The organism is Rahnella variigena (assembly GCF_003610915.1).
Taxonomy (GTDB): Bacteria; Pseudomonadota; Gammaproteobacteria; order Enterobacterales; family Enterobacteriaceae; genus Rahnella; species Rahnella variigena.
In genome coordinates this window covers 1,613,081-1,728,423 of the sequence record NZ_NSDJ01000001.1, presented here as the reverse complement: position 1 = coordinate 1,728,423, position 115,343 = coordinate 1,613,081, and the positions used below count along the sequence as shown (strand labels likewise).

101 protein-coding genes and 1 tRNA gene (2 of these 102 running past the window's edge) are annotated in these 115,343 nt (G+C 50.2%); 53 read left to right on the top strand and 49 right to left on the bottom strand.

Annotated elements, in window-relative coordinates; all coding sequences use genetic code 11:
• The 5 genes in view from CKQ54_RS07900 to CKQ54_RS07880 are tightly spaced (at most 32 nt apart) and all read left to right on the top strand, a layout consistent with a single transcriptional unit that may run on beyond the window.
• Positions 1-865, top strand: the 3' portion of a protein-coding gene (locus tag CKQ54_RS07900) for an outer membrane usher protein (RefSeq protein WP_120160984.1). 1,754 nt of this gene lie to the left of the window's left edge; the window shows 865 of its 2,619 coding nt (coding positions 1,755-2,619); its start codon lies beyond the left edge, outside the window; its stop codon occupies positions 863-865.
• A 32-nt stretch (positions 866-897) separates the two neighbouring features.
• The gene (locus CKQ54_RS07895; protein ID WP_120160986.1) at positions 898-1,476 is read left to right on the top strand and encodes a fimbrial protein; all 579 of its coding nucleotides are present in this window, start codon (positions 898-900) and stop codon (positions 1,474-1,476) included.
• A 31-nt stretch (positions 1,477-1,507) separates the two neighbouring features.
• A complete protein-coding gene (locus tag CKQ54_RS07890) occupies positions 1,508-2,092 on the top strand; it encodes a fimbrial protein (protein ID WP_120160988.1) in 585 nt (194 codons plus the stop codon).
• A gap of 29 nt (positions 2,093-2,121) precedes the next feature.
• On the top strand, positions 2,122-2,724 hold the full coding sequence (locus CKQ54_RS07885; RefSeq protein WP_120160989.1) for a fimbrial-like protein: 603 nt from the start codon (positions 2,122-2,124) through the stop codon (positions 2,722-2,724).
• Complete coding sequence (locus CKQ54_RS07880) at positions 2,717-3,838, top strand: fimbrial protein (protein WP_120160991.1); 1,122 nt, start codon at positions 2,717-2,719, stop codon at positions 3,836-3,838. The genes CKQ54_RS07885 and CKQ54_RS07880 overlap by 8 nt, the downstream gene beginning before the upstream one ends.
• A 60-nt stretch (positions 3,839-3,898) precedes the next feature.
• Here the strand turns inward: CKQ54_RS07880 and CKQ54_RS07875 are convergent, their stop codons facing one another.
• Positions 3,899-5,359 carry an efflux transporter outer membrane subunit gene (locus CKQ54_RS07875; protein WP_425272807.1) on the bottom strand — a complete coding sequence of 487 codons (1,461 nt, stop codon included), beginning with the start codon at positions 5,357-5,359 and terminating at the stop codon, positions 3,899-3,901.
• A gap of 269 nt (positions 5,360-5,628) precedes the next feature.
• Positions 5,629-7,611: a biosynthetic arginine decarboxylase gene (gene speA, locus CKQ54_RS07870; protein ID WP_120160993.1), complete on the bottom strand. Its 1,983-nt coding sequence runs from the start codon at positions 7,609-7,611 to the stop codon at positions 5,629-5,631.
• Positions 7,612-8,491: 880 nt separating this feature from the next.
• On the opposite strand from speA, the gene metK reads away from it, so the two are divergent.
• From metK to ruvX, 14 genes are all read left to right on the top strand, one after another.
• On the top strand, positions 8,492-9,643 hold the full coding sequence (gene metK, locus CKQ54_RS07865) for a methionine adenosyltransferase (protein WP_112288996.1): 1,152 nt from the start codon (positions 8,492-8,494) through the stop codon (positions 9,641-9,643).
• Between the two features lie 515 nt (positions 9,644-10,158).
• Complete coding sequence (locus tag CKQ54_RS07860; RefSeq protein WP_120160995.1) at positions 10,159-10,902, top strand: fimbria/pilus periplasmic chaperone; 744 nt, start codon at positions 10,159-10,161, stop codon at positions 10,900-10,902.
• Positions 10,903-10,986: 84 nt separating this feature from the next.
• The gene (locus tag CKQ54_RS07855) at positions 10,987-11,490 is read left to right on the top strand and encodes a CS1 type fimbrial major subunit (protein ID WP_120160996.1); all 504 of its coding nucleotides are present in this window, start codon (positions 10,987-10,989) and stop codon (positions 11,488-11,490) included.
• 89 nt (positions 11,491-11,579) lie between these two features.
• Positions 11,580-14,273, top strand: a complete 2,694-nt coding sequence (locus CKQ54_RS07850) for a TcfC E-set like domain-containing protein (protein WP_120160998.1) — start codon at positions 11,580-11,582, stop codon at positions 14,271-14,273.
• Positions 14,270-15,394, top strand: coding sequence for a CfaE/CblD family pilus tip adhesin (locus CKQ54_RS07845; RefSeq protein WP_120160999.1), 1,125 nt, complete (start codon positions 14,270-14,272; stop codon positions 15,392-15,394). Before CKQ54_RS07850 ends, CKQ54_RS07845 begins: the two co-directional genes overlap by 4 nt.
• 12 nt (positions 15,395-15,406) lie before the next feature.
• A complete protein-coding gene (locus tag CKQ54_RS07840; RefSeq protein ID WP_120161001.1) occupies positions 15,407-16,504 on the top strand; it encodes a CfaE/CblD family pilus tip adhesin in 1,098 nt (365 codons plus the stop codon).
• Between the two features lie 56 nt (positions 16,505-16,560).
• Entirely contained in the window at positions 16,561-17,310 is a 750-nt protein-coding gene (locus tag CKQ54_RS07835) for a fimbria/pilus periplasmic chaperone (protein WP_120161003.1), read from the top strand.
• Between the two features lie 308 nt (positions 17,311-17,618).
• Positions 17,619-19,013: a sugar porter family MFS transporter gene (locus CKQ54_RS07830; protein ID WP_095924804.1), complete on the top strand. Its 1,395-nt coding sequence runs from the start codon at positions 17,619-17,621 to the stop codon at positions 19,011-19,013.
• 116 nt (positions 19,014-19,129) lie between these two features.
• Complete coding sequence (locus CKQ54_RS07825) at positions 19,130-19,651, top strand: SprT family zinc-dependent metalloprotease (RefSeq protein ID WP_113878352.1); 522 nt, start codon at positions 19,130-19,132, stop codon at positions 19,649-19,651.
• A 92-nt stretch (positions 19,652-19,743) separates the two neighbouring features.
• Complete coding sequence (gene endA, locus CKQ54_RS07820) at positions 19,744-20,457, top strand: deoxyribonuclease I (RefSeq protein WP_120161005.1); 714 nt, start codon at positions 19,744-19,746, stop codon at positions 20,455-20,457.
• Between the two features lie 101 nt (positions 20,458-20,558).
• The gene (gene rsmE, locus CKQ54_RS07815; RefSeq protein ID WP_120161007.1) at positions 20,559-21,290 is read left to right on the top strand and encodes a 16S rRNA (uracil(1498)-N(3))-methyltransferase; all 732 of its coding nucleotides are present in this window, start codon (positions 20,559-20,561) and stop codon (positions 21,288-21,290) included.
• An 11-nt stretch (positions 21,291-21,301) separates the two neighbouring features.
• Positions 21,302-22,252, top strand: a complete 951-nt coding sequence (gshB, locus tag CKQ54_RS07810) for a glutathione synthase (protein WP_112289007.1) — start codon at positions 21,302-21,304, stop codon at positions 22,250-22,252.
• A 130-nt stretch (positions 22,253-22,382) separates the two neighbouring features.
• The gene (locus CKQ54_RS07805; RefSeq protein ID WP_112289008.1) at positions 22,383-22,946 is read left to right on the top strand and encodes a YqgE/AlgH family protein; all 564 of its coding nucleotides are present in this window, start codon (positions 22,383-22,385) and stop codon (positions 22,944-22,946) included.
• Positions 22,946-23,374: a Holliday junction resolvase RuvX gene (gene ruvX / locus CKQ54_RS07800; protein ID WP_013576828.1), complete on the top strand. Its 429-nt coding sequence runs from the start codon at positions 22,946-22,948 to the stop codon at positions 23,372-23,374. The genes CKQ54_RS07805 and ruvX overlap by 1 nt, the downstream gene beginning before the upstream one ends.
• Here the strand turns inward: ruvX and CKQ54_RS07795 are convergent.
• Positions 23,365-24,402 (bottom strand): type IV pilus twitching motility protein PilT, encoded by a 1,038-nt coding sequence (locus CKQ54_RS07795; protein ID WP_120161009.1) that lies wholly within the window; start codon positions 24,400-24,402, stop codon positions 23,365-23,367. The genes ruvX and CKQ54_RS07795 overlap by 10 nt on opposite strands.
• A gap of 22 nt (positions 24,403-24,424) precedes the next feature.
• On the opposite strand from CKQ54_RS07795, the gene CKQ54_RS07790 reads away from it, so the two are divergent.
• The 6 genes from CKQ54_RS07790 to hemW all read left to right on the top strand — a co-directional run bounded on the left by CKQ54_RS07790 (position 24,425) and on the right by hemW (position 28,726).
• Positions 24,425-25,144, top strand: coding sequence for a YggS family pyridoxal phosphate-dependent enzyme (locus CKQ54_RS07790; RefSeq protein ID WP_120161011.1), 720 nt, complete (start codon positions 24,425-24,427; stop codon positions 25,142-25,144).
• A gap of 72 nt (positions 25,145-25,216) precedes the next feature.
• On the top strand, positions 25,217-26,038 hold the full coding sequence (gene proC / locus CKQ54_RS07785) for a pyrroline-5-carboxylate reductase (RefSeq protein ID WP_120161013.1): 822 nt from the start codon (positions 25,217-25,219) through the stop codon (positions 26,036-26,038).
• A gap of 85 nt (positions 26,039-26,123) precedes the next feature.
• On the top strand, positions 26,124-26,678 hold the full coding sequence (locus CKQ54_RS07780; RefSeq protein WP_013576832.1) for a YggT family protein: 555 nt from the start codon (positions 26,124-26,126) through the stop codon (positions 26,676-26,678).
• Complete coding sequence (gene yggU / locus CKQ54_RS07775; RefSeq protein WP_120161014.1) at positions 26,663-26,968, top strand: DUF167 family protein YggU; 306 nt, start codon at positions 26,663-26,665, stop codon at positions 26,966-26,968. The genes CKQ54_RS07780 and yggU overlap by 16 nt, the downstream gene beginning before the upstream one ends.
• A 20-nt stretch (positions 26,969-26,988) precedes the next feature.
• Positions 26,989-27,597 (top strand): XTP/dITP diphosphatase, encoded by a 609-nt coding sequence (locus CKQ54_RS07770; RefSeq protein WP_113878345.1) that lies wholly within the window; start codon positions 26,989-26,991, stop codon positions 27,595-27,597.
• A complete protein-coding gene (gene hemW / locus CKQ54_RS07765; RefSeq protein WP_120161016.1) occupies positions 27,590-28,726 on the top strand; it encodes a radical SAM family heme chaperone HemW in 1,137 nt (378 codons plus the stop codon). Before CKQ54_RS07770 ends, hemW begins: the two co-directional genes overlap by 8 nt.
• A 182-nt stretch (positions 28,727-28,908) precedes the next feature.
• Here hemW and CKQ54_RS07760 read toward each other — a convergent pair whose 3' ends face one another.
• The 4 genes from CKQ54_RS07760 to trmB form a co-directional block, all read right to left on the bottom strand.
• Positions 28,909-29,643: a YggN family protein gene (locus CKQ54_RS07760; RefSeq protein WP_120161018.1), complete on the bottom strand. Its 735-nt coding sequence runs from the start codon at positions 29,641-29,643 to the stop codon at positions 28,909-28,911.
• Between the two features lie 24 nt (positions 29,644-29,667).
• The gene (gene glsB / locus CKQ54_RS07755) at positions 29,668-30,594 is read right to left on the bottom strand and encodes a glutaminase B (RefSeq protein WP_120161020.1); all 927 of its coding nucleotides are present in this window, start codon (positions 30,592-30,594) and stop codon (positions 29,668-29,670) included.
• Between the two features lie 74 nt (positions 30,595-30,668).
• Complete coding sequence (locus CKQ54_RS07750; protein ID WP_095924788.1) at positions 30,669-30,995, bottom strand: YggL family protein; 327 nt, start codon at positions 30,993-30,995, stop codon at positions 30,669-30,671.
• Positions 30,995-31,714, bottom strand: a complete 720-nt coding sequence (trmB, locus tag CKQ54_RS07745; RefSeq protein WP_120161022.1) for a tRNA (guanosine(46)-N7)-methyltransferase TrmB — start codon at positions 31,712-31,714, stop codon at positions 30,995-30,997. The genes CKQ54_RS07750 and trmB overlap by 1 nt, the downstream gene beginning before the upstream one ends.
• Before the next feature lie 223 nt (positions 31,715-31,937).
• On the opposite strand from trmB, the gene mutY reads away from it, so the two are divergent.
• The 3 genes from mutY to mltC all read left to right on the top strand — a co-directional run bounded on the left by mutY (position 31,938) and on the right by mltC (position 34,443).
• A complete protein-coding gene (gene mutY / locus CKQ54_RS07740) occupies positions 31,938-33,005 on the top strand; it encodes an A/G-specific adenine glycosylase (RefSeq protein ID WP_120161024.1) in 1,068 nt (355 codons plus the stop codon).
• A 9-nt stretch (positions 33,006-33,014) separates the two neighbouring features.
• Positions 33,015-33,287, top strand: a complete 273-nt coding sequence (locus CKQ54_RS07735; RefSeq protein ID WP_104923222.1) for an oxidative damage protection protein — start codon at positions 33,015-33,017, stop codon at positions 33,285-33,287.
• A 76-nt stretch (positions 33,288-33,363) separates the two neighbouring features.
• Complete coding sequence (gene mltC, locus CKQ54_RS07730) at positions 33,364-34,443, top strand: membrane-bound lytic murein transglycosylase MltC (protein ID WP_112289020.1); 1,080 nt, start codon at positions 33,364-33,366, stop codon at positions 34,441-34,443.
• A gap of 47 nt (positions 34,444-34,490) precedes the next feature.
• On the opposite strand, the gene CKQ54_RS07725 is transcribed toward mltC, so the two are convergent.
• A complete protein-coding gene (locus CKQ54_RS07725; RefSeq protein ID WP_120161026.1) occupies positions 34,491-35,885 on the bottom strand; it encodes a glycoside-pentoside-hexuronide (GPH):cation symporter in 1,395 nt (464 codons plus the stop codon).
• A 244-nt stretch (positions 35,886-36,129) separates the two neighbouring features.
• On the bottom strand, positions 36,130-38,292 hold the full coding sequence (speF, locus tag CKQ54_RS07720; RefSeq protein ID WP_120161028.1) for an ornithine decarboxylase SpeF: 2,163 nt from the start codon (positions 38,290-38,292) through the stop codon (positions 36,130-36,132).
• 685 nt (positions 38,293-38,977) lie between these two features.
• Between speF and CKQ54_RS07715 the strand changes: the two genes are divergently transcribed.
• A tRNA-Phe gene (locus CKQ54_RS07715) sits at positions 38,978-39,053 on the top strand.
• A gap of 415 nt (positions 39,054-39,468) precedes the next feature.
• On the opposite strand, the gene CKQ54_RS07710 is transcribed toward CKQ54_RS07715, so the two are convergent.
• From CKQ54_RS07710 to CKQ54_RS07625, 17 genes are all read right to left on the bottom strand, one after another.
• Positions 39,469-40,623, bottom strand: a complete 1,155-nt coding sequence (locus tag CKQ54_RS07710; protein ID WP_120161030.1) for a glycosyltransferase family 4 protein — start codon at positions 40,621-40,623, stop codon at positions 39,469-39,471.
• A gap of 84 nt (positions 40,624-40,707) precedes the next feature.
• The gene (gene cpsG, locus CKQ54_RS07705; RefSeq protein WP_120161032.1) at positions 40,708-42,087 is read right to left on the bottom strand and encodes a phosphomannomutase CpsG; all 1,380 of its coding nucleotides are present in this window, start codon (positions 42,085-42,087) and stop codon (positions 40,708-40,710) included.
• Between the two features lie 14 nt (positions 42,088-42,101).
• Positions 42,102-43,523, bottom strand: a complete 1,422-nt coding sequence (locus CKQ54_RS07700) for a mannose-1-phosphate guanylyltransferase/mannose-6-phosphate isomerase (protein ID WP_120161034.1) — start codon at positions 43,521-43,523, stop codon at positions 42,102-42,104.
• 113 nt (positions 43,524-43,636) lie between these two features.
• Positions 43,637-44,626: a glycosyltransferase family 2 protein gene (locus tag CKQ54_RS07695; protein ID WP_120161036.1), complete on the bottom strand. Its 990-nt coding sequence runs from the start codon at positions 44,624-44,626 to the stop codon at positions 43,637-43,639.
• Between the two features lie 8 nt (positions 44,627-44,634).
• The gene (locus tag CKQ54_RS07690) at positions 44,635-46,098 is read right to left on the bottom strand and encodes a lipopolysaccharide biosynthesis protein (RefSeq protein WP_120161037.1); all 1,464 of its coding nucleotides are present in this window, start codon (positions 46,096-46,098) and stop codon (positions 44,635-44,637) included.
• Between the two features lie 18 nt (positions 46,099-46,116).
• On the bottom strand, positions 46,117-47,133 hold the full coding sequence (locus CKQ54_RS07685) for a polysaccharide pyruvyl transferase family protein (protein WP_120161039.1): 1,017 nt from the start codon (positions 47,131-47,133) through the stop codon (positions 46,117-46,119).
• 25 nt (positions 47,134-47,158) lie between these two features.
• Entirely contained in the window at positions 47,159-48,376 is a 1,218-nt protein-coding gene (locus CKQ54_RS07680) for a glycosyltransferase (protein ID WP_120161041.1), read from the bottom strand.
• 67 nt (positions 48,377-48,443) lie between these two features.
• On the bottom strand, positions 48,444-49,490 hold the full coding sequence (locus CKQ54_RS07675) for a cellulase family glycosylhydrolase (protein WP_120161042.1): 1,047 nt from the start codon (positions 49,488-49,490) through the stop codon (positions 48,444-48,446).
• A 35-nt stretch (positions 49,491-49,525) separates the two neighbouring features.
• Entirely contained in the window at positions 49,526-50,518 is a 993-nt protein-coding gene (locus tag CKQ54_RS07670) for a glycosyltransferase family 4 protein (protein ID WP_120349671.1), read from the bottom strand.
• 29 nt (positions 50,519-50,547) lie between these two features.
• Positions 50,548-51,756 (bottom strand): hypothetical protein, encoded by a 1,209-nt coding sequence (locus CKQ54_RS07665; RefSeq protein ID WP_120161046.1) that lies wholly within the window; start codon positions 51,754-51,756, stop codon positions 50,548-50,550.
• Position 51,757: 1 nt separating this feature from the next.
• Positions 51,758-52,906: a glycosyltransferase family 4 protein gene (locus CKQ54_RS07660; RefSeq protein WP_120161048.1), complete on the bottom strand. Its 1,149-nt coding sequence runs from the start codon at positions 52,904-52,906 to the stop codon at positions 51,758-51,760.
• A 107-nt stretch (positions 52,907-53,013) separates the two neighbouring features.
• Positions 53,014-55,191 carry a polysaccharide biosynthesis tyrosine autokinase gene (locus CKQ54_RS07655; protein WP_120161050.1) on the bottom strand — a complete coding sequence of 726 codons (2,178 nt, stop codon included), beginning with the start codon at positions 55,189-55,191 and terminating at the stop codon, positions 53,014-53,016.
• A 19-nt stretch (positions 55,192-55,210) separates the two neighbouring features.
• Positions 55,211-55,645, bottom strand: coding sequence for an arsenate reductase/protein-tyrosine-phosphatase family protein (locus CKQ54_RS07650; protein WP_120161052.1), 435 nt, complete (start codon positions 55,643-55,645; stop codon positions 55,211-55,213).
• A 2-nt stretch (positions 55,646-55,647) separates the two neighbouring features.
• Positions 55,648-56,784 (bottom strand): polysaccharide export protein, encoded by a 1,137-nt coding sequence (locus tag CKQ54_RS07645; RefSeq protein ID WP_120161053.1) that lies wholly within the window; start codon positions 56,782-56,784, stop codon positions 55,648-55,650.
• A gap of 289 nt (positions 56,785-57,073) precedes the next feature.
• Positions 57,074-58,504: an undecaprenyl-phosphate galactose phosphotransferase WbaP gene (wbaP, locus tag CKQ54_RS07640; RefSeq protein ID WP_120161055.1), complete on the bottom strand. Its 1,431-nt coding sequence runs from the start codon at positions 58,502-58,504 to the stop codon at positions 57,074-57,076.
• A 737-nt stretch (positions 58,505-59,241) separates the two neighbouring features.
• Positions 59,242-59,796, bottom strand: coding sequence for a helix-turn-helix transcriptional regulator (locus tag CKQ54_RS07630; RefSeq protein WP_244220186.1), 555 nt, complete (start codon positions 59,794-59,796; stop codon positions 59,242-59,244).
• Between the two features lie 960 nt (positions 59,797-60,756).
• Positions 60,757-63,471, bottom strand: coding sequence for a cation-transporting P-type ATPase (locus tag CKQ54_RS07625; protein ID WP_120161059.1), 2,715 nt, complete (start codon positions 63,469-63,471; stop codon positions 60,757-60,759).
• 293 nt (positions 63,472-63,764) lie between these two features.
• Here CKQ54_RS07625 and CKQ54_RS07620 point away from each other — a divergent pair, with 293 nt between their 5' ends.
• The 3 genes from CKQ54_RS07620 to CKQ54_RS07610 are packed head-to-tail and all read left to right on the top strand — an operon-like array spanning position 63,765 to position 68,880.
• Entirely contained in the window at positions 63,765-64,850 is a 1,086-nt protein-coding gene (locus CKQ54_RS07620) for an efflux RND transporter periplasmic adaptor subunit (RefSeq protein WP_120161061.1), read from the top strand.
• Entirely contained in the window at positions 64,850-67,918 is a 3,069-nt protein-coding gene (locus tag CKQ54_RS07615) for an efflux RND transporter permease subunit (RefSeq protein ID WP_120161062.1), read from the top strand. Before CKQ54_RS07620 ends, CKQ54_RS07615 begins: the two co-directional genes overlap by 1 nt.
• On the top strand, positions 67,915-68,880 hold the full coding sequence (locus CKQ54_RS07610) for an acyltransferase (RefSeq protein ID WP_113878144.1): 966 nt from the start codon (positions 67,915-67,917) through the stop codon (positions 68,878-68,880). The genes CKQ54_RS07615 and CKQ54_RS07610 overlap by 4 nt, the downstream gene beginning before the upstream one ends.
• Positions 68,881-69,188: 308 nt before the next feature.
• Here the strand turns inward: CKQ54_RS07610 and CKQ54_RS07600 are convergent, their stop codons facing one another.
• Complete coding sequence (locus CKQ54_RS07600; RefSeq protein WP_120161066.1) at positions 69,189-69,845, bottom strand: hypothetical protein; 657 nt, start codon at positions 69,843-69,845, stop codon at positions 69,189-69,191.
• Positions 69,846-69,975: 130 nt separating this feature from the next.
• Positions 69,976-70,524 carry a helix-turn-helix domain-containing protein gene (locus CKQ54_RS07595; protein ID WP_120161067.1) on the bottom strand — a complete coding sequence of 183 codons (549 nt, stop codon included), beginning with the start codon at positions 70,522-70,524 and terminating at the stop codon, positions 69,976-69,978.
• Between the two features lie 97 nt (positions 70,525-70,621).
• On the opposite strand from CKQ54_RS07595, the gene CKQ54_RS07590 reads away from it, so the two are divergent.
• A complete protein-coding gene (locus tag CKQ54_RS07590) occupies positions 70,622-71,290 on the top strand; it encodes an AzlC family ABC transporter permease (RefSeq protein ID WP_120161069.1) in 669 nt (222 codons plus the stop codon).
• Positions 71,287-71,610, top strand: coding sequence for an AzlD domain-containing protein (locus CKQ54_RS07585; protein WP_120161071.1), 324 nt, complete (start codon positions 71,287-71,289; stop codon positions 71,608-71,610). The genes CKQ54_RS07590 and CKQ54_RS07585 overlap by 4 nt, the downstream gene beginning before the upstream one ends.
• Before the next feature lie 68 nt (positions 71,611-71,678).
• Here the strand turns inward: CKQ54_RS07585 and CKQ54_RS07580 are convergent, their stop codons facing one another.
• Positions 71,679-73,040, bottom strand: coding sequence for an APC family permease (locus CKQ54_RS07580; RefSeq protein WP_120161156.1), 1,362 nt, complete (start codon positions 73,038-73,040; stop codon positions 71,679-71,681).
• Between the two features lie 702 nt (positions 73,041-73,742).
• Between CKQ54_RS07580 and CKQ54_RS07575 the strand changes: the two genes are divergently transcribed.
• The gene (locus CKQ54_RS07575; RefSeq protein ID WP_120161073.1) at positions 73,743-74,558 is read left to right on the top strand and encodes an AraC family transcriptional regulator; all 816 of its coding nucleotides are present in this window, start codon (positions 73,743-73,745) and stop codon (positions 74,556-74,558) included.
• On the opposite strand, the gene CKQ54_RS07570 is transcribed toward CKQ54_RS07575, so the two are convergent.
• The gene (locus CKQ54_RS07570; RefSeq protein WP_120161075.1) at positions 74,548-75,183 is read right to left on the bottom strand and encodes a LysE family transporter; all 636 of its coding nucleotides are present in this window, start codon (positions 75,181-75,183) and stop codon (positions 74,548-74,550) included. The two genes, CKQ54_RS07575 and CKQ54_RS07570, sit on opposite strands and share 11 nt — an antisense overlap.
• On the bottom strand, positions 75,180-76,472 hold the full coding sequence (locus CKQ54_RS07565; protein WP_120161077.1) for a hypothetical protein: 1,293 nt from the start codon (positions 76,470-76,472) through the stop codon (positions 75,180-75,182). Before CKQ54_RS07565 ends, CKQ54_RS07570 begins: the two co-directional genes overlap by 4 nt.
• Before the next feature lie 153 nt (positions 76,473-76,625).
• Here CKQ54_RS07565 and CKQ54_RS07560 point away from each other — a divergent pair, with 153 nt between their 5' ends.
• The 4 genes from CKQ54_RS07560 (at position 76,626) to CKQ54_RS07545 (ending at position 80,253) form a co-directional block, all read left to right on the top strand.
• Complete coding sequence (locus tag CKQ54_RS07560) at positions 76,626-77,285, top strand: DUF1345 domain-containing protein (protein WP_113878138.1); 660 nt, start codon at positions 76,626-76,628, stop codon at positions 77,283-77,285.
• Between the two features lie 159 nt (positions 77,286-77,444).
• Positions 77,445-78,263, top strand: a complete 819-nt coding sequence (locus CKQ54_RS07555; protein ID WP_113878137.1) for a transporter substrate-binding domain-containing protein — start codon at positions 77,445-77,447, stop codon at positions 78,261-78,263.
• Positions 78,263-79,087: an amino acid ABC transporter permease gene (locus CKQ54_RS07550; protein ID WP_113878136.1), complete on the top strand. Its 825-nt coding sequence runs from the start codon at positions 78,263-78,265 to the stop codon at positions 79,085-79,087. Before CKQ54_RS07555 ends, CKQ54_RS07550 begins: the two co-directional genes overlap by 1 nt.
• Before the next feature lie 29 nt (positions 79,088-79,116).
• Positions 79,117-80,253, top strand: coding sequence for an aminotransferase class I/II-fold pyridoxal phosphate-dependent enzyme (locus CKQ54_RS07545; RefSeq protein WP_120161079.1), 1,137 nt, complete (start codon positions 79,117-79,119; stop codon positions 80,251-80,253).
• A gap of 96 nt (positions 80,254-80,349) precedes the next feature.
• Here the strand turns inward: CKQ54_RS07545 and CKQ54_RS07540 are convergent, their stop codons facing one another.
• The 5 genes from CKQ54_RS07540 to CKQ54_RS07520 form a co-directional block, all read right to left on the bottom strand.
• Positions 80,350-82,140 (bottom strand): chitinase, encoded by a 1,791-nt coding sequence (locus CKQ54_RS07540; protein ID WP_120161081.1) that lies wholly within the window; start codon positions 82,138-82,140, stop codon positions 80,350-80,352.
• Between the two features lie 286 nt (positions 82,141-82,426).
• On the bottom strand, positions 82,427-82,759 hold the full coding sequence (locus CKQ54_RS07535) for a phage holin family protein (RefSeq protein ID WP_120161082.1): 333 nt from the start codon (positions 82,757-82,759) through the stop codon (positions 82,427-82,429).
• A 197-nt stretch (positions 82,760-82,956) separates the two neighbouring features.
• Positions 82,957-83,898 (bottom strand): LysR family transcriptional regulator, encoded by a 942-nt coding sequence (locus tag CKQ54_RS07530; protein WP_120161084.1) that lies wholly within the window; start codon positions 83,896-83,898, stop codon positions 82,957-82,959.
• A gap of 141 nt (positions 83,899-84,039) precedes the next feature.
• Entirely contained in the window at positions 84,040-84,582 is a 543-nt protein-coding gene (locus CKQ54_RS07525) for a glycoside hydrolase family 108 protein (RefSeq protein ID WP_113878132.1), read from the bottom strand.
• Between the two features lie 21 nt (positions 84,583-84,603).
• On the bottom strand, positions 84,604-85,050 hold the full coding sequence (locus CKQ54_RS07520; protein ID WP_113878131.1) for a winged helix-turn-helix domain-containing protein: 447 nt from the start codon (positions 85,048-85,050) through the stop codon (positions 84,604-84,606).
• 448 nt (positions 85,051-85,498) lie between these two features.
• Between CKQ54_RS07520 and CKQ54_RS07515 the strand changes: the two genes are divergently transcribed.
• Positions 85,499-87,604, top strand: coding sequence for a glycoside hydrolase family 18 protein (locus CKQ54_RS07515; protein ID WP_120161086.1), 2,106 nt, complete (start codon positions 85,499-85,501; stop codon positions 87,602-87,604).
• A gap of 136 nt (positions 87,605-87,740) precedes the next feature.
• Here CKQ54_RS07515 and CKQ54_RS07510 read toward each other — a convergent pair whose 3' ends face one another.
• On the bottom strand, positions 87,741-88,637 hold the full coding sequence (locus tag CKQ54_RS07510) for a LysR substrate-binding domain-containing protein (protein WP_120161088.1): 897 nt from the start codon (positions 88,635-88,637) through the stop codon (positions 87,741-87,743).
• A 115-nt stretch (positions 88,638-88,752) separates the two neighbouring features.
• On the opposite strand from CKQ54_RS07510, the gene CKQ54_RS07505 reads away from it, so the two are divergent.
• Positions 88,753-90,321 (top strand): MFS transporter, encoded by a 1,569-nt coding sequence (locus CKQ54_RS07505; protein WP_120161090.1) that lies wholly within the window; start codon positions 88,753-88,755, stop codon positions 90,319-90,321.
• On the opposite strand, the gene CKQ54_RS07500 is transcribed toward CKQ54_RS07505, so the two are convergent.
• A complete protein-coding gene (locus tag CKQ54_RS07500; protein WP_120161092.1) occupies positions 90,300-91,076 on the bottom strand; it encodes a YdcF family protein in 777 nt (258 codons plus the stop codon). The genes CKQ54_RS07505 and CKQ54_RS07500 overlap by 22 nt on opposite strands.
• Before the next feature lie 422 nt (positions 91,077-91,498).
• Between CKQ54_RS07500 and CKQ54_RS07495 the strand changes: the two genes are divergently transcribed.
• The 6 genes from CKQ54_RS07495 (at position 91,499) to CKQ54_RS07470 (ending at position 97,547) form a co-directional block, all read left to right on the top strand.
• Positions 91,499-92,044, top strand: coding sequence for a Csu type fimbrial protein (locus CKQ54_RS07495; protein WP_112287777.1), 546 nt, complete (start codon positions 91,499-91,501; stop codon positions 92,042-92,044).
• Positions 92,045-92,107: 63 nt separating this feature from the next.
• Complete coding sequence (locus tag CKQ54_RS07490; RefSeq protein WP_112287776.1) at positions 92,108-92,626, top strand: Csu type fimbrial protein; 519 nt, start codon at positions 92,108-92,110, stop codon at positions 92,624-92,626.
• 44 nt (positions 92,627-92,670) lie between these two features.
• The gene (locus CKQ54_RS07485) at positions 92,671-93,189 is read left to right on the top strand and encodes a Csu type fimbrial protein (protein ID WP_208644613.1); all 519 of its coding nucleotides are present in this window, start codon (positions 92,671-92,673) and stop codon (positions 93,187-93,189) included.
• Between the two features lie 18 nt (positions 93,190-93,207).
• Complete coding sequence (locus tag CKQ54_RS07480) at positions 93,208-94,005, top strand: fimbrial biogenesis chaperone (RefSeq protein WP_244220184.1); 798 nt, start codon at positions 93,208-93,210, stop codon at positions 94,003-94,005.
• A gap of 18 nt (positions 94,006-94,023) precedes the next feature.
• Positions 94,024-96,570 carry a fimbria/pilus outer membrane usher protein gene (locus CKQ54_RS07475; RefSeq protein ID WP_120161096.1) on the top strand — a complete coding sequence of 849 codons (2,547 nt, stop codon included), beginning with the start codon at positions 94,024-94,026 and terminating at the stop codon, positions 96,568-96,570.
• Positions 96,567-97,547 (top strand): Csu type fimbrial protein, encoded by a 981-nt coding sequence (locus CKQ54_RS07470; protein ID WP_120161098.1) that lies wholly within the window; start codon positions 96,567-96,569, stop codon positions 97,545-97,547. Before CKQ54_RS07475 ends, CKQ54_RS07470 begins: the two co-directional genes overlap by 4 nt.
• Positions 97,548-97,604: 57 nt before the next feature.
• On the opposite strand, the gene CKQ54_RS07465 is transcribed toward CKQ54_RS07470, so the two are convergent.
• The 3 genes from CKQ54_RS07465 to CKQ54_RS07455 form a co-directional block, all read right to left on the bottom strand.
• Positions 97,605-98,084: a cold shock domain-containing protein gene (locus tag CKQ54_RS07465; RefSeq protein ID WP_113878123.1), complete on the bottom strand. Its 480-nt coding sequence runs from the start codon at positions 98,082-98,084 to the stop codon at positions 97,605-97,607.
• Positions 98,085-98,192: 108 nt separating this feature from the next.
• Positions 98,193-98,846 (bottom strand): DNA oxidative demethylase AlkB, encoded by a 654-nt coding sequence (alkB, locus tag CKQ54_RS07460; protein ID WP_120161100.1) that lies wholly within the window; start codon positions 98,844-98,846, stop codon positions 98,193-98,195.
• Between the two features lie 52 nt (positions 98,847-98,898).
• Complete coding sequence (locus CKQ54_RS07455) at positions 98,899-99,819, bottom strand: LysR family transcriptional regulator (protein ID WP_120161102.1); 921 nt, start codon at positions 99,817-99,819, stop codon at positions 98,899-98,901.
• A gap of 92 nt (positions 99,820-99,911) precedes the next feature.
• Between CKQ54_RS07455 and CKQ54_RS07450 the strand changes: the two genes are divergently transcribed.
• The 3 genes from CKQ54_RS07450 to CKQ54_RS07440 all read left to right on the top strand — a co-directional run bounded on the left by CKQ54_RS07450 (position 99,912) and on the right by CKQ54_RS07440 (position 102,192).
• A complete protein-coding gene (locus CKQ54_RS07450) occupies positions 99,912-100,712 on the top strand; it encodes an isocitrate lyase/PEP mutase family protein (protein ID WP_120161104.1) in 801 nt (266 codons plus the stop codon).
• A 32-nt stretch (positions 100,713-100,744) separates the two neighbouring features.
• Positions 100,745-101,263, top strand: a complete 519-nt coding sequence (locus CKQ54_RS07445) for a P-loop nucleotide/nucleoside kinase family protein (RefSeq protein WP_120161106.1) — start codon at positions 100,745-100,747, stop codon at positions 101,261-101,263.
• A 110-nt stretch (positions 101,264-101,373) separates the two neighbouring features.
• Positions 101,374-102,192 carry a shikimate 5-dehydrogenase gene (locus CKQ54_RS07440; RefSeq protein WP_120161107.1) on the top strand — a complete coding sequence of 273 codons (819 nt, stop codon included), beginning with the start codon at positions 101,374-101,376 and terminating at the stop codon, positions 102,190-102,192.
• Positions 102,193-102,252: 60 nt separating this feature from the next.
• Here the strand turns inward: CKQ54_RS07440 and gudD are convergent, their stop codons facing one another.
• The 6 genes from gudD to dgt all read right to left on the bottom strand — a co-directional run bounded on the left by gudD (position 102,253) and on the right by dgt (position 111,101).
• On the bottom strand, positions 102,253-103,590 hold the full coding sequence (gene gudD / locus CKQ54_RS07435; RefSeq protein WP_112287826.1) for a glucarate dehydratase: 1,338 nt from the start codon (positions 103,588-103,590) through the stop codon (positions 102,253-102,255).
• Between the two features lie 30 nt (positions 103,591-103,620).
• On the bottom strand, positions 103,621-104,961 hold the full coding sequence (locus CKQ54_RS07430) for an enolase C-terminal domain-like protein (protein WP_208644584.1): 1,341 nt from the start codon (positions 104,959-104,961) through the stop codon (positions 103,621-103,623).
• Positions 104,962-104,974: 13 nt separating this feature from the next.
• A complete protein-coding gene (locus tag CKQ54_RS07425; RefSeq protein WP_120161111.1) occupies positions 104,975-106,318 on the bottom strand; it encodes an MFS transporter in 1,344 nt (447 codons plus the stop codon).
• A 226-nt stretch (positions 106,319-106,544) separates the two neighbouring features.
• Positions 106,545-107,705: a CdaR family transcriptional regulator gene (locus CKQ54_RS07420; protein WP_112287823.1), complete on the bottom strand. Its 1,161-nt coding sequence runs from the start codon at positions 107,703-107,705 to the stop codon at positions 106,545-106,547.
• A gap of 221 nt (positions 107,706-107,926) precedes the next feature.
• Positions 107,927-109,378 (bottom strand): serine endoprotease DegP, encoded by a 1,452-nt coding sequence (gene degP / locus CKQ54_RS07415; protein ID WP_120161113.1) that lies wholly within the window; start codon positions 109,376-109,378, stop codon positions 107,927-107,929.
• A gap of 208 nt (positions 109,379-109,586) precedes the next feature.
• Entirely contained in the window at positions 109,587-111,101 is a 1,515-nt protein-coding gene (gene dgt / locus CKQ54_RS07410) for a dGTPase (protein ID WP_120161115.1), read from the bottom strand.
• A 170-nt stretch (positions 111,102-111,271) separates the two neighbouring features.
• Between dgt and mtnN the strand changes: the two genes are divergently transcribed.
• The 3 genes from mtnN to CKQ54_RS07395 all read left to right on the top strand — a co-directional run bounded on the left by mtnN (position 111,272) and on the right by CKQ54_RS07395 (position 113,359).
• Positions 111,272-111,976 carry a 5'-methylthioadenosine/S-adenosylhomocysteine nucleosidase gene (gene mtnN / locus CKQ54_RS07405; protein WP_120161117.1) on the top strand — a complete coding sequence of 235 codons (705 nt, stop codon included), beginning with the start codon at positions 111,272-111,274 and terminating at the stop codon, positions 111,974-111,976.
• Complete coding sequence (gene btuF / locus CKQ54_RS07400) at positions 111,976-112,788, top strand: vitamin B12 ABC transporter substrate-binding protein BtuF (RefSeq protein ID WP_120161160.1); 813 nt, start codon at positions 111,976-111,978, stop codon at positions 112,786-112,788. The genes mtnN and btuF overlap by 1 nt, the downstream gene beginning before the upstream one ends.
• Before the next feature lie 325 nt (positions 112,789-113,113).
• Entirely contained in the window at positions 113,114-113,359 is a 246-nt protein-coding gene (locus CKQ54_RS07395) for a hypothetical protein (RefSeq protein WP_113876394.1), read from the top strand.
• 125 nt (positions 113,360-113,484) lie between these two features.
• Here the strand turns inward: CKQ54_RS07395 and erpA are convergent, their stop codons facing one another.
• Both erpA and clcA read right to left on the bottom strand, forming a co-directional pair.
• Entirely contained in the window at positions 113,485-113,829 is a 345-nt protein-coding gene (gene erpA / locus CKQ54_RS07390; RefSeq protein WP_147243261.1) for an iron-sulfur cluster insertion protein ErpA, read from the bottom strand.
• Between the two features lie 103 nt (positions 113,830-113,932).
• Positions 113,933-115,343 carry the 3' portion of a H(+)/Cl(-) exchange transporter ClcA gene (gene clcA / locus CKQ54_RS07385; RefSeq protein ID WP_120161119.1) on the bottom strand. It continues 53 nt past the right edge of the window, so 1,411 of the gene's 1,464 nt are visible here — the last part of the coding sequence; the start codon falls outside the window, past its right edge; its stop codon occupies positions 113,933-113,935.

Here is a 115,343-nt window from a genome sequence, read left to right as displayed (position 1 = left end):
CCTGAGCGTTCCTTTAGAAAACCTGTTTGCGCAGGGTAAACGTCCTGGTGGATTTACCAATCTGAATACCGGCTTAAGCACTGACTTTAAAGGTACATCGCAACTGGACATGAGCGCGGGCGGTTACAGCGAAGATAACCGTTATAACTACAGTGTTAACACGTCGTCTTCAATGGCTGATTCCCAAAATTTGAATCAGATTGGTGGATACGGAAGTTATAACAGCGCGTATGGTCCTGTGAGTCTTTCAGCCTCTTTAACCGATGACGGAGGACGGCAGGCTTCCTTTGGTTCCAGCGGAGGCATGGTGGTTCATGCTGGCGGTATTACTTTTGCACCCGGAAATATCAACGACACTGACACACTCGCGCTGGTTAAAGCCAAAGGGGCAAAAGGCACAAAAATGAGTGTGGGTGAAGGTCGTATTGACAGTAACGGGTATGCGGTCACCCCTTATCTTTCGCCTTATCAGGAAAACACGGTCGGTCTGGACATCAGCACACTGGAGACTGACGTTAATATTGTTAACACCAGCACTATTACCTATCCACGCAGTGGTTCAGTGGTATTAGTTAATTTCGAAACTGATGAAGGTCGCTCGGTTATTATGGAATTACAGCGTTCCGATAACGGTTTTATTCCTTTAGGCGCTGATGTCTTTAATGATAAAAACATCCTCGTCGGAAATATGGGGCAAGGAGGAAGGGCTTTCATTCGCGGTATCGACGATAAAGGAATACTGCATGTTGTTTGGGGAAGTGAGTCTGACCAATCCTGTCAGATTAATTACTCTATTTCAGAAAACCCGGAAAAAGTGAACCTGACGGTCATGTTAAAAAATATCGCGTGTAAAATGACACATTGATTTCTGGAAAAACAGAATAAACAGGAGGAAAAATGATAAAGGGATACAGAAAATTATTATCACCATGCGCTATTTTATTTATCGGCATGAATATGACACCGGTTCACGCACAAAATGTCAATGTGACTTTTAGCGCCAACATTCTTGAAACAACGTGTGAAATGAAGCTGGAAGGCGGCTCAGGCAATGGCATCAACAACACGATCCCTATTGGCTCCGGCGGAAAGGTAAGTTTAGATAAAATCATTGCCGGAGATAATGCCGCTACCGCGACCTTCAAGATAAAAATTGTGGAATGCCCGGCAGGGATAACCTCGATTAAAACGACGATCAGGGGTACGCCATCCAGTTATGCCAATACGTTACTCGTCAACGGGACTTCAGGTGAAGGTGCCTCTTCCTTTTTGGGTGTTTCAATTGCCCGCGTCTCAGCGTCAGAGCAGCCTTTTGTCATTAACTCCACAAATGACAGCCAGCGGCTCAGCTGGAGCAACGCAGAGATCAATGCAAAAGAGGTCGCCCTGATTTCAAGGCTGCAAGAAACACAAGCTAATAAAGGGACAACTGGTAATTTCAGTGCTGTTGCCACTTTTAACTTTAACTATGAATAACGTAGAAAAACACAGGTTATAGAAGACCTGCATGGAGAAAAGTAACGTGAAACCTAAAAATCTTTTACTGCTGCCGGCTGCATTCCTCATGACATTTTCAGCGCACGCGGTTGAGCTCACGCCGACAGAAAATTTAACCGCCACCTTTACTTCTACCATTGAAGCCGGGACTTGTGCTGCCCAGATTCAGAATTCATCAGGGACACCGACATCCGCCATTAACTTTAATGATGTCTATAAATCAGAACTGAAACAGAAAAGTAAAATTCAGCCTTTTAAACTGGTGTTCAGCGCGTGCTCCGGCGTGAAATCTGCTGAGATCACCGCCAACCCAACCGCAGGAACCTGTTCCGGTAGCGGAGCCAGCGGAAAATCATTTGCCAACAACGGCGGCACGGCGGCGGCCACGGCGGTAGAACTCTGGCGTAATGCCCCTGACAGCGGGACGCAGTTCAGTTGTGTCGACAGAGCCACACCGCAAACAGTCGCGCTTACCACGGCAGGCACAACACTGAATATGAATGCCCGGATGGTGATTGCAGATGGCAGTACGCTATCAAATGTCACCTCAGGGAACTTTATTGCCCCGATCACGTTTGTGATCGTCTATCAATAAATGGCTGAGCAAAGGCCAATGGAAGGGATATGATCAATCACCCGGTGAATATGAATAAAACATTATTACGCTTGTTAACGGTATTAGCCGTGGGTTTTCCTTTCGTCACCTGCGCGGAAAATGATCTCAACATGAATATACAGGCTAATATTCTCGAGACCACCTGTCAGTTAACCGTACAGAATGGCGGCGCGATTCATTTACCCACCGTCAGCGTCAATTATTTTGATGATCGCGGTTCCCCACCTGCACCAATATTACCCACCGATCAACTGGGCGGTTATCCGTTCAGTGTTACCCTGAGCGAATGCACGGATGTGATAGAGAATGTCCACTTCAGTTTCGCTCCGCAGTCAGGCAACTTCGCACCAGGCTCTAAACAGGTATTTATCAGCGAAACAGACGGTGCAGCGGATGGCGCAGATAACGTGGGTCTGGTGATATTTTCTCAGGAATACAATACCAATGTGCTGGAAACGGACGGTTCTTCCGATGTGAATTTCCCGATAAACGCCGCAACGCCCGTGGCAGAAAAAACGGACTATCACTTCTATACCCGTTATCAAAATACAGGTGCTGTTTCAGCCGGCCGGGTAACCTCAAAAGTATTAGTGAGCGTGAGCTATGAATAATCATTTATCTTTGAATGCCGTGAGTTTGCGTTCGTCTCGTTTCATCCGCACATTCACTTTTATTGCTTTATTAGTGCTAACGGGGTCTTTAGCCGTTAAACCGGCTCATGCGGAACGAGAATGTTATTTTATGGATGCTCCCTATACCGCAACATTAAGCTTTTCCGGCTCTGTGGTTTCCCTGCTACCACACGTGACCAGTACGCAAATGATTACGGACTTAAATCAAAAAGCATCCACAACCAAGAATGCCCGTTCTGATTGCCGCACAGGTAATGACGGAGAGATTTTATATGGGATCGGCGGTAGCGTTCCACAGGCTGGCAATTATGCTAACGCTTCCCCAGACGCGGGGTTATATGCCACCAATATCCCGGGGATCCTCTACTCCGTTCAAATAAGAAGTACTAGCAGCAGCACAATTCAAGCTTTTATGCCGTATTTTTCAGGTTCCAACGTGCAGATGGCACAGAATACCGACGGTGAGGAAAGCTCGATGGATGGAGGGGAGTGGTATGATTACTATATAGTGATTTTTCAGACCCCTCAGTTCACCGGTATTCCCGCTGGCGTAACCTCCATCCAGCCGGCTACCCCAGGCTATATAGGTGGATTCAGGATAGGTGAGAATGTTAGTGACCACGCTCGTATCGACCTGAATATAAGTACTTTCTCTTTCCCGGTGAAAACGCCAACCTGTACTTCTCTGGTCAGCAGTGTGGGCGGCGGTACCATCCCGCTGGGGGATTATAGTGCAGCAAAAGTTAATTCAGGTGCTACCAGCGTGATGAAATTCAGCCTTAATGCTTCAGGCTGTACGAATGTGAATATGTTTAAGACCCGGGTAACGACGAACATTGTCGCACCGGGGAACAATATGTTATTGGGTAATTCCGTGACGTCAAATGCGGCAACCGGTGTGGGGGTGAAAATCACCACAGGGTCTGGCAGCCAGTTAAAACCTAACGACACAAATTCTGTTTACTCAGTGACTGATTTGAATATGCCTTCATCTAAACAATTACAGTTTAACGCGCAACTGGTCGGCGATTCCAAAAGTATTTCGGTGGGAAGTTTCTCAGCTACCGGCACTTTCGTGGTTAATTATGAATAATAAAAATAGCTGAATCATGAATTATGGCGCAGCGTTTACGCTCCACGCTGCGCCATTTATTTACCCTTGCTTTTCTGCGCTTCGGTAACCGCCCCCCAGTGCGCGGGTCAGGCGAATATCCGCGCTGATCCATTGCCCCTGCAATTGAATTTTCGTCGCCTGTTCCTGCAATAATGGCAACTTCGCTTTGGCAACATCGGCACCGCTTAGGATCCCCACAGCAAATCGCTGCCTGGTCAGTTCCCACAAATGCTGGCTTCCTTTAACTACCGCTTGCTGATGCGCATTTTCGATGGAAAGCGTCTGTACCTGACTGGCACTTTTCACCACGTCGGTTACCGCATCAACTACCGCCTTATTATACGAAGCAATGCTCAGATTGCTGCTGGTGCGCACGATATCCAGATTGGCGTTCAGCCTGCCGCTGTCAAACACCGGCAGCGTAAGCCCGGCGATAACGCCCATTTGCTGCGCAGAACTGCGGAACAAATCACTCATATGCAATGCATCGTATTGCAGGAATCCCATCAGGTTGATGCTGGGATAAAATGCAGCGTGTGCCGCGTCCACTGCGCTCAGGGAGGATTCAATCACCCAGTGCGCGGCCTGCAAGTCCGGACGGCGCGCCAGCAGCTCGTAGCCGAGACGCGGCGGCAAGCTTTCCCTGACCGGCGGCAAGGCAACAGGTTTCAGATGAACCGCTGGCGATTTCAGCCCCAGCATCGCCTGCAGCGACGTTTGCAGCAATTGCAGACGCCCTTTTGACACATCGATTTTTTCGTCAATTTTCGCCATGCGGATTTTGGTGCTGGTGTCATCGACAGAAGAACGAACACCCTGTGCATAAAGTTGCTGATCAGTTTTTGCGATGATGGCTTCCTGCTCACGTAAATCCAGCAGGGTCTGATGCAGTGCCATGTAAGTCTGGATATCCCAGAACAGCTCAACGACCGCAGATGAAACCATCAGGCGCGCCTCGGCCAGTTCAGCTTGTTTCGCCTGTGAAGCCCCCAGAGCAGACTGAATTACAGCGCGGTTTTTGCCCCACAAATCAAGCTCATAACTGCTCTGCAAACCATAAGTTCCGCTGGTATACCAAGGGCCGGTCGTTCCGGCTGCCGGGTCATCCAGCGCAAACGGCCCCATCACCCCTTCTGCCGACATTTTCTGACGCTCAACATCCGCACCGAAATCCAGCTGCGGACCGCCGCTGGCTTCCTGCATCTTGATCCTGGCTTTCGCCAGTTCAACACGTTGCTGCACCACCGCTATCGAGGGCGAGTCTTTCAGTGCCTGTTCTACCAGCGCATTTAACTGCGGATTATGATAGTCCCGCCACCAGTCTGAACCCGGCCATTCATGCATGGCAGACGCCGGTATTTCCGGTGTGCGGAGCTTTGCAATGTCAGTGACTGGCAATGCCGTTTTTTCGTCATGTACCCGCGCGCATCCGCCCGCAGACAGAAAGAGAGGCAATAAAATAAACACCGATATTATTTTATTATTATAAAAACCATGAATTAATTTCAATTTAACTATTCACTCAACAAATAAAATAGACAAACAAGGAAAGAAAAATAATGCGGCGAAAGATACGGGATAAAAAGGCGGGAAAAGTGTTAAAGCGTGCTGATGGGGGATATTTGCAGGGAAATTATTGTTGTGCAGAGAATTTAGTGAGGAATTAATTCACATTTAATATGGATTATATAAATAACATTCACTTAAAAAATATAAACGCCCGAAAAAACTCGGGCGTTGCAGATTCGTTTATTACTATTTATAAACGCTTATTCATCTTCTTCCAGATACGTATAACCGTATAAACCGGATTCAAACTCTTCAACAAACTGTGCCTGCAGTTCAGCGTCCAGATCGGTTTCTTTTACCTGATCGCGGAAACGGGCCAGCAACACATTCGGATCCAGCTGTACGTACTCCAGCATGTCCGCCACGGTATCGCCTTCGTCGGACTGCTGCACTTCAATGCTGCCGTCAGGGAACACAAACACATCTACCGCTGCGGTATCGCCGAACAGGTTGTGCATGTTGCCGAGAATCTCCTGATAGGCACCGACCATAAAGAAGCCCAGCACCGGCGGATCCTCTGGATCGTACGGCGGCATTGGCATGGTCGTGGCAACACCGTCACCGTCGATATAGTGATCGATAGTACCGTCGGAATCACAGGTAATGTCCAGCAGTACCGCACGGCCTACCGGTGGCTTATCCAGACCTTCCAGCGGCAGAACCGGGAACAACTGATCGATACCCCACGCATCCGGCATAGACTGGAACAGCGAGAAGTTGACGTACAGTTTGTCCGCCATACGTTCCTGCAATTCGTCGATGATCGGACGGTGTGCACGGTTGCTCGGATCCAGCTGATCCTGAATTTTGTTACAGATATTCAGGTAGATGTCTTCCGCCCAGGCGCGCTGGGTCAGATCCAAAATGCCGTGCGCATATTGCGAATGAACGTCGTGCAAATCCATCTGACTGTCATGCAGCCATTCACGCAATGAGCGACGGTTTTCAGGATCGTGCATTTCGTTCCAGGTATCCCACATGCTGCCCAGTGCGCGCGGCGCATCATTTTCCGGGGCAACCGGCTCTTTGAATTCGTTGCGCTCAACGCCAATCACGTTGGACACCAGCACGGTATGGTGCGCGGTCACTGCGCGGCCAGACTCGGTGATCACCGTCGGATGCGGCAGGCCATGCTCATTACAGGCGTCGCCGATACCCCAGATGACGTTGTTAGCGTATTCATTCAGGCCATAGTTCACCGAGCAGTCAGACTGCGAACGGGTGCCTTCGTAATCCACACCCAAACCACCGCCGACATCGAAGCACTGAATGTTGACGCCCAGCTTGTGCAGTTCAACGTAGAAACGCGCGGACTCACGCACACCGGTGGAAATATCGCGGATATTCGCCAGCTGTGAACCCAGGTGGAAGTGCAGCAATTGCAGACTTTCCAGACGCCCTGCTTCACGCAGCATTTCGACCAGTTGCAGAACCTGAGACGCCGCCAGACCGAATTTCGATTTCTCGCCGCCGCTGGACTGCCATTTACCGGAGCCCTGCGAAGACAGACGCGCACGCACGCCCAGACGCGGGATCACATTGAGACGCTCAGCTTCTTCCAGCACCAGTTTAATCTCAGTCATCTTCTCGATAACCAGATACACCTTGTGACCGAGCTTTTCGCCGATCAGCGCCAGACGAATGTATTCACGGTCTTTGTAACCGTTACAGACGATAACGGAACGGGTCATCCCGGCATGCGCCAGAACGGCCATCAGCTCAGCTTTTGAGCCCGCTTCCAGACCCAGTGGTTCACCGGATTCCACCAGCGATTCAATCACGCGGCGGTGCTGGTTAACCTTAATCGGGTAAACCAGGAAGTAGTCACCCTCGTAGCCGAACGATTCACGCGCACGTTTGAACGCGGCGTTAATCGAACGCAGACGGTGCTGCAAAATTTGTGGGAAACAGAACAGTGCCGGCAGACGCTGACCGTCCTGCTCACGCATGTCTTTTACCAGTTGTGCCAGATCGACACGGGCAGAAGGCTCGTCAGGATCAGGGCAGACACTGATGTGGCCCAGTTCGTTGACGTCATAATAATTGTTACCCCAATAGGCAACGTTGTAAGTGCGCAGCATTTTGCTGGCATCACGATCGTTCACGGCAACCTCCTGCATGGAGCGCAAAGAAACAGTATCGCCCGCATGTGACGGACGGTGGGACTGGATGTCATCAGACATAGGTAAATCCTCTTTCTATACTGACAACATGGCCAGCCACTATCGCAGTAACAACAGGTGAGAACAACCCGCAAGGCTGGCTTTCAGACAGGATAAAACCCTGCGAGCCACAGCCACGAGACTGTTTTCCACTCATATCATTGTAAAACACGTTTTTAGACTCCGTGTAACGAGTCGGGAGAAATCAGGGATGGATGCCCCGGGAGATTGCAGGCTACATCAGTATTGTGTCGGGATTGCGATGTTCACGCAGGCCTGAGGTTACTGAGTAGCGTACCGATGTCGGCGACTGACCTGTCTGTCGTCGGGCTTTCTGAAACATCGCAAAGAAGACAGACGCTTTTCTGAATGAAAGTCTGAAAGAAGTGCTGCAGAACGCAATGAAGGCTGCAGGGGATGCTGTTGAAATGTTACAAGCGGTAAAAAGTGGGTCATTAAACTAACCACCTCCACACGTGCCACGCATCACCCGCGGGCATTCAAGCTGAGAAAACAGTAATTACTGGAATACGCTGCTTCTGCAGGGCCTGCAGAAATGTGCATAGCGCGCGCCGTTTATACCGGCAACCCGCTGTAATTGCAAAATGAAAATGCGGTGTAACTAGTTTCAGACCGTGAATATCACTGCAAACCCGCACAATAACGCCCACTCTGTCACAAAAATGACTGGCATTCAGAACGTCTGCTATCCTAAAATAGCCGTCCAGATGTTAATCCGTCCGCACGCATGGGTGGTTTAACGCGCAAACTGCTTCAAGGCTTTGCCTAATGGGGACATGCAGGACGCATTGCGACAATGTTGAGCTCAGCTCCTCATCTGCCCGTCACCCCAGTGCTATGCAGTGATATCTAACCCGTCGTATGTAAGGTAAAGAACATAATGGCTAAACACCTCTTCACGTCCGAATCCGTTTCGGAAGGACATCCAGACAAAATTGCTGACCAGATTTCCGATGCTGTCCTGGACGCAATTTTAGAGCAAGACCCAAAAGCACGTGTTGCATGTGAAACTTATGTCAAAACCGGCATGGTCCTGGTTGGCGGTGAAATCACCACCAGCGCATGGGTCGACGTTGAAGAAATCACGCGTCAGACTGTTCGCGAAATTGGCTATATCCATTCTGACATGGGTTTCGATGCCAATTCCTGCGCAGTGCTGAGCGCTATCGGCAAGCAATCGCCGGATATCAATCAGGGCGTTGACCGTACTGATCCGCTGGAACAAGGTGCAGGCGACCAGGGTCTGATGTTTGGTTATGCGACCAACGAAACCGACGTGCTGATGCCAGCACCGGTAACTTACGCACACCGTCTGGTGCAGCGTCAGGCAGAAGTACGCAAATCAGGTACCCTGCCATGGTTGCGCCCGGATGCAAAAAGCCAGGTCACTTTCCAGTATGACGAAGGTAAAATTGTCGGCATTGATGCCGTTGTTTTATCTACTCAGCATTCTGAAGACATCTCGCTGAAAGATCTGCAGGAAGCGGTGATGGAAGAAATCATCAAACCTGTGTTGCCCGCTGAGTGGCTGAACGCCGGTACCAAATACCACATCAACCCGACTGGCCGTTTCGTTATCGGTGGCCCGATGGGTGACTGCGGTCTGACCGGTCGTAAAATCATCGTAGACACCTACGGCGGTATGGCCCGTCACGGTGGCGGTGCGTTCTCCGGTAAAGATCCATCTAAAGTTGACCGTTCAGCGGCCTACGCGGCACGTTATGTGGCGAAAAACATCGTGGCTGCCGGTCTGGCTGACCGTTGTGAAATCCAGGTGTCTTACGCAATCGGCGTGGCTGAACCGACTTCCATCATGGTGGAAACCTTCGGTACCGGTAAAGTTTCCAACGAACAGCTGACCTTGCTGGTGCGCGAGTTCTTCGACCTGCGTCCATACGGTTTGATCCAGATGATGGACTTACTGCACCCTATCTATAAAGAAACCGCAGCCTACGGTCACTTTGGTCGCGAACATTTCCCTTGGGAAAAAACCGACAGAGCCGCTCAGTTGCGCGAAGCCGCAGGTTTATAAGAAACCCACGCGACATAAAACCTCTCAAACCCCGCCGCAAGCGGGGTTTTTTATTTCTCTGGTTTCCCTTTATTTTCTTTTTCCTTTCTTTTTCATCATTCTAATACCTAAACAGCTTACAACAACAGATAAACGCAGTTGTTTTATCTGAATGATTTTTAAGGTTATTTTCTTAGATGCATTCTTATTTATTTTACTTAATACATTATGTAGATATGCGTCATATTTAAATTATCCCCTCTCTTTTTTTTAACATTAACGATAACTGACATAAAATACTGATTAAAAGCCCTTCATAATCAGTATGGTGAGCGTTTTTTCAAATGTTATATTTGTGTTGTCGAACATTTATACTTAAACAAATAACACAAATAGCTAATTTGCGTGCCATTGACCTGAACATTCATTGAATCTATTATTCACCCCATCGAAAGCGTTCAGACTAATATTTACTCAAAGGGAATTAACGAAATCTTCTTCAGGATAGCGACTTATTAAACATTGAGAAAATGACAATGCCATCAAATAAATTAAAATCATTAATAATGATTTTAGCGGCCTCCCCATTAATTTTATCAGCATCATCATTTGCAGGAATAAGCGTCTATCCGATTTCGGTTCCTATGCAAAAAAGTGGTGGCGCACAAATTAGCGTAACAACAAATTCCGCCACCACGGAATATGTAAAAACAACCGTGAAGAAAATTAATAACCCGGCCACACCACAGGAAAATGAAACGACAATCAGTCAGTCATCAGGAAACGGTATTGTTGTTACTCCGGAGAAATTTGGACTTGCTCCCGGCACCACCCGAATTATACGTATGATAAATATTCAGCCACCGCAAACAGAAGAGGCATACCGTGTTTATTTTGAGGGTGTGCCGGGGCTGAATAATAACAGCGATAAAAAGGATCAGAAACAACCGGCTAAGCTCGGCATCAGCATGATCTGGGGCGTACTGGTTACCGTCCCGCCTGCTGTACCGCGACTGGACTTCACGCTGGACCCGGTGAGCCGCGTGGTCAACAATACCGGCAATATACATCTGAAGATTAACAGTATCGGTCTATGCCCTCAGCAACTCACTGATGATGGATGTAAATGGAGCAAACCGGTTAAAAATAGCATTTACCCTAATCAGCACACCACATTAGATCCTGCTTTATTTAAGGGGAGTAATTATAGCGTGGTGAAGGTGAAATATTCAAACTGGACAGATAAATCCGCTGGCGTAAAAGAATTCAGTGCAAAATAGACATTCTATTTTTCACAAGCAGTAAGAATAACCCTTGTTATAAACCCTGCATATTGATATGCACCTCTCTATTAAGGAAGTAAAATGAAATCATTTATTAAACCATTGATGGCTACAGTAATCATGGGCATGGCTATTAACGCTTATGCTGTACAGAAAGATATTACTGTGACTGCAAACGTGGATGCCACTCTGGATATGACCACTGACACGGGTGATGTATTACCATCAACTATGGAAATGGGTTATATGCCTGGTGTGGGTCTGGAACCCGTTACACAGTCCACCAAAATCTATTCCAATGATGCGGAAAAAGACGTGAATATCAGCCTTGCGGGTGCTCCGCAATTAATGGATACCGTCGGCGTGAATTCAAGTATCGCATTAACCGTAAAATACGGTGACCTGATTCTGACTCAGGCACCACAAACGATGGCCGCAACTCATTTGTTCCCTACAGGTGACACTGCAAATGGTTCCATCATCCAGCCACTGATGATCAGCCAGGCTACTCAGGTACCCGTTGCTTCCGGTAACTACAGCGGTGTTGTCAGCGTTGTACTGACTCAGGCAACTGAAACGCCATAAGCGTTCGCCCCACCTAAGTCACTCCTCATCGGCCTGTAAATCAGGCCGATTCTTTTCCCCCTCTCAGATTTTTGAATAAAGGAAAAATAATGAAACCCAATTTGAAAGTGTCCCTTTGCTTTCTGGCAATTCATTTTGCTTTATTCAGCAATCTTGCTTTAGCAGACTCCGACGTCCCCCCCGGCTTTGAAGAACTGGTCTCAGGTCAGAACGTCTGGCTGAACGTCAACCTGCTCGGCCAGTCGGCCGGATTATTTGAAGCTAACGTCACGCTGGAAACCGTCCAGTTCAAAGACCCGCAGTCGGTGCTTAAAGCCTTAAATCTGCCACTGAAAGCCGGTACCCCGGAATATCAGCAGATGCTGGCGACCTTATCCGCCCCTCTTCCACGACACGGCAACCTGGCGTGTGGCAGTAATGCCAATGCCAAAGGATGCGGCTATCTGGAAACTGATTCTCTGGCCCTGATTTATGATGAGAATAACAGCGCAGCCGACGTTTTCGTCAGTAAAAAACTGGTACCGGAATCCGGCGGAAAAACGCTTTATTACACTCCGACCGCACAAACTGAAAATGCGTTAATTCATCAGCAAACCCTGAACATCGCGGCGCAGGATGAATACCAGAGCCTGTCATTACAGGGCTCTGGTGCACTCGGCGTCCTGACGAATGGCTATGTCGGTTTTGACTGGTCACTCGATTCCTACAAAAGTGACGACAGCGACAGCCAGACGGTATCCGTCGATGACCTCTATTTCCGCCAGAGTTTAGGCAAACGCCATTATGTGCAGGCCGGACGCATGGATTCACGCGATCTCTCAAGCAATCTCGGCGGCAATATCAGTTTCTCGCTGTTGCCGCTCAATGCGATCGATGGTGTGCGTGCCGGGAGTTCCCTGAGCTACCTGAATCTTGATGAGGCCAGCAAGGGTTCCCCGCTGGTGGTACTGCTTTCCACTAAATCCCGCGTGGATGCTTATCGTGGCAATCAGTTGCTCGGTACGTTTTATCTTAATAATGGTTCAAATACGCTGGATACCGGCAACTTCCCGAGCGGCAGTTATGCCGTCACCCTGCGAATTTATGAGAATAACCAGCTCGTGCGTACTGAAACTCAGCCGTTTACCAAAACCGGTGGGATCAATGACGGGCATATGCAATGGTTTATACAGGCCGGTGAAACAGCAGATAATAAAGTCGTCAGCACTACTGATGACGAAGAAAATGACAGCACGTCACGCAAACCCGTGATGCAGGCCGGGGCGCGCCTGCCGGTATTTGCCGAACTGATGGCCACCGCGGGCGTCGCGAATACTGATAATGAAAATTACGGTGAAGCGGGTCTGCAATGGACGCACGGTTTTACCGGCAAACTGATCGACGGCGTACTGGATATGCAGGCCAACGTTTTCAGCGGCACCGACGGTTCGAAAGGTAACGTGGAGCAAATCAGTTACAACGACGGCTTTTCCATGAGCGTCTATCGCAATGCCGCCTACGGTAAAAGCTGCACCAGTGCTGATGTCGGGGAAAATGATTACGCTGATATTGGCTGCTACGAATCCGTTAACGCCACACTTTCTGTGCCGGTCAAAGGCTGGTCCGCCTCGCTCGGCTACACATACAATAAAAATACCAGCCTCTCGCCGGACTCCTCGTCATACGATCCTTCAAAGCCTTTTGAAGACAACATGATCAATAACACCGAATCGCAGAGTACCTCGAACACCGTTCAGCTGAGCATGAACAAAAGCTTCAACTGGAAGCAAATGACCATCACCACGCGATTCGGCGGTTACCGTCGTCAGAGCAGCAGCGACAGCGATAACGACAAAGGTGTTTACGTGGGCTTCTCCCTGTCACGCAATACGCCAAAAGATGCGCAGCTTCGCAGCAGCAATACCTCCTTCAGTACGGATTATCAGGGCAGCCAGAATGGCGATGCACAGATGACGTACAACGCCAGCCAGAACTGGGACTGGGGCAGCAATAACGATCGTGAACTGGGTATTGATGTGGGTGGCACGGATACTGATAACGCTAACGCGTCGGTTCACGGCCGTCTCAATGGCCAGTATGGCAATGGCGAACTCACCGTTTCCGACAGCTATGACAATGAGCAAAAAACGCATCAGGGTGCGGTAACTGGCAGCTACAGCTCTTCCGTTGCCGTCTCCAAATCCGGTTTCTTCTGGGGGCCGGGCGGTACAGGTTCACCGGGCGCAGCCGTGGCAGTAAAAGTCAAAGGCAGCGAAGAAGAAGATCCGGATGCAGCGGATGACGCGCTGATCGACGTTTCCGTTCAGGGCGGCGGTGCGGCCCACATGAAACAGAACAGCAAAGCACTGTTCCCGGTTACCGGTTTTGAAGAAGGCAAAGTCTCGGTCAATGAAAGCCGTGATGTCAGCACCGGCAGCCAGGCCAGCATTACTCAGGGCGCAGGGAGTCAGAATTTATTCCTCCTGCCGGGGAAAATGAAACTGCGTGAAGTGACGATGGAATCGCATTACACCTACGTAGGGCAGTTGGTGACGGCGACAGGTGAACCATTGAATACCGGCACTATGCTCAATGCCAATGCCTTCAGCAGTTCGGAAGATGGCGGCTTTACTGCAGAAATGACCTCATTAGCGAAAACGCTGTATGTCAAAAACGGTGAGCAAAATTACCAGTGTGCGGTCACCGTACAATCCAGCCGCGATGTGGTGCGCTATGTCGGAAAAACATTGTGTAAACCGGTGCAGCCTGCTGATTTACCTGAAAATATTCGGAAAGTAAAATGAACATAACTCGTCTCCTGACCTCTTTATTTTTTTTGTTCAGCGCTCAGTTTCTGGTGCTGCCAGATGCCCTTGCAGAGACCGTCGCCCCTATTGATCACAGCATTGATGTCAATATGAGCATCACCAAAGGCGCTGCATCGACCGTCAATATTTGGTCAAGAGAAAGCGGAGGCTATGATTCAACCAACTCCGGACGATGGGGGCTTAACTACTGGGCCTGTACATCCAGTACCGTCGACGAAAATGGAAAATGCCCAACCGGCAAAGGTGGATACGCGGCCAACCTGCCGGTCTATCTGAAATTCACTGAAAAACGCAGTGGAGCGACCCAGACTCTCGAGTTGCAAGGTACCCGCGAAGCCTACTGGTATAACGGAGGTTGCGCTACGTATGGCGACCCTAAACCGATGAACCAAAGTGCACAAAACTCCTGTGGCAGTGACTTAACGGACGGCGTTAACCTGACACTTAAGATCCCGGCAGCTCAGCTCAATATGTTACCAACGGGAGGAATATGGACCGCCCAACTCAAAATCCTCCTGCATAACAGCGGCGGAACCGAGGTCTATCACTGGGATTCAAATATTACTGTTGACGTCAACGACCCGAATAACCAGCAAATCTATTTACCTGAATTTGGCGAAGCCGCACCGCGAGTGGATCTTAACATGCGTCCGCTGCCAGGCACTGGCGGTAATCAGACACAAATGAATGGGGCTGCTACTATAGATATGTGTTTATACGATGGTTATGGCTCGAACAGCTCCAGTTTCATCCTGAAATTTGACGATCAACAGCAGGGAACAATTCAGCGCAATAACGGATACTTCTCAATTTATTCTGATCACGGTGACATTAATCAGGATTCCGGGCGCATTGATTATTACGTGAAAATGCAGGGCCCTGACGGCAAATACGTCAGTGTGATACGCGGTGATGATCTGGTTGTGTCAGATATTCAGACCGCCAAAGTCCGGCAGGTACATCTGCCAGGGATCCCACAGGCGGTATTGTGTGTCCCGGCGCCGCTGCAATTAAGCACTAAAACTATGGATATCAACAGCAAACAAGCCGGACATTATACCGGACACCTGATTGTGAACTTTACCTCACAGCTTTAGGGCGCTCTCTAAATGGATAGAAAAGAAACGTACTTTCTCGCTAGCCTGTTAACTATATTAAGCGCCCTGACAGCCACGTCAGTTAAAGCTGAAAGAGTGGAACCGACCGGGCGTGACACGCCCGTGACTGCCGCATTTGATAAATCCAGCCCTCCTTCACAAATTGATATCTGGAAGAATGAGAGTGGCGGCTACGATACAGATAATCCGGGATTATGGGTAAGAAATTCATGGGTTTGCCTTTCCAGTTCAGACCCTGAAAATGGGCAGTGTAAGACCAAGCCTTCCTGGTGCAGTTACTATACCGAGTCAATTCCTCTCCTATTTCGTGAAAAACGCAGTCACCTTACTCAGATAATCAATATCAGTGGTTCTCACGAAGTGGATGCATGGGGCACATTCAAAAGTGATTCAGGCTGTAGCGGCGGGCCAACCTATGAAACAACGGCGAATTTTAAAATTGCTGCCGCAGAATTAGCTAAATTTCCAACAGGTGGGATCTGGCAAGCGGAATTTAAAGTGGTGCTGACGCAGTGGGATCCTGCAGTCAAACTCGCAGACTGGAACGCCCATATTACCCTCAACGTCACCGACAATAATAACCAGCAAATCTACTTACCAGAATTTGGCGAAGCCGCAGCGCACGTTGATCTCAACATGCGCCCGCTCCCCGGCACCGGTGGCAATCAGACACAAATGAATGGCGCGGCAACGATAGATATGTGTTTGTACGACGGTTATGGCTCGAACAGTACCAGTTTCACCCTGAAATTTGACGATCTGCAGCAGGGTACGAAGGAACGCAATAACGCCTATTTTTCCATTTATTCTGACCAGGGTGATGTAAATCAGGACTCAGGCAGGATTGATTATTATGTGCGAATGCAGGCACCCGACGGTAAATACATTAGTGTGATACGCGGTAATGATCTGGTGATACCGGATATTCAGACTGCACACATCCGGCCGATGCATCTGCCCGGGATCCCGCAGGCGGTTTTATGTATTCCGGCCCCGCTGGAACTCAGCACCAAAACCATTGATATCAACAGCAAACAAGCCGGGCATTATACCGGACACTTGATCGTGAACTTTACACCGCAACTTTAGACGATTCTCAGGACAACGGATTGCACCTCATCAACGTCTTCAACGTAAGGATTTTTATGCGCAGGTCACAGACACAATGGCTGGTCTCCGGTCTGAAAATATTCCCGCCCCTGATGCTGGCGATGCCTGCCTTGTGTTTCGCCAATATCACCGTTTCACCGATGAAAGTGAAGCTCAATGAGCAACATGCAACGACGGTGGTCATCAGTTCTAAAAGCGAAACGACGCAATATATTCAGGGAAAAATCACCGAAGTTCACAATCCCGGCACCGCAGAAGAAAACGAAACGCCGGCACCGCAAGGCGCGCAAAATAGCCTGGTGGTTTCACCGCTGAAATTTGGATTGCCTGCCGGTAACAGTCAGCAGGTGAGGATCGTCGGTCTGGGGGAAAGCAATGAAGAAAAAATCTATCGTGTCCATTTTCAGTCGATGACACCGGAAGAATTTAAAAATACAGCAAGCGATAAAAATTTCACCAGCGCTCTGAGCCTGACCATTGTCTGGGGCGTGGTTGTGATGGTGCCCCCTGCAAAACCGGTCGCCAGACTGGGTTGGGACACCTCTCGTCAGCAAATCACCAATACGGGAAACATTCATCTGTTAGTGAATCGTATCGGCCTGTGTGACAGCGATAAAAAAGACGCCCGCTGCCAGTGGAAAGCGCTGAAGAAAAACGTCTATCCGGGCAAGCCATACCCTCCGGCCTTAACATTTTCTGCTTCAGCATCGTCTGAAAAAATTCGAATCGATTATTTCAACGATTACACTCAAAAGCAGGAAGTGGAGAATTTTCCGTTTAAGTAATTGCCATAATGAAAACGGTTACAGAACATAACTTGTTATAAATTAATTGGTTATTTGTATATGTAAAAGTTTGAAACACTGTATTGATTGATATAAATCAATTTTCGGGCTATTACTCTCCGGCACATCCCCTTCCTGTTACGCTATCCGTTTGAAACCCTTCAAAAACAAGACACCCAATCACACCTATAAGTGTAAACGATTACAACACTGTGAGCGGGTTCACGTTAAGCTGTGCGCAGGGTAAATAACATAACAGCCTAAGCATTATTACAAACTCAAAACGATTGCATTATTTTGGAGACCGGATGAACAACTCAACTTCGACCAAAGGAAAACGCTCGAATAAAAGCGTCACTTTCTTTGTCTGTTTTCTCGCTGCACTTGCCGGACTGCTGTTCGGCTTAGATATCGGCGTCATCGCTGGTGCCCTGCCCTTTATCAGCCATGACTTCCAGATCACAAACCACCAACAGGAGTGGGTTGTCAGTTCCATGATGTTTGGTGCTGCCGTCGGTGCTGTCGGCAGCGGCTGGCTGAACTTCCGCCTGGGACGTAAATACAGCCTGATGATTGGCGCGGTTCTGTTCGTTATCGGCTCCCTGTGTTCCGCCTTTGCACCCAATGCAGAAATCCTGATTGTTGCCCGCGTTCTGCTGGGTCTGGCAGTCGGTATCGCGTCTTACACCGCACCCATTTACCTGTCAGAAATCGCACCGGAAAAAATCCGCGGCAGCATGATTTCCATGTATCAGCTGATGATCACTATCGGTATCCTGGCGGCGTATCTGTCTGATACCGCGTTCAGCTATACCGGCGCATGGCGCTGGATGCTGGGTATCATCACCATTCCTGCGTTGCTGCTGCTGATTGGTGTCTTCTTCCTGCCGGACAGCCCGCGCTGGCTGGCCGCACGTGGCGATGACGGTAAAGCGCGTCGCGTACTGGAAAAACTGCGTGATTCCAGCGAGCAGGCTAAACGCGAACTGGATGAAATCCGTGAAAGCCTGAAAGTAAAACAAAGCGGCTGGGGACTGTTTGTTAACAACAAAAACTTCCGTCGTGCGGTTTACCTCGGCATTCTGTTGCAGGTGATGCAGCAGTTCACCGGTATGAACGTCATCATGTACTACGCACCAAAAATCTTCGGCATCGCCGGTTTCGCCAGCACGTCACAGCAGATGTGGGGCACGGTTATTGTCGGTCTGGTCAACGTTCTGGCGACCTTCATTGCTATCGGTCTGGTTGACCGCTGGGGCCGTAAACCAACGCTGAAACTGGGCTTCCTGGTCATGGCCGTCGGTATGGGCGTGCTGGGTACCATGCTGCATATCGGTGTTGAATCCGATGCGGCAAAATACTTCTCCATCGCCATGCTGCTGATGTTCATCGTCGGTTTTGCAATGAGTGCCGGTCCGCTGATCTGGGTATTGTGTTCTGAAATTCAGCCGCTGAAAGGCCGTGATTTTGGTATCACTGTGTCCACCGCGACTAACTGGATCGCCAACATGATCGTCGGTGCGACCTTCCTGACCATGCTCGACAGCCTCGGTAACGCCAACACCTTCTGGGTGTACGCTGCGCTGAACGTAGTCTTCATCTTCATCACCATTGCATTGATCCCTGAGACTAAAAACGTCTCTCTGGAACACATCGAACGCAACCTGATGAAAGGCGAAGCCCTGCGCGACATCGGTAAGTAAGTTCGCCATAAGTCCGCAATAAATAGGTCGGCTATAAATCAGCCAGCTTTTCCTCCCCTGCAAAGGGGAGGAATTCCATATTGCATCTCTCCCCTGCCAGATTTATCCTTCGCCAGATGAAAACCTCACGTCTCCCCATCGCCCTGCAACAGGCCGTTATGCGCTGTCTGCGGGAAAAACTCCGGATGGCAAATCAGTTTTTTGGCACCGATTACACGGAGCCGGAAATCACTTATCAGCAACGCGGCACCAGCGCGGGCAGCGCGTATCTGCAACACTGGCAAATCCGGCTCAATCCGGTATTGCTGATGGAAAACCAGCAGCCTTTTATCGATGAAGTGGTACCGCACGAACTGGCGCACCTGCTGGTATATCGTCGGTTTGGCCGGGCACCTGCGCCGCACGGCAAAGAGTGGCGCTGGATGATGGAACATGTTCTGGGCGTTTCAGCCAGCAGAACGCACAAGTTTGAAGTCGCCTCCGTGCAAAGCAAAACCTATCCGTATTTATGCGCCTGCCGTGACCATCAGCTGACCGTGCGTCGTCATAATAAAGTGATGCGCAAAGAGTCAGAATACCGCTGCCGCCATTGTGGCGAGCTGTTACGGTTTAATGCTAAAGGCACCACTAACTGCTGATTTTTCAATCAGTAATCACGGCAAAGTCTCATTGTCACAGCCCGTGGTATCCGTTACCCTTCCGGCCTTTTAGTCTCAGGTCTTTCAGAAACATGTTTCGTAAAACGTTCTTATCTTTTCTGTTTATCGGTGCGCTGGCACCGCTGAGCGCCTTGAGCCAGTCTGGTCATGCCATCAATAATTTCTCTCAGGCCAAAGCCGCAGCGGTAAAAATTAATCAGGGTGCGCCGACCTTCTATTGCGGCTGTAACATCAGCTGGCAGGGGAAAAAAGGCACGCCGGATCTGCAATCCTGCGGCTATCAGGTTCGTAAAAGTGAACAACGCGCCAGCCGGATTGAGTGGGAACATGTGGTTCCTGCGTGGCAGTTTGGGCATCAGATGCAGTGCTGGCAGGATGGCGGACGTAAAAATTGTGCGAAAAACGCGGATTATCGTCAGGTTGAAACCGACCTGCACAACCTGCAACCCGCGATCGGCGAAGTGAATGGCGACCGTAATAATTTTATGTACAGTCAATGGAATGGTGGTGAAGGTCAGTATGGCCGCTGCGAAATGAAAGTCGACTTCAAGGCCAAGGCCGCTGAGCCGCCAGCCCGTGCCCGCGGTGCCATCGCACGTACCTATTTCTACATGCGCGATCAGTACAAACTGAATCTGTCCCGTCAGCAGACCCAGCTCTTTACCGCCTGGGATCGCCAGTATCCGGTCACTTCATGGGAATGTGAGCGCGATAATCGCATCGCCAGCGTACAGGGCAATCATAACCCTTACGTTCAGCAAGCTTGCGCACAACGAAAAAGCTAACTTAGTATTATCACGTCATCAGAGCACATTAGCTCGCGACAACGCGGGCTAATCACGCCAAAATAGCCCTCCAGAAAAGACTTTAAGGACAGCAGCCACACATGCGCATACCCCGCATTTATCATCCGGAAACCCTGACCGCTCACAGCGAAATTGCGCTGAGCGAAGATGCCGCAAACCATGTCGGACGCGTTCTGCGGATGCAGCCCGGTCAGGCGATCCAGTTATTTGATGGCAGCAATCAGGTTTTCGACGCCAGCATCACGCAGGTTGATAAGAAAAGTGTGCGTGTCAGCCTGAGCGAAGGCGTGCTGTCAGACAACGAATCCCCGCTGGATCTGCATCTCGGCCAGGTGATTTCACGCGGCGAGAAGATGGAATTCACCATCCAGAAATCTATCGAGCTTGGCGTAAATACCATTACTCCGCTGTTCTCTGAGCGCTGCGGCGTCAAACTTGACGGCGAACGCCTGGAGAAAAAATTGCAGCAATGGCAGAAAATTGCCATCGCAGCCTGCGAACAATGCGGACGTAACCGCATCCCTGAAATTCGCCCGGTGATGCAGCTCGAAGCCTGGTGTGCCGAACAGGATGACAGCCTGAAGCTGAACCTGCATCCGCGCGCCAGCCACAGTATTAACACCCTGCCGCTACCGGTGAGCCACGTTCGCTTACTGATCGGCCCGGAAGGCGGTTTATCCGCTGACGAAATTGCAATGACCTCCGGCTACGGATTTACTGATATCCTGCTGGGACCCCGTGTTCTGCGTACAGAAACCACAGCACTCACCGCGATAACGGCCTTACAGGTTCGTTTCGGCGATCTGGGTTAAGAGGAGACCAAATGATCAAGCTTGGCATCGTGATGGACCCGATTTCTTCCATCAACATCAAAAAAGACACCAGTTTCGCTATGTTGCTGGAAGCGCAGAGTCGTGGCTATGAGCTGCACTACATGGAAATGAATTCCCTGTATCTGCGCGGCGGCGAAGGCCGTGCGACCACCAAAAAACTCAGCGTGAAGCAGGATTACGACGGCTGGTATGAGTTCGGCACTGAGCAGGATATCGCCCTGCAGGAACTGGATGTCATCCTGATGCGTAAGGATCCTCCGTTCGATACTGAATTCATTTACGCCACCTATATCCTTGAACGCGCGGAAGAAAAAGGCACGCTGATCGTTAACAAACCGCAGAGCCTGCGTGACTGTAACGAAAAGCTGTTCACCGCGTGGTTCCCGGAACTGACGCCGGATACGCTGGTAACCCGCAATGCGGCGCAGCTGAAAGCGTTCCATAAAGAACACACTGACGTGATCCTCAAGCCGCTCGACGGCATGGGTGGCGCTTCAATCTTCCGTCTGAAACCAGAAGACGCGAACGTTTCTGTGGTGATTGAAACGCTGACCGAACACGGCAGTCGTTTCTGTATGGCACAAAATTATCTGCCCGCCATCAAAGACGGTGACAAACGCGTTCTGGTGGTCGACGGCGAGCCGGTGCCTTACTGCCTGGCGCGTATTCCGGCGCAGGGCGAAACCCGTGGTAATCTGGCCGCCGGTGGCCGTGGCGAAGCCCGTCCGCTGAGCGAAAGTGACTGGGCGATAGCCCGCACTGTCGCGCCAATCCTGAAGCAGAAAGGCCTGATTTTTGTCGGTCTGGATATTATCGGCGACCGCCTGACTGAAATTAACGTCACCAGCCCGACCTGTGCGCGTGAAATCGAAGCGGCATTCCCGATTTCCGTCACTGGTATGCTGATGGACGCTATCGAAAAGCGTCTGGCTGCCCGATAAACTGCCTGACCGCATAATCTGATGGGTTGTTCAGCAATGCTGGATAACCCACTTTTTTTGCTGCGGATGACGTACTACACTGCCCTCTTAGCTGCATTTCAATTTTCTGAGGTTAAACATCCTGCTTACCATGAATCTACAACATCACTTTCTAATTGCGATGCCTGGCCTGGATGAACCCCAGTTCAAACGTTCGGTCGTCTATATCTGCGAACACAATGAAGACGGCGCTATGGGTCTGGTGATTAACAAACTGGTCGAAGATTTCACCGTTGAAAACGTCCTCGACAAACTGGACATCACACCCGAGCCTCGCGACCCGAACATCCGCCTCGACCGCCCGGTGTTTTCCGGTGGTCCGCTGGCAGACGACCGTGGTTTTATTCTGCACACGCCGCGCGAAGGGTTTGGCTCCAGTATCCGTATTTCGGACAGCACCATGATCACTACGTCTAAAGACGTGCTGGAAACGCTGGGCACCCCCGACCAGCCGAAAGATGTGCTGGTAGCGCTCGGGTACGCCGCATGGGAACAGGGCCAGCTGGAAAAAGAGCTGCTGGAAAATTCCTGGCTGACCATTGAAGCCAGCAATGACATTTTATTCCGCACCCCGATTGCTGACCGCTGGCGTGAAGCCGCGAAAATGATCGGCGTTGACGTCGGCCAGCTTGCCACCCATGCAGGGCACGCATAATGGCTAACCGCACGGTTTTTGCTTTCGATTTCGGTACCAAAAGCATCGGTCTGGCCATCGGTCAGGAAGTCACCGGCACCGCCCGTCCGCTGACATCGTTTAAAGCACAGGACGGGACGCCGGACTGGCAAAAAATCGAAAAGCTGTTGAAAGAATGGCTGCCGGATCTGGTGGTTGTAGGTCTGCCGCTGAACATGGACGGCACAGAGCAACCGCTGACCGCCCGTGCGCGCAAATTTGCCAACCGTCTGCATGGCCGTTTCGGCGTTCAGGTTGAACTGCACGACGAACGTCTGAGCACCGTTGAAGCCCGCGCTGATTTGTTCGATCGCGGCGGCTTCCGCGCGCTGGACAAAGGCAGCGTGGATGCCGCCTCTGCGGTGATCATTCTGGAAAGCTGGTTTGAAAAGCAGTGGAGTCAGTCCTGATCTGCCGCCAGTAATCCTGCGCTTTCCCGCTGCTGGCGGCTTTGGGCAAACGTCTGCATTCCGGCCTGTGCGCCGGTTTGCAGGATATCCGCCAGCTGATGCGTTTTTCCTTCGCGGATCATATTGCACACCGCCGGTGTTGACGTCAGCACTTCGAACAGCGCCACTCTTACCGCTTTTTCATCATCCTTTCCCTGCCCTTCTTTCGGTTTTTGCGTCACCAGTTTCTGCGCGACGACAGCCCTGAGACTGCCCGCCAGCTGAGCCCGCACAAAGGCTTTTTCTTCTGCCGGAAAGACATCAATCAGCCGGTCGATAGCCTGCGTGGCATTGCGCGTATGCAGCGTCGCCAGTACCAGATGCCCGGTTTCTGCCGCCGTCAGCGCCAGCCTGATGCTATCGGTGTCGCGCAATTCTCCCAGCAGTAACACGTCAGGATCCTCACGCAAAGCGCCGCGTACCGCTTCACTGAATGAACGGGTATGCAGCCCCAGTTCGCGCTGCTGGATAAGGCAATGTCTGCTGATGTGAATAAGCTCAATCGGATCTTCCAGTGTAATAATGTGCCGCGTCGTATGGCGGTTGAGGTAATCAATCATTGCCGCCAGCGTGGTGGACTTCCCGCTCCCCGTTGCTCCGGTAACCAGGATCAGACCATCTTCAAGTGTAATAATTTGCTGCAAGATATCCGGTGCCAGCAGCGTTGCCAGTTCAGGACAACGGGCGGGAACCGGCCTCAGCGCCGCCGACAAACCATGCAGTTGCTGAAACACGTTAAGGCGCATCCGCACGCCTTCCGCCAGCGTCAACGCTTTATCGAATTGCCCGGCCAGCTGCAAATTCGTCTGTTCTGCGACATTCAGCCACTGGCTGACGAGCCTTTGCATCTGCGATGCGTCGATCAGCGGCAGGTCCTCACAGCGGCATAATTCCCCTCCGATACGCAGCACAGGCCGATTGCCGGTACAAAGGTGCAGATCGGAGGCATTTTGCTTTACACTACGCCCCACTAATCCATCAATATCCATGTTGAAATCCTCCTGAGTCCCTATGAGCATTAGTCAGCAAAACGCTATTGAGCAGAACTTACAGAATGTCCGTGAGAAAATCGCAGCCGCTGCACACCTTTGCGGCAGGCCTCCGGAAGAAATTACCTTGCTTGCAGTGAGTAAAACGAAACCTGCGAGCGCTGTCGAAGAAGCGATTGCCGCCGGGCAGTTAGCATTTGGCGAAAACTACGTGCAGGAAGGCGTGGATAAAATTGCCCACTTTGCCGGACATCAGCCTGCGCTGACCTGGCATTTCATCGGGCCGTTGCAGTCGAATAAAAGCCGTCTGGTCGCGGAGAACTTCGACTGGTGTCATACCATTGACCGCCTGAAAATCGCCCAGCGCCTGAACGAGCAACGTCCGGCGGGTTTAGCGCCATTACAGGTGCTGATTCAGGTGAATATCAGTGACGAAGCCAGTAAATCTGGCATTGCTGTGGGTGAAGTTAACGAACTGGCGATGCAGATTATGGCGATGTCCAATCTGACGCTGCGCGGTCTGATGGCCATTCCGGCCGCAGAAACCGACTATGCGCGCCAGCTTGAAGTCTTCGGTCAGATGCGTGAAGCCCTGAAAGCTTTACAGAGCATTTGTCCGCAGGCCGATACTTTATCAATGGGCATGACCGATGATATGCCCGCTGCGATTGCCGCCGGAAGCACCATGGTTCGTATCGGTACCGCTATTTTCGGTGCCCGTGATTACAGCGCAAAACAGTAACCGCTCTCTGCCGGTATACTGCTTTACTATTGATTGGCTCAATTCAGCCCCCATTAAAAGCAAGGAGCATGAATGCAACATCGCAAAATATGTTTTATCGGTGCCGGTAACATGGCAGGCGCCATCATTTCAGGCCTGGTTGAAAGTGGTTATCCGGCCAGTATGATCAGCGTTTGTGCCCCTTCCACCACCCATCGCGATGCGCTGGCCGCAAAATACGGCGTACACAGCAGCAGTGATAACAACGCCTGTGCGCAAGCGGCAGATGTCGTTGTATTGTCTGTAAAACCGCAGATGATGGCGGATGTATGTAAAGCACTGCAAAAAGACGTGGATTTTAGCGATAAGCTGGTACTGTCGATTGCCGCAGGCGTCAGCGTGGCGCGCTTCTGCGAGTTGCTGGGCGATAATCTCAACATCGTGCGCATCATGCCTAACACGCCGTCGCTGGTCGGTCAGGGCATGAGTGGCTTGTATGCACCTGTTCAGGTTTCGCAGGCAGATCGTGATTACAGCGGCGAACTGATGACTGCCGTGGGCAAAATCTGCTGGGTTGATACCGAAGAAGGTATCAACCACGTGATTGCCGCCGCAGGCAGCGCACCGGCGTATTTCTTCCTGTTTATGGAAGCAATGCAGGCTGAAGCGCAGCGTCTGGGTTTCAGTGCAGAAACCGCGCGGATGCTGGTTGAACAAGCCGCCAGCGGTGCCAGCGCACTGGTTGCGGCAAGCCCGGACACGCCATTGTCACAACTTCGTGAGAATGTGACGTCCAAAGGCGGCACCACCTTTGAAGCTCTGAAAGTGTTTACCGACCGACAATTACCGGAGATCGTTTCCGAGGCCATGCAGGCCGCCATTACCCGCGCGCAGGAAATGGAAAAACTGTTCTGATAAGAACGAATAAAAAATAATACTGCCCAAAATCATCCGTGTTGCGTCAAGACGACACGCGAAGGATGAAGGGCATAGGAGAATTATGTTAACGCTGACTTTTCTGGTCAAAACACTGATTGATCTCTACGTGATGGTTCTGCTGCTGCGCATCTGGATGCAATGGGCACGTACAGATTTTTATAACCCGTTTTCACAGTTCGTGGTGAAGATTACTCAGCCGATTATCGGACCACTTCGCCGGATTATTCCGCCGCTGGGCCCGATTGACAGCGCAAGCCTGCTGCTGGCTTTCATTCTTTGCACCATCAAATTCCCGCTGCTGTTGCTAATCCAAAGCGGCGCTATCTTCTTTGGTCTGAGCAGTCTGCTGATTGGCCTGATAGGGCTGGTCAAAGCCGCGGGTTATCTGGTGTTCTGGCTGGTCATTATCCGCTCATTGATGAGCTGGGTGAGCCAGGGCCGCGGACCAATGGATTATCTGCTGATGCAGCTGACTGAGCCGCTGATGGCACCCATCCGTCGTATTCTTCCTGCGATGGGCGGCATCGATTTCTCGGCAATGGTGGTGATCCTGATCCTGTATATGCTGAATTATCTCGGAATGGATCTGTTGGGTGCGCTGTGGTTCCAGCTTTAAGCCCGGCGTTCTGGCAATCTGACGTGCTGGTTTTGCGGCTGGTTATCCAGCCCAAAGCCAGCCGTGACAGCCTGGTGGGTTTGCATGGCGACGAGCTGAAAGTCACCATCACCGCCCCGCCGGTAGACGGACAGGCCAACACACATCTGGTGAAATTTCTCTCAAAACAGTTTAAAGTCGCCAAAAGTCAGATAAGCATCGAAAAGGGCGAGCTGGGCCGCCATAAACAAGTCCGCATTACCCATCCGCAAAATATCCCGACTGAGGTCGCGGTACTGCTCGCAGAATAACGTTAAGTCAGGACTCTCCCATGCAGAAAGTCGTATTAGCTACCGGCAACGCCGGTAAAGTGCGTGAACTCGCACATCTTCTGGCCGATTTCGGGCTGGACGTGGTGGCACAAACCGAACTCGGCGTTGAATCCGCCGAAGAAACCGGTCTGACGTTCATTGAGAATGCCATCCTGAAAGCCCGCCACGCGGCGGCTGTCACCGGTTTACCTGCTGTGGCAGATGACTCCGGCCTGGCGGTTGATTTTCTCGGTGGTGCGCCGGGGATTTACTCTGCGCGCTACGCGGGCGTTGATGCCAGCGATCAGCAAAACCTCGATAAACTGCTGGTTGCGCTGAAAGACGTTCCACAGGGCCAGCGTAATGCACAGTTCCACTGCGTGCTGGTGTATATGCGCCATGCTGAAGACCCGACGCCGCTGGTGTGCCACGGCAGCTGGGCAGGTGAAATCACCTTTGCCCAGGCAGGTGAAGGCGGCTTTGGTTATGACCCGATCTTTTATGTTCCTGAGCTGGGTAAAACCGCCGCAGAACTGAGCCGTGAAGAAAAAAGTGCGGTGTCGCACCGGGGACAGGCATTGAAACTGTTGTTTGCCGCGATGAAAGAGGCAGTACAGAAGAATGCGTAAGTTACCGCCGCTGAGTCTCTACATTCATATTCCGTGGTGCGTGCAAAAATGCCCTTACTGCGATTTCAACTCGCACGCGTTAAAGGGCGAAGTGCCGCATGACGATTATGTCGCGCATCTGCTGGCAGATTTAGATGCGGATCTGCATCTGGTGGGCGGACGCAGCGTAGGGACCATTTTTATCGGCGGCGGAACCCCAAGCCTGCTGAGCAGCGAAGCAATGCAAAATCTGCTCGACGGCGTGCGTGCGCGGTTGCCACTCGACGCTCACGCTGAAATTACCATGGAAGCCAATCCCGGTACCGTCGAAGCAGATCGCTTCAGCGGCTACCAGCGCGCGGGTGTAAACCGTATTTCCATCGGCGTGCAAAGTTTTGATGCACAGAAATTGGAGCGTCTGGGGCGTATTCACGGCCCTGACGAAGCCAAACGCGCGGCACATCTGGCGACTGACCTGAACCTGCGCAGCTTCAATCTGGATCTGATGCATGGTTTACCGGATCAGACACTGGAAGAAGCACTTGACGATTTGCGTCAGGCAATCGCACTCAATCCGCCGCATTTGTCCTGGTATCAGCTGACTATCGAACCAAATACGATGTATGCCTCGCGACCGCCAAAACTGCCGGATGATGACGCGCTGTGGGATATTTTCGAGCAAGGCGATCAGTTGCTGACCGCAGCCGGATACCAGCAATATGAAACCTCGGCGTACGCCAAACCGGGCTATCAGTGTCAGCACAACCTGAACTACTGGCGCTTCGGGGATTATCTCGGCATCGGTTGTGGCGCGCATGGCAAACTGACTCAGCCAGACGGGCAAATCCTGCGTACCGTCAAAACCAAACACCCTCGCGGTTACATGCAGGGTCGTTATATGGATAAACAGCATCCGGTGGAAACCGAAGATTTGCCGTTTGAATTCTTCATGAACCGCTTCCGCCTGCTGGAAGCCGCGCCGCGTGAAGAGTTTGGTCTGTATACCGGGCTGGATGAATCGGTGATCCGCGCACAGTTAGACGAAGCGATTGCCAAAGAATATCTGGTCGAAACCGATACGCACTGGCAGATCACCAGCAAAGGAAAGCTGTTCCTGAATTCGCTGCTGGAGCTGTTTTTGGCGGAGTAGAATCAAGTGATAACAGGGGTAAACACTGCCCGAAACACATTTTTGGTATATTATCACCACGTTGGGGTGCTGGCTTTCGTACTACTTACGGAAGTAGAAACTCTGGAAGATGTAGCTCCAACTACCTCTTCCAACAAAAAAACCGCGTAATCGCGGTTTTTTTGTATCTGTCATTTGGCAGCTTACTGTTTCAAATCTGCCAGCAAGGTTTTGTGCTGAGTATCCAGATTGGTAACGCGCTTACAGACGTCATCGCCAAAAGCTTTAAACTCTTTTTCCTGCTTGTTCCACTCTTCCTGAACGGCCTGTTGTAAACCGCCGAGATTACCCATCATCGCCTGCAGTGGATTTCCGCCACTCGCAGCCTGTTTGAGTCCCATCTCGTTGATGCTGTCCTGCATGACGCCGCCCATGGTTTGTTCCATCAGCTTCTGGCCATTTTGCTTCACCTGATCCACTGCTTTATGGTGGAAAGTCAGGCCATCAGTGCGGTGTTCGATAATCAGGTTCATCTGCTCTTTCAGCTGCTTATCGAGCTTAACCAGGCGGTTACGCACGTTGCTGTCACTGCCCAGTTTTTCGACGATCACACGGTCAACCGCAACCCGGCCTTTTTCAAGATGCGCCGTCGCGCCCTGGTCAATCCACGGCAGGTCACGGCGTAAACCGGCCTGATAGTCGATGGCTTCCTGACGCTGTCTGGCGCTCAGGGTCATGTCTTTTCCGTTGAGGGTTACGTTACCGTTTGGTGTGATCAGCAGATCACCGCTGTTACCGACAACCTGTACGGTCTGCGGCTTGATGATCACGTCATCCTTAGGCTGGACGGCACACTGATAATCGGCCTGTGCGCTCCACGCGCTCAGCGCCAGTAACGCAGCAAGTCCGGTTTTTACCACTCCACTTTTTACTAACATGTACTCTCCCTTAAGACAGCAAACTCAAAAAATTGAACGGCCAATACGTTGCGCCAGTAATTCTAAGGCAGCAATACCTGCCAAAGAGTTCCCTGCCGCATCAAGTTCCGGTGACCAAACCGCAATGCACATCTCGCCAGGCACCACGGCAATGATGCCGCCGCCGACGCCAGATTTACCCGGCATACCGACGCGGTATGCGAATTCACCCGCGCCGTCGTACATGCCGCTGGTGACCATCATCGCATTAATCTGACGCGCCTGACGGGCATCAATGAGCGGTTCTTCACTCCCCAGCGGATGCCCTTTATTGGCAAGATATACAAACGTCCGCGCCAGTTCTTCACAGCTCATACGTAATGCACAGTAGTGGAAATAGGTATGCAAAACGGTGATGACGTCGTTGTCGAAATTACCGAAAGACTTCATCAGATAGGCAATCGCCGCGTTGCGGTCAGAATGCTCGAACTCTGAACGGGCAACGTGCCGATCGTAGTTGAGATCTGCCGATCCGGCCAGTTGCCGCACCACTTCCAGCATTCTCTGCTTTGGTGCGGAGAGCCGGGTTTGCAGCAAATCGCAGACCACAAGCGCGCCCGGATTGATAAACGGATTACGCGGTTTTCCCTGTTCAAGCTCAAGCTGAACCAGCGAATTGAACGGCTGACCGGACGGCTCTTTGCCGACGCGCTGCCAGATTTCGCTTTCCTGATAACGGGTCAGCGCCAGCGTCAGGCTGAGCACTTTTGAGATCGACTGGATCGAGAAACGCATGTCGGCATCACCGGCACGAAAGATCTCCCCTTTCGTGGTACACACGGCAATCCCTAAATGATCGGGGCTGACTTCCGCCAGCGCAGGAATATAATCGGCAACATTGCCACGGCCAATCAGCGGCCTGACCTGCGCCAGAATATCTTCCAGCAAACTGTTATCGAGTTCGGTACCCAACGTCCTGCCTCCAGATGTAACAAAGGTGCCGGAAGGCACCTTTCAAAGATTCAGAATTTATCTGACCGGTGGAATCAGTCCCACCAGATATCGAATAACTCGGAAACTTCCACGTCTTCCATTTTCTGGTCTTCTAACCATTTTTTGACCTGCGCGCGCTGTTCATCAGTGCAGTGACCGATGTCCTGACGGCAAACCAGACCTTCCCATTGCAGATAGCCACTGCCATCGAAAGCCAGTTTGTTTGGCTCGATCACACCGTCGATGAATTTATCCAGGGATTCATCAATGGTTTCTACCGCGGTACCTTCCGGGAAACGCCATTTTACAGAGAAGCCCAGTTCCTGGAACTCGGCAATGTGTAACTTCTTACGTAAACGACGACTGCGATTTGTAGCCATTATTGCTTCCTCTCAAACATCAGATCCCACACGCCGTGGCCTAAACGCTGGCCACGCATTTCGAACTTGGTCACCGGGCGCGATTCAGGACGCGGGACATAATTACCTTCCTGCGACAGATTCACCCAGCTTTCTAAACTGGTCATGACTTCGAGCATGTGCTCCGCATACGGCTCCCAGTCGGTTGCCATGTGGAATACACCGCCCACTTTTAGTTTCTTGCGCAGCTTCTCGACGAACTCAGGCTGCACGATACGGCGCTTATTATGGCGCGCTTTGTGCCACGGGTCAGGAAAGAATAGCTGCACCATATCGAGCGAGCCATCCGGAATCATTTTTTCCAGCACTTCAACCGCATCGTGACACATCACGCGCAGGTTGCTGACGCCCTCTTCGTGCGCCGTTGCCAGACACGCGCCAACACCCGGTGAGTGTACTTCAATCCCGATAAAGTTCTGGTCAGGATTCTGCTGCGCCATGGTAACGAGCGATGTGCCCATGCCGAAACCGATTTCCAGTACCACAGGTGCAGAGCGACCAAATAAGGCATCAATATCCAGGGATTCGGCCTGAAACTCCACGCCCATCACCGGCCAGAAGTTGTCCAGCGCAAATTGCTGACCTTTAGTCAGACGGCCCTGACGGCGGACAAAACTACGGATACGGCGCATCGCGCGACCGTTCTCGTCGAACTCCGGTGAAATGACGTCGTTTTTCATGGTGTTTCCACTCCGATTGGCAAGACGCGGTACCCGCGCGCGGATGCCTGTGCTTTGGTCACTAAATATAAGGAAAGGCGCATTATCCAAACTTACTCCCGATTAGCAAGGCTTGCGGGCAGGAAATCCGTCAATACAGTGCGGAAAGTTCCGGTTTACAGCCAGACGGGAACTGTGATGTGATCAGCCCCGTCTTTTAACCCTGCCGGACAGTAATTCACCCATGATGGAAGCCCAACGTTTCTCACCTCTGGTGCTCGACTGGTATCAGCGCTATGGCCGCAAAACGCTGCCGTGGCAAATCGCAAAAACACCTTATAAAGTCTGGCTTTCGGAAGTGATGTTGCAGCAAACGCAGGTAGCGACTGTTATTCCGTATTTTGAACGTTTTATGCAACGCTTTCCGACGGTGTCTGATCTCGCCGCAGCGCCCCTCGATGAAGTTCTGCATCTGTGGACCGGGCTGGGTTATTACGCCCGTGCGCGTAACCTGCATAAAGCGGCGCAGACCATCGCCAGCCAGCACGGCGGCGTATTTCCGACAACTTTTGATGAGATTCTCGCGTTGCCGGGCATTGGCCGTTCCACCGCCGGCGCGGTTTTATCGCTGGCACTGAATCAGCACTACCCTATTTTAGACGGGAATGTGAAGCGCGTGCTGGCTCGCTGCTATGCTGTTGACGGCTGGCCGGGCGAGAAGAAAACCGAAAATAAGCTGTGGACGATAAGCGAAGACGTCACGCCCGCCGAAGGTGTTGCACAGTTTAATCAGGCAATGATGGATTTGGGCGCGATGGTTTGTACCCGCAGCAAACCCAAGTGCGAGCTGTGCCCGGTGAAATCCGGCTGTGAAGCTTATGCGCATCACAGCTGGGCGAATTATCCCGGTAAAAAACCTAAGAAAACCCTGCCGGAAAAGACCGCGTTTATGCTGATGATCCAGCAGGAAGATAAAGTCTGGCTGGAACAGCGTCCGCCGGTCGGCCTGTGGGGCGGATTGTTCTGCTTCCCGCAATTTACCACCGAAGATGAACTGGCTATTGGTCTGAAAAAATACGGTGTTACGCAAAATCAGTTGCAGCAGCAGACCGCTTTTCGTCACACTTTCAGCCATTTCCATCTGGATATCGTCCCGATGTGGTTAAATCTGCGTTCTTCCGCGGGTTGCATGGATGAAGGTGCGGGTCTCTGGTATAACTTAGCCCAACCACAATCCGTCGGGCTGGCCGCGCCGGTAGAGCGTCTGTTAACGCAACTGGCTAAAGAACCGACCCAAAAGAACGATCGATAAGGAATTAGCATGAGCAGAACGATTTTTTGTACTTTTCTCAAGCGCGATGCTGAAGGACAAGACTTCCAGCTGTACCCTGGCGAGATTGGCAAACGTATCTTCAATGAGATTTCGAAAGAAGCCTGGTCGCAGTGGATGACCAAACAAACCATGCTGATTAACGAAAAGAAACTCAGCATGATGAATCCGGAAGACCGCAAACTGCTGGAACAGGAAATGGTCAACTTCCTGTTCGAAGGTCAGGACGTGCATATCGAAGGCTATACCCCGCCGTCAAAATAATCATTTATAACAATGGTTAAAACATTAAGGCAGGTACTCCGGGTGCCTGCTTCTTTCATCAGAAACGGTTTGTAAGATGAAGAAAATTTTAGCTTTGCTGGTTATCGCGCCCATGTTGATCTCCTGCTCCGGCAGCAAGAAAGACCAGTTCAACGAAGCTTATGTGAAAGACACCAACGGATTCGATATTTTGATGGGGCAGTTCGCCCATAACATCGAAAATATCTGGGGTATGAACGAAGTGCTGATCGCGGGTCCGAAAGACTACGTGAAATATAGCGATCAGTATTACACCCGCAGCCACATCAACTTCGATGCGGGTACCATCACCCTTGAGACTATTTCTGGCACGGATCCGGCGGCCAGCCTGCGTCAGGCCATTATCAGCACCTTGCTGGTGGGCGACGATCCGGGCAATGTTGACCTTTATTCCGACGCCAATGATATCCAGATCAGCCGTGAACCGATGTTGTACGGTCAGGTTCTCGACAATACCGGCCAGCCAATCCGCTGGGAAGGCCGCGCAGCAAGTTTTGCTGATTATCTGATTCAGAACAAACTGATGCGCCGTCAGTCCGGTCTGCACGTGATTTATTCCGTGACGATCCAGATGGTGCCGAACCACCTGAACAAACGTGCGCATAAATATCTGCCGATGATCCGTGAAGCATCAGCTAAGTATGGCGTCGATCAGTCACTGATCCTGGCGATCATGCAAACCGAATCAGCCTTTAACCCGTATGCGGTGAGTAATGCCGATGCGCTGGGCCTGATGCAGGTTGTGCAACATACCGCGGGTGTTGATGTGTTTAAATCTGAAGGAAAATGGGGCAAGCCAAGCCGCAGCTATCTGTTTGATCCGCAGAATAATATCAATACCGGCACGGCTTATCTTGCGATGCTGCAAAACGTGTATCTGGGGAACATCAACAACCCGACATCACGTCGCTATGCTGTGATTACCGCTTATAACGGCGGTGCCGGCAGTGTTCTGCGCGTGTTCTCACAGAACAAAACGCAGGCGTTTAACATCATTAACAATATGGCGCCGGGCGATGTGTACACCACTCTGACGACCAAACATCCGTCGGCAGAATCCCGCCGCTATCTGTACAAAGTGAACAATACTCAGCGCAGCTACCGCCGCGTAGATTAACGTTTATTGTCCCGGCTTCTCAGGCGTGAGGCGCCGGGACGAATGTCTTAACTGTGAGTCTGTAAACTCTCCGTCGGCAGACTTTGTGTCTGGAATTTTCCGTCACCCAGATCACTGACAATATGATTCATGCGCTCTTCCGTCAGCTGGTAGTAACGGATAGAGAAAGCCGTAATCAGATAGAAAATAGCCGGTAAGACGGTGAATAAAATCAGGACACCGCGTACCGCTTCCGCCGATTGTTGTTCCACGCCCGCCTGATAACCAAACCATGCCAGCCCCCAGCCTGTCAGCGCCCCACCAATCGCCACGCCGAGTTTAATCACAAAGATATTCGCCGCGATGTTCATCCCTGTAATTCGGCGCTGGGTTTTCCACTCCCCATAATTATTGGCATCCGTGATCATTGACCATTGCAGCGGGGCATTTATCCCCTGTAATAAGTTAAGGGCAATATGAACAATAAAGGCAGGGATCCAGTAATCGGTTGGCAGCACAAAGAAAAGTAATCCTGCAAATGCACTTAATATGTTCACCCAGATGGACGCGCGGATTTTACACATCCACGAGCCCAGTTTTTTGGCAAATAAACTGCCGATAACCGCCGCAACGGTAGTCGCCATCATGAAAATGGAAATAATGCCGCTTCCCTGATGCAGAACATATTGCACGAAATACACCAGCAAACTGCCGCGAACAACCACGCCGCATAACATGGCAAGGTTATAAACTGAGAGGATCCGCCACTGATCATTTTGCATAAGCACACGCACATCACGAAGGATATTCATGTTCTCTTCTTTCACCGGTGTAATACGCTCCCGCGTGGTGAGGAAACAGACAAAGAACATCACGCAGCCAATGACACCAAAGATGCCCATCGCCCACTGCATACCGGTCGCGCGGTCTCCCGGTGAGATAAAATCAGCTAGCGGCAGGATGAGCGCCGTCCCCATCGCACCCCCGACGGGCGCAATAGCGAAACGCCACGATTGCAGGGAAAGATTATCCTGCGGGTCGGCAGTAATTGCGGCCCCCAGAGAACAGTAAGGAATATTAATCGCCGTGTACATTAAGGTCATAAATATATAAGCGAAAACCGCATAAACAATTTTACCGGTCTGTTCAAAATCTGGCGTGGAATAAACCAGAACACAACTGACGGCAAAGGGCACACAAATAATCAGTAGCCAGGGCCGAAATCTTCCCCAGCGACTTTTGGTCTGATCGGCAATCGCGCCCATAATAGGATCAGTGATCGCATCAAGTACCCTGACCACTAAGAACAGGGTTCCCATTACCGCTGGCGGCAAACCATAAATATTCGTATAGAAATAGGCAAGAATAGCGACAGAAGAATCAAAAACAATGTGGCTTGCCGCATCACCTAATCCAAAACCCAGCTTTTCTTTCGCACTGATCCTTTCAGTTAATGCTGACATGCAGTCACCTTTATTAAGATGGAATTCTGCATTAGTTATAATTCCAGAAAATCACGCTGAGTATTGTGATTTCTCATTTACGTTTTATGCTTTTAATCAACTGTGACGCAGGTATCTATACTCTGGCTGAATAAGAGGATTATTTTCGAGCTGCATCACATATCCCCATGCAGGGTTATTGTCGCGATTGATCAATAAAAAACGATCCAATAAAAAACCCATCCGGAGATGGGTTTTATGCGGGCTATTGTGCGAGAACATACCCCATCACGCGTTTCCAGCCGACCGGCTTTTTCTCAATATACACACCCTGTAATTCCGGCGAGAAGCCCGGTAACAGGTTGATCCCTTCTTCCAGCGCCATAAAGTAACGCTGAACTGCCCCGCCCCACAATTCGCCGGGCACCACGCACAGCACGCCCGGAGGATACGGCAGCGCGCCTTCTGCGGCGATACGCCCTTCAGCGTCACCAATCGCTACCAGCTCAATGTTATCGCGGATAAACTCGTTATGCGCGTCCTGTGGATTCATCACCACTTTCGGGAAGCTCTTCTCGCGGAACATCTCTTTTTGCAGCTCTTTCACATCAAAACTGACGTACAGGTTATGCATTTCCTGACACAGCTGACGGATGGTGTAATTGCGGTAACGGTCTTCGTTTTTACGATACACCGTCGGCAGCACTTCGCTGAGCGGCGCATCTTCTTCGATGTACTGCTCAAAACGCACCAGCTCTTCCACCAGCAACTGCATTTTGGCCGGCGTTTCGGCAGGCGTCAGCAGGAACAGGATCGAGTTCAGGTCGCATTTCTCCGGCACGATGCCGTTCTCGCGCAAATAGTTGGCCAGAATGGTCGCCGGAATGCCGAACTCAGTGTATTTACCGCTGGACGCATCAATGCCCGGCGTAGTCAGCAGCAGCTTGCACGGATCAACGAAATACTGCTTTTCGGCATAACCGTCGAAGGCATGCCAGCGTTCACCCGGCACAAAATCAAAGAAGCGAACGTCGTTAGCCATCTCATTGGTTTCATGATCCTGCCAGCGCTTTCCGCCGACCACTGGCGGCACAAACGGCAAAATCATCGAGCATTGATCCAGCAGCATTTTGCGGGTTTCGATGCCCAGCTTCACGCACTCCATCCACATGTGTTTTCCGCTGCCACCGGCATGAATACGCGCATTCACGTCCAGTGCGGCAAACAGCGGATAAAACGGGCTGGTTGAGGCGTGCATCATAAAGGCATTGTTGAGCTTTTTATGGCTGCAATGGCGCTTCTGGCCCTTAATGTGATTGTCTTTTTTATGGATCTGCGAAGTTTGCGAGAATCCGGCCTGCTGCTTATGTACCGACTGTGTGACGATAATCCCCGGATCGTTTTCATTAAGCTCCAGCAGCAACGGCGAACATTCTTTCATCATCGGGATGAATTGCTCGTAACCGACCCATGCGGAATCAAACAGAATGTAATCGCACAGATGACCGATTTTATCGACCACCTGGCGCGCGTTATAAACCGTGCCGTCGTAGGTGCCGAGCTGGATGATGGCCAGGCGGAACGGGCGTTTCTCGTTAGCACGATCTGGTGCCACTTCTTTGATTTGTTTACGCAGATAAGTTTCGTCGAAACAGGCCGCATCAATACCGCCGATAAAACCAAACGGGTTACGTGCTGTTTCGAGATACACCGGCGTTGCACCTGCCTGTAACAGCGCGCCATGATGGTTTGATTTGTGATTATTACGGTCGAACAGCACGAGGTCGTCGCGGGTCAGCAGCGCGTTAGTCACGACTTTATTGGCGGCAGATGTCCCGTTAAGCACGAAATAGGTTTTATCTGCGCTGAAGACTTTAGCGGCATACTTTTGAGCGTCTTTCGCCGAGCCTTCGTGGATCAGCAAATCGCCCAGTTTGACGTCCGCATTACACATGTCAGAGCGGAAAATATTCGGGCCGTAGAAATCATAAAACTGACGCCCTGCCGGATGACGACGGAAAAACTCACCGCCCTGATGGCCCGGACAAGCGAACGTGGCGTTCTCCATCTCGACATACTTTTTCAGCGTGTCGAAAAACGGCGGGAAGAGCGCCTCTTCATAGGCCTGTGCGGCAGATTCGATTTGTGCCGCGTAAAACGCCTGGTTGGCGTCCGACAGCGTGATCACGCCTTTCAGCAAAGGCAAAAATTCCGGCGACACCTGCTCCGTTCCCTGCACTGCCACAAACGCGGGAATACCGAATCCCAGCGTTTCAATCTCCGCCAGCCTGCCGTGATTCAGGTCACCCACAGAAATGATGATGGCCGCTACGTCCGCGTAATCGGCGCGGCGCAGGTCAACGACCAGACGAGCAGTCTGGAGATAAGGGGCGACAGAAGCGCTTGCTGCAAGTTTTAAGTGTTTCATTCAGACTCTCAAACGGTTAAGTAAGAGGGTGTGCCAGATGGCACGGCAATGAGCAGGTTCTTACGTCATAGAGCAATTGCGCGCAGAGTCCGGCCCGGCAAATGACGTTGGCTAAGCAAGATATCGAGTGCGACAGGACAATGCCGGTGAGGCAAAGTGGTGACAAATCGAGTTTCAGACCCGGCCACGTCTGATAGACAACAGTAAAATCAGAGAATTGCCCTGTGGATGACGCTCTGTTTTTAATAATGCCTAACAGCGGACAAACGGTAGCCTTACCGCATGAAAGAGACTGCAAAAGGAGAAAAGCTGAAATCGTGGTGTTTACAGCACCCGGAGATCATCATCAGATTTTTTATGCACTTATAAAAAGCGCGATGTGATAAACCAGCCATGCCGCAACCCTCTTGAGCTGTCGCGTGAAAACGGGAACAGAGTTGTTTAATAAATCGGCGCAATAATGGCATCTTTTAGACCCCCGTTCAACCCTGTAAATTGCGCGAATTTCTTACAAAATACGACACCGTCCGGCATGGGATTTTGCCTGTGAATTTCAGGCAAACCGCAGATTCCGGCAGTTAAATCGACAAATCGTCGTAAAAAGCATCATTCAGGTGACGAACACCACCGTTGTCACAAAAAGCCGTTGACGACACATGCCCAATACGGTTTAATGCGCCCCGTTGCCCGGATAGCTCAGTCGGTAGAGCAAGGGATTGAAAATCCCTGTGTCCTTGGTTCGATTCCGAGTCCGGGCACCATCTTTAAAAGAACCCGCCTATGGCGGGTTTTTTGCTTTCTGAGTTCTTATAAAAGATCATGGACTCTCCATCGAACTTCGTTCGATGACTCGCCTTAGCAGGCTCGCCCTGCGGGCCAACGGCAAAGCCGTTGTTCAAATGCCTGCGGCATTAGTCCGAGTCCGGGCACCCTATTTAAAGAAACCCGCCTATGGCGGGTTTTTTGCTTTCTGCTCTACTGAAACTTCAAGCCCGTTTAGAAAGCAAAAAAAGCCGGAGAATGTCAGCGCATTCTCCGGCTTTTTCTTACTTATGAAGCAACAGCGACGGGCGTTATCCGTACAATTTCAGCCGCTGACACTGCTTTTCATGATGAATGCAAAAGCGAGGATCATTTGTATGCAAACCATCAATGGCAGATTCAGTATTGGGAATGTTAATAAACGATGCGTTTGCGTTCATTAAAATCATGCCATTTTGTTTTGATATATTCGTCCAGTTCATTATGAAATCTTTCCCCGGAAAACTTTAATGCATTTTCACGACAGTCCAGAGGAAGAATTGAGTCTTTAATGGTATCGAAGTGACGCACGGCCTTTATCAGAGACGCCGCTGTTTGCTCAGCGAAAAAGACCCCTGTTGCATGCTTTTCACCGTAAGGTCTGATGGTCTCCAGAACGCCGCCTTTGCCAAAGGCAATAACCGGCGTTCCGCTGGCCTGTGCTTCGACAGGCGTGATCCCAAAATCTTCTTCGGCAGCGAAAACAAAAGCCTTTGCGCGTCGCATATAGTCTTGCATCACATCGTCAGGCTGATAGCCCAGTATTTCAATGTTACTGCCCGCTTTGGCCTTAATCTTGCCCATTTCAGAGCCGTCTCCGATGACCACCAGCTTCTTATCCGGCATCTGACTGAATGCTTCCACAATCAGATCGATACGTTTATAGGGCACCATGCGCGAAGCGGTAAAATAGAAATCCTCTTTGTTCTCCTGCAATGTAAAACGCTCTACATCGACAGGCGGATAAATAACATCCGCGTCGCGGCCATAGACTTTCTTAATCCGGCGGGCAATAAACTGGGAATTGGCAATAAAGTGATCCACCCCATTAGCCGTCCGGTAATCCCACATCCTGATTTTATGCAGGAACCAGCGGGCAAGATTGCCTTTCAGCCCCTTATTCAGCCCTGCCTCACGCAGATACTGGTGCTGAAAATCCCAGGCATAGCGGATCGGAGAATGCACATAGCTGATGTGCAACTGGTCAGGACCGGTCAGCACGCCCTTGGCGACCGCATGACTGCTGGAAAGCACTATGTCATGTCCGGTCACATCAAGTTGTTCGATAGCCAGCGGCATTAAAGGCAGATATTGCTGATATTTCTTTTTAGCAAAAGGTAAGCGCTGAATAAAAGAGGTCGTCGCTTCTTTACCGTAGAATTTTTTGCGGGACTCATCAGAAAGAAAATCAACAACAGAATAGATATCTGCGTCCGGGTATAATTTAATAAATTCCGCAATGACTTTTTCGGCCCCGGCAAATGTCACCAGCCAGTCAGCAACAATCCCCACACTCACATTATGTGACATAATCTAAACCTTATAAAATAAAAATGGGCAAAATAAACCCATAGCGAGTTATTACCACTCACTTAAATAAGATATTTTCAATAATTACATGCTACGAAGGATGGAAAGAATCTTCCTGGTTTGTTCCTGCATTAATTTTGTATTAGCACGGGATTCCACATTCAGTCGAACAACCGGTTCAGTATTAGAACTACGGAGATTGAAACGCCACTCATCAAACTCCAGACTTATTCCGTCCGTATGGTCGATGTTCAACGCCTCTCCTTCATACATCGCTAATACACGGTCAATAGACTCTTTCGGCTTTTGCAGGTAACTGTTTATTTCACCTGAAGCAGGGTAAGCGGTGATCCGGTCATTAATCAGTTGCCTCAGGGACTTATCTTTAACATGCAGTAATTCAGCGACCAGCAACCAGGGGATCATACCACTGTCGCAATAATAGAAATCGCGGAAGTAATGATGGGCGCTCATCTCGCCACCATAGACCGCATCTTCCTGGCGCATACGCTCTTTAATAAACGCATGACCGGTTTTAGACATCACAGGCACTCCGCCCGCACCGGTGACAATATCAATGGTATTCCAGCTCAGACGCGGGTCATGAATGATACGCGAGCTGGGGTATTTCTCGAGGAACGCGTCGGCCAGCAGACCCACGATGTAATACCCTTCGATGAAATTACCGGCATCATCAAACAGAAAACACCGGTCAAAATCACCATCAAACGCGATCCCCATATCTGCCTGGTGTTTAATGATGGCATTGGTGGTGTCCTGGCGGCACTCAGGCAATAACGGATTAGGGATGCCGTTGGGGAATGTTCCGTCAGCCTCGTGGTGAATTTTGATAAATTCTACCGGTGCTCCGGCAGCAATAAAACGCTGCTCGATAGCATCCACAACGTGACCGGCAGCGCCATTACCGGAGTTAAATACCAGTTTCAAGGGACGGGTGAAATTCTCTAAATTGACATAGCTGAGCAACTTATCAACATACGCTTCCAGCACAGAGGCTTTTTCATAAGTGCCACGTATAGCCTTTTCTGCTGGTGCGAAATTATTAGCTTCGGCCAGTGCCTGAATCTCGCGTAAACCGGTATCGCCACTGATTGGACGGGAGTTCTCACGAACCAGTTTCATACCATTATAATTCATTGGATTATGGCTGGCGGTGACTTCAATACCACCATCAAGGCTGAGATAGGAAGTCGCAAAATAGATTTCTTCCGTGCCGCTCACGCCAATATCAACAACATCAGTCCCCGCATCCTGTAAACCCTTCGCCAGAGCAAGTTTCAATGCTTCACTGGTTAAACGAACATCACCGCCTAATACCATTCTATTTGGCTTTAAATATTCGCCGTACGCTCGTCCTATGCGATAAGCAATATCTTCGTTTAATTCAACACCTAATTCACCGCGAATATCGTACGCTTTAAAGCAAGATAATGTATCTGACATATTTCACCCCAAAATTAACAGCGACCATAGTGATCTTTTATACGAATAATATCGTCATCTTCCAGATATGAGCCTGATTGTATTTCCAGAAGTTCAAGAGGTATTTTCCCGGGATTCTCTAATCTGTGATGAGCACCAATGGGTATAAATGTGGATTCATTTTCAGTCAGCAGATAATCTTTATCTTCCAGAATAACTCTTGCCGTACCCGAAAGAATTACCCAGTGTTCAGCCCGGTGATGATGCATTTGTAATGAGAACTGTCCGCCCGGTTTTACCGTTATTCTATTCACATGATAACGGGGCGCCGTCACAACATTATCGTTCCGCCCCCATGGACGATAAGATTCACGATGCACGCGATATTCCCGGCGTTTATGACTTTTTAAATATTCAACGACTTTTTTAACGTCCTGCACCTGGTTTTTATCAATCACTAAAACGGCATCTTTAGTATTAACAATCACCAGATTATCTACACCAATAGCGGCCACCAATTTTTCATCGGTATTGATATAACAATTCGTCGCATTATGAGTAAATACATCGCCACTGAGGGCATTACCCTCGATGCTTTTATTATTCACTTCCCAAAGAGCCGACCAGGAACCCACATCATTCCAGCCCGCATCTAACGGAACGACAATCGCATCAGTGGTTTTTTCCATCACCGCATAATCAACAGACTCATCGGGACAGGAAATAAATGATTCTTTATCAACACGAATAAAATCCTGCTGCTCATCGGCCTGTGAGGTTTCAATGGCTTTAAGACAGGCATCAACAATGTCCGGCCTGAATTTCGTCATCTCTTGCAGAAAACGCTTCGCACGGAACAAAAACATACCGCTGTTCCAGTAATACTCACCGCTTTCCAGATATTGCATCGCGGTAGCAAGATCCGGCTTCTCGACAAAACGCTGCACCCGAAAAACAGGATCTGCGTCGGTGCACAATTTGGTTCCCCTCTGTATATAACCGTATCCGGTTTCCGGACCGGTCGGCACGATACCGAAGGTCACCAGCTTCCCCTGTTCCGCGAACGGAATAGCATTCTGTACGGCCTGGTGAAAGGCCGCAGGAGACTCGATAACATGGTCGGCAGCAAGCACCAGCAAAAGCGGGTCTAAACCTTTGTCGATAGCACTGAGCGCAGCCAGCGTAATCGCAGGCGCCGTATTGCGCCCGACAGGCTCGAGGATAATATTATCTTTGAGCTGATTTATTTGCCGCAGTTGTTCGGCAACGAGAAAACGATGCTCTTCATTACAAATAACCAGCGGCACAGAAACATCCAGCCCTTTTAAACGGCAGACGGTTTCCTGCAACATTGAATTATCGCCATGCAGACGAAGAAATTGTTTTGGATAAAGCTCACGAGACATCGGCCACAAACGGCTACCGGTACCGCCAGCCATGATTACTGGAAGGATCATAATATTCGTCTCAGGAAAAAGTCAGATAAGATGCAATCATTAAAAAACAATTCAGTGCTCAGAGGAATAACTGAATTATCATTCAGAATGAGCACTGACAAATTGTGAATGATTTATGCTTTAATTTTAAAAACTGTTTTAAGGGAAAAGTAGAGCAATACTGGAGAAATTCTAATCATGAGTATGGAGTAAAATTTTTTATAATTAAGTTGCGGTTTTAACCTGAATAAACATGAAACATTGATGCGTTTCTGGATTTCTGCAACTTCATTTACCGGAGCACCAAATTTAATTGCATTAATAAAAACCATCAAAGCCACAATATACTCATGCTTTATTATCCTCAGCTTGTCTGATTCTGAGATAATTAAAGGCTTTATCAGTGACTTGGTAATTTCCAGGTATTGCAGTCTGTCTAGTGCTTTTCGGTAGGATTTTTTTGTCAATGAGGAAACATGCTGTACATAATGATACTTGGGTTCACTGCCAAATGAGATGTCAGCACCATTGAGAAACATCGTCATAATGACAAGATAGTCTTCAAAAACGGGTAACGTAGTGTCAAAATGAACATTCAGGAAAAGATCTCGTTTAAATATCTTATGCCAAAGGAAACCTGTTATTTCATTTTCCAGCATAGAAAAAACAGCATCTTTACCCTTCAGAATCTTATTGGGAGAAAATTGATTTACCGTACCGCGTTGGACACCCTCGGGTGTTTCAGAGTAGTATAAGCACTGGCCTATATCCGTATTATTACTTACTACAATGTTCATTAAATAACTTATCGCATCATGCTCAAAGTAGTCATCAGAATCTAAAAAACAAATAAAGTCCCCTTTTGCATGTTCCACTAACTTATTCCGTGTGAAAGAAACCCCTTCATTTTTAACATTATGAGAAATGCTACGACGGATATGATCGTGCTCAATAAAAAAACTCTCAACAATTGCCACTGAAGAATCGCTCGAAAAATCATCGACAATAACCACTTCTATATTAGAATAGGTTTGAGTGGCAACAGACTCCAGGGCCTTCCTGATATACTTTTCAGAGTTGAAAAGAGGAATAAGGATGCTAACTAATGCTGATTGAGTTTCCATAAAATCATCTAGCCCCTCTTAAATATCTTTCCCGCGAGTGAAAGTATCATTGCTTTTCTACTCTTAGAAGTGATAGTAAAAATAAGAGTAAAATAGGATATCGCACCAACGGTAATTTTTACTGCTATTCCAGCCCAGGATTCATTTAATAATGTAAACTCCTGCATACCCATCAGAATAATACACATACCCCCGGCGCATATAATGGGAACAATAATCTCTCTTATGTATTGTCTGAATGTTAAATTTAAGAGTGTTAATGCACACCATGCGGAAACAGGGTAAAGAAGTATTGTACGGATGGAAAATACCAGTGCAGTAGCAATCAAACCATATCGAACAAAAATATAGAATACCAAAACATTACTTATTGCATAAAGCAGTGTTAATCTGGCTTGCCATTCAGGTTTATCACGGGCAAACATGACGGAATGATTGTAATATCCAATCGACGTAACAAACCCTACAGCACTGACAATTTGCATTATGGGTACAGATGGCATCCATTTCTGTCCCAGCAGCAGAAAAGTAATATCATGAGATAATGCACTAAGACCAACAAAAGCAGGCGCTGTTACCAGAACGGTAAAATAGGTTGCTTGCAGATACTTTTTACCAAATTCATTTAAATCGTTTTTATATCGGGTAAATGCGGGTAATGAAACCCGCATTAATGCGGATGAGAGAACGGTGTTCAGGGTGTTTACGATGCGTTTACCCGCCGAATAAACACCGGCACCCGCAGTTCCAAGAAAGTAGGTAATAAAGAAAACATCACTATTTTGATTGGCGAAGTTAGTAATATTGCTCAGAGCCACATGCTTAGAAAACCCTACAGACTCGCGAATGGAATCCTTCGAAATCTTCATTTTTGGCTTCCAGGGTGTCGTCACCCACAGCACGACCAGAGAAATCAGTGAAGTGACAACTTGCTGTACCACCAGACTCGTAACAGCATACCCTTTACAGGCAAGCACCACTCCGACAGCCCCCCCGATAGAGATAGAGCAGATTGACCTTATCGCTAAAGGGCGGAACATCATATTATGCGTTAACCAGGCTTCGTGTGTCCGGCTCAATCCGCTGACGACAATAATAATGCCTGTTCCCCGGATGACATTGGCCAGCTCCGGTACTTTCATGTACGCCTCAATAAACGGGGCGAAAAAGAAAACAATCAAGAATGCGGGTACAGATAAAGAGAAACATAAAAAAAATGCAGAATTATAGTCTACAGGTGTCGGTGATTTCATTCTCACGATCGATGTCGCAATACTATCGAATATAACATTGCGAAAAAACTGCGTAACAAGCAAAGATACACTGAGCATGCCGTATATACTGGGTGTCAGCAACTTCGCTAATATTATGAATATAATAAATGTTATGACTTGTGAAACTGTATTATCCAGAACAGACCAGATAGCGCCTGAAATTATACTCGGCTTCTGGTTTCTCGCTTGAGCGTTCAATTTAGCGTCCTTAGAATATCATTTGCATTTTGAAAGCCTGTCGATGCCGTTTAATAAGCGCTCTACATTATTGGTAAATTTAAAATCTTCGCTTAGAAAACCCGGTCTGGACTTCGCATCAAGAAGCACGCTGGATGCCTGGTCAATAAATCTGTTATTCAAATTCAGATTAAAACGCTCTTCAACTGTCCTGATAGCTTTGTTTGGAATTCGATGCAACGCTAACTGAGTTAACTGCTGATACTTCTCCCACCACTTTTTGTTCTTTAGCTCTCGCTGTTTTCTGAAATATTTAACAGCGAACTCTACATCTGAATCAGGTAAGAAATACTTTTCTCCATAGGTACACAGAGATTTATCGCGTAAATACTCACGCAGGGAACTGCTTCCCAGAACAGTTGGCCGGTAGGGGGTATTTATGGTCTGAGTCCAGTCTAACCATTTGAATGTATTGATCTGTGAGGAAGTAATTAAGGGAATCCAGGGTACGCGCAGAGCGTCAGCAATAATGGCCGCATGCATAGCATCCGCCAGCACCAGTTTTGCATGTCTGATTTTTTGGATAACCGTCTTTGCATCCGATTGAGGATTCACGAACTCAATCCCAGCCTGCTGGCACACCTTTTCCCATTGCCCGGTGACAAGCGCGTGATGATGAGGAACAAAAATTACCCCTTTGCGTTCAGCATCTGAGAGTGGTTGAAACTCAGCGAGCGTGTTTAAAAGGGCAGCGCCATCAGTAATAAATTTGTCTTTCGGCAATCCTAAAATCTCAGCACTGAGCGGACCCCGAACGCAGAGTGTTTCCCAGGAGCTGTCGCCAAAGTTGACTGGCGGATAGCCGTAACCGACACCACTCGAGAAGACTATCCATTTTTTAGCCGGAGGCATGGCAGAAGTAATAATGGTGCCAATCCCTGATACCCTGACATTTTCGTTATCATCAAAAAAGCCGGGAAGCAATGCATCCCAGATCCATGCGTTAAGGTCGTCCCCAAAATTCCCATGCGCAGATTTATAATAGTAAATTTTCAATTTATCACCGATTAATATTTAATGGCTAATTCGATAGAATAGTAAGCATTCTTGAATATGATTTATCCTGATCATATTCATTGTCAATTTTCATTTTTGCATTCTGACAAATATCAGATAAAACACTGGGATCTTTTATAATATCTGAGACGATATTTGCAATACCTTCGGCATCATGTTCTTTGACCAAAAATCCAGATATTCCATTTTCTATCAATTCAGGGATCCCGCTGTGAAAAGTTGAAATTACCGGGATACCCATAGCCATGGCCTCCATCAATGCCACCGGTATTCCTTCCATATCGCCATCCGCGGCTGTCACTGAAGGTAATAAAAAAATATCCGAGATATTTAAGTAGTCAGTAACAGTTTCCTGCGTCTGCGCGCCTGAGAAGATCACCTGCTCGTTCAATTCAAGTTCAGAAACCTGCAACTCAAGGTCATTGCGTAACGGACCATCACCGATAATGGTGTAGCGAAAATGAATATTTCTTTTCTTCAAAAATGAACATGCAGTGATGGCAACTGATATCCCTTTTTTCTCTGTAAGCCTTGCGATAGAGAGTAAGCGAATGGGATTACCCAAAACGGATCGAGGTCGAAACGAGAATTTGTCAACACTGATCCCCATCCTGACAACATGAATATTTTTCTCATGACCTGAAACGGCTTTGATTTTATTAGCCCATAACTGACTTACTGGCAGGATGAATTCCGCATTATCAAAAAGATTTTTATAATCATCCTTAAAAACATCAAGAGTACGAGTTTGTGAAATGTCATTACCATGAAACACTGCAGCTAGTTTACCTTTAAGAAAATCAAGCTTCCTTAGTTGATTTGCCAATACTGCAGTGGTGCCAAAGTGAGAGACGATAACATCAGCCTCTATGGGAGGCTTATTTTTTGACAATATATACGGGAGCATCAACGTTTTCGCATAATAGCCATATTTAGAGACATTCATTCTCTTAATGGCACAAGAGGAAAGAACACAAGGGAGCAGTCCTTTAAGTCGCGCAAAAACCCTGGAGATCTTACCTTTTGGTTCTCGTTCAAGTAAATATCGCGTTTTATCTATCAAATCAAATTTTTTGATAACCTGGTGTTCAGCATCCAGCTCACCGGGAAAAACGGAAACTATGCTTACGTCGCAACCCTTGTTAATGAAATACGCTATTTGGTTGAGGATAAACGTTTCAGAAAGCACAGGGAATTTATATACAAAAAACAAAATCCTCATATTACCTCTTTACTCTCATTAATTAATTACATAAATACTAATTAATAATACATTATAACCTTCACCATCATTTTTGATTATTTCTATTAAGTAACTCAGTAATGACAGGAGCGACTAACTTGGGCGAGAGATCATTGTTCAGGAGGCCAAAATTATAATCCCTCTTGCTCTTGTCTTTGCCATCATCAATGAGGTCATAAATCCAGACACCTTTTATGTATGAACGAGACTTTGCATCCTCAATATAATTTTTTATATAATCGGCCGATTCTTGCTGGCTCATTCCCCCAGGTCCGGTATAGTTTGTCACTCCAACTTCAGTAATGTATAAGGGGAAATCCCTCCCTGCTATTTTTTGGCTATCAGCGTAAAACTCATCAATAAAATCTAAATTACCTTTTGTCGTTCTTAAGTCCCGGCGACCATTCAGATACGAATAAGTGTGGATTGAAATCCCATCGGCATAATCCAGAATCCCCAATTTTAGCAACTGCTCAAACCAAACCACATCCGTAATATTCAGATATTTGGCTCTTTGTTCCAGGGGATTGAATCCGCCGGCTAAGATTATTGCATTGGGGTCGATACGTTTTATTGCCTTGCTTGTTGCCTTAACGAGATTAAAATAGACCTCACCAGAAGGTATATTGTCACGATAGCGGGTCATTCCAGTACCAATAGTCCATTCATTCCAAATTTCGTAATATTTCACTTTCCCCTTAAATCTTGACGCAACCCAACTTGCATATCTAACGAAATCATCAATCGATTCCTGATTTCGTGGATAATCACCGTTATTATACAATTTATTTCCATAATCAAGGATCAAGATAGGACTGAGACCTTTACTCTGGGCATTTAAAAATGCAGCGTCAGTTTTTTTTATATTATCACTTACTGAAAAAACGCCTTTAGTTCTTTCAACGTTTGACCAGGAATAGTCCTCACGAAATGATGTAAATCCCATTTCTTTGATTTTTTCTAAATATATACTGCTTTCTCCACGATAACCTTGAAAGTGCGTTCCTGCTCCGATAATTGTACACATTCCGTATGACGAGTGAATGAATATAAACACACAACACATTTTTATATAAAGCATCATCCTGTTCATTATCTACCTTACTAAAATAGCCTATGAGGTGCAGTTTACTTTTTTAAGTTATTCAAACAATTCGTTATCAGATCGGCCGTTTTCTCCCAGGTGAATTTTTTTGCCTGAATTAAACCTTTTGCTATTAGTTCCTTTTTCAAATCTGGATTGTAATAAAGGTTGCCTATTGCCAGCGCAATCTCCTCAGTGTTTTCAGGATCCACAAGGATTGCTGCATCACCTGCGACTTCTGGTAAAGAGGTGGTGGTGGACGTTATCACAGCGGTACCACTGGACATTGCTTCAATGACGGGAAGACCAAAACCTTCGTAAAGTGAGGGAAATAATAAAAAAAGTGATTCTTTGTATAAAGATGCCAGTTCGCTGTTCTCTACGCGCCCTTTAAAAACAACTCTATCCTGCAAGTTTGTACGTTTAATTTCGTTCTGCAGGCTTTCATCCGGATCCCCTGTGAAGACTAATTTTACTGATGGCGGAATGTTAGCCATGTGAAAAGCTGACAATATTCTCAATTCATTTTTATGTTTCTTTCTGTTACTGACAACTAAAATGTATTCACCTTCAGAGTTAGTTACCCTACTCTCTGTATTTAAAAATTCCTCCGACACACCATTCCCAACCACCAGGACCCTGGAATCACTTATGCCTGCCCATTCACAAATTCTTCTTTTTGAAAAATTCGACACTGTCAGAACTTTAAGCGATTTCTGACAAGCTCTTTTCATCACAAATTCATAATATATTTTCTTAAGAAAACTACTATTGTGCTCTATATCTATATGATTCAAGTCGTGAATAGTAATGACACTTCTGTTTAAAAAGAATAACGGACAGTTATATCCCGGTGAAAAGTATACCCCACGTTTGAATGCTAAATATAAAGTGATAAAAAAAACATCAAAAGGACTTGTTGGTTTCAAACCATTTTTTATTTTTACAAATCCCTCATTGCGTTTCGACACTTCATTTGCGAATCGTCCGATCCCATGCTCACCAATCCAACGCGCATCAAAAATTATTCTTGCCATCCTTATCTTCCTCTTTTTCTTCAATATTTCTAACACGCCTTATAAATTCTTGAATTAATCAAAAACCCCATGGAAAGCGCCATAAATGGATACTCCGGAGCCGTCATTGACAACCCAAACAAACATAAAACGATCAACAGCAATGATAAATACCTGCACGCATTGTCGTTATTAAATACTGTTGATTGATAAAAAACCCAAAATAATAAAATGAATCCCAACAGATAACCACCGGAACCAATAAGATAAAGATACATACTATCACCCGGATTATAGACACCTGTCCCTAATTTTGATCCCACTCCAATCGTTCCCATTCCACCACCAAAGAAAAGGTTTCCATTACTGATGATAGTATTAACACCTTCCGGCCAGGTATTAGTCAGTCGATCATTCAGCGATGCTAATAACATAACCTGCATCGGATCCCTGCTTACATTAAAATGATAGTTGGTACTTCCTATCGTAAACACTGTAAAGATAAAAGCACAGGCTAATGTAATCCGCCATATAACTTTGACAGGAATAACTTTCACCAGAATGTAGAGAAGGAGAATAATATGGAGTAAAAAAATTGTTTTAGATATGGTTAATAAAGCTACAAGTGCACTAAAAACAAATGAACTAACAATCAAGGTTTTACTTTTACTGGTTGAGACAATATATAGAAGAAGAATTAATACGTTAGCGGATGCCTGTAAAGAACTCTTAAAAAAACCAGCGTATCGGGTATAGCCACCGCTGCTGCCTATCTGAGAGGAAGAAACATCCATCCCGGCAATTTCATATGATACGTTATACCAGGGGTAGTTGAAAAACACGTTACAAATAACACCACAGCATGATAATAGAAAAATAATTACTATAATACGGTTTGTTTTTTTCTCCTTAAGATTTGACATAATTATTCTTGCCCCGTGATAACCCAGAAACAGAGGAAGAATTGCCCAAACACCGACAAATATTGCTGCCGGTTGGGATGACATCATGCTTATAAAAATCAAATAGCATATAGTTACTGAAGCAATCATTCCATTTACAGTTACTTTTCTATAATACAAAACCAATATTATCGAGAAGGCTTGAGTCAGTAAAATAAAGAGCTTTGGCATGGAAAATAAAAATTCGACACCAGCCATATGAAAGACCATCCGAAGTGGTCCTGCCAAGCATTCAAAAATGATAAAAAGTAACAACGTTAGTCCAATAAGCTTTTTCTCTACCCCCTTCATTGTCATTTTATACACCCGATTTGCCGTTATAAACCCGGAGATATTGGTTAGCTATTTCCCTGGGTGTAAACCGCTCAATAAGCGAAGAGTCGATGGATTTTATCTCAGCGGTTGCTATTTTATCGTCGAAGTCACGTTCAATATTATCGGTAATAATGATGTTAGGCAGGAGCATAGATAACTCTGTCATTGCCCCAACCGGGTTGGTGAGAACCAATTTATCAGCCAGTACACATTCAACCACAGTACGCCCAAAGGGTTCATCCCATCTGACAGGAAGAACGACAGCATCAACCTGATTCAGAAAATCGTCCAGTTTCATAAAACCTTTCAGGGTCACATCAGATTTATTTGCCAACTCCATTAGTGATTGCTGCTCTTCAATATTGACGAAGTTACCGGCAGCAATGAATGAATATTTTCTTTTATACTGACCCGCTACATTACAGAAGATATCAAATCCTTTTTCAGTTGATAACCTACCGATGAACCCTATTCTTTTAATATCCTTAACTTTATCTGCTTCTATTTTTGAGACAGCATTATAAATAACATGGTGTCCCGCTCTTTTAAAAAAGGCGTTATCGCAATGCTGCTTTTTGATAAATTGACTAATGCCGACATACTCATCAACATGTCGGTCATATACTCTCTTTATTGCAGACCAAAATAAAATACTTTCACCTTTTAAACTCATCCTCTGACCATGACTAAATAATGTGCTATTAGGATGAAAAAGATAATAGTCTCTTGAAGTATGTATGAGTCTGACCTTGCATTTCTTTACAGCCTTCCATAAAAGCACTGAAAATCCTGATATATTATTTGTATGGACAATATCAGGAGCAAATATCTGGATTTCTTTCAAAGCCTTAAAATACATTTTCACATTCAAATAATCGAACAAATGCCAGATAGCCTTTTTTAAAAAGCTTTTATTTTCATTCGTAAATGGCCAATAGATATTGGATAACGGTAACTTAACAAGCTCTACCCCATTAAGCGTAGTCACTTCCCTTTCATCCCCTTCCGTAAGACTCACCACTCTCACTGTATGTCCTTGCAGCGCGAGTTCTTCGGCAAGGAGCTGAACCGAAACCTCGGCGCCACCAATTCTGTAGGGGAAATACAATGTGTTGAATATCATTATTTTCATTTTATTTCCCATTTCTTCGAAGGTGCTGCATATTTATTAACAGGGTCACTTATTTAATGATGAGCATTCCGTCTGAGAAACTTGTCTCCCAGACGGAGATCTAAAATCTATTTTTCTTTGTTATCAGCGTAAGAGTAATCATATTGACTATAACCGTAACCGTAGTAGCTACTCGCCTTTTTAAGCACGCCATTGAGAATACAACCTTTTATTTGCACACCCACTTGCTCAAAACGCCTGATACTGACCTCTACTTCTTTAACTGTGTTTGTTCCATAACGAGCAACCAGCAATGATGTGCCAGCGCAACGACCAATAATGGCTGCATCTGTTACGGCTAAAATAGGCGGTGTATCGATAATAACCAAATCATAGTTATCTGAAGCCCAGTCAAGCATTGAACTTAAGCGTTTATGCATCAGTAATTCTGAAGGGTTAGGCGGTAACTTTCCTCTTGGGATGAAATCAATGCCGATCTCCGGTACATGTTTCTCTATTTCATTAATATTTATTTTTCCGGAAAGAATATCCGACAACCCTAGCTCTCCTGTAAATCTGAAAAGTTTATGTGAATACCCTTTTCGCATGTCTGCATCAATAAAAAGTACTTTTTTACCTGACTGGGCAATGACCGCTGCCAGATTACTGGCAATAAATGTTTTACCCGCGTTTTGGGTTGAACCGGAGATCATCAGAATATTATTACTTGCTTCCATCATGGCAAAATGCAAGCTCGTTCGCAGACTACGGATGGCTTCAATGGCTAAGTCTGCTGGGTTTTCTACTGCCAGGAATTTGATTTCAGATTGCCTTTTTCTCCCCCCACTTCTATTTGATCTCTCTGGTTTATTTTTCTTATTTAACCACTCGGAAAGCGGGACACTGGCATAAACGCTGACGCCAACTTCTTCCAGCTGCTCCGGAGATTCAATTCCACGACGCACAAAAACTTTCAGTAAAACGAGTGAAAAAGAAACAAATAGCCCCGCAACAATACCGATCAAAACAACCAGGGTTTTTCTTGGTTTCACCGGTTTAGGTTGTGTTATTGCGTTGTCGATAATACGCACATTACCGATTGCACTGGATTTGGCGATACTGAGTTCTTGCTGACGATTGAGCAACTGCATATAAATAGCCCGGCCAGAGTCAACATCTCGACTCAAACGCTCTACTTCTTGTTGAGTAGCCGGCATTGCCGTCACACGTTTATTTAGGCTATCTCGCTCATGCACCAAGGTCTGACGTTTTTCCAGCAGGGCCTTATACGTCGGATGGCTTTTCGTATAAAGTTGCGAAATCTCGGCCTCGCGAAACGTCAGTTCATTAAGCTGGCTGTCTACATTAACGATTTGCTCAAGTACCGATTTTGCTTCTAGCGATAAATCAACCGAATCCTTCTGACGGCGGTACACATTAAGTTTATCCTCAGCATCGTTCAGTTCGCTTCGTACAAGCGGTAACTGCTGATTCAGAAACTCCAGGCTTTTCGCATCTTGAGCAGCCTGACGGGCAATATTCTGGTTCAGATAGTTTTGGCTAATATCATTAAGGACTGACGCTGCCAGCACCCTGTCATCACTATTGAATGACAGGTTTAGGATCCCCGTATCTTTACCCTGTTCGTCGACAGTAAGCGAATTGATTAAACCGTTGATAGCATCTAATCGCGTTATATAGTTGACCGTGAATTGTGTTCCTGGATCAGCATCCATACTCCGGACGTTCAGGGCAATGCCATCTTGTGCAATTAAGGTCCCCACTTCTCCATCCAGTTTGAAATTATCACCTTCGACCTGGAAACGGTGTTTATCAATAACTGTCAGCGTAATATTCGGTACATCATTACTGGTTTTAGGGATATACAAACGACTGATGCTCAGTTTTCCCGGGATCTCGCCGGTCATCCTTGCCCAGCCTCGCCCAAATACCGGAAAGTAATTCTGAGTTATAACAGCCTGTAAATTAAGATCATCAACGGTTTTGCCTAAGATCATTCTGGATTGCAACAATGCAATCTCAGGTTCAGAAACAGGCTGAGAATCCGGTAACATCTGGCTAATGCTATCAAGGATAGCGTTACCCTTTTTTTGTTCAATCTGTATCATCGCTGTGGCCTGGTAAACAGGTGTGGCGAATAGGGCATAAGTTACCGCCAACAGAGTGATAACCATGGTCAGAATAATAATTAGTTTACGGTGATCGAGAATTTCCCCATAAAGGCGTCCCAAATCGATTTCGTCAGAGTCTGGTGTTGCGGTTATTTTTGAAATAGCTGATGACATGCGATGATTTCCTGAGAGATTAGGCGGTGAGCTTCTGTGCCCAGCGTTGACAGGCCTGATCAATAAGCTGATAAACGGATTCGAAGGCTTCCTGGCTTTTGCGATAGGGATCCGGGATTTCCCGATGTTCTGACCAGTGTCCCAGTAGCATGATTTTGCCTCTGGCCTGTGGAGCCATTTCGCTGATGTGTTCCAGGTGCCTATCTTCCATCACCAAAATAAGGTCGAACTCTCCGGCCATCGAAGTCCGAAACTGCGTGCCTTTATGTCCTTCTAACGACACACCGTGGCGCCCGGAAACAATCACAGCAGTCTCATCAGCCGGGTGATTGACCATGGCCATCAGTCCAGCGGAACGGATCATTTTTTCAGGAAAATATTGCTTCATGATCCGTTCGGCCATTGGCGAACGACATATATTGCCGGTGCACACTACAAGAACTGAAGAGAACATGGTCAGTTCCACTGGTTGATGTAACGTGTGCCTTCAATCATGTCATGCACACCCGCAATGGTCGGGACTATCTGAGATATCACACGATTCCAGCGAACAAGCGGTGCTGTAGTGACATAAACGATATCGTAAGGTTGCAGCTGGAATTCAGTGCTCATCACCATCGAGGAGGCATCTTTTGCATTTAACTGATAGATGTCGGCGATTTTGCTTTTATTGCTGCCTTTAAGCGGTCGAATGACAAATATCCCGGAGGCATCTGCCATGCTTTGTGAGATACCGTCTGAGTTACCCAGCGCTTCGGCCAGCGTCATTCCGCTGCGATCCATTTTCAGCGTGCTCTGTTTTGTGACTTCTCCCATCACAAACACTTTAAGGTCGTCATTACGCGGTACGAACAGAATGTCACCGGGATACAGTAAGCGGTTCTGTGTCAGGTCGCCTTTTTGCATCAGAGCATGCAGGGAAATCTGCGTATTCTGACCTTTATGGTTGAGCACAACGTTACGCCAGTCCGCATCCGGCGCTAATCCCCCTGCCGCATTGATGGCGTCAATGACAGTAAGAGGAATATTAGTGACGGGTTGCTGGCCGGATTTTACGACTTCCCCGGTGGTATAAATTTTTTGCGAACGGAACGCGGCAATACTGACGTCAACTTGCGGGCTTTCAATATAAGCTGCCAGACGGGTACTGATTTCCTGACGAACCTGGGTGACCGTTTTACCGGTGACTTTTAATTTACCAATATAGGGATAGAAAATCGTACCGTCTGAATTCACCCAGTTACCGGTATCACTGGCACTTCGATACTGACCTGCCGGTGTCGTCAGTTCAGGATGGTCCCAGACGGTCACCATCAGTACATCGCCGATACCGATATGATATTCATAATCTTTAAGCTGCTGATCTAACTGCGGATTGGGGCGGGCTATCACTGATTGCGGTCGTAAATTATCGATCAGTGCTGGCGTCAGGGGATAAATATTAACCAGCTTATCAATATCATAATGTCTATCGGGTTGTTCAACGACTTCTTTTCCTGCTGTTTTTAAACTCTGGCCTGGAACAAGGGTGCATCCACTTAATAACCCCAACGCGGTTATCATCAGAGAAATATTCAAAAATCTATTTTTCATTATTTCACATCATCTGTATTTCAGGTTTAATATCTGCCTATCAGAGAGAATCCCTATTCCCAATCTGGCAGTCGCAGTTTCTCATTCCTGTGTGTAGATATTAACAAAAGCATCAAAACACTTTCATTCCGGAGCGATTCAAACCCTTTTATACAGTCTGAATAACCAGGACTACGAAAGTATTAAAACTTATTTTTCATGCAAATTAAGGTGACGGATTTATTTCTTATAAAGGCATCTGGTGCAGAATAATTTATTAAAAAATCATCACGGGATCGTAGTTATCAGTCTAATAAGCCCCCTCTCTTCTGAGCACAACACTCACGGTTTTAAATAAAATGGCGATGTCATTCCACATTGACCAGTTTTTGACATACCAGGCATCAAGATAAACACGGGTTGAGTAATCGACTTCACTGCGTCCGCTCACCTGCCAAAGCCCGGTCATTCCCGGTTTGCTGAGCAGGTAATAATCAACTTCATCGCAATAACGATCCAGTTCAGCAGTAATAACAGGACGCGGTCCTACCAGACTCATTTCACCTTTTAAAACGTTAAAGAGTTGCGGCAACTCATCAAGACTGGTCCGGCGCAGAAAATGGCCGATAGCCGTTATGCGTGGATCGTATTTTAGTTTGAACGTCAGATCCCATTCCTGTCGCGCTTCAGCATTATTTTCCAGCAATTCTTCCAGCACTTCCTTCGAGTTAATTATCATCGAGCGGAATTTCAGACATTTAAAGGGTTTACCATTTTGACCAATGCGTTCATGACCATAAATTGCGGGCCCGCCATCTTTTCTCACTTTACGGCTGATGTAGAGCAGCAGCGGCGACAACAGCATGATGATCGCCAGTGAACCGACGATATCAAATAAGCGTTTTGCCAACCGCGAGGAGCATTTCGCCAGGTTCTGATGCACGCGGAAAATCATCACTTCCTTGCTGAATATAAATGACATGTCGGTGTTATCCAGCGGCATACCGCGAAGCGTGGGAATGACAGAAACGGACCGGTATCCATTAATCATAAATACCCGCAGCCATGCATTTCGGATGTCGCTCTGATGCGATTCTACGGCCACGATAAACTGCGTCTTTTTATCGACATTAGTGCGTACCCAGTTTTCGTCCGAAGGCATAACCGGCACGCCTTCTATCGCATCTCCGGGCTGGTCGCTGGGTTCACTGGAAATAAATTTAAGAACCCGCAGTCCGAGGTTTCGGTCACTTTTAATGGCGTTATACCCCTCACGCGCATTATTGCCGCTGCCAATAATGATTGCATCTCGTTCCCAAAGCCCGAGTGAATCCAGCACACGCTTGGTCATCATTCGCGCGAATGGCACCAGAATAAGTACAAGAGTCCAGGTCAGTACCCAGAGATAACGGGAGAAATACCATTTAGCAAAGGCGATCACTGCGATTTCGATAAGCGCAAAAATAAGCAGAGTGCGCAGGATTTCTTTCAATTCAAACCAGAATGTTTTTCGATAGTAATAATGTCTTAGTCGCAGGTGAAACCACGCCACACAGCAAATGGCTAATAAGCTGTGCAACGCAATCCAGCCGGAAGTCTGTGCCGCGGGGATCCGTTGCTCAAAATCCGTCATGACCTGACTGAGTATCCCTTTAGCCAGATACAGAGAAAGGGTGAAGCTAAGAAAATCGGATAACGCGAGTAATAAATTTGACCAAAGGTTCCTGGTGAGAAATGTCATATGCACCTCACAACAATTAACGATAATAATCCTCCCTCACGCCTTTGCCTGAAGGAATTTTATGCTGATGAATAATAATGCGATAGCTGCGTGAGTCAGACATCAAATGTTATAGTCATAAATAAAACGCATAACATTTCCTGATGCAGAGAAAAATCTCATGCTCTAGAAAGTCTATTGCAAAATTTATAGTTAAGTTTTATACATTCTTAATACGCACATGATAACTCATTGTTTTTTGGCCATGCTACCGCCCCTGGTTTACGGCCACCAATTTGCCAAAACATAACCAAGATAATTTTTAACGCAGTTAATCCTCACCAAAATATTCAGGGTGATTTATGCGGGTAGATCTACATTAAAGTTGCAACGGGCAAATAACGTTTTATTCACCTATGCATCACTTAATATTCTCTTTATCAAAAAAAAATGAGTAAACTCTTCCTGTCCATAGGCAAACCACAACGCCCCGTACATGCTCCGGCTATTACTGCCACTCAGAAACTCAATGTACTGTGGACTTCCGGCGCCATAGATGATGACGCCATGACAATTATGGCCTGAGGGGATCTGGTTTTTTCTTAGTGAAAGGGTTCCCTGGTGTTGCCAAAAAGGTCTTACTCATTTTTATATATTCAAATATTTACTTATTACCTAAGACAAACTGGACTTTCCTGTGCCGAAATTGTCCAGCCCTGACGGACAGCATCGTAAAAAATCTGACCATAGCATCACTTTTAACTGCCAATTCTGTTTCCCACAGCGTGTTTATGCAAAAAAAACAAAGCTGAACTGCTGTTGGCGTCAACGCCTATTTTTCTCAAGGAATTGCACTTATGTACACTTACGGTCTTGACACTCAGTTTCAGAATATTTGAGATGCTTGTCACCGACAGACCAGACATCATCATCACTAAAACCTTCTCTTCCATCCTGGTAATATTGTAATTAAAAGCCTGCTTGTTAAGCGTCGTGCCCTGAAGCTGGATAAACTGTTCTACTGAAGTCACGACGACAGGCAATTCGTTTTTTTTCTTAAGAAACTTAAATTCTTTCTTAAGCAAAAGTTCAAGCATCAACATATCGACCGCAGAGGACATAATGAGGATCCTTTCCGGGTCCAATACGCTCATATTTTCTCGCAAAAACTCATAACATCTGTGGAACCCGCCGCCTGATGGATCAATGATCAGATAATCTTTTGCATACAAGTTCACCTCATCGCCGTGGTCATAAGAAATGACTTCATTAACGTAAGGTAACTTCCTGGAGATTATTTCTTTCAACGCCAATTTTGTATACTGGCACTCACTCCAAATTATTACCCGAGGCATTGAGCCGCCTAATTGTGAGGTTTTAAAAACGCTTAAATCCTGCCCCGTGAAACCGGGGAAGAATAAAGCACTCTCAGAGAGATATAAGGAAAACGAATATTTAAATTCGTTCTATATCCTATTTAAATCTTTTCAGTAGCCGTATGTAGAGTAATACGCAGCGGAAACTCTTCAAATCGTTTTTCTCGCTCATAATTGCAGGCAACAATAGGTTTAACCGATCGATTTACACGATCTTATCGTTAAACCCATCAATTTTTACTAGGCAGATTCCTAATGAATCCCGAAAAACACCAAGAAAATGTGAGTATCGCAACGATTTTTGATATATTTCGACTAGAAACTAAGAATAGTCTCATTAATAATCCCTCCCATAGAGTGTGTTTCATTCGCAGAATAATTAACCTGAAAGTTTACGTTAAAACAGAATATTTCACTTTTTTAAGGGTGATTTAAGTTTCATTTATTTACCGATAATAAACACGAAAACATAAGAATTGAGTGATTTTCTGAAAATCTTATTAGGTGAAACTGATCTATTGGTTTTTTATATACATTTATGCTTGTAAATTAACATTTGCAATTCACCAGGGCATACCTCAGAGTATTCTTACCTGATGTGAAAATAGTCTTATTGCTTTAATTTGAAACAAACATCGCCCCTGATTTGTTTTTTAGCTAATAATATGACCAAGAGTATTCTTAATTAAACCCCCTCTTTAAGTAACATTTCCGTATCAAAAGAGAGGAATTCCACTTGACGTTCTTCATCTATCGGACAGGATGCGAAAATATGTAAATTATGTTTTCTAAAAGGGAATATATTTGGAAAAAAAATGCCTTAAACTGAGCGAAAAAAAACCAGCCTTTAGGCTGGTTTCCGGTTTAGCAGCGGACATCTGATGATAATGCGGTTTGTTAACTCGCCTTCCGCCAGCTACGGGTCAGTACTTTTTCTATCTCGACAATCACGAACAGCGCGATACCGATCAACAGGCCGATGATCCAGTAGAAGAACGGCAGCGGTCGTGTGCCGAACAGCGTATTCATCAGCGGGACGTAGATAATGATCGCCTGCAGCGCGAACAGCACCACGGTGACAATCCAGATCCCTTTGTTTTGCAGCAGACCGCGGTTGAGTGAGAAGTTATCCGAATCGCGACAGTTAATCATGTACACCCACTGCGCGGTCACCAGTGTCTGCAACAGCACTGTACGGATGAATTCAGGTTCATAACCGCGCGGTTGCAACCAGGCTTCCAGCATGAAGGCGCTGATTGAAATCAGTAGCCCGACAAACGCCACACGCCAGATGGCGTATTTATCCATGACGTGTGCGCTGACATTGCGCGGCGGACGGCGCATCACACGGCTTTCGGCTTTCTCAAACGCCAGGCCGAAGGAGAGCGTGGCGGACGTTGCCATGTTCATCCACAAAATTTGCACCGGCGTCAACGGAAGCAGATTCCCCATCAGAATAGCGATGATAATCAGCAACCCCTGTGCCAGGTTGGTCGGCATAATAAAGAGGATGGTTTTCTTCAGGTTATCGTAAACGCGCCGCCCTTCCCTGACCGCATTGGCGATAGTGGCAAAGTTGTCATCCACCAGGATCATATCAGCAGATTCTTTGGTCACCTCGGTGCCTTTAATGCCCATGGCAATCCCGACGTTGGCCTGTTTCAGCGCAGGCGCATCGTTCACGCCGTCGCCGGTCATCCCTACAATTTCACCGGTCTCCTGCAACGCTTTTACCAGACGCAGTTTATGCTCCGGGCTGGTACGGGCAAAAATATCGAACTGAACGGCCGCCTTTCTCAGCTGCGCGTCATCCATATGTTCCAGCTCATAACCGGTGATGGAATTCTCGCTGTTACCGATGCCGAGCATTTTCCCGATCGCCATCGCCGTTTCCTGATGGTCGCCGGTGATCATCTTGACGCGTATCCCCGCCTGCTGACATTCGCCAATCGCCACAATCGCTTCCGGACGCGGCGGATCCATCATGCCCGCAATGCCGATCAGCACCATACCGTGACTGAGTTCAGGATGATCGAGTGCCGCAACCGGTTGATCAACCGGCTTCCAGGCCGCGGCCACCATGCGCAGCCCTTCGCTGGCATATTGCGTAATTGCCGATTCCCAGTAGGCATGATCCAGCGGCACCGCACCTGCCGGTGTTTGCTGGAACTGGCAGAGTTTGAGCAGCACATCTGGCGCGCCGGTGAGCATTATCTGCGACTCACCGTTTTTCTCGCCCGCCACCGCCATATATTTGTAAAGCGAATCAAACGGAATTTTACTGCTGAGATTAAACGCCAGCTCCGGCAAATGCGCTTTGGCCGCCAGCACTTTCAGCGCCCCTTCGGTCGGGCCACCGGTAATCCCCCAGTGTCCATGAGCATCCTGTTTAAGCGTACTGTCGTTACAGATATCGACTGTACGCAGGAACTGAGTCAGCAGAGGCGAAGAATCCGCAGGCAGCGGCGACGCCGAACCGGCAATCGTAAAGCTGCCCATAGGTTCGTAACTGTTGCCTTCCACCGTCCAGATGTTATCCGCCAGGATCACTGCTTTGACGGTCATTTCGTTCATGGTCAGCGTGCCGGTTTTATCCGAACAAATCACTGACATCGCGCCCAGCGTTTCCACTGTTGGCAGCTTGCGGATAATGGCTTTGGAGCGCGCCATCGCCTGCACGCCGAGCGAAAGAATGATCGAGATGATCGCCGGTAAGCCTTCAGGTACCGCCGCGACTGCCAGACTTATCACCGACAGCAGCAGTTCGCCAAACGGGATATCGCGCAGCAGATAACCGAAAATCAGCAGCGCCACCATCATGAACAGAATGATGACGAAAATGGATTTACCCAGTTTGTCTATCTGCACCAGCAGCGGCGTTTTATTGTCTTCAATGGAGGACAACATTTCATTGATATGGCCAAGCTCGGTCTGGCCGCCGGTGGCAAATACCACGCCGCTGGCGGTACCGGAACTGACCGTAGTGCCTGAAAACGCCAGGTTTTTGCGGTCACCAATCGACTTCTCACCTTCCAGCGAATCGGTTTTTTTCGATACCACCGTGGATTCGCCGGTCAGAATGGCTTCTTCCACCCGCAGGTTATGGACATCTATCAGACGTAAATCGGCAGGAATTTTGTCACCGGGACGCAGCAGTACAATGTCGCCCGGCACAATTTCATCGGTTGCCACGGTGACCTGTTGTCCGCTGCGTAATACCAGCGCCTCACTGGAAAGCATATTCTGAATACTTTTCAATGATTTCTCGGCATTATTTTCCTGAATAAAACCTATTAAGGCGTTGATCACCGCCACGCCTAATATCACCAGTGTGTCTACCCAATGACCCATTATTGCGGTGACGACGGCAGCGGCGAGTAAGATATAAATCAGGATATCTTTAAAGTGAGAGATAAACTTTATAAATAAAGACTTACCTTCTTTTTGCGGAAGAACATTCGGTCCGTAATGTTTTAGTTTATTTTGTGCTTCTTCGGGGGAAAGCCCGGCTGGTCCTGACTGCAACCCCGCCAGACTTTCTTCTACAGTTTGCTGATACCACAGTTTTTCTGTGGTCGTTTTATTCACAGCAAGTGGCGCTGGATTATTCATAATGCCTGACTCCTTGACCCCTGAAATGGTTCATGAATGAAGCGGGTAATGAATGAATTGTCGTGATGTTTTCTGGCAAGATGCGTAAAGCTGTATAAACTATAATATACCGACTTAAATAGTGTTAATTCCTTGCTTTAAAAAAACAATTAAATAAACAAAAACAATAAGTAGCCTAATAGTCTCACTAAAAATACGTCATAGCAGAAAATAGCGGAGCCTGTGTATTAAAGGCCTTCACTATTCTGCCGGGAATAAATTTTTCGCATGTGGTTTGCATGAGGGGAAGTATTTTGAATATCCGCTTTTCTCCCGCTCTGATCCTCCTTTTACTTTTAAGCGCCTGTGATCAGAAAACCACAGACGTCCCTGTTCCGCCACGTCAGGTTAAAATCGCTACTGCTGAAGCGGCCAGTCCGCTGAGTACCCGCGTGTTTCCGGCACGCATTCTGGCTGGCGATAATACTGATATCGCGTTTAAGCGCGCAGGCCAGTTGCAGACGCTGGAAGTGCGGGAAGGCGAGGCGGTGAAACAAGGGCAAATCCTCGCCCGGCTGACTAACAATGATGCCCGTCAGCGTCTGAACGATCGCCAGAGCGCGGCCACGCTGGCGCAGCGTCAGTTCGAACGTTATCAGACGCTGGCACGGCGCAACGTGGTGTCGCAGGCGGAACTCGAAGTGCACAAAGCCAGCCGGGATTCGGCCAGAGCCGCGCTGAAAATCGCGCAGGAAGAACTGAATGATTTGAACCTGACCGCACCGTTCAGCGGGGTGATCGCCCGGCTTTCTGTGCGAAATCATCAGGTCGTCGCTGCCGGTCAGCCAGTCGCGACGATCAGCCGCTCAGATCTGTTAGACGTGATTTTCAGCGTCCCGGAAAACCTGTTTACCAGCCTCGATATGCGTAATGCCAGTTACCAGCCACGGGTGCGCATTAACAACCTTCCTGACCGCGAATTCACCGCCACTTATAAAGAACACACCGCCAGCAGCGAAGCCAATTCGCTCACCTGGCAGGTGACGCTGATCATGCCACGCCCGGAAAACTTCCCGGCCGTCGCCGGTTTAAGTGGCACCGTGACGATCAATCCGGCCAATCTCGCGACGGCAACGCCCGTGGATACGCTGGTGGTGCCGGTCGAAGCGGTATTTAACCCGGACAGCAGCCAGCGCAATGAGGCACACGTCTGGGTGATTGCCGGTGAAGGCGACACATTACATGTCGAAGACCGCAAAGTGACCGTCGGCGAACTGACCTCTCAGGGCATCGAAATCAAATCCGGCCTGCAAAAAGGAGACAGAGTGGTCGCGGCGGGCGTCAGCGAATTACACGCTCAGCAACCGGTTCGAATCTGGGTCAGGGAACGGGGTCTGTGATGAGCATCAACGACAGCTTTATTAATAATCCGACGCGCGTCTGGCTGGTGATCCTGCTGCTCGGCGTGGGCGGACTGATTGCCTTGTTCAATATCGGACGGCTGGAAGATCCGGCTTTCACCATCAAAACTGCCGTGGTTTCCGTGCAGTATCCCGGCGCATCTTCCCAGCAGGTTGAGGAAGAAGTCACGTTGCCGCTGGAAAATGCCCTGCAACGCCTGCCTTATGTCGATAACATTTCTTCGATTTCCGCCGTCGGCTTATCGCAAATCACCGTCAATATCGATTCCCGCTATCACTCCTCCGAACTGCCGCAAATCTGGGATGAACTGCGCCGACGCGTCAATGACGCCACGCTGCAATTTCCGCCCGGTGTCAGCCCGCCGTTTGTGAACGATGATTTCGGCGATGTATACGGCTATTTTTTCTCAATTTATGGCGATAACTTCACTAATCCCGAACTGCGCAAATACGCTGAACAGTTGCGCAGGGAACTGGTGCTGGTACCCGGCGTCGGTAAGGTTGCCATCGGCGGTGTCCTGCCTGAACAGGTCTATATCGAGATTTCCCGCGCCAAAATGGCGGCATACGGCGTGACGTTGCCGCGTCTCGCCGATGTGCTGAACCGGCAGAATCTGGTGTCCGACGCGGGCAGCATGACCGTCGGCAGCGAGTCGATCCGCCTGCATCCGACCGGTGGTTTTCAGAATATTGATGAACTGAATAATGTGCTGATCAGCCCCGCCGGAACCACGCACAGCATTTACCTGCGTGATATCGCCACGGTGTCGCAGGGCGTAAGCGATCATCCGGGCAATATTTACCACGCCAATGGCCGTGATGCGCTGACCATCGGTGTCTCGTATATTCCCGGCGTGAATGTCATGAATATCGGTCATGCGATTGAAGCCCGCATGCAGCAGCTGTCCGCCGATAAACCGGCCGGGATCCAGCTGAAAGTATTTTATGATCAGGCCTCTGAAGTGAAGAAATCCGTCGACGGATTCATCATTAACTTCCTGATGGCGCTGGCGATTGTGGTCGGCGTACTGCTGATTTTTATGGGGCTGCGCAGCGGGATTATCATTGCCGTGTCGCTGGCGCTGAACGTGCTCGGCACACTGCTTATCATGTATTTATTCGGCATCGAGCTGCAGCGTATTTCGCTCGGGGCGCTGATTATCGCGCTCAGTATGCTGGTGGATAATGCGATTGTGGTGGTGGAAGGCGTGCTGATTGCCCGCCAGCAAGGCAATCCGCTGATGAATGCCATTTCGCACATCATTAAACGTTCTGCCCTCCCTTTACTGGGCGCCACCGTGATTGCCATTCTGGCGTTTGCACCCATCGGCCTCTCGCAGGATTCGACCGGGGAATACTGTAAATCGCTGTTCCAGGTATTACTGATATCGCTGATGCTCAGTTGGGTGACCGCGCTGACACTGACGCCGGTGCTGGTGAAATGGGCATTCGCCAACATGAAAGTGGCAGAGAAAAAAACGGATGAGCAGGCCGATGATCCCTACGGCGGCTGGATATTTCGCGTTTACCGGCGCGTGCTGTCGGCGCTGCTGGTACGCCAGACTCTCACGCTGGTTGTTCTCGCCGCGCTGCTGGCGGCATCAGTCTGGGGATTCGGCTTTGTGCGCCAGAACTTTTTCCCGTCGTCTAATACGCCGATTTTCTTCGTCGATTTGTGGATGCCTTATGGCACCGATATCAACCACACCGCGCGTATTGCGGGAGAAATCGAAAAAGAGATCAATCATCAGGAAGGCGTGGAAAACACCGTGACCACCGTCGGTCAGGGCGGGATGCGCTTTATTCTCACCTACAACGGTGAACGCCAGTACTCCAACTATGCGCAGATTATGGTGCGTATGGACGATCAGCGGAAAATCGCCGCACTGACCCGCCGCACCGAACAGAACATTCGTGATCATTATCCCGAGGTCAATGCCAGCCTGAAACGCATCATGTTTGGCCCGTCCGGCGGCAGCGCGATTGAAGTGCGCATCAAAGGATCCGATCCCGATACGCTTCGCCAGATTGCCAGTCAGGTCGATAAAATTATTCTCGAGGACGGCGCAGCAGACGGCGTGCGTAATGACTGGCAGGATCGCAGCAAAAGGGTGCGTCCGGTGTTCTCACCTTATCTTGGGCGCGAACTGGGCGTTGACCGGGGTGACGTCGACAGTGCGCTACAGATGAATTTCAGCGGCAGCACCGTCGGCATATTCCGTGACGGTTCAACGTTAATGCCGGTTCTATTGCGTCCCCCGTCAGCGGAACGGCTGGATGTCGATCACATGGCCAATATCATGGTCTGGAGCCAGACGCGCCAGCAGTTTATTCCGCTGAGTAACGTGGTCAGTGATTTCAGGGTCGAATGGGAAGACCCGCTGATCATGCGGCGTGACCGCTCGCGGGTACTCACCGTGCAGACCGATCCGGATCCGGCCAGCGGCGAGACTTCCGGCGATATGCTGGCGCGTATCCGGCCACAGGTTGAGGCACTGACCTTGCCGCACGGCTACAGCATAGAATGGGGCGGCGATGCGGAAAACTCCGCTGAAGCGCAACAGGGATTATTCACCACGCTGCCGATTGGTTTCCTGATGATGTTTATCATCACCGTGCTGATGTTCAGTTCGGTGAAAAACGCCATCGCCATCTGGCTGACGGTGCCACTGGCGCTGATCGGCGTGACGTTTGGCTTCCTGCTCACCGGCATTCCGTTTGGATTTATGGCGCTGATCGGCCTGCTCAGCCTGAGCGGCATGCTGATCCGCAACGGCATCGTACTGGTCGAGGAAATCGGCCAGCAGAAAAAAGAGAAGAGTCAGACCGAGGCGATCATCTACGCCGCCACCTCGCGTCTGCGCCCTATCCTGCTGACCGCTTTCACCACTGTGCTCGGCCTCGCCCCGTTATTGCTGGATGTCTTTTTCCAGAGCATGGCGGTTGTTATTATGTTCGGGCTGGGATTTGCCACCGTGCTGACGCTGCTCGCGCTGCCGGTGATTTACAACTGTTTCCATCGTGAAGGACAACGACGTACACAATGAACACCACGGGACTGAATATTATTAAAACGCTCGGCTGCCTGACCGCCGTGACTTTTTTCACCGTTTATAACACTTACGACAATTACAATTATAACTACGACAGCATTCTGGCTTTTCTGACCTTTATTTCGACCATCGCCACGCCGCTGTTTTTTGTGGTTACCGGTTATATGGATGCCGGTTCGCAGCACACAACAGAATGGCAGATGAAGAAAATTCGCAGCATATTAACCCTCTTCATCTTCTGGTTTTCGATTTATTATTTATGGGGGCCTTACCAGAAAGGCTATCTTATCCAGCCGTGGTTTATCTTTTCGCTGGTCATTATTTACACTTTTCACCCGGTAGTGGAATGGCTGGCCAAAAGACGGGTCATCCTCGCCGCGCTGATTGCCGGTCTGCTGATTTTTTCGTTTGCGTATGATCTGCTGGCCATCTATTACACGGAACACAAAGCTTTTTCGACGCCCGCACAGTTCCGCATCTGGACCTGGGTGCTTTATTATCTGACCGGGCAGTTGTTGTATGATCCGGTGATTTCCGCACTGTACGGTCGCCCGCGGGTGGCAAAAATTGCTGCCATCGCCATTCCGTTTGTGTATATTTTCACCTGGTTTTATGAAAAGCATTTCTTCTTTTCGCTCTTCAATATGGAGCGCAACAGCTTTATTCTGACCGGATCGCAGGTCTATATTCTGGTGGTGTTGATTATTATCGCGGCCAATGGCGTCAAGCAAGACGCCACACGGTTGCCGGTCAGTGAAATGGTCAGTTCGCTGGGGAAAACCATGACCGGCGTTTATATTCTCCACTACACCTTTTTCAATTTATTAATCCAGTGGATCCCGATCAATTCCCTGACCGCAAAACTGTTGGTCATCCTGCTGACGTTCCTGCTTTCAGTGCTGTCTTCAATGTTGCTGCTAAAGAACAGTGTGACGAAGAAACTGATTACGTTTTGAGAGGGCGGTCTGAGGCAGGGATCAAATATGATCCCTGCAAATGGGGGGAACCTAATTAAGGAAATTAATTATCACGTTTGTCTCTGCCAATGAGTTTATCAATCGCCTTAGACAGAAAATAGAGGAACACGAGCCACACTCCGATGCTGACAAACTTTATCGGCCAGGGTTCGACAAGCATAATGCAAAGTATTGGGCCAATAACGATCAGTGGGCCAATAAGTGCTTCAAAAGCATGATGAATAGTGAAGGTGATAATCTTAGAGGTAATATTAAGTAAGGAGCGGATAAAGCGTATAAAAATAGTATTATGCTGCATTGAGCTTCTTCTCCACGCTATCCATAATTTTCCTGAATGTGGGTTCACCTTGCGTCATTCTGACATGTATCGCGTCCACAAAGGGTTGGACTGAAGATTTAAACAGGAAATAAAGCAGGTCGTAATCTCTTGGTCTGAGAAGCTTATAAATTTCCGGGAATTCTGCCTGCAGAGATTCAGAGGTGCGTATTGAGCGTTCTGACATACCACCGATCATTAAAATAGTACTTATAGCCCCAATATAGGGTTTACTGCTGCAGGCCGAAATAAAGGAAACCCGCTCTAATACAGCTCCCGATATTTTTGTGATAACCATAGAAGTACCGAGTCTGCCAAGTACTGATGAAACTACACCTCGGTAAATTTTGTCTTGCTCAGTTTCTGAAACATATTTATTAAAATCGTTAAAAACCAGTTTCACTGCTTCAGAGATATGATGGTGATTCAGAATGTCGCTTCTGATTGCTGCCGCCATGCGTATTCGCATCGTTTCATGTATGTATCGTGAACCGGTATCAAATACCCCATACGCCATGTATCCAAAATCAACCGGAACGGTAAGTGCACCGTTTATAAGGCCATATACAGAATCAGGGGACAGAATAATCCCGGCAATCCGCGTGGCGATATCTTCAATGTCAGCCATGTCATCCCTTAGCTATTAATAATTCCCATGCAAATTGTAGGTCATTAATAACTCAGCAGCCAGACTCTTTATTGTATATACCTGCCGCGCAGTACCTCCGGGATCACAGATTGATCATTAACACAAAACCTCAACTCTGCTCCGACACCAGCACCGCCATGGTGTCCGGTTCCAGTGCGCGGAAGATGTGCTCGACGTCCGCAGGATAGGAAATGTAATCGCCGGCATTCAGTTCCACCGGCGAATCCACCAGTCCGATGAGGGCACGCCCCTGTGTGATAATAATGTGTTCGACCGATCCCTGCGGATGCGGGCTGGAAACGCGATCTGCGCCAGGTTGCGTGGTCAGCAGATAAATATCCCGACGCGAACCCGGCGGACACGTCGCCAGTAAAACGGCTTTATAATCCGCCAGTTCAGCGACCACTGTCGGGCCTTCCCCACGGCGGATCACCTGCATCTTGTTCACTTCCGGTTCCATCAGGCGCGCGAAAGGAATATTGAGCGCCACGCACAGCGCCCACAGGGTTTCCAGACTCGGATTACCGTTGCCCGCTTCCAGTTGCGACAGCGTTGATTTGGCGATGCCAGCACGACGCGCGACTTCTGCCAGTGATATACCCGCCCGCTGACGTTCACGAACCAGACCTTTAGAGATAACGCTGATAGGTTGCGACATGATCCTGCCTGTTTTATATAACGAACGATCGTTCGACTTGAAGAACGATTCAGATACGTTCATTATAATGGGAAATCGTTCGTTATGGGATTGAATTATGTCTGCACGTTTCTTTTCACCGCTGGGAAGTGATGTGGTGAAAGCCATCTTCCTGGTCTGCCTGGCCGATGGTCTGGTGGGGATTTCCTATGGTTCGCTGGCCGTCGCGGGCGGCTTTCCGCTGTGGGTGCCGCTGATGCTCTCGCTGCTGGTACTGGCCGGGGCGTCTGAGTTTTTATTTATCGCCATCGTCGGCGGCGGGGGCAGTCCGTTCGCCGCGGCCGCAGCCGGATTACTGGTCAATGCACGCCATTTACCGTTCGGGATTGCGGTAAAGGATCTGGTCGGCAGCAAGGGCATGAGCTGGCTTGGTTGCCACATCATGAACGACGAAAGCGTGGTGTTTGGCATCTCCCAGGCTACCCATGAAAAACGCAAAAAGGCCTACTGGTTATGCGGTGCAGGCATCGCGCTGTTCTGGCCGGTCAGCGTGATTGCCGGTGCGTACATCGGCCAGTTCATTCCCGATATCAAAGCCATTGGCCTCGACGCAGTATTCCCGGCCATTCTGCTGGCACTGATTTTCCCGGCATTGCGCAGCCGCCGGACGCGTATTCCCGCTTCCTGTGGTGCGCTGATTTCCGTCGCCGCCGTGCCGTTTGTGCCTGCCGGTATGCCGGTGCTGTTTTCCCTGCTCGGATTACTGACGTGGAGGAACCGGAAATGACCTCTCACAGCCTGATGATTGCCGGTATTGCGGTGCTGGCCGCCGGAACGTTCCTGATGCGCGTGGCCGGTTACCGTCTCGGTTCGCGCCTTAATTTCTCGCCGGCGACGCAGACGATGCTTTCCGATTCTGCGACCACCTTATTGCTCGCCGTTGCGGCCACATCGGCGCTGTTTGAAGGCCAGCATTTTGCCGGATACGCACGGATTATTGGCGTCGGCGTTGCGCTGTTTTTAGCGTGGCGAAAATCGCCGCTGATTGTGATTATTATCGCGGCCGCCGCCGTTACGGCGCTGATGCGCTGGCTGGGGATTCACTAGCACAAACAAAAATGGCTCCTGCGAAGGAGCCATTTTTTTAAAGCGGGCGCGTTTAATGCCAGTGAAAATTACGCCACGTCTTCGTATTGCGGAACCGGATTACGGAAACTTTTGGTCATGCAGGCCAGATAAATGAAGCCGATTGCGCCCCAGATCAGCCCCAGCACCATCGAGCCTTCTTCCAGATTCACCCACAACGCACCCACCGTCAGCGCACCGCACAATGGCAAGAGCAAATACTGGATGTGGTCCATCACGGTTTTGTTGCGCTTCTCGCGGATCCAGAATTGCGAAATCACCGACAGGTTCACGAAGGTAAACGCCACCAGCGCACCAAAGTTAATCAGCGCGGTTGCGGTCACCAGATCAAAGTTAATTGCCATCAGGGCAATTGCGCCCACCAGCAGCACGTTGAAAGACGGCGTACGCCATTTCGGATGGATATAACCGAAGAAGCGTTTCGGGAACACGCCGTCGCGCCCCATCACATACATCAGACGGGAAACGCCCGCGTGCGCCGCCATACCGGAAGCCAGCACGGTGATACTGGAGAAAATCAGTGCGCCAAACTGGAACGCCCTGCCCGCCACCTGCAACATAATTTCAGGTTGTGAGGCGTCCGGGTCTTTAAAGCTGGAGATGTCCGGGAAATAGAGTTGCAGGAAATACGTCGCCGCAATAAAAATCACGCCGCCGATCAATGCCGTCAGGAATATTGCCCGTGGGATCACCCGTTCTGCGTCTTTGGTTTCTTCCGACAAATTACTGATGCCGTCAAAGCCGGTAAAGGAGAAACACAGAATGGTCGCGCCGGTAATCATCGGCACGGTATGCGCGTTTTCACCCCAGAAAGGCTGAGTGCTGGCGAGCGTGCCGTAGCCGGTGCCGTGATCAACGCCATAAATCACCATACCGGTGATCACCGTAATCAGCACAATCTGCAAGACCACTACCAGCGTATTAATGTTGGCGACGGTTTTAATACTGCGCAAATTCGACAGCGTCATAAATCCGACCAGCACCACCACAAATATCCACGACGGCACCGAAGGCACCAGCGCTTCAAAATAGATTTTGGCCAGCAGGATATTAATCATTGGCGCGAATAAGTAATCGAGCAGCGACGACCAGCCGACCATAAAGCCGACCACCGGATGAATCGCTTTTTGCGCGTAAGTATATGCCGAACCCGCAGAAGGGTAGCGGCGCACCAGCTTGCCGTAGCTCAGCGCGGTAAACAGGACGGCGATCAGCGCAAACGCATACGCCGTTGGCACATGGCCGTCAGTCAGGCCGGAGACAATACCGAACGTATCGAACAGTGTCATGGGTTGCATATAGGCCAGGCCTATCATGACAACCGGAATCAGCGTAAGACTTTTACGCAATTCCACGCGGGAGGCGGTACCCGTAACGACGTTATCCGACATGATGTGTAATTCCCATGATGGAAAACGCGGCATAGTGAGAGTGCTGCACCATTAATGTTTCCTTGCGACATGACTGTCGGTATCTGAAAGTAAATATCTATCCGGTACTAAGCCCGGCCTCTGTTTTGAAAGTTTTCTTGTGCGAAGAGTCCTTCGCCAATGAAGAAATAACGGTTAATCCCCGATTTGCGGGGCGCATATTTTGCCCTATTACGTAATGAAATGACAAGGCGGGGAGGAATAAAGACAGGCATTAAATAAAATAAGCAGTAAAAACTGGCACGTATTGTCAAAGCGGGTTTCAGCGAGTTTTAGAAATTGTTCTCATCATGTGAAACAAAGATAAAATGCGGTTATTAATAATCGAATTCTGGCGCTTAAATATAACCTTCAGGCCTGTTATTTAACATTCAGACGGTTACCGTCCGATCCCCGTGTATGCATCTGTACAGGACAACTCGTACTTATGGGCAAAATCTGAAAAATTCGTCCGCGAAAGCCTTTTTAGATCAGACTGTTTGTAAACACCGGAGGGGTAGTGCTTCGCAGGCAGTCCGTCGGGAGGTCTGCTGGCATGGCATACAGGGGTTGTGCCGTGATGAAAGTCATTCACTTTTGTTGTTAACAGTTTGTGCTATAAATTCTGCATAAGAAAAACAAACGTGTCATTTTTTCGCACAGCAATGATCTACGGGGTGGAATGTGTCTCTTTCTATTTCTGAATGGACGATGGCTAACGACATTGAGTGCTCGCATCTGACTGCGAGTAATTCCTCATTTCCGCGTCATACTCACGACGAATACGTCATCAGTGCCAATCTGACCGGCACGGAAGAAATCTGGCTGCACGGCAAAACCGAGCTGGTGCGCGGCGGCGAAATCACGATTTATAATCCGGCCACCATTCAGTCGTCCCGGTTTGGCGATGATAAAGTCGAATTCCTCAGCGTGCATATTCCGCAGTCATTACTGCGTCAGGTTTCAGTTGATCAGAATCTGCGTTCCGATCACTGCGCGCCGGTGCTCAAAGAAGGCGTACTGAATAATCCCGAGCTGTTTTCCGCGCTGTGCCATTACAAACGCACTCTCAATGATGACGATCAGGAACAAAATTTACTGTGGTTGCTCGGCGCGTTGCTGGAAGAACCGGCCAGAGAACAGGAACAATCCCTGCGCCCCATCCAGCTCGCTCTCGATTTTATGCGCGACCATCTGACGCGAAAAATTCATCTTGATACGCTGGCTCAGGTCAGCGGGCTGAGTAAGTTCCATTTTGTCCGGCTGTTCCGCCAGCACATCGGCATGCCGCCGCTGCAATACCATATGCAGTTACGTTTACTGGAAGCCCGTAATCAGCTGCGCAAAAACGACAATGCGCTGGATGTGGCGATCCGCCTGGGCTTTTACGATCAAAGCCATTTCATTAATACTTTCCGTAAAATGATGGGGATCACTCCCCATCTTTATTCGCTGTCGCTCTGCGCTTCACAGCAGATGAGTCAGGTGCTTACACGATAAATTCGCGATAGCCGGTGATCACCACATACAGCGCGAAGTACGAGAAAATCACCGCAGAGGCCATGTAAGAATAACGGAGCATTTTGGTGCCGAGCATTTTCCCGCCCAGACTGCCGACCGAGCAAATCACGACCGTCCAGAATACGCCGGCAATGAAAAAGCCACTCAGAAACCATGAAGCATTTGCCGTCCCCCCTTGTCCCATCCGCGAAATCAGCGCCCCACCGACGGCAGCAAACCACAAAATTGCCGTCGGTGAGGACATCGCCAGAACAATGCCGCGTCCGAAATTTCGTAATACCGATCGCTGCGGAACGTTATCCCCGGAATTCAGATTTTCCGCGGGAGCCAGTGCGGCGCGGATCATTTTGTAGGTAAACCACATCAGCATCAGCGAGCCGCCGACCCACAACACCCAGCGCACGCTCTGGTATTGCAGCAAAATCGTCATGCCTGCCAGCGCCAGCACGGCGTAAATCAAATCCCCGATGCAGGTGCCGATACCCAGCCAGAATCCGTGAAAATAGCCGCGTTGCATCGCCAGCGTCATCATGGCGATATTGGCAATCCCGATGTCCAGACACAGCGACAGGCTGAGCAAAAATCCATTTGAAAACGGCATCATAACGGGACTCTCTTGATTAACTGGTTGTATTCAATCATGTCATTGGTCGTGCCCAGCCGCGCCATCAGGATTTCAACATCTTCAGGGTTGGTATGCGGACAATGTTGCAGCATGAAGGCCTGCGCACGCTCGCTATCGCCACCCAGCAGTTCTTCGCTCATCAGACGGGTGAGATTTGCCATCTGGGTAAAAAACAGCTCTGGATGGAAATCAATCGAGTCGGCTTTCAGCTCAACACAACCGTGCTCACGCAAATAATTGAACTGGATCCAGGCTGCACCGGCATCGGGATAACTTGACGGGCCGCGGCGCAGATAGCGCAGCATTTCGAGGAAATAAATGCGCGCCAGCACCGTGCGGTCGAGCTGCAATCCTTCAGTGACCTGCGGCGTCAGACACATCAGCAGACCGAACTGATCCGCCAGCGCTTCCTGCACCATCATTGATCCCCAGCGATCAATTTTGCTGAGTTTCGGGAAGACGTTTTCATTACGCACCAGCGAATGCCCCAGGTCATGCCCGCGGAACCAGGCAATCAGATAGCGCTGGCACACATGGCTTTCCGGCAACGCGTCTTCCGCCCAGCCCATTTTCACCGCTTCGGTCCGCGAAAACAGTTCGAACAGTTGCAGGTAGGTATTGGCAAATACCACCGTGCGCTTCACCGGCGAATACTTCAGCCCTTCGTCCTCCGGGAAGAAATACGCAAAGTGTTTCGGATACGTGTTGGCCTCACCCGCAATGCCAAACAGATTGATAATTTTGTAGGCACAGCCCGGCATCGCCAGTAAATCCGCGGCGATTTCCTTTTGCAGATACAGCAGGCTTTCCGGGAACAGGCTGTCCATTACGTCGGAAATTTCCTGTAAAACCGGCGCGGGTTCGCCAAACCATGAGGAATAAAAACTCTGTCTGGATTTACCGACCCACGTCGAGGTGTTGCCAATGCCCAGCACCAGTTGCTGTTCATTCAGACCGGCAATTTGCGGCAGAACTGTTTTTCCGCAACTGTCATCCGCCAGAATTTCCGCCCGTAAAAACAGTCCACGCCGGGTATCCGGATCGTCAAACATCGGTGCCAGACGGAAACACTGAATCGACATCTCTTCACGCAGAGCGTCCAGCAAACGGCTTTCACAGGCCGCTTCCAGCTGATTAATGGCTTCCGTCAGGCGCAGACAATAGTGAATGGTTTGCAGAGCTTTGGGATGTAAATTTTCCGGAGCATCCAGATCCATCATTGAAACCTGATATGCCGCAGCAGCTGGCCAAAATGACGTAGTAAACATAGTTTCAGACCCTTGAGCGCAATAGAGTAAACCTACTAAATCATTCCGCTGTAATCGGGTATTGGAAGAAATTGCGCATAAGTCTGAACGTGTGAGTTTGCCCCCGGCGACTACAGTTAAGGTATCCATGTTTTTTGCCAGGTGCCTGACATCATGAGTTTATCTTTGCGCCATTATCTGCGCGTGCGTGGTCGTTTACTGATCTCGATAATTGCCGGTGTGATGTGCTTTTTTGCGCTTCCGTCGCATCTGGGGATTTTGCAGCGGCTGATGACCGGCTGGAACGTGCTGGCGTGGCTGTACCTGTTTTTCCTGTGGTTTCGTATGTTGCGTACCGAAGCAAAAGATATTCCGCATATCGCCAAAACTCAGGATGAAAGCGCGACGCTGGTGCTGACGCTGGTCACGCTGACCTGTCTGGTCAGTATTCTGGCGATCCTGATGGAGCTCGGTTCGCTCAAAGAGCTTACGGGAACCGCAAAAACTCTGCATATTCTGCTGACCGCAACCACGCTGATTGCCTCGTGGGCCCTTCTGCCGACGTCGTTCGCCATGCATTACGCCCATCACCATTATCTGCGACGGACAAAAGACGTGACGCCGATGATTTTCCCGGAAAAACCTGCCGAACCCGGTTACTGGGATTTCCTCTATTTCTCTTTCACCATCGCCGTCGCCTCACAAACCGCCGACGTTGCCACCGGCACCACCGACATGCGCCAGATTGCCCTGCTGCAGTCCGTCATTTCCTTTGTCTTTAATCTGGCGATTTTAGGCTTTTCGATTAACGTCGGGGCGGGCTTGCTGAGCTAGAGTGAAGTAATGCGCTGCTATTCATAGGATTTTCCGCAGAGTTGACTATAAGTGGAGAATAAGTGAAAAAACGCTGAATTTAGACTTCTATACGTCTAAAACTTAGTGTAGGTTTTTACAATATTTTCCCAATCTGGTTACGTTTAAGGAACTCCATTTATGCGCACTCCGTTTGTTGCTGTGACACTCCTTGCTGCCACACTGTTTTCTGCTGCCTCGTTTGCCGGAGCGACACTTGATCGCGTGACGAAAACGGGCGTGCTGCGCAATGCCATCGTCAACGACTATCCGCCTTTCGGTTTTATTGATGACAATAATCAGCTGGCCGGTTTTGACGTGGATGTGGCGAAAGCCGTGGCGCAGCGCATGGGCGTAAAACTTGAAATCATCGCGCCGGGCTGGGAAACCATTGTCGGCGGTAAATGGCAGGGGCGCTGGGATACCTGTATCTGCTCGATGACGCCTAACACTGAGCGCGCCAAAGTGCTGGGTTTCCCGACACCGTACTACAATTCTCCCGCAGTTCTGGTAGTGAATAAGAAAGATGACCGCTTTAAATCGGCCGCCGATCTGAGCAATAAAAAGATTGGCGTCGGTATCGGCTCTTCCTACGAAACTTACCTGCAAAAAACGCTGGTGATCCCCGGCAGCAAGCCGATCGCCTTCCCGTTCGATAACGTTCAGGTCATTCCAAGCGATGAAGAAGTGGCGTTCCAGAATCTGGCGCTCGGGCCGGGCGTTCGCCTCGACGGCGTGGTTTCGGATCTCGCCACCGCTAACGCCCGCATCAAGCGTGCGCCGGTGTTTAAAATTGTCACCGAACTGTACGCAGAACCTAACTGGGTCGCGACCGACAAAGGCGACGCTGAGTGGGATAAGAAAGTGGCGGATACCATTAAATCGCTGCGTGACGATGGCACGCTGGCAAAAATCTCTCAGCACTGGCTGGGTGAAGATATTACGCACGAGGTACCGTGATGCCGCAAATCCCGGACAGCCAGCCAAAGGTGGAAACGCCGGAGCGCTGGCACCACGCACACGCGTTTAAATTTAAAACCGGGCTGACCTGGCTGATTTTGCTCAGCCTGCTGCTCGGCGCGTTCAGCAAAATGGGTCTCGACTGGAGCCTGATCGGCCAGAAACTGCCCTTCCTGCTGGGTCTGCGTCTTTCGCCGGACGGCTTTATTCAGGGCGCGGCGCTGACCATTATGATCACCGCCTGTTCGATGTTTTTCTGTCTGCTGATTGGGCTAATTACTGCGCTCGGGCGGATGTCGGACAATGCGCTGGCCTTTGGTTGTGCGACGTTTTATGCCTCGCTGTTTCGCGGCACGCCGCTGCTGGTGCAGGTGCTGATTATCTATCTGGCATTGCCGCAGGTCGGGATTGTGCTCGGCGCGCTCAGCTCCGGCATTATTGCCTTGTCGATGAACTATGGCGCGTATCTGGCGGAAACTATCCGCAGCGGCGTGCTTTCCGTACCACGCGGTCAGCAGGAAGCCGCGCTGGCGCTCGGCGTGTCACGCTGGACGGTCGCGGTTCATGTGACGGCACCGCAGGCGCTGCGCATTATTATTCCGCCCGCTGGCTCGATGTTTATTTCGATGCTGAAAGATTCCTCATTAGTCTCGCTGATGGGACTGTGGGAACTGAATTTTCTGGCGCAATCCTACGGGCGCAGCACGTACCGTTATATGGAAATGCTGGCGACTGCGGCGGCAATATACTGGATTATGTCGATTGTGCTGGAACTGCTGCAAAGCCGCCTTGAGCGCCGTTTTGCCCAAGGCCAGCGCCGCTAATGTTTTAAATTCTTATCAACGGATATGCTATGTCTTTTCCTGAAGATTTTCGCTTAATCAGCTATCTCTCGCGTCTCGAACACGCCGTGCGTTTTCCGCTGTCATCGTCTTATCCGGAATCGATGAGCATCGATACGTTATTTGAACTGGCCGGAAAGCAGCATCGCGCGCCATTCATGCAAACCGTGCTGGATTACCCGCCACTGCGCGGAACACCCGAACTGCTCGACGCCATCGCCTCGACCTATAAAAATGTCGCCGCGCAGGACGTCATCAGTTTTGCCGGGGCCGACGAAGCGATTTACGCCAGCTTCCAGATGCTGCTCAAGTCCGGCGATCACGCGGTAGTGATCACCCCGAATTATCAGTCGCTGGAAAGCGTACCGTTATCGCTGTGCGACGTCACCGGCGTGGCGCTCGATGCAGATAACGACTGGGCGCTGGATACCGGTAAAGTCCGCGACGCACTGCGCGCCAATACCAAAGTGCTGGTGATTAACTTTCCGCATAATCCGACTGGCGCGCTCATCAGCCGCCAGCAACTTAATGAGCTGATCGACCTGTGTCGCGAGCGTGGGATCTGGATTTTCTCAGACGAAGTGTACCGGCTGACCGAGTTCGATCCGGCCGATCGTCTGCCGCAACTGGCGGATGTCTACGAGCGCGGGATCTCCCTGAATGTGACGTCCAAGGCTTACGGATTACCGGGTCTGCGCATCGGCTGGGTGGCGTGCCAGGATAAATCGTGGATGCTGGAACTGGAGCGCATGAAACAGTACCTGTCTATCTGCAACTCGATGCCCGGTGAGTTCCTTACCACCGTGGCACTGAATGCCCGTGCGCCCATACTCGAAAGGGTGATGGAGCGCTCGCGCCGTCAGCTCGCGTCGCTTACCGCATTTCTGGCGAAATACCCGCATCTGTTCCGGCTCAGCGTGCCGAAGGCCGGGGTACTGGCTTTTCCACGTTATACCGGTGCAGAGGGCGCAGAAGCTTTCGCCACGCGGCTGGTTGAAGAAGCCGGTGTGATGGTGATCCCTTCTGTCGCCTACGCGTCAGAACTGAACACCGTGTCGGAAGATTTCCTGCGTATCGGTTTTGGTCGCGAAAATCTTGATGAAGCGCTGGCCGAAATGGGTAAATGGCTGGACAAAAGAGGCCGGTGAAGGGATGAAAAAAATGGGCGCGGAAATCGCACCCATTTTAGTTTTCCCCGATGAACGGAAACCGGAATTATTGTAGATTTGCCAATGAATTACACATCACTTACAGGCTTTGATCTCTTTCCACTGTGACCATTCACCGGTGAACGATGGGTTACCTGGCTCATTGTCCTGAGTCCAGTAATTCGCGAGATACTCCTTACCTTTCCAGTTCACACTTTCTCCGCCGTTATACACTTTACCCGCATCCCAGTTGTCAGCGCAGCCAGTGCTGGTGCCTTCATCAGGGAGCGGCAATACTTTCGGTGTGACTGTCAGAACATACGTCGCCACACTGCTTTTCTTACTATCGGAAACGGTCAGGGTGAAGTTGAAGCTTTGCTTGCTGGTGACCACCGGTGCAACAAAACTCAGCGACTCACGATCGTTACCGGCCAGCGTAGTGCCGTTCGGCAGCAACCAGCTGTAGGTGAGTTTATCGCCATCAGCGTCGGTAGATTCAGCCGCATTGAGCGTCACATTCGCCTGACTTTCCACATCACCAATCGGGCCGGAAAGTTTTGCTACCGGCGCAGAATTACCGTCAGCCGGGGCTGGTGTCGGTTCCGGTGTTGGTGTTGGTGCTGGCGTCGGTTCAGGGGCAGGCGTTACCGCTTCCTCTTTACCGGCATCATCGACCACTTTCACGTTAAAGAAGTGCTGCACGCAACGTTGGTAATCGCCCTCTTTGAATGCGGAGAACGGTGTCTGATAACCGACCAGCTGACAGGAGTAAGTCAGACCGGTTGGCGTTTCTGCTGACCATCCCCAGTCTTGTTCCCAGTATTGCGGCAATGCGCCCGCGCCACCGGAATCAAACTGCTTCATGTTTTTACAGCCCAGCACTTCGTTTGCCGGAACCGGCACTTTCAGGTATTCCGCTTCGCTTTTGTAATACGAGATACGGTTCAGACCCTGCGCAATATCCTGCGGGCCACCGCACTCAACGCCGCCGTTGATGATCTGGATCGTCACGCCGAATCCCGGTACCAGACCGTTAGCTTTGTCATGATCGTTTGGCTGCCACGTTCCGTCGATCACATGCAACATGCTCGGCTTCGGTGCCTGTGGCGTCACATAGAAAAATACCGCACTGGCAAGGTTCAGCCAGGTGTCAGCCACCAGCTCCGGTTTATCAAGCAGGGTTTTGACCGTGCCGAACATGGCATCGGAGAACGGGCCATAGTTATAGTTATAAGAAAGCTGTTTGGCCCCGCGACCGAAGTAGCTGACAAAATCCCCGTCGGCATCTTTGCCGCACGGCCAGGTTTGTCCCTGCCAAACGTTCGGGTTACATTCGCCGTTGTAGCCGCCTTTCTGCCCTTCTTTCCAGCCCATTTCACGCAGGAATACCAGCCCCTGACGCCATTCGGCTTCAGGACGCCAGCTTTCATGGCCGCCGGTTTCCTGTGCAAAGTGTGCAAACATGGTGGCAAGGCCTTTGCGGCAAATGGCATCAGAATCACGACCATCAGTGTAAGTTCCGCACACCGCCGGGAACTTGCCGATGGCTTGCAGGAATTTGGTGTAGGTATAGCTCGGGTCACGCAACGGGAAAATATGGTCCCACTTATCGCTGCCCAGAATGCTTTCCACCCGCTTGACGTTGGCCGGGTTATCGCTGCGGCCTGGTGCAATTTTATCGACAGAATCGTTATCCAGCGTGCGGATTGAGGCTTTCACTTCCTGCATTAGCGGGTTTTGAGTCAGGCTGTTCTCTTTTTTGATCAGGTCACTTTCTTTGATGACGTAGGGCTCTGACGTATCGGCTGCCAGAGCCGGTGCCATGCCAGCCATCAGACAGGAAAGCGTCATAAGCTGTAAAAGGGCTTTATCTTTAGTTCTGCGCATAAGGATAACCTTATATATTGAGTCGAAGTTAAATGCTGAAAATAATTTCTGCATGATATTAACCGGCCAGAGTCTTTGTAACGCTTCCCTGCCCTGTCACTCAAAAGATTATTCGCCCGATGCCATTCCCGCTAATAAAAACAAGGTCATAAACATCATAATAACAGGATGATATTTATTAAATTATGGCTTATAAATTTACGCCAGAAATAAAAACGCGGACCGAGTCATTGGAATCGATCCGCATATTTATCACTCAATGTGAAATTTCATTGATTCCCTTCGTTTACCGCTGAGCAAACGTAAAGTTTTCTGCCAACCTCTTCACCCGATCACCCGCTATCATTAATAACGGCCCACCGAGGACGCCTCCCATCCCGGAGGTCAGCAAAATCATATTAAAACTCATATCCCTTTCAATCAAAACAATACTTAACAGAAAACCGGTGAAACACGATACGACAATTTGCGCAAAGCACTTATAAATATCCTCAACGGTAGGTTTAGTTTTGCAGCGCATAATGAAAAGCACCAACCCACCCCATGACGACATAACTAATATGGAAACTAATAATTCAAATTCGATAAATACAACTTCTTTAGCATGAAAAGTGATCATGATGAAAACCTCATAGATTAATTAAGTACAATTAGATAACTGCGACAATCATAATCCGGTTCGCATCAAAGCAATAATCACTTCACCTCAATAATTAATTTTAATCATCTGGTGAAGGGTATTTATTAAAAAATTGTCATTAAAAAATAAAAATATCTCATCGTAAATCTCGTTAATCCCATTTTTTGCCACATCTTTCAGACAGGCTCCACGGCCTTCAACTGAGAAAGGACCATATGTACATAACGTCTTTTGCTGCTGTTGGACAAGTAATGCATATAGACAGGTGAATGTTTGATAGAAATTTCTTTCGGTAAATCAAAGCATTTCAACTTACAGTTTCGTTCCCGGATAAAATAGTCTGCCAGCATACGGGGCAGGACTGTGAGCATATCACTGCGTTCCAGCGCGCTGATGATTCCGTTGATGGAAGAAGAGCGATAAATGACTTTGACCAGGCCCGCATAGGGCGCATCAATGGTCAGAGAGGTACCAAGAAGGCTGGTAAAATCATTATAAACACCGTCATTATAAACTGCGTGAGGTAATGCATAATAGTGCAACAGTGCCAGTTCTTTTTGATTGGATAATAAACTGTTGGCACCGCACAAGATAACGTAGTTATCCATGGAATCCATCTTTACCGAAGTGATTTTTTCATGTTGCAGGGCATGATGCGAAATCACCACGTCAATATTTGCATGCAACAAACTCTTTACCATTTCATCACTCTTAACATTATTCGTACTGGAAAACTCTACTTTTACCGCTTTTCCAGAATCGTTCTTATACATCCTGTTAAAATAATAATCCTCAAGTACATCAGGACACATCACGCGTAATATGGGGCAGGATGGCCCCTCCGTTTTTGTCGACTGGAGGACATCTTCAATAATAGTAATCGCGTTAACAAAGGAATCATGAATATCCAGCGCAGTGGCCGTCGGTTTGAGGCCGGTTGCCGTACGGTAGAACAAATCCTCCCCAAGATGCCGCCTGAGTTTGTTTATCGACAAACTTATTGCTGAGGGGGTAAGGCTCAGATTTTCAGCGGCTTTTGAAATATTCCCTGAAACAATGACTTCGTTCATTATCTTTATTAGGTTGTAATCGAAATTAATCGCACTTGGCTCATTCATTATTGACTCTCCAGATAATGGGATAGTTTTCTGCAAAATAAATAATACAACTCTTTATGCATTTTACTGTCAGAAAAATCCACCTTTAATATTGATAAGCATTATGATTGGCATACGCATTCACAAAAAATTCCGACAAAATTAGAGATTTATCCGCCCCTTCATCCAGCCATAAACGAATGATTCGTTGGCAGTTCGCCCTTCTGCCAGTTCCAGGTAACGTTGCCCCTGACTGCAATTGAGGGAGATGACGAGGACCCCGGCGCCTTCCGTACCGCGTTTCTCAAGGAACTGCGTCAACGCCTTTAACGTACCGGGACCAATTTTGCCGTCAACGGTGATATCGGCATAGTGGGCTTCCTCGTGATTAAACACATTCAGCCAGCGTTGCAACCATTTGATACCGACGACCGGCCCCATATTGGTGCCGGTATCACACAGTTCCAGCGCCAGCACGGGTGCGATGGCATAGACTTTGTCAAAACCCGGCTGATACCAGTAATTTTTTTCCAGGATCAGGTAGGCATCTTCTTTCGTGAAGTCGACCATTTTCCCGGTGTAGCCATAACTGCGGGCGGTCTTTTCGGTAATACCCCAATGGGTCGGGCCGCCGGTATCATTCGGGTGGTCAACATAACCCCCTTCGTTTTTCAGTACAGAATTGATCACAGGATTGGTAAACATAAGGTATTCCTCCGACAACGATTAAAGTTGAAGCGTCAGGAACAACGCGGTACCGAGCAATAACACTGAGACGATAAAACCAAATGCCAGCAGCCACGGTCTGACGTTTTTGACAGGTGGAACCTTCTCTTCCATGATTTCGACGGTGGCTGAGGTACTGACACGGATGCCTGATTTCGGTACGGTAATAAAAAATTCATCCAGTCCGGCAAATTTAAGATCACGGCGTATTAAATAAAGAGTTTGAGTGAGGCTGGCATCGCTGGTGAATTTACTGCGGCTCCCCCACAAGGCTTGTGAGATTGCCTCTTTTTCGATGACTTCATCCTGGGCATGTTCAATTATATAACTCAGACAGCGTGCTCTCATTGACGTCAGTTTAATGTTTACATCACTGTGGAGTTTTTTAAATTCCTTTGTTTTTTCATTAAATACATATTCACTATTTATCAGGTAAACAGCCATCATCCTCTCCCCTCCATTATTACAAACATCTGAGAAACCCCACGTAATCTTTGCTGATGATTAAGCGTATCTGCTTTTATTATTTTCTCCACAGGCAATAGGATTAATATTAAGTATTTTAGTTAAGATGTGACTGATTTAGAAGAAACGGGGGGTTATTAAGTAAAACTCAAAAACAACTTAATTCTCACTCAACAACAACACGCCAGTCAAGCAACTGAATAGTAATGTTTTTAATGATTAATTTGTGATATGTGATTTTGTCATCAGCGTGATTATTGAGATCGATAAAACTAGCCATGTTTTAACGTTCATAAAACATCCATAAATTTTATCTTAGTCAATTTTATTTATATCTCAATGTGATTTGCCGGTTTTTATTTCCAGGTCGAATATATCCACCAGCAGCAAACGGCTGTTGATGTATTCAATTAAAACTTAGGAAATTATTATGCCGAACAGTGAAATCATTAAGACCGACGAGTTAACCGAATCTTCCTATAAAGATGACGGTTTTAAACCCGCCACAGAAACAGAGAATTACAGCTATACCTCTGCACGTGTCACTAAACCGGTATACAACAAATACAACAAGGCGAATAAGCCAAAAGTATTTGGTTATTATACTGACTGGTCTCAATATGATGGCCGTTTGCAAAATGCGAAGGCAGAAAAAGGGTCACGTGGCCGTGGCTTTGATCTGGCAAATATTCCACCGACTGCTTACGACAAAATCATCTTTGGTTTCGTTGGAATCGTTGGTGATCAGGGCGAAAAAGCCAACACCGTCGCCAATGCGGCGCGGCAAATGGACAAAACCACCCATCAGGCGACGTTCCTGGATCCGTGGGGTGATTTCGCTTCTACCGTCAATAACAATCTCGACAATCCGGGCTGGGTTGAGCTTTCTCCGACCAGCGCCACGCAAGCCAATGTAAAAGGTCTGATTGGCGGCTTACGTGACCTGCAAAAACGTGCCAAAGCGGTCGGTCATGATCTGGTGCTTTCCATGAGTATTGGTGGCTGGACGTTAAGTAATGGCTTCCACAACATGGCGAAATCAGCAGACGGGCGTCAGATTTTTGCTAAAAGCGTCGCGAGCCTGTTCACCCGTTTCCCAATGTTCAGCGAAGTGGATATCGACTGGGAATATCCGGGTAATGCCGGGAATAACAACCCGTATGACGATAATGATGGTGCAAACTATGCGTTGCTGCTGGCTGAAATCACCAAAGAGATGAAAGCCATCAAGCGCTCTGATGTGAAAATCAGTATCGCCAGCTCCGCTGTGGTCGCCATCCTTGAAAAATCCAACGTAACTGCACTGCAGGCTGCTGGCCTGTATGGCATTAACGTCATGACTTATGACTTCTTCGGTACGCCGTGGGCTGAAAAACTGGCACACCATACCAACCTGCATGCGCTGGTTGAAGGTGGTTTCGGTACCGATACCATCGTGGAATACCTGCTGGCTAAAGGCTTCCCGGCGGATCGTATTAACGTCGGTTATGCCGCCTATTCCCGTAATGGCCAGAATGCCGTGCTGGAAAGTTATTCTCCTTTGGAAGGGTCTTATACCCCTGTTGAAGGCAAAACCACTGTCGGGACGTTCGAAAGCGGTACCAGCGAATGGTACGACCTGGTAAATAACTATCTGGATCTGGAAAACCAGTCAGGCCGCAACGGCTTTGAGGTGTACACCGATCAGGTTGCTGATGCTGATTATCTCTACAACAAAGATACCGGCCTCTTTATGTCTATCGATACTCCACGTACCGTGCGTGAAAAAGGCCGTTATGTGATTGAAAAAGGCCTGGGTGCGCTCTTTACCTGGACCATCGATCAGGACAACGGCATTCTGGTCAATGCCGCACGTGAAGGCCTCGGTTACACCCTCGAGCAGAAGGTTATTGATATGTCACCTTTCTACTTTGAAGGGGTGAATATCGCGGGTCAGGTACCGGAAGATGAAGTCCCTGCGGAAAGCAATGTGGCACCGACCGGTGACATTTCGTTGCAGGTATTCAGCGGCGCGAAAGTGCGTCTGAGCGCAGCGGGTTCTGCCGACCGCGACAACGACAAGCTGACGTATAAATGGACTGCGCCGGCTGCCATTGCGCTGTCTTCTTATAGCGCTGTGTCCGCAGACTTCACTGCACCGGACCTGGTCAGCAAATCTGATTTCAGCTTCACTCTGGTCGTCACCGATGAGCATGGTGAGAAATCATCGTCCAAATCTATCACCGTGACCGTCCTCGGGAATACGGCTGTTGAACCAGAACCAACGCCAGAACCGACTCCGGAGCCAACGCCTGAACCGACACCAGAGCCAACGCCGGAACCGACTCCTGAACCAACACCAGAACCAACGCCAGAGCCGACACCAACGCCATCTCCGGCCGGCAAATATGCCACCTGGGAAACCAGCAAGGTGTACAACACGGGTGATAAAGTCAGCCTGAACGGTAAAGATTATCAGGCCAACTACTGGACGCAGGGCGACCAGCCGGGCAAAGCCGAATTTACCGGCGAATGGTCACAGTGGAAGCAAATCTGATCCCCTTCAGACGTGCGATAAATCGCGTCAGACCTGAGATAAATCTCGTCAGACCTGAGATAAATCTCTTCTGACCTGTAATAAACCTCTTTTGACTTGTAATATAAAACCTCACGGGGCCTTGTGCCCCGTTTTTTTATCCGGATGTGATATCACCCAGCACCTGTTTTTCGGTAAGAAAATCAATAAATACCCGCACTTTCGGCAGCATATGACGGCTGCTCGGCCACACCACGGAAAACTTCCCGCCTTCTTTCAGATAATCATGCAGCACCGCCACCAGTTCACCGGACTCAAGATAAGGCCGCACGATAAATTCCGGCACATAGGCCAGTCCCAGCCCTTGCAACGTCGCCTGTAAAATAGATTCCAGATTATTGCTGCTCAGCGCCAGCGGCAGCTCAGGTGGCGTCACGCCGGTCATCTCCCATTCCTGCCACTGTCCGTTGCCCGGAAACCGGTAGCGCAGACAGGCGTGCTGATAAAGATCGTCAGATCTTAGCGGCGCCGGATGGCTGGCGAAATACGCCGGACTTCCCACAATGGCAAACCGGAACGGCCCGAGGCGGCGTGACATCATTTGTGAACTGTTCAGTTCGCCGCTGCGGATGGCGATATCAAAGCCTTCGTCGATGACATCTGCCATCCGGTCACTGAAATCCAGATCCAGTTCGACATCTGGATAACGCTGACGAAATTCCGGCAGATGCGGCAACAGCATGCGGTAACCGATAGCGGGCGCGGTGATGCGTAATTTTCCGCGTGGCACAGCAGAAATTCGCACCAGTTCCTGTTCCGCCTCTTCCAGTTGCGAAACGATATTCTGGCAGCGTTCGAAAAACAGCTGCCCCTCATCGGTCAGGCTGATACGCCGCGTGCTACGGTTGAATAACCGCACGCTGAGTTTTTCCTCCAGCCGCGCCACACTTTTGCCAACCGCCGAGGCCGAAATCCCCATGCGCTCCGCCGCCGCCGCAAAACTCTGACTCTGCGCCGCACGGACGAAGGCCAGCAGGCCGTTGAGGTTCTCCATTTTTCCTTCCCGTTTATTAGAGCGTTTTAGTCCTTAATCATCGGACTTATGGCCTGTTTCCGCAATATTGCTGACATTTTATCATCATCACTATTCTCAACTGTCGGAAGAAGCCATGAACTCATCAGCAACACCCTCGACGGGCAGCCTGCGCGTTTTATTTACCGTATGTCTGGCGGCGGTGATTTTGCCGCTTAATTTTGTCAGCGGCGCAGTGGCAACGCCCGCTATTGCCCGCGAACTCGGCGGCAGTGCGCAAGCACTGAGCTGGATAACCAATTCATTTATGCTCACTTTCGGCTGTTTTCTGATGGCCGCCGGCGCGCTGGCCGATGAGCTGGGGCGTAAAAAAGTGTTCATCAGCGGTGTCTCGCTGTTTGCGTTGCTGTCGTTATTGCAGGCATTCAGCAGCAATTTGCTGTGGATTGATCTGCTGCGCGCCGCACAGGGCATCGCGGCGGCGGGCGCACTGGCGGGCGGCGCCGCGGCTCTGGCACAGGAATTCGACGGCGCAGCGCGTACCCGGGCTTTCAGCCTGATGGGCAGCAGTTTTGGCATCGGGCTGGCCTTCGGCCCGTTCCTCGCGGGCGTGCTGATCGCCCACTTCGGCTGGCGTGCGGTGTTTTTCTCCGCGACGGTGATTGCAGCTCTGGCGCTGGTGACCGGTGCTAGCAAAATGCGCGAAACCCGTAATCCGCAGGCGACGGGTATCGACTGGCCGGGTACCGTCTCCTTCACCGCCATGCTGGCATTGCTGACCTGGGCGCTGATGGAAATCCCGCAATCCGGTCTGCAAAGCGTCCGGGTACTTTCGCTGCTGGCGGGTGCGGCGCTGTTACTGGCAGTTTTTGTCATGGTGGAGCGTCGCGTAAACAACCCGATGCTCGACTTATCGCTGTTCCGCTATATCCGTTTTATCGGTGTGCAGGCGCTGCCGCTGGCGACCGGTTTCTGTTTTGTGGTGCTGCTGGTGATTTTGCCGATGCTGTTTATCGGCATAGAAAATCTTAGCGAAGAACGGGCCGGGCTCATGATGATGGCGCTGTCGGTGCCGATGCTGGTGGTTCCGCTGCTGGCGGCATGGCTGACGCGCTGGGTGTCCGCAGGCGTGTTATGCACCTCGGGTTTGGTGATTGCCGCCGCCGGATTAGGCTGGTTAAGTCAGGCGGTACTGGCGCAGGATATAACCGCGATGCTCGCGCCGATGGTGGTTATCGGCATCGGCACCGGTCTGCCGTGGGGACTGATGGATGGGTTGTCTGTGAGCGTCGTTCCCAAAGAACGGGCGGGCATGGCGACCGGGATTTTCAGCACCACGCGGGTGGCCGGAGAAGGCGTCTCACTGGCGATCGTCGGTGCCATTCTTTCCGCATTAACGCACACCGCGCTGATGGCGAATTTTACCGGCACCGCGATCAGTGTTCAGGCGATCAGTTCCCCGGCAATCAGTCAGGCGGCGCAGCGGCTGGCGACCGGTAATCTCGCCGTGGCGCAACAGCTTATTCCACAGGCCAGCACGGCGCAGCTTCAGCAGATTTATGCCGCTTCACTGCATCCGTTACTGTTATGTCTGATGGCGATTACGCTGTTCTCTGCGCTGGTGGTGCTGCTGGCGCTGCGCGGGAATCATCAGGATGAAACCGATCCCGTACCTGCCGGATGTCAGAAGGATCTGTCGCCGTAATCCGCGTCCAGCACCGGTTTCAGCCGGGCATAAATTTCCTCAATCTCTGCCGGAATATCCACTTCTGCGATAAAGCCCGCCCCGCGCGGACCATAACCACCCGGGGCGTTACGCAGGCGTGGGATTTCGCCGAGCAGCAGCGAGACAAACCGTGGCAGCGACCACAGGCTGTGATGCCCTTCTCCGGCAAAACGCAGTCCGTCGCCGTCACGTTCCAGCTGAGGCACCAGCACCGGCCAGTTGACGAATGTCACTTCAGGGCGGTCGCGCCAGACGTGGCGGAAACTGGCATCGGTGCGCAGTTGCATCAGCGGATCCTGCACCAGCGTGATGTGCGTGGAGCGATCACCGGCCAGATCCAGCACCCGTCGGGCCTGTAAGGCATTGTCGCCACAGTTGGTTGAGGCGGTTTCCAGCAAAATCTGCTTTTGTGGTGCGGCGCAGCACTGAACGCCGATATCGTTCAGCACTTCGGCTTCATTGCGACCTGATGTATGGATGTGCCGGTAGCGCAGATGCGTCTGCACCGCCTGATACAGCAAGTCAGTGGAATGCCCGATCCCTCCGGCAATCAGCAAACGGGAAATCCGCCCCTGCGCCAGCGCCTGAAACGCCGCTTCGGCGGTCGGCAAAATCGCATTGCCCAGCAGGATCATGAGAGACGCTTCACCTTCCGGTCCCTTTCCTGACGTCTGATCTAAGGCCAGAAAATGCGCCAGCCGGTTCATGTCTTGAATCACATCATCTGAAAACATCAGTAGCTCCGTTGAACTATCACGAGAAGCAAATTGATAACATCACAAAACCAATGGTTAAAAAACCTCATCGTTTAGTGGTCTTAACGCAATCATTAACAACACAAAACATAAATAAACAGGATTAAAAATTGATAATTTTGAATTTATAGAATTTTTATCCTTATTAACCAGAATGCTGAAAAGATCCCCTTAAGGTAAATTTATTAACTTATATTTAACCATGACGGCGTTTTTCATCATGCGCATAAGGTCAGGGCTCCGTTCCATTGTGAAGGGAAAACATAACACCCGGCCTGAACGCTGTTAATTACCGGCTTTTCTTGCAGTTTTTTAGCGTTAATTATTGACCACCAGAGGATTTCCACATGCAACGCCGTTGCATGAATACACAACTGTGTAAGCTGTTATTGGGAGTCATCATGGGCGAAAAAAAATCATTATTACTGGCCGGTCTTGCTGCTGCAACGCTGATCTTAGCGGCAGGTGTTCAGGCAGCCGGTACCTTAACAGGGCAGGTAGGCGTTCAGCTGACCATCAGCACCGGTTGTACTGTCGGTAACGGCACATCAACGGGGGGAACCAACCAGTGGGGTACCCTGAACTTTGGTAACTACGCGGATCTGACCAGCGTGATCAACGGGACAGTATTTGGTGCCAATGGCACCGGTGCCGTCACCATCACCTGTAGCACCGGGCTGACACCGACGTTGTCACTGAACGGCGGACTGGCGGCAACCGGCGGGCTGCGGACCATGACATCCAGCGGCAACAGCATTCCTTACCGCCTCTATTCTGACACTGCACGTACCACAGAAATCGCCATCAATACGCCGATTACTTTGACGACGGGCACCACTGCGCAAAATATCCCGATTTATGGTCGTGTGCTGCCTGCTGACCAGACCAGCACCACACCGGCTGCGGGGACGTATAACGATACCGTTGTTGCCACTCTTTCCTGGTAAGGCTGTTTTCCATCAGAGCCGGTTTCGCCTCTGACTGGCTTTTGTTTCAAGGAAGGAAAGATCATGGACATCAAGGTACTGCTGCTATTGCCGGCTGCCCTGCTGGTGTCAATGCAGTTGCGCATTCCATTCAGCCAGGCGGCAACGATAGGCATCAGCGCCACGTTGCTGCCCGCCTGCAATGCGGGAACCACGACGTCCGGCAGCACCAGCTTCGGTACGCTGAATTTTGGCAACTATGCGTCGCTCACCAGCGCAATTAACGCCACCAGCGCGCAACTGGCGGGGTCGATTCGCGTGAATTGCGTGAACGGGCTGACGTATAAAATCGTCATGGATGGCGGCAGCAGTGGCGTTGTTACCGCCCGCAGGATGGTCAATACCACCAACAGCGCACTGACCTTGCAGTACAACCTTTACACCACGGCGGCGCGTACCACCGTCTGGGATAATGTCACCGGCGTCAGCGGAACCGGTAATGGCGCGGATCAGTGGAGCACGGTCTATGGCCGCGTTCCGGCGCAGACCACGCCTGCTGCCGGTGTTTATCAGGATACGGTGAATGTCACCGTATCCTGGTAGAGGCTTTTATGCCTGGCCGTTTGCTGGTGCCGCAGGTGCTGCTCATGTTGCTGCCGCTGATGTCGTTGCCGCTGATAATGTGCAGTTCAGCACGCGCCGCGACAACCACCGCCACATTTACCGTCACGGCCACGCTCACCAACGGCTGCGTTTTCGGCAGCTCACTTTCCAGCCCGACCACCAATCTCGGCACCCTCAATTTCGGCTCCTTTCCTTCCGTTCCCACCAATGTCGATGTGGTCAGCACCTCGGGCGCAGGCTCGGTGGTGGTCACCTGCACGCCGGGCACCACGGTGGCGATTGGGATGGATTACGGCATACACGGCGGTTCCGCCGCACAACGTTATATGGCCAATAGCGGTGCCACCGCGACGCTTGGCTATCAGCTTTATCAGAACGCCGCACGCACCGTGGTTTGGGGAACCGGCGCACAGGCGATGACCATCAGCAGCTTTCCCTCAACAACACAAACTTACCCGGTCTATGGCCGGTTGTTTTCATTCACGACGTCACCCACTGCGGGCACTTACACCGACACGGTAACCGTGACTCTCACTTATTGAATCATCAGGATATGAGCTATGACGACGATGTTCTCACGCATGATGGCTGCCACTACTCTGGCTGTGGCTTTGTTTTCCGGTACGGCGGTTCAGGCCGCCAGTTCGGTGCTGGTATGGCCGGTCTATCAGATTATCGAATCCGATCAGAACGGATCGGCCCTGTGGCTGGAAAACCGTGGCGCAGAGCCGGTGTCTTTACAGGTGCGTGTGCTGGCCTGGAAGCAGGAGAATTTTAACGAGAAATACGCCGATCAAACCAACGTGGTCGCCAGTCCGCCGTTCGCCACCGTGCCGCCGGGCCAGCGCCAGCTGATCCGTTTGATCCGCAACACGCCGGTGCCCGCGAATACTGAACAGGCGTACCGCATTATCATCGATGAAATTCCGTCTCCGCTGAACAGTGCCGGTGAAGGCAAAGACAAGGCCGTGGTCGGGCTGCAATTGCAGATGCGTTATCTTCTGCCGCTGTTTATGGATGGCGGCAGTTTATGGACCAACGATCGCCCTGATATGAAACGCGATGAGTCAACGGCGACCCGCCCGATCCTCACGTGGCGTTCGGTATCCGAAGGCGGCAAAACCTATTTGCAGGTGCGCAATACTGGCATTGTCCATGCGCGTCTGAGCAACGTGTTCTGGTCATCTGCTGGCAATCAGAAGCAAGGCGTCAAAACCATGGTCGGCGGTTTTATGGGGTATGTATTGCCGGGGCAGCAGATGCGCTGGCCAGTGCCGGCAGGCGTCACGCCGGGCGCACAGCTCAATGCGCAAATTGCCGATAACACCAAACCGATTGTCATTCCACGCGGCGAATAACAGCAGGAGCCGCCACGGATGCCAAAAAGTTCGCTACCCGGTGCAGGTTGTCAGCGTGTGCTGATTTTCCGGGGAAGCCTGTGCCTGTTGTATCTGAGCGCCTTCGGCGCGCAGGCACAGGAATATTCGTCACTGCCCGATGCCCCGCGAGCGGCACCGGTGGTGACCGACGCCATGTTTTATCTGTCGATTGTGGTCAACGGCCAGACAGATAATCAGGTGGTGCCGGTGACGTATCGCAATAATGCCTATTTCGTTGAAGCCGGTGTACTGGCAAAAAATCACATCCACATTAACGGTCAGCAGGGGCTGATCAATGTCGGCGAATTGCCGGACGTTAAAGCAAAATACGATTCAGCCACCCAGCAACTGGTGTTAACCGTGCCGGACGCCTGGCTGCCGAACCAGAAGGTCAGCGGCGATCCGCTGATGAACTACACGCCGTCGCAAAGCAGCACCGGCCTGCTGTTTAACTATGACTCGTACTACACCGACCCGCCGGGTGGTTCTAAATCTATCGCCACCTGGATGGAGCAACGTTTATTCAGCAGCCTCGGATTGCTCACTAATACCGGCACTTACCGCTATAACATCGACGGTTCGGGCAATAACGAAAATGACGGCAGCACCGCGCAGGACGGCTATCTGCGTTACGACACCTTCTGGCGCTTTACCGACGAGAAGAACCTGATCAGCTATCAGGTCGGGGATTTCGTCAGTGACTCCCTGACCTGGAGTAATTCGGCGCGCATGGGCGGTTTGCGTATCAGCCGCAACTTTGCCGTTCGCCCGGATCTGGTGACCTATCCGCTGTTGCAGTACAGCGGCACAGCGGCGGTACCAAGCACGGTGGATCTGTTTCTCAACGGCTACAAGGCTAGCAGTAATAACCTGAATTCCGGGCCTTTTACGCTGACCAACGTGCCGTATATCAACGGTGCCGGTGAAGCGACGATTGTCACCACCGATGCGGTCGGACGTCAGGTTTCAACCAGCGTGCCGTTTTACGTTTCCAACACCCTGCTGCGCAAAAACCTCAGCGATTTCGATTTCTCGCTCGGGGCGGTGCGCAACAACTATGGCGTCACAAATGGCGATTATTCGGATGCCGCATTCAGCGGTATTTACCGTTACGGGCTGAGCGATTATCTGACGCTGTCCGGTCATACCGAAATCGTACAAGGTCTGGCACTGGGAGGATTAGGGGCGGATGTGGCAGTGGGAACCTGGGGAACGCTGAGCGTTTCCGGCAGCCAGAGTAAGGCCGATCATCCGCCGGTCAGCAGCGATAACCAGACAGTTACGCAGGATAATGACAACAACGGGCAGAGGCCGGGCATCCCAAATTCCAGCGGCGAAATCGACAATCCGCTCGGTGAGAATATCACTGACAAAAAGGATGGCAGCCAGTACACGCTGGGTTATTCCTACTATTCGACGGTGTTCAGCCTCTCGGCGCTGCGTTCAAAACGCACGGTGGGTTATCAGGATCTGACGTCGTACACCAGCGACACGCGATTAAGTCGTCAGGCAGATCAGGTGACGTTCAGCACCTCGCCGTTCGGACCGTCGAACGGCACGATGGGCATCGGCTATTACGACGTCGAAGCCTATGACAATTCGCATACCCGTCTGGTGAATTTCTCCTACAGCCGCTCGCTGTGGGGACAAAGCAGCATGTTTTTATCACTCAACAAAACGCTGGGCGACAGCGGCTACAGCGCGCAGCTGCAATTTATCATTCCGATTGGCACCAATATCAACATGAATGCCGGTGTGCAGCGTGACAGCGCGGGCAATTATCAGGAGCAAATCGGCGCCAGCAAAGCCACGCCAACTGACGGCGGACTCGGCTGGAATCTGGCCTACAGCGGCGGCAACAATCCTTATCAGCAGGCTGATGCCACCTGGAAATCACGCTTCGCCACGATTCAGGGCGGGTTCTACGGCAATCAGGGCGATTACACCAACTGGGCTGACTTAAGCGGTTCAATCGTGTTTATGGCCAATGACTGGTTCCTTTCTGACAAGATCAATGACGCCTTTATCGTGGTCGATACCGACCATTACGCCGACGTTCCGGTACTTTTCGAGAATCAGAAAATGGGAAAAACCGACAAGAAAGGCCATCTGCTGATCCCAACCGTCAGCTCGTATTACCCGGCCAAAGTGGAAATCGATACCCTGCCGCTGCCCGCCGACGTGGTTGCGAATAACGTCAATGACCGCATCGCGGTGAAACAAGGCAGCGGCGTGGTGGTGAAATTCAGCGTTGAAAAAGTGCTGTCGGCCAATATCACCCTGCACGACGCCGCCGGACAACCGCTCAAGCTGGGCACTCTGGTCACAGAGCAAAATACGCAGCAAACCACCGTCACCGGTTACGACGGGCTGGTGTACTTCTCGCATCTGAAGGAAAACAACGTGCTGAATATCCAGCAGGAAGATCATTCGGTCTGTCGGGTCAGCTTCACGCTAAACCCTGATCGCCACAGCATAGAGCAGGTGGGGCCGCTGTCATGTCCGGGTGGCAAAACAGGCGCATCAGCAGGAGATAAATCATGAGAATGTTCAGGCAGTGGATACGCCGCGCTCTAGTGCCGATCCTGTTGCTGATGCTGTTGACGGGCGTGTCATCGCAGGCTTTTGCCGGCTGTACAACGGCGGCCACCACCATCACGCTGGGTACCCAAAACTCGTTTGCGGTCAGCACTTCACCGCTGGTCACCTCAGGCAGCAGCGGCTTAAGCTGCACGGGTCCCTTGCTGAGTATCGGCGGCACCAACACCATAACCGCGACCATTGGCGCCACGCTTCATCCCAGCGGCACGCAGCCCCGCCTTTACAGCGCGGCAACCGGCCAGTATCTGCCTTACAACCTGTGTAAAGACAGCAGTTGCGGCACGGTATATAACCAGGGCGATGTGATCAGCTGGAGCAGCACGACTGCACTGGGGTTACTGGGGTTGTTCTCCGGGCCGAACGGTACGTTACCGTTGTATGTGATGCCACAAACGCTATCCAATCTGGCGGCCGGCACCTATACGGATACCATTCCTATCGCCTGGAGATGGAACATCTGCTCGGTGGCCGTTGGCACGTTGTTGTGTATCGCCGATACCGGCAATGTCAGCGGTTCCGTCAACCTGACGCTTAACGTCACCAACTTTTGCTACATCGACAGCGCGCCGAACGTAGGTTTTGGCAGCGCTGCCCTGCCTTCCGGCCTGACTACCGTTGTTGCTAATACCATCAGCGTGCGCTGTACGCTGAACGCCAGTTATTCCGTTAATCTTACCAGCAGCGTAGCGGCATCCGGCCAGTACCGGCAGATGGCCTCCACCGTCGGCGGCACCACCAGTTATCTGCAATATCAGATATTTAAAGGCGACAGCACGGTGTGGACGGCGGCAACTAACAGCAGCGCGACCGGTACCGGCACATCACAATCGTTTCCGTATACGGCTTCCGTGAATCTGGCGCAAAGCAATCAGCCCGCCGGAAACTACAGCGATACGGTGACCGTGACGGTGACTTATTAACGAGGGAGGAAACAGAACCGGTGCTGCGAATGCGCACCGGTTTTGGAAAAGAAAATCTTAAAGTGCTTTCAGCGTTTTGACGGTGGCATCCACATCAATTTCATCTTCCGTAAACACATAAGTGCTGTTCTGGAAGGTGGTGATCAGCAGCTTTTTCATGGTGCGTGTTTCCGCTTTCTTCTCTTCTTCCTGCGGGCGGATACGGTTCATCAGCAGGCCCACGGACAGCACGGCGTTTTCTTTGTCGATCTTCGACTCTGCCGGTACTTCTTCGTTAAACGCCAGGAAGGACTTGATGCTGGTGATTTTGATGCGCTCACCGGCGATAAAGATGTATTTGCTCTCCGGCTCGACTTTCACCGCAAAGGCGGAAAGGCCTTTGTTATTGGTAGTCGGCTCGAAAGTGACTACAGCATCTTTTTTAATCAGCTCAGGGTTTGCAACTTTAATCACGTGGAAATAACGGTTATCGCCGTTTTCATCTTTGATAAAACCGAAACCTTTATCTTCAAACCAGGTTGTGATTACGCCGTTCATCGCTTACCGCCTAAGTAATTATCTATTCAACATGTCAGTTTTTGCAGGGCGGCAGTGTAAAGCAGAATGAGGATAAAGTCCTGTGCTTTACTGCCCGATACCCTCAGTTTATATCGCTTTTCGGAACGTCAGATTAAATCGGTAGGATCCGGTCAGCGGATGCTCGCCCGCTTTCAGCGGCAACACGCCATGATAACGCAGCCGCGACGGGCCGCCCCACACCACAATATCGCCATGCGTTAACTGCACGCGCTGTGTTTTATCGCTGCGCTCCATGCCGCCAAACTGAAAAACAGCCGGTAAACCCAGCGAGACAGAAACAATCGGCTGGCCGAAATCGTGCTCGTCTTTGTCCTGATGCAGGCTCATTTTAGCGCCCGGCTGATAACGGTTGATGAGACAGGCGTCCGGCTCAAATCCGGGGAATCCCGCCTGTTCTGCCGCTTTCACCGCAATCTGTCGAAACAGTTCCGGCATCGGCGGCCAATGCTGATGGTTTTCCGGCGACGTCGCCTGATAACGGTATCCGGCTTTATCTGTCACCCAGCCGACATCCCCGCAGTTGGTCATCGCTACCGACATCGCATAACCGCCGGGCGTCGCGCGATACTGAAAAGGTACCAGCCCGGCAATACGATCGATTTCCGCCAGCAACGCGACATCGTCTTCCAGCGCAGCACCGCGCAGAACCACTGCGCCGGGACACAAGTCTTCACGCCAGTTCGGGTGAAAATCCGGGTGATCGAAAAGATCCAAATTCATAAGCGCCTCCGTTCATGCGTATCGGTTAAGTATAACGGATGTGGCCAGACAGTCATTGACGCTGCCAGCGCGCGGCCAAAAAGTCGAGCAGCGCCTTCGCCGCCGGACCGGTACGCCGGTTGGGTCGCACACAATAAACACCGGTTTCCCGCCCTGTCCATTGCGGCAATACCTGCACTAAATCCCCTGCGGCAATCGCCGCCGCCATGGTGACCGCGGAATGAAACGCGATGCCTTGACCATCAATACACAGCCGACGCGCGGCATCGGCGTTATCCACTTTGACCGATCCTTTTGGCGCCAGTATTCGCTCTTCTCCATTCGACTCTCTGGCATTCGATCCTTCAGCATTCAAAAATAGCCGCCAGAGCACACCATCCTGACTGGCGGAAGAGACAATACACTCATGCTCGTGGAGATCTTCCGCGCTCAACGGCGTGCCGCGTTTTTTCAGATAAGCCGGAGCCGCCACCAGGATCCGCCGGTTATCCAGCATCTTGTGTGCAATCAGAGAAGAATCCTTCAGGCGACCAATCCGGAACGCCAGCATGATGCCTTCTGACACCAGATCAACGTAGTCATCGGTCAGACGCAGATCCAGCTGCACCTGTGGACAGGTCGCCAGAAACTCGCTCAGATAAGGCACGATATGGGTATGACCGAACGCCACCGGCGCGCTCACGACCAGCACGCCATAAGGCAGCGTCTGTTCATCACGCACCATTCCGGCAGCATTATTGAGCTGCAACAGCGCCTGATGGCATTCGGCGTAATAGCGTTTGCCGGTTTCCGTCAGCGACATCGCCCGCGTGGTGCGGTTCAGCAGCGTGGTGCTCAGTTCCTGTTCCAGCATTTTAATAAAACGACTGACAGAAGAAGGAGTAATGCCCAGCGCGCTGGCGGCACGGACAAAACTATGATGTTCAACCACCGCGACAAAGGTTTGTACCAGATGCAGGGACGGCGTGTTCATTATTGCTCTCAGCGAATGAATGAATGTTATTTCCGGCTATTATCAGGAAAATTAAGCATGATTAGAATGATTCTTTTTTGAGGAACCCTTCCATGAAAACGCCATCTGCCACCTTATTTCGTGAACTGCATCTGCAACAAACTCCGCTGAAATTACCCAATGCCTGGGACGCAGGCAGCGCGCGCCTGATTGAAAGTCTGGGGGCGACAGCCATTGCCACCACCAGCGCGGGCGTCGCCTGGTCACTGGGCTATCGAGATGGCAACCTGTTGCCCGTTGAGGAATATGTCGCACGCGCGGCATCGATTTCTCGGGTGATTTCAGTGCCGCTGTCTGCGGATATCGAAGGCGGTTACAGCGATATTCCGGCGACGGTGGCGCTAACCGTCTCACGATTTATGGATACGGGCGTGGTGGGTATCAATATTGAGGACGGCGCAGGCGATCCGCATGTGTTGTGCCGGAAAATTGAAGCCATCAGAACCGCCAGCGCCCGCTGCGGTGTAGATCTTTATATCAATGTGCGCACCGACGTTTACGCACGCAATTTGGTTCCTGCTGGCGAAAAAGCAGCGGAGGTCATCACGCGGGCTCAGGCTTACCGCGACGCCGGAGCCGACGGCATTTTTGTCATCGGGCTGGCGGAGGCAGAAGAAATACGCGCCATTGCTGGCAGCACGGATCTGCTGCTCAATGTGGCGGTCTGGCCGGGACTGCCGCCGGTCAGCGAGCTTGCAGGCATTGGCGTACGCCGCCTGAGCGCCGGTTCCTGGTTGCCGCAAACGTTATGGGCGCACAACGCGCAGTTAGTCAGCGGGTTCCTGCAACACGACGAAATGACGCCTATGCTGGAAAAATCCGCGCCATATTCAGAAATTAATGCGATGTTTTAATGACTCAGATAACGCCTGAACCGGAGAGATAAATGAATTCCACAGCCAGCCCCGACAATGTCACGCAACCGCGCCCGGCAGTTCTGCATATTCTATGCGGGAAAATAGCCTCGGGAAAATCCACCCTGTCCCAACATCTGGCCAGCGCGCCTTGCACCGTAGTGCTTAATGAAGACCAGTGGCTTACTCATCTTTATCAGGATGAGATGCTCTCTGTGGCGGATTATGTCCGCTGCTCGGCCAGACTCAGACAAGCCATTGCCCCGCATGTGATTTCACTGCTCAGGGCCGGTGTCTCGGTCGTGCTGGATTTTCCGGCTAATACGGTGGCGAACCGTCAGTGGATGATGAGTCTTATCACGGGATCGGGCGCAGACCATCAGCTGCATTATCTGAACGTACCGGAAGAAGTGTGTAAAGCCCGGCTGCGGGCGCGCAATCAGGCCGGAACACATCAGTTTAGCGTCACCGATGAGCAGTTTGAGCTGATATCCCGTCACTTTGTCGCACCGGAACCGGAAGAAGGTTTTCACGTGATCAGACACGATTAAGCTTCCACCTCTGACCGTCCCGGAACAGGATTATTGTCGGGGCGTATCGTTTCAGCTAAGGTGCTCTGACAGGCCGCAAGGTCATAAAGAATATCTGAAAGGAGAACGAAATGAGTCGGGAAATCAATAAAGACACGCAGTTGTGTATGTCCCTTTCCGGTCGTCCGGGAAATTTCGGCACGCGTTTTCATAATTACCTCTATCAGGCGTCAGACCTGAATTTTGTCTACAAAGCTTTCTCTACCAAAGATATCGAAGCTGCGGTGAAAGGCGTCCGCGCACTGGGCATTCGTGGCTGTGCCGTGTCGATGCCGTTCAAGGAAGCCTGCATCCCTTTCCTCGATGAACTGGATCCTTCCGCCACCGCCATTCAGTCCGTGAATACCATCGTCAATGACGACGGCTTCCTGCGCGCATACAACACCGACTATATTGCGGTCGCCAAATTGCTCGACAGCTATCAGGTACCACGCGACGCCGTTTTTGCCCTGCGCGGCAGCGGCGGTATGGGTAAAGCGGTAGTCGCCGCCATCCGTGATGCCGGATTCAAAAAGGGCTATATCATTGCGCGCAACGAAGCCAATGGTCGTGCGCTGGCAGAAGAATATGGCTATGAATGGAAAGCCGAAGTGGGTGATTTGCCGGTGGATATGGTGGTGAACGTCACGCCAATCGGAATGGCCGGCGGGCCGGAAGTGGATTCGCTGGCCTTTGAGCCGGCAGTGATTGACCGCGCCAGCATTGTTTTTGACGTCGTCGCACTGCCGGCAGAAACACCGCTGATTCGCTACGGTCGCGAGCACGATAAAACAGTGATTACCGGTGCAGAAGTGGCGACATTACAAGCCGTCGAGCAGTTTGTGCTGTACACCGGCAAACGCCCGTCTGATGAGCTGATTGAAAAGGCAGCGGCGCACGCACGGGGCTGATTTCCGGTCAGAACGTAAAAAGCCTCTCATATGAGAGGCTTTTTTACAGGTGCATAAAGTTTAACGCACCAGACACGGCCTTTTTGGATCAAACTTCCAGTCCGGCACCAGGAACTGCATGCCCTGCGCATCGTCGCGCGCGCCGAGACCCATACCTTTGTAAAGCTCGTGCGCTTTCATCACCTGATCCATATCCAGCTCAACGCCCAGCCCCGGCTGTTCCGGCACGCGTACTTTACCGCCTTTGATCTGCAACGGTTCTTTGGTCAGGCGCTGATTGCCTTCCTGCCAGATCCAGTGCGTGTCGATAGCCGTGATTTTACCCGGTGCCGCAGCCGCAACCTGCGTGAACATTGCCAGCGAGATATCAAAGTGGTTATTGGAGTGCGAGCCCCAGGTCAGGCCCCATTCGTGGCACATCTGCGCCACACGCACGGAACCCTGCATGGTCCAGAAATGCGGATCCGCCAGCGGGATATCCACCGATTTCAGCTGAATGGTATGCCCCATCTGACGCCAGTCCGTTGCGATCATATTGGTGGCTGTCGGCAAACCGGTCGCCTGACGGAACTCCGCCATCACTTCACGCCCGGAGAATCCCTGCTCTGCCCCGCACGGATCTTCCGCATAGGCCAGCACGCCGCGCAGTTGTTTACCCAGCGCAATGGCTTCATTCAGCGACCAGGCCCCGTTGGGATCAAGCGTGATGCGCGCCTGCGGGAATCGCTGCGCCAGCGCTGTCACGGCTTCAGCTTCTTCGCTGCCCGCCAGCACACCGCCTTTGAGTTTGAAATCATTAAAGCCGTATTTCTCATACGCGGCTTCGGCCAGACGTACCACCGCCGCCGGTGTCAGCGCTTCTTCGTGGCGCAACCGGTACCAGTCGCAACTGTCACCCGGCTGGCTCTGATAGCCCAGCGACGTCTTATTGCGGTCGCCAACGTAGAACAGATAACCGAGCATTTCGACTTCATCGCGCTGCTGTCCGTCACCCAGCAATGATGCGACGGTCACGCCAAGGTGCTTGCCGAGCAAGTCCAGCATCGCGGCTTCAATAGCAGTCACTACGTGGATAGTAGTACGCAAATCAAACGTCTGTAATCCGCGACCTGACGCATCGCGATCGGCGAATTTCTCCCGTACAGCGGTCATCACATTCTTGTATTCGCCCAGCGTTTTGCCAATCACCAGCAGTGACGAATCATCCAGCGTCTGGCGGATCTTCTCGCCACCCGGCACTTCGCCGACGCCGGTATTGCCGCTGCTGTCTTTGAGGATCAGAATATTACGGGTGAAAAATGGCGCGTGCGCACCGCTGAGATTGAGCAACATGCTGTCGTGTCCGGCAACCGGGATCACCTGCATGGAAACAATTTTTGGTGTAGATGAAGCACTCATACTCACTCCTTATTGATTCAGATTCCGTAATCAGCGGCCCATTGCCGGGCGCTTACGATCGAATGTCCAGCCGGGGATCAGGTACTGCATCGCAATGGCATCATTGCGCGCCCCGGACGGCAGTTTGTTATGCAGTTCATGCGCGCGACGGATCTGATCCATGTCGATCTCCACACCCAGTCCCGGCTTTTCAGGTACTTTGATTTTTCCGTTCACAATTTGCAGCGGCTCTTTGGTCAGGCGCTGATTGCCTTCCTGCCAGATCCAGTGCGTATCAATGGCCGTCGGTTTGCCCGGTACGGCCGCGCCAACATGGGTAAACATCGCCAGCGAAATATCGAAATGATTATTCGAATGACAGCCCCACGTCAGACCCCATTCGTCACAAAGTTGCGCCACGCGCACCGCGCCGTGCATAGTCCAGAAATGCGGATCCGCCAGCGGAATATCCACCGACTGCAACATCACCGCGTGCTGCATCTCACGCCAGTTGGTGGCGATCATGTTGGTCGCGACGGGCAAGCCTGTCGCACGACGGAATTCAGCCATCACTTCGCGGCCTGAAAAACCCTGTTCTGCACCGCACGGATCTTCGGCATAACTGAGGATCCCGTGCAGGTCTTTGCACAGGTCAATCGCTTCATCCAGCAGCCACGCTCCGTTCGGGTCGACGGTAATTCGTGCATCCGGGAAACGTTTTGCCAGCGCTTTAACCGCGTCGATCTCCTGCTCGCCCGGCAGCACACCGCCTTTGAGTTTGAAATCTTTAAAACCGTAGCGGTCCTGCGCGGCTTCCGCCAGTCGTACCACGGCCTCGCTGTTCATCGCTTCCTGATGGCGCAGGTGATACCAGTCGTGAACGCCTCGCGCGCCTTCCTGATACGCCAGATTGGTTTTGTTCCGGTCACCGATGTAGAACAGGTAACCGAGCACCGTCACTTCATCGCGCTGTTTGCCCGGCCCGAGCAGTTCACACACCGGCACTCCGAGGAATTTGCCCATCAGATCCAGCAACGCAGCTTCCAGTGCGGCGACCGCGTTAACCCGCAGTTCAAAGGTCCACGCGCCTTTGCCAAAGGAATCAAAATCCGACGACTGATTGCCGACATGGATCTGATGCACCAGCCGGTTCATGCGCGCCACTTCCTGGCCTTTCACCTGAGGAATGGCTTCCACCAGCGTGTTGTAAATGACTTCTCCGCCCGGCGCTTCGCCCACGCCGGTATTCCCGGCGCTGTCTTTGAGGATCACGATGTTGCGGGTGAAGTAAGCGCCGTGCGCGCCGCCAATATTCATCAGCATACTGTCGTGGCCTGCCACCGGAATAACCTGCATGTCAGTGATAACCGGTGAGGATTGTGTATTCATCATGGTTTCCTTTGACTCAGAAGGCACGTAACTGAATACGTTCGATTTTTCCGACGATAAACACATAGCTGACAACCGCCAGCAACGCGTGGATCCCGACATAAATCAGCGCACCGTTGAATGACCCTGTGCTGCCGATAATGTAGCCGATGGCAATCGGGGTGATGATGCCGGAGACGTTACCGAACATGTTGAACAAGCCGCCGCTCAGCCCGCTGATCTCTTTCGGTGCGGTGTCGGCCATCACAGCCCAGCCCAATGCGCCCAGCCCTTTGCCGAAGAAGGCGAAGGCCATAATGCCGACTACCATCCATTCGGTATCGACGTAGTTGCAGAAGATCATCGACATCGACAGCAGCATGCCGACCACGATCGGCGCTTTGCGGGACAGCGTAAGGTTGTTGGTTCTGCGCATCAGCCAGTCAGAAATGATCCCGCCCAGTACGCCGCCGAGGAATCCGCAAATCGCAGGCACCGAGGCCACCATGCCCGCTTTGAGGATCGACATGCCGCGCGCCTGTACCAGATACACCGGGAACCAGGTGATGAAAAAGTAGGTCAGCGCATTGATGCAATACTGGCCGATGTAGATGCCAATCATCATGCGGGATTTCAGTAATTGCTTAAGCTGGAAGGCTTTTTCCCCTTTAACAGCCGCTTTCCTGGTGGTCTTCTGATCCATATTGATCAGCGCGCCACCGGCTTCCATGTAATCAAGCTCGGCCTGATTCACACCCGGATGATCTTTCGGATCGTGGATCACTTTCAGCCAGATGAAACTCAGGATGATCCCGAGTCCGCCCATGAAGAAGAAGACGTGTGACCAGCCCACTTCGTGGGTCAGCCAGCCCATGATCGGGGCGAAAATCACGGTCGCAAAATACTGCGCAGAGTTAAAAATGGAGACGGCGGTTCCGCGTTCCTGAGCCGGGAACCACGCGGCGACAATCCGGCTGTTGCCGGGGAAAGAAGGTGCTTCTGCCAGCCCGACCAGAAAGCGTAATGCGAAGAGAGAAACTACAATGCCGAAGCCGCTGAATATATCGACGAAGCCCTGCAGCAGGGTAAACAGGGACCAGATAAAAATACTGTAGAAATAAACTTTTTTGGAGCCGAATTTATCCAGCAACCAGCCGCCGGGTATTTGTCCGATAACATAGGCCCATGAAAATGCCGAGAAAATATAGCCCATCCCGACAGAATCCAGCCCGATATCTTTGGCCATCGCCGAACCGGCAATGGATAACGTGGCACGGTCGCCATAATTAAATGAGGTGACAATAAATAACATCACCACTATCCAGTAGCGCGCGTTAGTTCTTTTTTTGACGGCACTGGCTGCTGAAACGGTAGTTTCCATGGTGTTCTCCGGAATTAATGACAACGCCTCTAAACAGAGATAAAAGTCATTCCAGTCACAGAACTGTAGGGTTCAGAGAGGAAGGAACGCAGCCAGTATATGAACAACATTCCTTTTACTCATTGGGCAATACAACAGGCTTGAACCGCGCTTTGCATTTATCCTGAGGCAAATGCCCAGCGCGGTGCGAGTTGTTTCACAAAAAATGAAACAGCTGTGATGGCTGTCACAACTGATCGTTATCTAATTGCAACGCGACATACAGCAATAAACGATCGTCGAAATTACCCAGATCCAGACCGGTTAATTCCGAGATACGGTTAAGGCGATATTCCAGCGTATTGCGATGGATATATAACGCTTTTGAGGTGGCGGTCGGCTGCACATTATTATGGAACCAGGATGTCAGCGTGCGGCGCAGTAAACCGTTGCCGTCCGTTGCTTTCAGCCGCGCCAGCGGACGAACCAGCTCGTCGGCCTGCCAGCCACCGCGCAGACTGTCGAGCAGTACGGGCAGGATCAAATCCTGATAGAAGTAACAGCGCTGTTCGGGCATCCGCTGCTTGCCGACGGTCATGGTGGTGCGCGCGGTCCGGTAGGAACGGGCAATGCTGCCGGGACCGGTGAAAAAGTTACCCAGCGAAATACGCACTCGCAGGCGGCCGGTTTCCGTCATGCGGGAAAGCAGGTGATCGATACGCTGGCGGTGTCCGTCCGCATCCCAGCGATCGTAGCTGTTCAGCGCCGGTTTCAGCACCACCATTTCGGTGAGGGAGACAATAGCGATCAGGTTGTCGCGCTCCGGCGTGGTGAGCAATGTTTGCAGCTGTTGCAGCTCGGCCATGGCGGAATCGACGCCGAGCTGTCCGCTGTCAACTTCGACCACGGCCGCCACACGCGGACGGTTCAGGTCAATGCCCAGACGCTGCGCCCATTCCATCAGCGCCGGAGAAAGTTCATCCACGCGGATAAGATTGAGCACCAGTTCTTCGCGCAGACGGCTGTCCTGCGCCAGCATGTGCAGCAAACGCGCCTGCTCAAGCATCATTTCGGCGGTCATACACACCAGTTCGCCATATTGCCGTAGCTGGGAAGGATTACCGGTCAGGCCGATCACGCCGACGATCTGCCCGTCAATACGCAACGGCAGGTTGATCCCCGGACGCACACCGTGCAAATGCCTGGCGACGCCTTCATCAATATCGACAATACGTTCCTGTGAAATTGCCAGCAATGCGCCTTCGTGCAATTCACCAAGACGCTGATCGTCGCCACTGCCGATTATTCTTCCGCGGCCATCCATGACATTCACATTACTATCAATAATTTGCATGGTGCGGGCAACAATCTGTTGCGCCAGCTTTGCATCGAGATGATACGCCGACATGGATCCCCTGCCTTGGCTTATTGTTTTTTGTTCAGAGAGCATACCCAGCGCGTTGCTGCCATACATTATGCAAATGCCCAAAGAGCAGAAGCACCTGTTGAAGTTGCGGCGAAAGTCACATTTTTAAGCAAATGCCCAACTGGCATAAAACATTGGCATAAAATACGGGCATAAAAAAAGGCACGCCGGAGCGTGCCTTACCCAAAAGCCGTGCTGACGAATTACTGTGCCAGCAGGTAAATCGAGGTGTCACCACGCTGAATGTCCAGCGCCAGAACGTTTGGTTTGGTATCGAGAATTTTACGCAGTTCACCCAGATTGGTGACTTTCTGCTGGTTCACACCCAAGATCACGTCGCCTTTTTTCAGGCCAATGCGTGCTGCGGTAGAACCGGCTTTCACTTCATCGACTTTCACACCTTTCTGATCACCTGCTGAACCGTTGCTGAGTTCAGCGCCTTCGATGCCGGTATAAATATTGCCGGATTCGACTTTAGGCGTCTGCGTGCTTTGTTCAATGGTGACATCCACGTTCATCGGTTTGCCTTCGCGCAGCAGACCCAGCGTGACTTTGGTACCAATTGGCATGGTGCCGATGTCAGCACGGAACGAGGCGAAGCTGCTGATTGGCTTGCCGTTCATGCTCAGGATCACGTCACCGGCTTTGATGCCCGCTTTCTCTGCCGCAGATTTCGGCATGACCTGGCTGATGAATGCGCCGCGCTGTGCGTCGACTTTCATGGCTTTCGCCAGTTCAGAGTTCAGCTCGGTACCCATGATGCCCAGTTCGCCACGTTTCACCTGACCGAACTCAATCATCTGTTTGGACAGGTTTTTCACCATGTTACTTGGGATCGCAAAACCGATACCGATGTTGCCGCCGTCCGGAGCCAGGATCGCTGTATTCAGACCAATCAGTTCACCGTTCAGGTTCACCAGCGCACCGCCGGAGTTACCGCGGTTGATCGCCGCATCCGTCTGGATGAAGTTTTCGTAGTTTTCAATATTCAGGCCGGAACGTCCCAGTGCAGAAACGATACCGGAAGTCACGGTTTCGCCCAGACCATACGGGTTACCGATAGCCACGGTGTAATCACCGACGCGCAGTTGCTCGGAATCGGCCATTTTAATGGCTGTCAGGTTTTTCGCGTTTTGCAGCTGGATAACCGCGATGTCTGAACGCGGATCTTTACCGATCACTTTCGCGTCGAATTTACGGCCATCGTTCAGCTGAACGCTGATTTTTGTCGCGTTATCAACTACATGATTGTTGGTAACCACATAACCTTTATCGGCATCAATGATGACGCCGGAACCCAGCGCGCGGAAATCTTCTTTCTGCTCAGGTGCTGGCTGACCATCTGGTCCCTGACCGCCGCCCTGACAAACCGGTGAACCCTGGAACGGAGAACCGTCCTGGCACAGCGGCGAGTTCTGACCAAAGAACTGCTGGAACTGCTGGCCCATGCGCGGTGTTTTTACCGACGCACTGCCTTCCACGTTCACGCTCACCACGGATGGCATCACTTTTTCCAGCATTGGCGCCAGACTTGGCAGCTGTGTAGAGCTGGCGGACGAAGACGCTGTTTCAGCAGCCAGTGCAGAAGAAACCGGGGCCATTGCCATACCGATACTTAACGCTAATGCGCTGAGGAATAAACTCGATTTTTTCATTTTTCAGGATCTCTTAAAATTATTGTGGCAACCAAAATAGTCGCTTTGCTTGGTAGTCGTGATACTGAGATGGTATTAATAGCGTGAAGTTCATCAGGGTCGATCTGACAATGGTAAAAAATTATTGTCAGTATTTACAAATGGCGTTTTTTCAGACAGTTCCGTAAAGAAAATTAAAGAGAGTTCAACTTGTCTTTTTAAAAACAAATTACTCAGCCGCCATGAGTCTTCTGTATTCATCATACGCATAAAGGTCAGTCATTCCGCTGATATAATCCTGAATCATTCTCGCCCGGTAATAAAACTCCTGCGCCGCATGGTTTGCGACCGGTAATCCTTCCAGCGCCGTCACGGCATTGTTGTAAGCCAGACGATGCTTGGCAGAGATCTTATGCAGAAGACGGGTTTCTATAGGATATTTCCTGTGTGTATCTTCCTGAACCAGCTGCGAAAAATCCGAAAGCGGCATGTCCAGCAACGGGCTGTAAATATCCAGTAATCCGCTGATCACCCGGTAGCCCTGCAATTCCAGTTCTTCTACTTCGTGATGATTGAAAACCTGTTTGAAAGCCACGCTTTTATAAATCTCTAACAAACGATTAGCCTGACTGTCATCTTCGAGCAGGGCATGATTAAACGTGCCCTGATAAATATCTTCTATATTATCAATGAAGCGGCGTGCCGCGTGCGGGACAAGTTGTTTGACAGTCTGAACACGCAATTCCATAAAGAAGTAATCGACCGGATTACGGAAGGTTTTGGCTTTATCCATTTTCTCGTAAGCGGTACGAACCACTTTATCGAAGAAGTCGTTTTTCTCAATCTCGCCCCATTCGCGATACAGATAATGATAGAGCTGATCGACGCTAAAAATGTTTTTTTCGACCGCATCTTCGAGATCCGCAATACAGTAAGAAATATCATCCGCCGCTTCCATAATGTAGGTGAGCGGAAAACGGTTGAACTCACCCAGACTCAGTTCGCTGCGCAACTCTTTAATAAACGGCTCTTCCGCCAGATAAAAACCCGGTTTTTTCATCAGGTAATCATGGGAAGGCAGTTTAGCCATCGAATACGCCGGACGGGTATATTTCAAAATGCAGGCGGTCTGGCTGTAGGTCAGATTGAGTTTCAGCAGGGTAAATACCAGCCGGATGGCCTGCGCGTTGCCTTCAAAATTAGACAGATCGTAGCGGATTTTGCTGCGCAACTGATTGAGTTCAACGTCCCCGGACGTCAGGCGTAAACAGGCCACCATACAGGAATCTGTTTCCTGCGGCGTTTCGCCACAACTGTCAGTATCCATCCTTTTGGCAAACCAGTTATTAATAGCCGATTCACCAAAATGTCCGAACGGGGGATTGCCGATATCGTGCATCAGGCAGGCCATTTCGACCACGCTTTCGAATGGATCGGTGACATCGTCAAGGCCATATGCCTCGAGTTTCCCCTGACGGCGCAGACGATGGAGCACTTCTTTGGCGATATGACGGCCAACCTGCTGAACTTCAAGGGAATGGGTCAGACGGCTGCGGACGGCGGCGTTTTTCTCCAGCGGAAAAACCTGCGTTTTTTGCTGCAAACGGCGGATGGCGGCGGAGTTGATAATACGCCCGCGATCGCTTTCAAACTGGCGAACCACGTCGTACACATCACGCGCCTCAATCGGGGCGCTGAAAGGACGCTGAAAATTGAATTTCGCTTTAAAATCGATCCCGGACATGATTTCCCACCTTTTCAGCCACTCGCGCGTCAAACCGACACCAGGACAGCATCCCAAACGCATTATCTCTTGTCATTAGCCATGATAGACTATCGGCCATTGTTTTCGTGATTAAACCGTCAATTCCGCACAAGCTGCGGCTTATTCCAACCACATCTGCGAGTATTTATATGAAAGTAGGCATCATCGGTGCAATGGAGCAGGAAGTCACCCTGCTGCGCGACAAAATCATCAATCGTCAGACTATCGAACGCGCGGGCTGCGAAATCTATACCGGTCAGCTGCACGGCGTAGACGTGGCGCTGCTGAAATCTGGCATCGGTAAAGTGTCTGCGGCGATGGGCACCACGCTGTTGCTGGAACATTGCCGTCCTGATGTGGTGATCAACACCGGTTCCGCGGGTGGGCTGGCGAAAACGCTGAAAGTGGGCGATATCGTGGTATCTGATGAAGTGCGTTATCACGATGCTGACGTCACCGCGTTTGGTTATGAACCAGGCCAGATGGCCGGTTGCCCTGCGGCTTTCACTGCGGATCCGGAACTGATTACGCTGGCAGAAAACTGCATCCGTGAACTGAATTTAAACGCCGTCCGCGGTCTGGTGTGCAGCGGCGACGCATTCATTAATGGTGCTGCGCCTCTGGCTCGTATCCGCGCCACTTTCCCGCAGGTCGCGGCAGTGGAAATGGAAGCGGCAGCCGTCGGTCACGTGTGCCATCTGTTTGACACGCCGTTCGTGGTCGTTCGCGCCATTTCTGACGTGGCAGACGGTGAATCGCACCTGAGCTTTGAAGAGTTCCTGGTCGTTGCAGCACAGCAATCTACCCTGATGGTTGATGCGATGCTGAAAGCGCTGGCAGCGTCAGAAGAGTGATTGTTCGCGGGTTTTGTCTGGCACTCTGCTGCCTGTGGCTGCCTCTGACGGCCACAGCGGCACCGGCGCAACGGGTGGTCAGTCTGGCGCCCAATCTGACAGAACTGGCGTACGCGGCGGGTCTCGGTGGTCAGTTAGTCGGAGTTAGTGCTTACTCCGATTATCCGCCGCAGGCCAGCAAGCTGGAACAGGTGGCGAACTGGCAGGGGATCAACGTCGAACGTATTCTGACGCTTAAACCCGATCTGGTGCTCGCCTGGCGCGGCGGAAATCCTCAGCGTCCGCTGGATCAGCTGACGTCTCTTGGCATCAAAGTGCTCTATCTTGACCCGCAAAATGCGGATCAGGTGGCACAGGCGCTGGAACAACTCGCCTCGTACAGCCCTTCTCCTGCCACCGCGCAGAACGCCGCAGAAACGTTTCGCCAGCAATGGCAGGCACTTAAGCAGAAGTATCACCGGCAAACACCGGTTCCGGCGTTCATACAGTTCGGCACGCAACCCTTGTTTACGGCTTCTGCCGCCACGATGCAAAGCGAAGTGCTGGATGTCTGCGGAGCAAAAAACATATTTGCCGACAGCCGCGTTCCCTGGCCTCAGATCAGCCGGGAACAGGTTTTAACCCGTCAGCCACAGGTTATTGTTATTTCTGGCGGAAAGTCGCAAAAACAGGTCATTGAAGATTACTGGCATTCGCTGCTTAAAGCGCAGGTCATTGCGCTGGATGCAGACTGGTTCAGCCGTGCCGGACCACGAATTTTGCTGGCGGCACAACAGCTTTGTCCGCAACTGGCCGCCCTGCCTGAAAGGTAAATGCTTACTAACATTAAGTGTCGCACTTTTCTGAATTGTTCCTTTATTAACCAAAATCAATAATTCAGTGCTGTCATCTGGTAACATGTCCGGCGTAAAATCTTCGCTGCAATACCGTTCCCCGCTTTATTATTATCTCTTTGTTATACAACGTTGTTATACGACGAAATATAAAAAGTCTGGCGTGTGAGTAAAAAGAAACGTCAGAGAAAAGCGTGATTTCCATCCGGAACATAAGAAATCCGGATTAAAGGCTTCGAAAACTTTACCGATAACTTTTTCAGCCTGGGCTGAATTTTTATTACACCAGCAGGAAAGAAATTTAATGAAAGCTTTATTACTCAGTGCGTTGCTCGCTTTGAGCCCGCTGGTTGCTGTCGCTGGCATGACAAGTGGCGAGATTCATATCAGCCTGACCATTTTACCCAGCTGTAAAATTGATGCTGCGCACAGCGGCACGTCCGTCACCTGCGCCAGCCGGACAATGATGCAACCGCATATCAGCGAAATGATGCTCACCGCCGTACCGGGGATCAGCACGGATTCAAAGCTGGTGACCGTTGAATGGTAACCCCTTGGTGAATGCTTACTTACCTGAAAGCCCGCGGCTGACCATTAAAAAAGCCCGTCTGCATCAGCAAACGGGCTTTCAATTTATACGATTCTTACCCTGGATCATTCGAGCTTGAAGGGTAGTTAAATACTAAATGAAGAGCCGCACCCACAGGTCGTCTTAGCATTAGGGTTGGTCACAACGAAACGTGAACCTTCCAGACCTTCTGTGTAATCCACTGAACCGCCGACCAGATATTGCAGGCTCATCGGGTCAACCACCAGCGCCACACCGGCTTTCTCGATAGTCATGTCGCCGTCGTTAATTTTATCGTCGAAGGTAAAGCCGTACTGGAATCCGCTGCAACCGCCACCGGTGATATAAACACGCAGCTTCAGGTTTGGATTTTCTTCATCCGAAATAAGGTTCTGTACCTTACGTGCCGCGGCCTCAGTAAACTGTAACGGCAACGCGGCTGTGTCATTCATCAATGCTTCGCTCATAATCTCTCACTCCCAATCCGCATTTGTTCAGGCCGCCGGATTGACTGTCTGAATAATGTACTCATTATCTAATACCTGAAAGTATGGTTCAAGTATGGGCATTTTTTGCTGCGCTGTCCTGCTTATTGGTGCCTTCGGCGTCGGGTTCTGCCTGCGCTTTCTCTGCATTTTCACGTTCCTGCCTCTGCAAGGTGCGGGTCAGGATCGCGGAATACAAGGGTTTACCGCCTAAAAACTGCGCCAACAGGGTCGCACCAAGGCAGGTAATGATCATCGGTAAAATAAGCTGATAGTTATCGGTCATTTCAAGAACCAGCACAATACCGGTGAGCGGCGCACGGACACTGGCGGCAAACAGCGCCCCCATTCCGGCTATCGCAAACGTCGCGGGCTGGATACCGTACTGCGGGAACCACGTCAGCGCGGCGGTACCAAATGCCGTGCCCAGCAGCGTGCCGAGCGCCAGCATCGGGGCGAAAATCCCGCCTGGTGCGCCGGAAGCAAAGCACAAAAGCGTTGTCACCACGCGAACAAGAAAGATCACCAGCAGCATCATCAGGCTGTATTTTCCTGCCGCCGCCAGCGGGATCAGCGCAAAACCGCCGCCGGTGACTTCCTGATGAACCAGCCCGAGCAGGCCACAAAATCCACCCAGCATCCCGCCAATCACCAGGATATTTCGCAGATTACCGCCATGAACACGGGCAAACATGTCCTGCGTGCGGAAAATCAGGGCGTTAAACATCACGCCGACCACGCCAAAAACCATCCCCAATACCAGATACAACCAAAGCGTATTCAGCGGTGCGTTGGCCAGCCTGCCCACTTCGATCACTGCGCCGTCGCCGTTGAAAATCCTGAAAACGATGCTCGACATGATCACACCGATAAACACCGCTTTTATCGATATCAGGCTGTAACGAAATTGCAGGCGCATCTCTTCGAGGATGAACAAAATGCCTGCCAGCGGTGCGTTAAAGGCCGCAGAAAGCCCGGCCGCCGCACCGGTCGCCAGCAGTGAGTGGCGTGCTTCTGCGCTGCGCAGACGGAAAATATCGAACATCATTTTCCCGACATTGGCACCCATCTGCACGGTCGGCCCTTCCCTGCCCAGCACCATTCCCGCGCCGAGCGTACCCAGACCGCCAAAAAATTTCACCGGGATCACCCGCCACCAGCGAACAGGGCGCAACTCTTCCAGCGCGCCTTCGATTTCCGGGATCCCCGAACCGCCCGCTTCCGGCGCGAATTTGCGCACCAGGTAATAACCGAACATCGCCATGACCGCCGAGATAACAAAGGTCAGCGGCCAGAGCAGGATCCAGTAATCACTGAACATCCCAACGCTCGAAAGACGCAACGCCATCACCAGATTCACGGTTTTTTCAAAAGCAACGCCCAGCAGACCAGCAACCGTGCCCACCAGTGCGGCCATGATCAAAATCGTGACCGGAGTTTTGTCACGGCGGAGTAAAAGGCGCAGCGCTTCGCTGCGTTTA

Excerpts from the sequence above, each read along its gene's own strand:
- metK (WP_112288996.1), top strand. The coding sequence starts at position 8,492 with ATGGCTAAACACCTCTTCACGTCCGAATCCGTTTCGGAAGGACATCCA.
- CKQ54_RS07420 (WP_112287823.1), bottom strand. The coding sequence starts at position 107,705 with ATGTCGGCGTATCATCTCGATGCAAAGCTGGCGCAACAGATTGTTGCC.
- CKQ54_RS07535 (WP_120161082.1), bottom strand. The coding sequence starts at position 82,759 with ATGATCACTTTTCATGCTAAAGAAGTTGTATTTATCGAATTTGAATTA.
- CKQ54_RS07770 (WP_113878345.1), top strand. The coding sequence starts at position 26,989 with ATGCAGAAAGTCGTATTAGCTACCGGCAACGCCGGTAAAGTGCGTGAA.
- mtnN (WP_120161117.1), top strand. The coding sequence starts at position 111,272 with ATGAAAGTAGGCATCATCGGTGCAATGGAGCAGGAAGTCACCCTGCTG.
- mutY (WP_120161024.1), top strand. The coding sequence starts at position 31,938 with ATGATGGAAGCCCAACGTTTCTCACCTCTGGTGCTCGACTGGTATCAG.
- CKQ54_RS07795 (WP_120161009.1), bottom strand. The coding sequence starts at position 24,402 with ATGGATATTGATGGATTAGTGGGGCGTAGTGTAAAGCAAAATGCCTCC.
- CKQ54_RS07480 (WP_244220184.1), top strand. The coding sequence starts at position 93,208 with ATGACGACGATGTTCTCACGCATGATGGCTGCCACTACTCTGGCTGTG.
- CKQ54_RS07500 (WP_120161092.1), bottom strand. The coding sequence starts at position 91,076 with ATGTTTTCAGATGATGTGATTCAAGACATGAACCGGCTGGCGCATTTT.
- degP (WP_120161113.1), bottom strand. The coding sequence starts at position 109,378 with ATGAAAAAATCGAGTTTATTCCTCAGCGCATTAGCGTTAAGTATCGGT.
- ruvX (WP_013576828.1), top strand. The coding sequence starts at position 22,946 with ATGGCTAACCGCACGGTTTTTGCTTTCGATTTCGGTACCAAAAGCATC.
- CKQ54_RS07520 (WP_113878131.1), bottom strand. The coding sequence starts at position 85,050 with ATGATGGCTGTTTACCTGATAAATAGTGAATATGTATTTAATGAAAAA.
- CKQ54_RS07680 (WP_120161041.1), bottom strand. The coding sequence starts at position 48,376 with ATGAGGATTTTGTTTTTTGTATATAAATTCCCTGTGCTTTCTGAAACG.
- CKQ54_RS07550 (WP_113878136.1), top strand. The coding sequence starts at position 78,263 with ATGCCGCAAATCCCGGACAGCCAGCCAAAGGTGGAAACGCCGGAGCGC.
- CKQ54_RS07455 (WP_120161102.1), bottom strand. The coding sequence starts at position 99,819 with ATGAACACGCCGTCCCTGCATCTGGTACAAACCTTTGTCGCGGTGGTT.
- CKQ54_RS07780 (WP_013576832.1), top strand. The coding sequence starts at position 26,124 with ATGTTAACGCTGACTTTTCTGGTCAAAACACTGATTGATCTCTACGTG.
- CKQ54_RS07530 (WP_120161084.1), bottom strand. The coding sequence starts at position 83,898 with ATGAATGAGCCAAGTGCGATTAATTTCGATTACAACCTAATAAAGATA.
- CKQ54_RS07425 (WP_120161111.1), bottom strand. The coding sequence starts at position 106,318 with ATGGAAACTACCGTTTCAGCAGCCAGTGCCGTCAAAAAAAGAACTAAC.
- CKQ54_RS07475 (WP_120161096.1), top strand. The coding sequence starts at position 94,024 with ATGCCAAAAAGTTCGCTACCCGGTGCAGGTTGTCAGCGTGTGCTGATT.
- wbaP (WP_120161055.1), bottom strand. The coding sequence starts at position 58,504 with ATGACATTTCTCACCAGGAACCTTTGGTCAAATTTATTACTCGCGTTA.
- CKQ54_RS07555 (WP_113878137.1), top strand. The coding sequence starts at position 77,445 with ATGCGCACTCCGTTTGTTGCTGTGACACTCCTTGCTGCCACACTGTTT.
- CKQ54_RS07430 (WP_208644584.1), bottom strand. The coding sequence starts at position 104,961 with ATGATGAATACACAATCCTCACCGGTTATCACTGACATGCAGGTTATT.
- CKQ54_RS07450 (WP_120161104.1), top strand. The coding sequence starts at position 99,912 with ATGAAAACGCCATCTGCCACCTTATTTCGTGAACTGCATCTGCAACAA.
- CKQ54_RS07760 (WP_120161018.1), bottom strand. The coding sequence starts at position 29,643 with ATGTTAGTAAAAAGTGGAGTGGTAAAAACCGGACTTGCTGCGTTACTG.
- CKQ54_RS07485 (WP_208644613.1), top strand. The coding sequence starts at position 92,671 with ATGTTGCTGCCGCTGATGTCGTTGCCGCTGATAATGTGCAGTTCAGCA.
- CKQ54_RS07610 (WP_113878144.1), top strand. The coding sequence starts at position 67,915 with ATGAACACCACGGGACTGAATATTATTAAAACGCTCGGCTGCCTGACC.
- rsmE (WP_120161007.1), top strand. The coding sequence starts at position 20,559 with ATGCGCATACCCCGCATTTATCATCCGGAAACCCTGACCGCTCACAGC.
- alkB (WP_120161100.1), bottom strand. The coding sequence starts at position 98,846 with ATGAATTTGGATCTTTTCGATCACCCGGATTTTCACCCGAACTGGCGT.
- CKQ54_RS07750 (WP_095924788.1), bottom strand. The coding sequence starts at position 30,995 with ATGGCTACAAATCGCAGTCGTCGTTTACGTAAGAAGTTACACATTGCC.
- CKQ54_RS07700 (WP_120161034.1), bottom strand. The coding sequence starts at position 43,523 with ATGATCCTTCCAGTAATCATGGCTGGCGGTACCGGTAGCCGTTTGTGG.
- mltC (WP_112289020.1), top strand. The coding sequence starts at position 33,364 with ATGAAGAAAATTTTAGCTTTGCTGGTTATCGCGCCCATGTTGATCTCC.
- CKQ54_RS07660 (WP_120161048.1), bottom strand. The coding sequence starts at position 52,906 with ATGAAAATAATGATATTCAACACATTGTATTTCCCCTACAGAATTGGT.
- CKQ54_RS07880 (WP_120160991.1), top strand. The coding sequence starts at position 2,717 with ATGAATAATCATTTATCTTTGAATGCCGTGAGTTTGCGTTCGTCTCGT.
- CKQ54_RS07735 (WP_104923222.1), top strand. The coding sequence starts at position 33,015 with ATGAGCAGAACGATTTTTTGTACTTTTCTCAAGCGCGATGCTGAAGGA.
- CKQ54_RS07440 (WP_120161107.1), top strand. The coding sequence starts at position 101,374 with ATGAGTCGGGAAATCAATAAAGACACGCAGTTGTGTATGTCCCTTTCC.
- CKQ54_RS07895 (WP_120160986.1), top strand. The coding sequence starts at position 898 with ATGATAAAGGGATACAGAAAATTATTATCACCATGCGCTATTTTATTT.
- CKQ54_RS07570 (WP_120161075.1), bottom strand. The coding sequence starts at position 75,183 with ATGATGCCGTTTTCAAATGGATTTTTGCTCAGCCTGTCGCTGTGTCTG.
- CKQ54_RS07670 (WP_120349671.1), bottom strand. The coding sequence starts at position 50,518 with ATGGCAAGAATAATTTTTGATGCGCGTTGGATTGGTGAGCATGGGATC.
- CKQ54_RS07890 (WP_120160988.1), top strand. The coding sequence starts at position 1,508 with ATGGAGAAAAGTAACGTGAAACCTAAAAATCTTTTACTGCTGCCGGCT.
- hemW (WP_120161016.1), top strand. The coding sequence starts at position 27,590 with ATGCGTAAGTTACCGCCGCTGAGTCTCTACATTCATATTCCGTGGTGC.
- CKQ54_RS07515 (WP_120161086.1), top strand. The coding sequence starts at position 85,499 with ATGCCGAACAGTGAAATCATTAAGACCGACGAGTTAACCGAATCTTCC.
- CKQ54_RS07505 (WP_120161090.1), top strand. The coding sequence starts at position 88,753 with ATGAACTCATCAGCAACACCCTCGACGGGCAGCCTGCGCGTTTTATTT.
- gshB (WP_112289007.1), top strand. The coding sequence starts at position 21,302 with ATGATCAAGCTTGGCATCGTGATGGACCCGATTTCTTCCATCAACATC.
- CKQ54_RS07825 (WP_113878352.1), top strand. The coding sequence starts at position 19,130 with ATGAAAACCTCACGTCTCCCCATCGCCCTGCAACAGGCCGTTATGCGC.
- CKQ54_RS07830 (WP_095924804.1), top strand. The coding sequence starts at position 17,619 with ATGAACAACTCAACTTCGACCAAAGGAAAACGCTCGAATAAAAGCGTC.
- CKQ54_RS07805 (WP_112289008.1), top strand. The coding sequence starts at position 22,383 with ATGAATCTACAACATCACTTTCTAATTGCGATGCCTGGCCTGGATGAA.
- CKQ54_RS07655 (WP_120161050.1), bottom strand. The coding sequence starts at position 55,191 with ATGTCATCAGCTATTTCAAAAATAACCGCAACACCAGACTCTGACGAA.
- CKQ54_RS07695 (WP_120161036.1), bottom strand. The coding sequence starts at position 44,626 with ATGGAAACTCAATCAGCATTAGTTAGCATCCTTATTCCTCTTTTCAAC.
- CKQ54_RS07860 (WP_120160995.1), top strand. The coding sequence starts at position 10,159 with ATGCCATCAAATAAATTAAAATCATTAATAATGATTTTAGCGGCCTCC.
- erpA (WP_147243261.1), bottom strand. The coding sequence starts at position 113,829 with ATGAATGACACAGCCGCGTTGCCGTTACAGTTTACTGAGGCCGCGGCA.
- CKQ54_RS07595 (WP_120161067.1), bottom strand. The coding sequence starts at position 70,524 with ATGTCGCAACCTATCAGCGTTATCTCTAAAGGTCTGGTTCGTGAACGT.
- CKQ54_RS07615 (WP_120161062.1), top strand. The coding sequence starts at position 64,850 with ATGAGCATCAACGACAGCTTTATTAATAATCCGACGCGCGTCTGGCTG.
- trmB (WP_120161022.1), bottom strand. The coding sequence starts at position 31,714 with ATGAAAAACGACGTCATTTCACCGGAGTTCGACGAGAACGGTCGCGCG.
- CKQ54_RS07465 (WP_113878123.1), bottom strand. The coding sequence starts at position 98,084 with ATGAACGGCGTAATCACAACCTGGTTTGAAGATAAAGGTTTCGGTTTT.
- CKQ54_RS07790 (WP_120161011.1), top strand. The coding sequence starts at position 24,425 with ATGAGCATTAGTCAGCAAAACGCTATTGAGCAGAACTTACAGAATGTC.
- CKQ54_RS07710 (WP_120161030.1), bottom strand. The coding sequence starts at position 40,623 with ATGTCACATAATGTGAGTGTGGGGATTGTTGCTGACTGGCTGGTGACA.
- dgt (WP_120161115.1), bottom strand. The coding sequence starts at position 111,101 with ATGTCCGGGATCGATTTTAAAGCGAAATTCAATTTTCAGCGTCCTTTC.
- CKQ54_RS07580 (WP_120161156.1), bottom strand. The coding sequence starts at position 73,040 with ATGTCGGATAACGTCGTTACGGGTACCGCCTCCCGCGTGGAATTGCGT.
- CKQ54_RS07840 (WP_120161001.1), top strand. The coding sequence starts at position 15,407 with ATGGATAGAAAAGAAACGTACTTTCTCGCTAGCCTGTTAACTATATTA.
- proC (WP_120161013.1), top strand. The coding sequence starts at position 25,217 with ATGCAACATCGCAAAATATGTTTTATCGGTGCCGGTAACATGGCAGGC.
- CKQ54_RS07560 (WP_113878138.1), top strand. The coding sequence starts at position 76,626 with ATGAGTTTATCTTTGCGCCATTATCTGCGCGTGCGTGGTCGTTTACTG.
- CKQ54_RS07665 (WP_120161046.1), bottom strand. The coding sequence starts at position 51,756 with ATGACAATGAAGGGGGTAGAGAAAAAGCTTATTGGACTAACGTTGTTA.
- CKQ54_RS07495 (WP_112287777.1), top strand. The coding sequence starts at position 91,499 with ATGGGCGAAAAAAAATCATTATTACTGGCCGGTCTTGCTGCTGCAACG.
- CKQ54_RS07540 (WP_120161081.1), bottom strand. The coding sequence starts at position 82,140 with ATGCGCAGAACTAAAGATAAAGCCCTTTTACAGCTTATGACGCTTTCC.
- gudD (WP_112287826.1), bottom strand. The coding sequence starts at position 103,590 with ATGAGTGCTTCATCTACACCAAAAATTGTTTCCATGCAGGTGATCCCG.
- CKQ54_RS07645 (WP_120161053.1), bottom strand. The coding sequence starts at position 56,784 with ATGAAAAATAGATTTTTGAATATTTCTCTGATGATAACCGCGTTGGGG.
- CKQ54_RS07470 (WP_120161098.1), top strand. The coding sequence starts at position 96,567 with ATGAGAATGTTCAGGCAGTGGATACGCCGCGCTCTAGTGCCGATCCTG.
- CKQ54_RS07650 (WP_120161052.1), bottom strand. The coding sequence starts at position 55,645 with ATGTTCTCTTCAGTTCTTGTAGTGTGCACCGGCAATATATGTCGTTCG.
- endA (WP_120161005.1), top strand. The coding sequence starts at position 19,744 with ATGTTTCGTAAAACGTTCTTATCTTTTCTGTTTATCGGTGCGCTGGCA.
- CKQ54_RS07525 (WP_113878132.1), bottom strand. The coding sequence starts at position 84,582 with ATGTTTACCAATCCTGTGATCAATTCTGTACTGAAAAACGAAGGGGGT.
- CKQ54_RS07855 (WP_120160996.1), top strand. The coding sequence starts at position 10,987 with ATGAAATCATTTATTAAACCATTGATGGCTACAGTAATCATGGGCATG.
- CKQ54_RS07585 (WP_120161071.1), top strand. The coding sequence starts at position 71,287 with ATGACCTCTCACAGCCTGATGATTGCCGGTATTGCGGTGCTGGCCGCC.
- CKQ54_RS07885 (WP_120160989.1), top strand. The coding sequence starts at position 2,122 with ATGATCAATCACCCGGTGAATATGAATAAAACATTATTACGCTTGTTA.
- CKQ54_RS07725 (WP_120161026.1), bottom strand. The coding sequence starts at position 35,885 with ATGTCAGCATTAACTGAAAGGATCAGTGCGAAAGAAAAGCTGGGTTTT.
- cpsG (WP_120161032.1), bottom strand. The coding sequence starts at position 42,087 with ATGTCAGATACATTATCTTGCTTTAAAGCGTACGATATTCGCGGTGAA.
- CKQ54_RS07565 (WP_120161077.1), bottom strand. The coding sequence starts at position 76,472 with ATGTTTACTACGTCATTTTGGCCAGCTGCTGCGGCATATCAGGTTTCA.
- speA (WP_120160993.1), bottom strand. The coding sequence starts at position 7,611 with ATGTCTGATGACATCCAGTCCCACCGTCCGTCACATGCGGGCGATACT.
- CKQ54_RS07675 (WP_120161042.1), bottom strand. The coding sequence starts at position 49,490 with ATGAACAGGATGATGCTTTATATAAAAATGTGTTGTGTGTTTATATTC.
- CKQ54_RS07850 (WP_120160998.1), top strand. The coding sequence starts at position 11,580 with ATGAAACCCAATTTGAAAGTGTCCCTTTGCTTTCTGGCAATTCATTTT.
- CKQ54_RS07590 (WP_120161069.1), top strand. The coding sequence starts at position 70,622 with ATGTCTGCACGTTTCTTTTCACCGCTGGGAAGTGATGTGGTGAAAGCC.
- speF (WP_120161028.1), bottom strand. The coding sequence starts at position 38,292 with ATGAAACACTTAAAACTTGCAGCAAGCGCTTCTGTCGCCCCTTATCTC.
- CKQ54_RS07490 (WP_112287776.1), top strand. The coding sequence starts at position 92,108 with ATGGACATCAAGGTACTGCTGCTATTGCCGGCTGCCCTGCTGGTGTCA.
- CKQ54_RS07835 (WP_120161003.1), top strand. The coding sequence starts at position 16,561 with ATGCGCAGGTCACAGACACAATGGCTGGTCTCCGGTCTGAAAATATTC.
- CKQ54_RS07600 (WP_120161066.1), bottom strand. The coding sequence starts at position 69,845 with ATGGCTGACATTGAAGATATCGCCACGCGGATTGCCGGGATTATTCTG.
- CKQ54_RS07845 (WP_120160999.1), top strand. The coding sequence starts at position 14,270 with ATGAACATAACTCGTCTCCTGACCTCTTTATTTTTTTTGTTCAGCGCT.
- CKQ54_RS07445 (WP_120161106.1), top strand. The coding sequence starts at position 100,745 with ATGAATTCCACAGCCAGCCCCGACAATGTCACGCAACCGCGCCCGGCA.
- CKQ54_RS07545 (WP_120161079.1), top strand. The coding sequence starts at position 79,117 with ATGTCTTTTCCTGAAGATTTTCGCTTAATCAGCTATCTCTCGCGTCTC.
- CKQ54_RS07625 (WP_120161059.1), bottom strand. The coding sequence starts at position 63,471 with ATGAATAATCCAGCGCCACTTGCTGTGAATAAAACGACCACAGAAAAA.
- CKQ54_RS07395 (WP_113876394.1), top strand. The coding sequence starts at position 113,114 with ATGAAAGCTTTATTACTCAGTGCGTTGCTCGCTTTGAGCCCGCTGGTT.
- CKQ54_RS07510 (WP_120161088.1), bottom strand. The coding sequence starts at position 88,637 with ATGGAGAACCTCAACGGCCTGCTGGCCTTCGTCCGTGCGGCGCAGAGT.